Source organism: Rhizobium sp. LjRoot98, assembly GCF_964252935.1.
Taxonomy (GTDB): domain Bacteria; phylum Pseudomonadota; class Alphaproteobacteria; order Rhizobiales; family Rhizobiaceae; genus Pararhizobium.
Genome location: NZ_CAXUPW020000012.1, coordinates 1 through 111397 on the forward strand (window position 1 = coordinate 1; position 111397 = coordinate 111397).

At 57.7% G+C, this 111397-nt stretch carries 109 protein-coding genes and 17 pseudogenes (1 of these 126 cut by a window edge); 69 read left to right on the forward strand and 57 right to left on the reverse strand.

Annotation, left to right across the window (positions count from 1 at the left end; translation table 11 throughout):
* Window positions 1-22: 22 nt before the first annotated feature.
* A pseudogene (locus tag ACSQ3J_RS26135) lies at window positions 23-499 on the reverse strand (cupin).
* Window positions 500-663: 164 nt separating this feature from the next.
* Between ACSQ3J_RS26135 and ACSQ3J_RS26140 the strand changes: the two are divergent.
* From ACSQ3J_RS26140 to ACSQ3J_RS26155, 4 genes and pseudogenes are all read left to right on the forward strand, one after another.
* On the forward strand, window positions 664-891 hold the full coding sequence (locus tag ACSQ3J_RS26140; protein ID WP_060504476.1) for a general stress protein: 228 nt from the start codon (window positions 664-666) through the stop codon (window positions 889-891).
* 203 nt (window positions 892-1094) lie between these two features.
* Window positions 1095-2261: an L-dopachrome tautomerase-related protein gene (locus ACSQ3J_RS26145; protein WP_436040657.1), complete on the forward strand. Its 1167-nt coding sequence runs from the start codon at window positions 1095-1097 to the stop codon at window positions 2259-2261.
* Window positions 2262-2412: 151 nt separating this feature from the next.
* Window positions 2413-2700, forward strand: coding sequence for a hypothetical protein (locus tag ACSQ3J_RS26150; RefSeq protein WP_060504477.1), 288 nt, complete (start codon window positions 2413-2415; stop codon window positions 2698-2700).
* A 12-nt stretch (window positions 2701-2712) separates the two neighbouring features.
* Window positions 2713-2865, forward strand: a pseudogene (locus ACSQ3J_RS26155) (alpha/beta hydrolase fold domain-containing protein); the annotation flags it as partial.
* Between the two features lie 27 nt (window positions 2866-2892).
* Here the strand turns inward: ACSQ3J_RS26155 and ACSQ3J_RS26160 are convergent.
* The 7 genes and pseudogenes from ACSQ3J_RS26160 to ACSQ3J_RS26190 all read right to left on the reverse strand — a co-directional run.
* Window positions 2893-3072: pseudogene (locus tag ACSQ3J_RS26160) on the reverse strand (sigma factor); the annotation flags it as partial.
* A gap of 406 nt (window positions 3073-3478) precedes the next feature.
* A complete protein-coding gene (locus ACSQ3J_RS26165) occupies window positions 3479-3670 on the reverse strand; it encodes a hypothetical protein (protein ID WP_060504515.1) in 192 nt (63 codons plus the stop codon).
* Window positions 3671-5022: 1352 nt separating this feature from the next.
* A complete protein-coding gene (locus ACSQ3J_RS26170; RefSeq protein WP_436040658.1) occupies window positions 5023-5217 on the reverse strand; it encodes a hypothetical protein in 195 nt (64 codons plus the stop codon).
* Between the two features lie 100 nt (window positions 5218-5317).
* Entirely contained in the window at window positions 5318-5578 is a 261-nt protein-coding gene (locus ACSQ3J_RS26175; RefSeq protein WP_060504481.1) for a BrnA antitoxin family protein, read from the reverse strand.
* 151 nt (window positions 5579-5729) lie between these two features.
* Entirely contained in the window at window positions 5730-5954 is a 225-nt protein-coding gene (locus ACSQ3J_RS26180) for a hypothetical protein (protein ID WP_060504482.1), read from the reverse strand.
* 1204 nt (window positions 5955-7158) lie between these two features.
* Window positions 7159-7401: a hypothetical protein gene (locus ACSQ3J_RS26185; RefSeq protein ID WP_436040659.1), complete on the reverse strand. Its 243-nt coding sequence runs from the start codon at window positions 7399-7401 to the stop codon at window positions 7159-7161.
* Window positions 7398-7694: a hypothetical protein gene (locus ACSQ3J_RS26190; RefSeq protein WP_060504484.1), complete on the reverse strand. Its 297-nt coding sequence runs from the start codon at window positions 7692-7694 to the stop codon at window positions 7398-7400. The genes ACSQ3J_RS26185 and ACSQ3J_RS26190 overlap by 4 nt, the downstream gene beginning before the upstream one ends.
* A 250-nt stretch (window positions 7695-7944) precedes the next feature.
* Here ACSQ3J_RS26190 and ACSQ3J_RS26195 point away from each other — a divergent pair, with 250 nt between their 5' ends.
* Both ACSQ3J_RS26195 and ACSQ3J_RS26200 read left to right on the forward strand, forming a co-directional pair.
* Window positions 7945-9258, forward strand: coding sequence for a calcium-binding protein (locus tag ACSQ3J_RS26195; RefSeq protein WP_060504485.1), 1314 nt, complete (start codon window positions 7945-7947; stop codon window positions 9256-9258).
* 484 nt (window positions 9259-9742) lie between these two features.
* Window positions 9743-10098 (forward strand): annotated as a pseudogene (locus tag ACSQ3J_RS26200) (IS21 family transposase); the annotation flags it as partial.
* A 739-nt stretch (window positions 10099-10837) separates the two neighbouring features.
* On the opposite strand, the gene ACSQ3J_RS26205 reads toward ACSQ3J_RS26200, so the two are convergent.
* The 3 genes from ACSQ3J_RS26205 to ACSQ3J_RS26215 form a co-directional block, all read right to left on the reverse strand.
* A complete protein-coding gene (locus tag ACSQ3J_RS26205) occupies window positions 10838-11146 on the reverse strand; it encodes a hypothetical protein (RefSeq protein WP_060504487.1) in 309 nt (102 codons plus the stop codon).
* 71 nt (window positions 11147-11217) lie between these two features.
* Window positions 11218-11544 (reverse strand): hypothetical protein, encoded by a 327-nt coding sequence (locus ACSQ3J_RS26210; protein WP_060504488.1) that lies wholly within the window; start codon window positions 11542-11544, stop codon window positions 11218-11220.
* Window positions 11545-11613: 69 nt separating this feature from the next.
* Complete coding sequence (locus ACSQ3J_RS26215; protein WP_060504489.1) at window positions 11614-12009, reverse strand: DUF1236 domain-containing protein; 396 nt, start codon at window positions 12007-12009, stop codon at window positions 11614-11616.
* Between the two features lie 790 nt (window positions 12010-12799).
* On the opposite strand from ACSQ3J_RS26215, the pseudogene ACSQ3J_RS26220 reads away from it, so the two are divergent.
* From ACSQ3J_RS26220 to ACSQ3J_RS26230, 3 genes and pseudogenes are all read left to right on the forward strand, one after another.
* Window positions 12800-13303 (forward strand): annotated as a pseudogene (locus tag ACSQ3J_RS26220) (DUF4334 domain-containing protein); the annotation flags it as partial.
* A 160-nt stretch (window positions 13304-13463) separates the two neighbouring features.
* On the forward strand, window positions 13464-13937 hold the full coding sequence (locus tag ACSQ3J_RS26225; protein WP_156397628.1) for a hypothetical protein: 474 nt from the start codon (window positions 13464-13466) through the stop codon (window positions 13935-13937).
* A gap of 8 nt (window positions 13938-13945) precedes the next feature.
* Entirely contained in the window at window positions 13946-14266 is a 321-nt protein-coding gene (locus tag ACSQ3J_RS26230; RefSeq protein ID WP_436040660.1) for a hypothetical protein, read from the forward strand.
* A 31-nt stretch (window positions 14267-14297) separates the two neighbouring features.
* Here ACSQ3J_RS26230 and ACSQ3J_RS26235 read toward each other — a convergent pair.
* Window positions 14298-14779 (reverse strand): annotated as a pseudogene (locus tag ACSQ3J_RS26235) (IS110 family transposase); the annotation flags it as partial.
* 194 nt (window positions 14780-14973) lie between these two features.
* Between ACSQ3J_RS26235 and ACSQ3J_RS26240 the strand changes: the two are divergent.
* The 4 genes and pseudogenes from ACSQ3J_RS26240 (at window position 14974) to ACSQ3J_RS26255 (ending at window position 18069) form a co-directional block, all read left to right on the forward strand.
* Window positions 14974-15980: pseudogene (locus ACSQ3J_RS26240) on the forward strand (ISL3 family transposase).
* A 195-nt stretch (window positions 15981-16175) separates the two neighbouring features.
* The gene (locus tag ACSQ3J_RS26245) at window positions 16176-16763 is read left to right on the forward strand and encodes a cysteine hydrolase (protein ID WP_060504492.1); all 588 of its coding nucleotides are present in this window, start codon (window positions 16176-16178) and stop codon (window positions 16761-16763) included.
* A gap of 86 nt (window positions 16764-16849) precedes the next feature.
* Window positions 16850-17467, forward strand: a complete 618-nt coding sequence (locus ACSQ3J_RS26250) for a flavodoxin family protein (RefSeq protein ID WP_436040661.1) — start codon at window positions 16850-16852, stop codon at window positions 17465-17467.
* Between the two features lie 440 nt (window positions 17468-17907).
* Window positions 17908-18069 carry a hypothetical protein gene (locus ACSQ3J_RS26255; RefSeq protein WP_156397630.1) on the forward strand — a complete coding sequence of 54 codons (162 nt, stop codon included), beginning with the start codon at window positions 17908-17910 and terminating at the stop codon, window positions 18067-18069.
* Window positions 18070-18234: 165 nt separating this feature from the next.
* Here the strand turns inward: ACSQ3J_RS26255 and ACSQ3J_RS26260 are convergent, their stop codons facing one another.
* The 3 genes and pseudogenes from ACSQ3J_RS26260 to ACSQ3J_RS26270 form a co-directional block, all read right to left on the reverse strand.
* On the reverse strand, window positions 18235-18483 hold the full coding sequence (locus tag ACSQ3J_RS26260) for a DUF6894 family protein (protein ID WP_244482149.1): 249 nt from the start codon (window positions 18481-18483) through the stop codon (window positions 18235-18237).
* 228 nt (window positions 18484-18711) lie between these two features.
* Window positions 18712-19533: pseudogene (locus ACSQ3J_RS26265) on the reverse strand (IS5 family transposase); the annotation flags it as partial.
* A 147-nt stretch (window positions 19534-19680) separates the two neighbouring features.
* Window positions 19681-19839 carry a hypothetical protein gene (locus ACSQ3J_RS26270; protein ID WP_156397632.1) on the reverse strand — a complete coding sequence of 53 codons (159 nt, stop codon included), beginning with the start codon at window positions 19837-19839 and terminating at the stop codon, window positions 19681-19683.
* A gap of 198 nt (window positions 19840-20037) precedes the next feature.
* Between ACSQ3J_RS26270 and ACSQ3J_RS26275 the strand changes: the two are divergent.
* Window positions 20038-20329, forward strand: a pseudogene (locus tag ACSQ3J_RS26275) (transposase domain-containing protein); the annotation flags it as partial.
* 363 nt (window positions 20330-20692) lie between these two features.
* Here ACSQ3J_RS26275 and ACSQ3J_RS26280 read toward each other — a convergent pair.
* Both ACSQ3J_RS26280 and ACSQ3J_RS26285 read right to left on the reverse strand, forming a co-directional pair.
* Window positions 20693-20896, reverse strand: a complete 204-nt coding sequence (locus ACSQ3J_RS26280; RefSeq protein WP_200956638.1) for a hypothetical protein — start codon at window positions 20894-20896, stop codon at window positions 20693-20695.
* 72 nt (window positions 20897-20968) lie between these two features.
* On the reverse strand, window positions 20969-21361 hold the full coding sequence (locus ACSQ3J_RS26285; RefSeq protein WP_156397634.1) for a hypothetical protein: 393 nt from the start codon (window positions 21359-21361) through the stop codon (window positions 20969-20971).
* On the opposite strand from ACSQ3J_RS26285, the gene ACSQ3J_RS26290 reads away from it, so the two are divergent.
* Complete coding sequence (locus ACSQ3J_RS26290) at window positions 21348-21839, forward strand: sigma-70 family RNA polymerase sigma factor (RefSeq protein ID WP_436040662.1); 492 nt, start codon at window positions 21348-21350, stop codon at window positions 21837-21839. The two genes, ACSQ3J_RS26285 and ACSQ3J_RS26290, sit on opposite strands and share 14 nt — an antisense overlap.
* Before the next feature lie 11 nt (window positions 21840-21850).
* Here ACSQ3J_RS26290 and ACSQ3J_RS26295 read toward each other — a convergent pair whose 3' ends face one another.
* Complete coding sequence (locus ACSQ3J_RS26295) at window positions 21851-22270, reverse strand: response regulator (protein ID WP_060504497.1); 420 nt, start codon at window positions 22268-22270, stop codon at window positions 21851-21853.
* A gap of 611 nt (window positions 22271-22881) precedes the next feature.
* Here ACSQ3J_RS26295 and ACSQ3J_RS26300 point away from each other — a divergent pair.
* The 8 genes from ACSQ3J_RS26300 to ACSQ3J_RS26335 all read left to right on the forward strand — a co-directional run bounded on the left by ACSQ3J_RS26300 (window position 22882) and on the right by ACSQ3J_RS26335 (window position 32932).
* Window positions 22882-23094, forward strand: coding sequence for a hypothetical protein (locus ACSQ3J_RS26300; protein ID WP_060504498.1), 213 nt, complete (start codon window positions 22882-22884; stop codon window positions 23092-23094).
* 1553 nt (window positions 23095-24647) lie between these two features.
* Window positions 24648-27044, forward strand: coding sequence for an FdhF/YdeP family oxidoreductase (locus ACSQ3J_RS26305; RefSeq protein WP_436040663.1), 2397 nt, complete (start codon window positions 24648-24650; stop codon window positions 27042-27044).
* Window positions 27045-27305: 261 nt separating this feature from the next.
* A complete protein-coding gene (locus ACSQ3J_RS26310; protein WP_060504516.1) occupies window positions 27306-27845 on the forward strand; it encodes a c-type cytochrome in 540 nt (179 codons plus the stop codon).
* Entirely contained in the window at window positions 27842-28834 is a 993-nt protein-coding gene (gene coxB, locus ACSQ3J_RS26315) for a cytochrome c oxidase subunit II (RefSeq protein WP_060504500.1), read from the forward strand. Before ACSQ3J_RS26310 ends, coxB begins: the two co-directional genes overlap by 4 nt.
* Window positions 28831-30744: a cytochrome c oxidase subunit I gene (gene ctaD / locus ACSQ3J_RS26320; RefSeq protein ID WP_060504501.1), complete on the forward strand. Its 1914-nt coding sequence runs from the start codon at window positions 28831-28833 to the stop codon at window positions 30742-30744. The genes coxB and ctaD overlap by 4 nt, the downstream gene beginning before the upstream one ends.
* Complete coding sequence (locus tag ACSQ3J_RS26325) at window positions 30741-31343, forward strand: cytochrome C oxidase subunit III (protein WP_060504502.1); 603 nt, start codon at window positions 30741-30743, stop codon at window positions 31341-31343. Before ctaD ends, ACSQ3J_RS26325 begins: the two co-directional genes overlap by 4 nt.
* Before the next feature lie 319 nt (window positions 31344-31662).
* Window positions 31663-32520: a cytochrome c oxidase assembly protein gene (locus ACSQ3J_RS26330; RefSeq protein WP_244482150.1), complete on the forward strand. Its 858-nt coding sequence runs from the start codon at window positions 31663-31665 to the stop codon at window positions 32518-32520.
* On the forward strand, window positions 32513-32932 hold the full coding sequence (locus tag ACSQ3J_RS26335) for a c-type cytochrome (protein WP_060504505.1): 420 nt from the start codon (window positions 32513-32515) through the stop codon (window positions 32930-32932). The genes ACSQ3J_RS26330 and ACSQ3J_RS26335 overlap by 8 nt, the downstream gene beginning before the upstream one ends.
* 1 nt (window position 32933) lies before the next feature.
* Here ACSQ3J_RS26335 and ACSQ3J_RS26340 read toward each other — a convergent pair whose 3' ends face one another.
* Both ACSQ3J_RS26340 and ACSQ3J_RS26345 read right to left on the reverse strand, forming a co-directional pair.
* On the reverse strand, window positions 32934-33851 hold the full coding sequence (locus ACSQ3J_RS26340; RefSeq protein WP_436040664.1) for a c-type cytochrome: 918 nt from the start codon (window positions 33849-33851) through the stop codon (window positions 32934-32936).
* A 321-nt stretch (window positions 33852-34172) separates the two neighbouring features.
* Window positions 34173-34670: a DUF4142 domain-containing protein gene (locus tag ACSQ3J_RS26345; RefSeq protein WP_060504508.1), complete on the reverse strand. Its 498-nt coding sequence runs from the start codon at window positions 34668-34670 to the stop codon at window positions 34173-34175.
* Between the two features lie 566 nt (window positions 34671-35236).
* Here ACSQ3J_RS26345 and ACSQ3J_RS26350 point away from each other — a divergent pair.
* Window positions 35237-35784 (forward strand): annotated as a pseudogene (locus tag ACSQ3J_RS26350) (IS3 family transposase); the annotation flags it as partial.
* A 1-nt stretch (window position 35785) separates the two neighbouring features.
* On the opposite strand, the pseudogene ACSQ3J_RS26355 reads toward ACSQ3J_RS26350, so the two are convergent.
* The 5 genes and pseudogenes from ACSQ3J_RS26355 to ACSQ3J_RS26375 all read right to left on the reverse strand — a co-directional run.
* Window positions 35786-36103: pseudogene (locus tag ACSQ3J_RS26355) on the reverse strand (YciE/YciF ferroxidase family protein); the annotation flags it as partial.
* Window positions 36104-36571: 468 nt separating this feature from the next.
* Window positions 36572-38722: a catalase C gene (gene catE / locus ACSQ3J_RS26360; protein ID WP_436040665.1), complete on the reverse strand. Its 2151-nt coding sequence runs from the start codon at window positions 38720-38722 to the stop codon at window positions 36572-36574.
* Between the two features lie 77 nt (window positions 38723-38799).
* Window positions 38800-39303 (reverse strand): YciE/YciF ferroxidase family protein, encoded by a 504-nt coding sequence (locus ACSQ3J_RS26365; RefSeq protein ID WP_060504510.1) that lies wholly within the window; start codon window positions 39301-39303, stop codon window positions 38800-38802.
* A 903-nt stretch (window positions 39304-40206) separates the two neighbouring features.
* Entirely contained in the window at window positions 40207-41187 is a 981-nt protein-coding gene (locus ACSQ3J_RS26370; protein WP_060505661.1) for a L,D-transpeptidase family protein, read from the reverse strand.
* A 608-nt stretch (window positions 41188-41795) separates the two neighbouring features.
* On the reverse strand, window positions 41796-42209 hold the full coding sequence (locus ACSQ3J_RS26375; RefSeq protein WP_060505662.1) for a mechanosensitive ion channel family protein: 414 nt from the start codon (window positions 42207-42209) through the stop codon (window positions 41796-41798).
* Window positions 42210-42386: 177 nt separating this feature from the next.
* Between ACSQ3J_RS26375 and ACSQ3J_RS26380 the strand changes: the two genes are divergently transcribed.
* The 3 genes from ACSQ3J_RS26380 to ACSQ3J_RS26390 all read left to right on the forward strand — a co-directional run bounded on the left by ACSQ3J_RS26380 (window position 42387) and on the right by ACSQ3J_RS26390 (window position 46911).
* Window positions 42387-42668 (forward strand): hypothetical protein, encoded by a 282-nt coding sequence (locus tag ACSQ3J_RS26380; protein ID WP_156397718.1) that lies wholly within the window; start codon window positions 42387-42389, stop codon window positions 42666-42668.
* Between the two features lie 440 nt (window positions 42669-43108).
* On the forward strand, window positions 43109-43264 hold the full coding sequence (locus tag ACSQ3J_RS26385) for a FecR domain-containing protein (protein WP_436040666.1): 156 nt from the start codon (window positions 43109-43111) through the stop codon (window positions 43262-43264).
* A gap of 35 nt (window positions 43265-43299) precedes the next feature.
* Complete coding sequence (locus ACSQ3J_RS26390) at window positions 43300-46911, forward strand: FecR domain-containing protein (protein WP_436040667.1); 3612 nt, start codon at window positions 43300-43302, stop codon at window positions 46909-46911.
* Window positions 46912-47604: 693 nt separating this feature from the next.
* Here ACSQ3J_RS26390 and ACSQ3J_RS26395 read toward each other — a convergent pair.
* The 3 genes and pseudogenes from ACSQ3J_RS26395 to ACSQ3J_RS26405 all read right to left on the reverse strand — a co-directional run.
* Window positions 47605-47847: pseudogene (locus ACSQ3J_RS26395) on the reverse strand (ABC transporter ATP-binding protein); the annotation flags it as partial.
* A 306-nt stretch (window positions 47848-48153) separates the two neighbouring features.
* The gene (locus ACSQ3J_RS26400) at window positions 48154-49407 is read right to left on the reverse strand and encodes an ATP-binding protein (protein ID WP_060505678.1); all 1254 of its coding nucleotides are present in this window, start codon (window positions 49405-49407) and stop codon (window positions 48154-48156) included.
* A 194-nt stretch (window positions 49408-49601) separates the two neighbouring features.
* Window positions 49602-50195 carry a hypothetical protein gene (locus ACSQ3J_RS26405; protein ID WP_060505679.1) on the reverse strand — a complete coding sequence of 198 codons (594 nt, stop codon included), beginning with the start codon at window positions 50193-50195 and terminating at the stop codon, window positions 49602-49604.
* A gap of 279 nt (window positions 50196-50474) precedes the next feature.
* Between ACSQ3J_RS26405 and ACSQ3J_RS26410 the strand changes: the two genes are divergently transcribed.
* A complete protein-coding gene (locus ACSQ3J_RS26410; RefSeq protein WP_436040668.1) occupies window positions 50475-51992 on the forward strand; it encodes a TonB-dependent receptor in 1518 nt (505 codons plus the stop codon).
* A gap of 65 nt (window positions 51993-52057) precedes the next feature.
* Window positions 52058-52447 (forward strand): annotated as a pseudogene (locus ACSQ3J_RS26415) (DUF763 domain-containing protein); the annotation flags it as partial.
* Between the two features lie 563 nt (window positions 52448-53010).
* On the opposite strand, the gene ACSQ3J_RS26420 reads toward ACSQ3J_RS26415, so the two are convergent.
* Together ACSQ3J_RS26420 and ACSQ3J_RS26425 are read right to left on the reverse strand one after the other, a co-directional pair.
* Window positions 53011-53223 carry a hypothetical protein gene (locus tag ACSQ3J_RS26420; RefSeq protein ID WP_156397685.1) on the reverse strand — a complete coding sequence of 71 codons (213 nt, stop codon included), beginning with the start codon at window positions 53221-53223 and terminating at the stop codon, window positions 53011-53013.
* Window positions 53224-54256: 1033 nt separating this feature from the next.
* Complete coding sequence (locus tag ACSQ3J_RS26425; protein WP_060504962.1) at window positions 54257-54652, reverse strand: hypothetical protein; 396 nt, start codon at window positions 54650-54652, stop codon at window positions 54257-54259.
* A gap of 472 nt (window positions 54653-55124) precedes the next feature.
* Here ACSQ3J_RS26425 and ACSQ3J_RS26430 point away from each other — a divergent pair, with 472 nt between their 5' ends.
* Window positions 55125-55565, forward strand: coding sequence for an HD domain-containing protein (locus tag ACSQ3J_RS26430; RefSeq protein ID WP_060504963.1), 441 nt, complete (start codon window positions 55125-55127; stop codon window positions 55563-55565).
* Between the two features lie 7 nt (window positions 55566-55572).
* Here ACSQ3J_RS26430 and ACSQ3J_RS26435 read toward each other — a convergent pair whose 3' ends face one another.
* The 3 genes from ACSQ3J_RS26435 to ACSQ3J_RS26445 form a co-directional block, all read right to left on the reverse strand.
* Window positions 55573-55809: a hypothetical protein gene (locus ACSQ3J_RS26435; protein ID WP_060504964.1), complete on the reverse strand. Its 237-nt coding sequence runs from the start codon at window positions 55807-55809 to the stop codon at window positions 55573-55575.
* Window positions 55810-56681: 872 nt separating this feature from the next.
* A complete protein-coding gene (locus tag ACSQ3J_RS26440) occupies window positions 56682-56996 on the reverse strand; it encodes a hypothetical protein (RefSeq protein ID WP_060504982.1) in 315 nt (104 codons plus the stop codon).
* Between the two features lie 71 nt (window positions 56997-57067).
* A complete protein-coding gene (locus ACSQ3J_RS26445) occupies window positions 57068-57556 on the reverse strand; it encodes a YciE/YciF ferroxidase family protein (protein ID WP_060504966.1) in 489 nt (162 codons plus the stop codon).
* A gap of 688 nt (window positions 57557-58244) precedes the next feature.
* On the opposite strand from ACSQ3J_RS26445, the gene ACSQ3J_RS26450 reads away from it, so the two are divergent.
* Window positions 58245-58568 (forward strand): NUDIX domain-containing protein, encoded by a 324-nt coding sequence (locus tag ACSQ3J_RS26450; protein ID WP_162246378.1) that lies wholly within the window; start codon window positions 58245-58247, stop codon window positions 58566-58568.
* Window positions 58569-58711: 143 nt separating this feature from the next.
* Here ACSQ3J_RS26450 and ACSQ3J_RS26455 read toward each other — a convergent pair whose 3' ends face one another.
* Both ACSQ3J_RS26455 and ACSQ3J_RS26460 read right to left on the reverse strand, forming a co-directional pair.
* The gene (locus ACSQ3J_RS26455; RefSeq protein ID WP_060504968.1) at window positions 58712-59206 is read right to left on the reverse strand and encodes a hypothetical protein; all 495 of its coding nucleotides are present in this window, start codon (window positions 59204-59206) and stop codon (window positions 58712-58714) included.
* Window positions 59207-59254: 48 nt separating this feature from the next.
* Window positions 59255-59485 carry a hypothetical protein gene (locus tag ACSQ3J_RS26460; RefSeq protein WP_082512195.1) on the reverse strand — a complete coding sequence of 77 codons (231 nt, stop codon included), beginning with the start codon at window positions 59483-59485 and terminating at the stop codon, window positions 59255-59257.
* Window positions 59486-59799: 314 nt separating this feature from the next.
* Between ACSQ3J_RS26460 and ACSQ3J_RS26465 the strand changes: the two are divergent.
* Together ACSQ3J_RS26465 and ACSQ3J_RS26470 are read left to right on the forward strand one after the other, a co-directional pair.
* Window positions 59800-60479: pseudogene (locus tag ACSQ3J_RS26465) on the forward strand (MFS transporter); the annotation flags it as partial.
* 454 nt (window positions 60480-60933) lie between these two features.
* The gene (locus tag ACSQ3J_RS26470; protein WP_060504970.1) at window positions 60934-61278 is read left to right on the forward strand and encodes a hypothetical protein; all 345 of its coding nucleotides are present in this window, start codon (window positions 60934-60936) and stop codon (window positions 61276-61278) included.
* Window positions 61279-61384: 106 nt separating this feature from the next.
* Here ACSQ3J_RS26470 and arr read toward each other — a convergent pair whose 3' ends face one another.
* Entirely contained in the window at window positions 61385-61801 is a 417-nt protein-coding gene (gene arr, locus ACSQ3J_RS26475) for an NAD(+)--rifampin ADP-ribosyltransferase (protein WP_060504971.1), read from the reverse strand.
* Between the two features lie 49 nt (window positions 61802-61850).
* Window positions 61851-62468, reverse strand: coding sequence for a CGNR zinc finger domain-containing protein (locus ACSQ3J_RS26480; RefSeq protein WP_060504972.1), 618 nt, complete (start codon window positions 62466-62468; stop codon window positions 61851-61853).
* Window positions 62469-62557: 89 nt separating this feature from the next.
* Here ACSQ3J_RS26480 and ACSQ3J_RS26485 point away from each other — a divergent pair, with 89 nt between their 5' ends.
* Window positions 62558-63502 carry a DMT family transporter gene (locus tag ACSQ3J_RS26485; protein WP_082512197.1) on the forward strand — a complete coding sequence of 315 codons (945 nt, stop codon included), beginning with the start codon at window positions 62558-62560 and terminating at the stop codon, window positions 63500-63502.
* A 27-nt stretch (window positions 63503-63529) separates the two neighbouring features.
* Window positions 63530-64009, forward strand: a complete 480-nt coding sequence (locus tag ACSQ3J_RS26490) for a GNAT family N-acetyltransferase (protein WP_060504974.1) — start codon at window positions 63530-63532, stop codon at window positions 64007-64009.
* An 18-nt stretch (window positions 64010-64027) separates the two neighbouring features.
* On the opposite strand, the gene ACSQ3J_RS26495 is transcribed toward ACSQ3J_RS26490, so the two are convergent.
* Entirely contained in the window at window positions 64028-65581 is a 1554-nt protein-coding gene (locus tag ACSQ3J_RS26495) for an ATP-binding protein (RefSeq protein ID WP_436040669.1), read from the reverse strand.
* Between the two features lie 527 nt (window positions 65582-66108).
* On the opposite strand from ACSQ3J_RS26495, the gene ACSQ3J_RS26500 reads away from it, so the two are divergent.
* The 3 genes from ACSQ3J_RS26500 (at window position 66109) to ACSQ3J_RS26510 (ending at window position 68842) form a co-directional block, all read left to right on the forward strand.
* The gene (locus ACSQ3J_RS26500; RefSeq protein WP_436040670.1) at window positions 66109-66507 is read left to right on the forward strand and encodes a DUF1236 domain-containing protein; all 399 of its coding nucleotides are present in this window, start codon (window positions 66109-66111) and stop codon (window positions 66505-66507) included.
* A gap of 63 nt (window positions 66508-66570) precedes the next feature.
* Window positions 66571-67197, forward strand: a complete 627-nt coding sequence (locus ACSQ3J_RS26505) for a BA14K family protein (protein ID WP_436040671.1) — start codon at window positions 66571-66573, stop codon at window positions 67195-67197.
* A 121-nt stretch (window positions 67198-67318) separates the two neighbouring features.
* Window positions 67319-68842, forward strand: a complete 1524-nt coding sequence (locus ACSQ3J_RS26510; protein ID WP_060504979.1) for a phospholipase D-like domain-containing protein — start codon at window positions 67319-67321, stop codon at window positions 68840-68842.
* A gap of 165 nt (window positions 68843-69007) precedes the next feature.
* On the opposite strand, the pseudogene ACSQ3J_RS26515 reads toward ACSQ3J_RS26510, so the two are convergent.
* Window positions 69008-69265, reverse strand: a pseudogene (locus ACSQ3J_RS26515) (response regulator); the annotation flags it as partial.
* A gap of 117 nt (window positions 69266-69382) precedes the next feature.
* Here ACSQ3J_RS26515 and ACSQ3J_RS26520 point away from each other — a divergent pair.
* The 4 genes from ACSQ3J_RS26520 (at window position 69383) to ACSQ3J_RS26535 (ending at window position 74521) form a co-directional block, all read left to right on the forward strand.
* On the forward strand, window positions 69383-70432 hold the full coding sequence (locus ACSQ3J_RS26520; RefSeq protein WP_060504980.1) for a PAS domain-containing protein: 1050 nt from the start codon (window positions 69383-69385) through the stop codon (window positions 70430-70432).
* Window positions 70433-70569: 137 nt separating this feature from the next.
* Window positions 70570-73155: a PAS domain S-box protein gene (locus tag ACSQ3J_RS26525; RefSeq protein ID WP_436040672.1), complete on the forward strand. Its 2586-nt coding sequence runs from the start codon at window positions 70570-70572 to the stop codon at window positions 73153-73155.
* Between the two features lie 580 nt (window positions 73156-73735).
* On the forward strand, window positions 73736-73930 hold the full coding sequence (locus ACSQ3J_RS26530; protein WP_436040673.1) for a hypothetical protein: 195 nt from the start codon (window positions 73736-73738) through the stop codon (window positions 73928-73930).
* 15 nt (window positions 73931-73945) lie between these two features.
* Window positions 73946-74521 carry an alpha-ketoglutarate-dependent dioxygenase AlkB gene (locus tag ACSQ3J_RS26535; RefSeq protein ID WP_060505671.1) on the forward strand — a complete coding sequence of 192 codons (576 nt, stop codon included), beginning with the start codon at window positions 73946-73948 and terminating at the stop codon, window positions 74519-74521.
* A 35-nt stretch (window positions 74522-74556) separates the two neighbouring features.
* Here the strand turns inward: ACSQ3J_RS26535 and ACSQ3J_RS26540 are convergent, their stop codons facing one another.
* Window positions 74557-74874, reverse strand: coding sequence for a hypothetical protein (locus tag ACSQ3J_RS26540; RefSeq protein ID WP_060505673.1), 318 nt, complete (start codon window positions 74872-74874; stop codon window positions 74557-74559).
* A gap of 146 nt (window positions 74875-75020) precedes the next feature.
* Between ACSQ3J_RS26540 and ACSQ3J_RS26545 the strand changes: the two genes are divergently transcribed.
* Both ACSQ3J_RS26545 and ACSQ3J_RS26550 read left to right on the forward strand, forming a co-directional pair.
* Complete coding sequence (locus ACSQ3J_RS26545) at window positions 75021-75914, forward strand: SDR family oxidoreductase (RefSeq protein ID WP_060505670.1); 894 nt, start codon at window positions 75021-75023, stop codon at window positions 75912-75914.
* Between the two features lie 37 nt (window positions 75915-75951).
* The gene (locus ACSQ3J_RS26550) at window positions 75952-76857 is read left to right on the forward strand and encodes an alpha/beta fold hydrolase (protein WP_436040674.1); all 906 of its coding nucleotides are present in this window, start codon (window positions 75952-75954) and stop codon (window positions 76855-76857) included.
* A 5-nt stretch (window positions 76858-76862) separates the two neighbouring features.
* Here ACSQ3J_RS26550 and ACSQ3J_RS26555 read toward each other — a convergent pair whose 3' ends face one another.
* The 4 genes from ACSQ3J_RS26555 to ACSQ3J_RS26570 all read right to left on the reverse strand — a co-directional run bounded on the left by ACSQ3J_RS26555 (window position 76863) and on the right by ACSQ3J_RS26570 (window position 79220).
* Window positions 76863-77126, reverse strand: a complete 264-nt coding sequence (locus tag ACSQ3J_RS26555; RefSeq protein WP_436040675.1) for a hypothetical protein — start codon at window positions 77124-77126, stop codon at window positions 76863-76865.
* A 2-nt stretch (window positions 77127-77128) separates the two neighbouring features.
* Window positions 77129-77371: a hypothetical protein gene (locus ACSQ3J_RS26560; RefSeq protein ID WP_060505669.1), complete on the reverse strand. Its 243-nt coding sequence runs from the start codon at window positions 77369-77371 to the stop codon at window positions 77129-77131.
* 12 nt (window positions 77372-77383) lie between these two features.
* Window positions 77384-77629, reverse strand: a complete 246-nt coding sequence (locus ACSQ3J_RS26565) for a hypothetical protein (RefSeq protein ID WP_060505668.1) — start codon at window positions 77627-77629, stop codon at window positions 77384-77386.
* Between the two features lie 223 nt (window positions 77630-77852).
* The gene (locus ACSQ3J_RS26570; RefSeq protein ID WP_436040676.1) at window positions 77853-79220 is read right to left on the reverse strand and encodes a cytochrome P450; all 1368 of its coding nucleotides are present in this window, start codon (window positions 79218-79220) and stop codon (window positions 77853-77855) included.
* A 94-nt stretch (window positions 79221-79314) separates the two neighbouring features.
* Between ACSQ3J_RS26570 and ACSQ3J_RS26575 the strand changes: the two genes are divergently transcribed.
* From ACSQ3J_RS26575 to ACSQ3J_RS26595, 5 genes and pseudogenes are all read left to right on the forward strand, one after another.
* A complete protein-coding gene (locus ACSQ3J_RS26575; RefSeq protein ID WP_436040677.1) occupies window positions 79315-80004 on the forward strand; it encodes a TetR/AcrR family transcriptional regulator in 690 nt (229 codons plus the stop codon).
* Window positions 80005-80263: 259 nt separating this feature from the next.
* The gene (locus tag ACSQ3J_RS26580) at window positions 80264-81268 is read left to right on the forward strand and encodes a sensor histidine kinase (protein WP_060504384.1); all 1005 of its coding nucleotides are present in this window, start codon (window positions 80264-80266) and stop codon (window positions 81266-81268) included.
* A gap of 207 nt (window positions 81269-81475) precedes the next feature.
* A pseudogene (locus ACSQ3J_RS26585) lies at window positions 81476-81988 on the forward strand (MOSC domain-containing protein); the annotation flags it as partial.
* Window positions 81989-82059: 71 nt separating this feature from the next.
* A pseudogene (locus tag ACSQ3J_RS26590) lies at window positions 82060-82488 on the forward strand (MFS transporter); the annotation flags it as partial.
* 97 nt (window positions 82489-82585) lie between these two features.
* A complete protein-coding gene (locus ACSQ3J_RS26595) occupies window positions 82586-83224 on the forward strand; it encodes an MFS transporter (RefSeq protein ID WP_436040700.1) in 639 nt (212 codons plus the stop codon).
* Window positions 83225-83363: 139 nt separating this feature from the next.
* On the opposite strand, the gene ACSQ3J_RS26600 is transcribed toward ACSQ3J_RS26595, so the two are convergent.
* The 6 genes from ACSQ3J_RS26600 to ACSQ3J_RS26625 form a co-directional block, all read right to left on the reverse strand.
* Window positions 83364-83684, reverse strand: a complete 321-nt coding sequence (locus ACSQ3J_RS26600) for a low affinity iron permease family protein (RefSeq protein ID WP_436040678.1) — start codon at window positions 83682-83684, stop codon at window positions 83364-83366.
* A gap of 1157 nt (window positions 83685-84841) precedes the next feature.
* Window positions 84842-85042, reverse strand: coding sequence for a cold-shock protein (locus tag ACSQ3J_RS26605; RefSeq protein WP_060504387.1), 201 nt, complete (start codon window positions 85040-85042; stop codon window positions 84842-84844).
* A gap of 500 nt (window positions 85043-85542) precedes the next feature.
* Window positions 85543-85689, reverse strand: a complete 147-nt coding sequence (locus tag ACSQ3J_RS26610; protein WP_436040701.1) for a PQ-loop domain-containing transporter — start codon at window positions 85687-85689, stop codon at window positions 85543-85545.
* A gap of 46 nt (window positions 85690-85735) precedes the next feature.
* Entirely contained in the window at window positions 85736-85999 is a 264-nt protein-coding gene (locus ACSQ3J_RS26615; RefSeq protein ID WP_060504389.1) for a hypothetical protein, read from the reverse strand.
* A gap of 134 nt (window positions 86000-86133) precedes the next feature.
* Window positions 86134-86490 (reverse strand): response regulator, encoded by a 357-nt coding sequence (locus ACSQ3J_RS26620; protein ID WP_060504390.1) that lies wholly within the window; start codon window positions 86488-86490, stop codon window positions 86134-86136.
* 21 nt (window positions 86491-86511) lie between these two features.
* Entirely contained in the window at window positions 86512-88128 is a 1617-nt protein-coding gene (locus ACSQ3J_RS26625; protein WP_436040679.1) for an ATPase domain-containing protein, read from the reverse strand.
* Between the two features lie 10 nt (window positions 88129-88138).
* Between ACSQ3J_RS26625 and ACSQ3J_RS26630 the strand changes: the two genes are divergently transcribed.
* From ACSQ3J_RS26630 to ACSQ3J_RS26675, 10 genes are all read left to right on the forward strand, one after another.
* A complete protein-coding gene (locus ACSQ3J_RS26630; RefSeq protein WP_060504392.1) occupies window positions 88139-89230 on the forward strand; it encodes a PAS domain S-box protein in 1092 nt (363 codons plus the stop codon).
* A gap of 133 nt (window positions 89231-89363) precedes the next feature.
* Window positions 89364-89711 carry a PAS domain-containing protein gene (locus ACSQ3J_RS26635; RefSeq protein WP_348270812.1) on the forward strand — a complete coding sequence of 116 codons (348 nt, stop codon included), beginning with the start codon at window positions 89364-89366 and terminating at the stop codon, window positions 89709-89711.
* Entirely contained in the window at window positions 89674-89985 is a 312-nt protein-coding gene (locus tag ACSQ3J_RS26640; protein WP_348270813.1) for an HWE histidine kinase domain-containing protein, read from the forward strand. Before ACSQ3J_RS26635 ends, ACSQ3J_RS26640 begins: the two co-directional genes overlap by 38 nt.
* The gene (locus tag ACSQ3J_RS26645) at window positions 89942-90337 is read left to right on the forward strand and encodes a sensor histidine kinase (protein WP_348270814.1); all 396 of its coding nucleotides are present in this window, start codon (window positions 89942-89944) and stop codon (window positions 90335-90337) included. Before ACSQ3J_RS26640 ends, ACSQ3J_RS26645 begins: the two co-directional genes overlap by 44 nt.
* On the forward strand, window positions 90334-90732 hold the full coding sequence (locus ACSQ3J_RS26650) for a response regulator (protein ID WP_436040680.1): 399 nt from the start codon (window positions 90334-90336) through the stop codon (window positions 90730-90732). Before ACSQ3J_RS26645 ends, ACSQ3J_RS26650 begins: the two co-directional genes overlap by 4 nt.
* A gap of 437 nt (window positions 90733-91169) precedes the next feature.
* On the forward strand, window positions 91170-91334 hold the full coding sequence (locus ACSQ3J_RS26655) for a hypothetical protein (protein ID WP_436040681.1): 165 nt from the start codon (window positions 91170-91172) through the stop codon (window positions 91332-91334).
* On the forward strand, window positions 91294-92391 hold the full coding sequence (locus ACSQ3J_RS26660; protein WP_436040682.1) for an ATP-dependent DNA ligase: 1098 nt from the start codon (window positions 91294-91296) through the stop codon (window positions 92389-92391). Before ACSQ3J_RS26655 ends, ACSQ3J_RS26660 begins: the two co-directional genes overlap by 41 nt.
* A 90-nt stretch (window positions 92392-92481) precedes the next feature.
* A complete protein-coding gene (locus ACSQ3J_RS26665; RefSeq protein WP_436040683.1) occupies window positions 92482-93072 on the forward strand; it encodes an SOS response-associated peptidase family protein in 591 nt (196 codons plus the stop codon).
* Between the two features lie 4 nt (window positions 93073-93076).
* Window positions 93077-93604 carry a metallophosphoesterase family protein gene (locus ACSQ3J_RS26670; protein WP_060504394.1) on the forward strand — a complete coding sequence of 176 codons (528 nt, stop codon included), beginning with the start codon at window positions 93077-93079 and terminating at the stop codon, window positions 93602-93604.
* The gene (locus ACSQ3J_RS26675) at window positions 93594-94166 is read left to right on the forward strand and encodes an alpha-ketoglutarate-dependent dioxygenase AlkB (RefSeq protein ID WP_436040684.1); all 573 of its coding nucleotides are present in this window, start codon (window positions 93594-93596) and stop codon (window positions 94164-94166) included. The genes ACSQ3J_RS26670 and ACSQ3J_RS26675 overlap by 11 nt, the downstream gene beginning before the upstream one ends.
* A 651-nt stretch (window positions 94167-94817) precedes the next feature.
* Here ACSQ3J_RS26675 and ACSQ3J_RS26680 read toward each other — a convergent pair.
* Window positions 94818-95009 (reverse strand): hypothetical protein, encoded by a 192-nt coding sequence (locus ACSQ3J_RS26680; protein ID WP_436040685.1) that lies wholly within the window; start codon window positions 95007-95009, stop codon window positions 94818-94820.
* Between the two features lie 76 nt (window positions 95010-95085).
* Between ACSQ3J_RS26680 and ACSQ3J_RS26685 the strand changes: the two genes are divergently transcribed.
* Window positions 95086-95577 (forward strand): GMC oxidoreductase, encoded by a 492-nt coding sequence (locus ACSQ3J_RS26685; protein WP_436040686.1) that lies wholly within the window; start codon window positions 95086-95088, stop codon window positions 95575-95577.
* A gap of 120 nt (window positions 95578-95697) precedes the next feature.
* On the opposite strand, the gene ACSQ3J_RS26690 is transcribed toward ACSQ3J_RS26685, so the two are convergent.
* The 4 genes from ACSQ3J_RS26690 to ACSQ3J_RS26705 are packed head-to-tail and all read right to left on the reverse strand — an operon-like array spanning window position 95698 to window position 100255.
* Complete coding sequence (locus ACSQ3J_RS26690; RefSeq protein ID WP_060504396.1) at window positions 95698-96537, reverse strand: alpha/beta hydrolase; 840 nt, start codon at window positions 96535-96537, stop codon at window positions 95698-95700.
* Between the two features lie 15 nt (window positions 96538-96552).
* Entirely contained in the window at window positions 96553-98016 is a 1464-nt protein-coding gene (locus tag ACSQ3J_RS26695; protein WP_436040687.1) for an NAD-dependent succinate-semialdehyde dehydrogenase, read from the reverse strand.
* Window positions 98017-98030: 14 nt separating this feature from the next.
* Window positions 98031-99230 carry an iron-containing alcohol dehydrogenase gene (locus ACSQ3J_RS26700; protein WP_060504398.1) on the reverse strand — a complete coding sequence of 400 codons (1200 nt, stop codon included), beginning with the start codon at window positions 99228-99230 and terminating at the stop codon, window positions 98031-98033.
* A gap of 20 nt (window positions 99231-99250) precedes the next feature.
* Entirely contained in the window at window positions 99251-100255 is a 1005-nt protein-coding gene (locus ACSQ3J_RS26705) for an Ldh family oxidoreductase (RefSeq protein WP_436040688.1), read from the reverse strand.
* A gap of 100 nt (window positions 100256-100355) precedes the next feature.
* Here ACSQ3J_RS26705 and ACSQ3J_RS26710 point away from each other — a divergent pair, with 100 nt between their 5' ends.
* The 5 genes from ACSQ3J_RS26710 to ACSQ3J_RS26730 are packed head-to-tail and all read left to right on the forward strand — an operon-like array spanning window position 100356 to window position 105235.
* Window positions 100356-101042: a GntR family transcriptional regulator gene (locus tag ACSQ3J_RS26710; RefSeq protein ID WP_156397613.1), complete on the forward strand. Its 687-nt coding sequence runs from the start codon at window positions 100356-100358 to the stop codon at window positions 101040-101042.
* Window positions 101039-102631 (forward strand): sugar ABC transporter ATP-binding protein, encoded by a 1593-nt coding sequence (locus ACSQ3J_RS26715; RefSeq protein ID WP_060504401.1) that lies wholly within the window; start codon window positions 101039-101041, stop codon window positions 102629-102631. Before ACSQ3J_RS26710 ends, ACSQ3J_RS26715 begins: the two co-directional genes overlap by 4 nt.
* Window positions 102597-103592: an ABC transporter permease gene (locus ACSQ3J_RS26720; protein WP_060504402.1), complete on the forward strand. Its 996-nt coding sequence runs from the start codon at window positions 102597-102599 to the stop codon at window positions 103590-103592. The genes ACSQ3J_RS26715 and ACSQ3J_RS26720 overlap by 35 nt, the downstream gene beginning before the upstream one ends.
* A 29-nt stretch (window positions 103593-103621) precedes the next feature.
* On the forward strand, window positions 103622-104587 hold the full coding sequence (locus ACSQ3J_RS26725; protein WP_436040689.1) for a substrate-binding domain-containing protein: 966 nt from the start codon (window positions 103622-103624) through the stop codon (window positions 104585-104587).
* 60 nt (window positions 104588-104647) lie between these two features.
* On the forward strand, window positions 104648-105235 hold the full coding sequence (locus ACSQ3J_RS26730) for a DJ-1/PfpI family protein (protein WP_060504404.1): 588 nt from the start codon (window positions 104648-104650) through the stop codon (window positions 105233-105235).
* A gap of 77 nt (window positions 105236-105312) precedes the next feature.
* Here the strand turns inward: ACSQ3J_RS26730 and ACSQ3J_RS26735 are convergent, their stop codons facing one another.
* Both ACSQ3J_RS26735 and ACSQ3J_RS26740 read right to left on the reverse strand, forming a co-directional pair.
* Window positions 105313-106041, reverse strand: a complete 729-nt coding sequence (locus ACSQ3J_RS26735; RefSeq protein ID WP_436040690.1) for a response regulator — start codon at window positions 106039-106041, stop codon at window positions 105313-105315.
* A 5-nt stretch (window positions 106042-106046) separates the two neighbouring features.
* On the reverse strand, window positions 106047-107291 hold the full coding sequence (locus tag ACSQ3J_RS26740; RefSeq protein WP_436040691.1) for a GAF domain-containing sensor histidine kinase: 1245 nt from the start codon (window positions 107289-107291) through the stop codon (window positions 106047-106049).
* 273 nt (window positions 107292-107564) lie between these two features.
* Between ACSQ3J_RS26740 and ACSQ3J_RS26745 the strand changes: the two genes are divergently transcribed.
* The 4 genes from ACSQ3J_RS26745 to ACSQ3J_RS26760 form a co-directional block, all read left to right on the forward strand.
* On the forward strand, window positions 107565-108584 hold the full coding sequence (locus ACSQ3J_RS26745; protein ID WP_436040692.1) for an ABC transporter substrate-binding protein: 1020 nt from the start codon (window positions 107565-107567) through the stop codon (window positions 108582-108584).
* A gap of 102 nt (window positions 108585-108686) precedes the next feature.
* Window positions 108687-110147 (forward strand): ATP-binding cassette domain-containing protein, encoded by a 1461-nt coding sequence (locus ACSQ3J_RS26750; RefSeq protein ID WP_436040693.1) that lies wholly within the window; start codon window positions 108687-108689, stop codon window positions 110145-110147.
* Window positions 110147-111088, forward strand: coding sequence for an ABC transporter permease (locus ACSQ3J_RS26755; protein ID WP_436040702.1), 942 nt, complete (start codon window positions 110147-110149; stop codon window positions 111086-111088). Before ACSQ3J_RS26750 ends, ACSQ3J_RS26755 begins: the two co-directional genes overlap by 1 nt.
* On the forward strand, window positions 111085-111397 hold the 5' portion of the coding sequence (locus ACSQ3J_RS26760) for an ABC transporter permease (protein ID WP_436040694.1). 629 nt of this gene lie beyond the right edge of the window; only the first 313 of its 942 coding nucleotides appear in the window; the start codon lies at window positions 111085-111087; the stop codon falls past the right edge of the window. Before ACSQ3J_RS26755 ends, ACSQ3J_RS26760 begins: the two co-directional genes overlap by 4 nt.

Below are 111397 nucleotides of genomic sequence, written 5' to 3' on the forward strand. Positions count from 1 at the left end.
ATGGCTCAATTCTCAATGGAAATTATGCGTCTAACCGGCTCAGTTCTGAGTGGAAACCAACACCTGACGGGCCTTGAACAGGGTCGCTCGATGGCAAGCCTACGTCCGCTATGGTGTCGAGCTGCTCACTTGATGGCTTGGCCCGCTGGATATCGGCATGCCTGTCCGGTGGGATATGCCCCAACGACGAGGAAATCTGACGTCGATCCAAGGTTTTAATTACCCGTACCCGCAGGCAGCACCAGGCAATCGCCAGCGCGCACCTGCATTTCCCGCTCCCGCAGCCGATACCGAGAACCTCATGTGCTCCGGTGTGGTAATGCTGGTAGTCGAATACGCCGTTCCGCCATAGGCCGCTCCAGCCATTTTCCGCGAACAATCGTTCCAAGTTCTGTGTGACCTCCGCCCCGCTGAAGACTTCGGCATAGACGAGGACCGGAAGTGTCTGATTGTTCGGTACCCACTCACTTGGCTGGAACGTGACGGTTTCAGTCTGCAATGGGATCGCTCCGTGTGGGTTGCTTGCATCAACACTCTACACTTTCAGAGGTGCGCGGCAGTCAACCGTTCGAAGTCGGACCGTACGCTACCGCACCGGGGGGAACTCTCGATATGCGCTCCGGTTAGGCCGCCGGGGAATCGTTCCCGACAAGGAGAAACATCATGGCAAACCAAGGTGGCAACCAGGGCGGCAATCAAAGCGGCCAGCAGGGCGGAAATCAGGGCGGTGATACGTCAAAGCGCGGCTTCGCTTCAATGGACGACGACAAGCAGAAGGATATCGCAAGCGAAGGCGGCAAGGCCTCCGGCGGCAATTTCAAGAACGACCCCGAACGGGCCTCGGAGGCCGGCAAAAAGGGCGGCGAAAACTCCAGTGGCGGTAACCGCTGACCGAGGTAGCTGCTCATGAAATCTGAGGTTCTGGATCAGAGCGGCCGGGCGACGCCCGGCCGGTTCAGGTCGTTTGAAACGTAACGCGGGAAATCTCGGCAGTCTTGTCACGCGGCTGCGACCGGACCTGTCCTCAACCGCCGTCCAGCAAGGAACTTTGTTGCAACGGCAAGGTTCGATGCTGCCATCCAGTGGAGAAATCAATGTTCAAAAACTTACTCACGCCCTTTCTTGCCGGAACAGCCCTTTTGGCGCTGGGTCTTCAACCCTTTGCGGCAGATGCACAGGCTCTGAAAAAGCTCAGCGATACCGCCAAGGAGATCGTGGCGCCGATCACCGGCAAGACGGACGACCGTCTGGAGAAGGTTACGACGTTCAAGCATCAGGTCACCGGAGTGACAGTTTCGGAGGACGGCCGGATCTTCGTCAACTTTCCGCGCTGGTCGGAAGATGTTCCGGTGTCGGTCGCCGAAGCCATGAAAGACGGCTCGATCAAACCCTACCCCGACGATGAATGGAACGCCTGGCGCAATGCCAAGATGTCGGAGATTTCGCCGACAGACCATTTTGTCACGGTGCAAAGTGTCGTCGCTGACGGCAAGGGCTCGCTCTGGGTCGTTGATCCGGCTGCACCCAACAGCGAGAAGACCGTCAAGGGCGGGCCGAAGCTCGTCCAGGTCGATCTGAAAACCAATACCGTGAAGAAGGTCTACCCGTTTCCTCCCGAGGTAGCAGGCCCCGCGAGCTACCTGAACGATGTTCGCATCGCGCCGGATGGCACCTTCGCGTATTTCACCGACTCCGGCTCGCCAGGCGGTCTCGTCGTGCTCGACCTCACCTCCGGAAAATCGTGGCGTGTGCTGAGCGATGATCCGTCCACTCAGGCGGAAAAGGACGTGGTCGTTGAGGTAGATGGCAAGCCGCTGCGCCGGCCGGACGGCCGTCAGCCACAGTTCAATGCCGACGGGATTGCGCTCACCGCAGACAGCAAGACGCTTTACTGGCAAGCTCTCACCGGCAAGACGATGTACCGAATATCGACCGAGGCGTTGCAAAAGGCCGCGTCGGATCCCGGCGCCGTCAAGGCCGAGAAGTTTGCAGATACTGAGCCTACCGATGGCCTGTGGATCGACAAGCAGAATCGGATCTATCTCAGCACAATGACTAACAACGGCGTGAAGATCCTAGGCCAGGACGGAAAGGTGACCTCTTTCCTTCAGGATAGCCGGCTACGCTGGCCGGACACATTCGCCCAGGGTCCCGACGGCGCGATCTACATTACCGCGTCGCATATCCAGGATTCCCCGTGGTTCAACAAGGATTGGACCGATGACGACTTCGCGCTGTTCAAGTTCAATCCGCCGAAGTGAACATATGCGAGCGGAACATTCAATTGAAGCTGAGGTTGCAGTCCGCACCTCGAGCACTGTAGACGATCCAATAACCCGTACAACCGCGATCCGCGCAGGATTGCTCGCCTCTGCACTGCTCTGGCTCCCCACCACAGGGCAGGCGCAGGAGATGGCGAAGCCCACGACCGAAATGCAGGCCGTTCTCGACAAGCGCGGTGCGCTGGAAGCAAAGCCGTTTTCCACGTTGAGCGTTCCCGAGGCACGCATTCAGGCAACTCCTGCCGACGCGGCCCACGCCGTTCCGTGGGACAAGCTCATCTCATCCGAACCCGAAGCGCAGGTCACTACCAAGGATATCGCAATTCCGACCAAGGTCGGGACACTGGCCGCCCGCGTCTACATACCCGGCGGCGAGGGTCCGCCCCCGGTCATCGTGTCTTATCACGGCGGCGGCTAGGTTGTTGCCGACATCAATGTTTACGACAGCGCACCGCGGGCGCTGGCGCTCGGTACCAATGCCATCGTCGTTTCCGTCGAGTATCGGCATGTGCCCGAGCACAAATTCCCTGCAGCGCATGACGACTCCCGGGCGGCATACACATGGGTTGTCGAAAACATCCACGAAATGAACGGCAATGCTGCTCCCGGCATCGAACTTGTCGAGATTTCCAAGTGCCTTCATCAACGTTTCCTGCACCAGTTCCTCGGCATTCGATTTCGCGGGATGGAACCGGCGCGCGAAAGCGCGAAGGGCAGGGATCAATGCGACAATTCGTCCTGCAAAGGTTGCTCGCTCGTCATCATAACGATACTCCTTTTCATTCGGCAAGACGGAAAAGTTTTCTCGCTGTTGGGTGTCTGCGTCTTTTCCCCAGCTGGGGGTGTATTATCGCTCACCCTTTGGTCCGTCGGGCTGACCACGGCATTCGGCGTGGTAGTCGTTGTCTGGTTGATCGCTATCGACGGCCTCGCCGTACATTTCCGAAATGCCCCATGCGACCGTTGCAAGGAGGTGCCCCAATCAATACCATCAAAACGGGGCGGCCCCGGACGCCCTGCCAGGCTTCGATCGGTGTTTCGACAACGACTTACCAGTTTCCGCCGCGTCGGCTCGGGCGCCGCGCTCGTCAGTGTATGTGACCGTGGACCATCTTCCTGAATTTAATGCCGTTAAACCATTTCAGACGCCGATTGGTCCCGCCCCTTGCGTGGCCCGACATTCGCTTTCCCGGTTACTACGCTCGATGCTTCGGCTTGCGTGGCGGAGCGTTGATCTCAAGCTCGTGTCGGCTGGCGAAGCGGCCTAGCATCTGTGAGATTTTGCGGGCTTCAGCCTTTTCAATGTCGTTTTTCTTGCAATGCTCACCGACGTCATAAACTGGTTTGGCGTGATGGCTAGTCTGACGGTTATCAATGTGTTTGGTCATGACACGATCCTCCTGCATAAAAACCAATAAGCAGATATGATGTTCCCATGCCTCACAGCGGTCCAGACAGTTTTTCGTTGGGTTGAGGTACCTGTTTCGTCGCGACAGCTGCCCTGCAGTTGATCGCAGAACGTTGAAACGGTACCCTGCAAGTCGCATTTCGTACCTAAGTCAAAGACGTGAGGGGATAATGCACCGATTGGACAGAGCGATCGAAATTGCCATGGAGGCACATGCGGGGCAGAGCGACAAGACCGGCGAGCCCTACTACCTCCATTGCAACCGCGTTGCAGCCGCAGTGCCCAACATTGATGAAAAAATCGTCGCCTATTTGGACGATGTCGTGGAGAAAGCTGGCTGGTCACTTGAGCGAGTGGCAAACCCGGGCAAAACATTCAGAACAACGACCCATCCAGGCAGAGACGGGGCGTTTACAACACGGTCCCACCGCCGGTAGCTCTATCTTTTAAGCTAGGATCATCCGGAAGGCTTGATCTTCAAATCAAAGATTATCGACAAGGCTACCTTGAGAGGTGATCAGCTGCTAGCGGGCCCATCCGGCTTCGATGGCCTCGTTGATAATGGCTAGTAATAACGGTTCGAGCGCGTCCTGAGATTCCAGATCGTTATCTTCCGGATTCTCGTTTGGTGCTTATTATGAGGACTCCTCATTTTGTTCAGAACTCGAAGCAAGGTGGTTACTCCAGCTTGCGACGTGCCCCAGCACCCACGCCGTGATTTCCTCATCTTGGGGTCGCGAAAATCGGCTACGTACTTCACAAAACCCGTCATGATTACCTTGTGCCGCTGCCAGTTCTGGCTGAAAATGCTCCTGCGGCAGTTCGCGAGGAGGCGGCGTCCACCAGTGTCAGTTCCTTGGGCGGACAATGATGCAAATTTCCGGGACCGCAATACCGCCAAAGACTTCACCATGTTGCAGATCGTTCTGGACGCCTGGTGCTTTCAGAATCACATCTTTCGCCGTGACGCACGGCGGAGCCGCGATACTAATCAGCGAGTACAAGCGGGGTACCCCGCTCGCAAATCGAACTGATTGCCATGATTAACAGCACGACGCATTAGTTATATCTTAGGTCGGTCTATCGCGAGAGCTACGACAACCAGGGCTATCCCTTGAACCCGAACGAATGCGGTAGCGCGAAATCCGGGCTTAACCGCCCGGCAGTCAATCGCCGTCACATGCATCGCAAAGAGGGAAGTCGCTGACACTATCGGGGCGGCCAGAATGTGTGCAGGGGACCGTAAAGGGGGCATCTGTCCATTTGGACCAGAATTGCGTCGCGCCAGTTCGCGAATGCGGATGGCCCACCGGCGAGGAGAGATGATTTCGCTCAAACCCGCCAGACCAGACGGCGAGCACGCCAAACAGTGATGAGCTGCTCTTGAATCTCTTCTACTGTCCGATGGTGAAAGCGCGGCCCAAGGCTGATGGCTAAGGCTCTCAGGTCCATTTCGCGCGAGGCATTCTCCGCTGCTCGGTCGGCGTGGCGCGCAATCTCTGCCATCAGTTCATCATCTTCGTTCATCTCAGCCCCTCACAAAGATTTCCATGCCAGTCCTAAAAATGCCACGAGAAATTCGCTCAGGCGCTCACCAATGGCAAGGTGAAATCAGAGGCTGCCGTGATCAAAAATCGCTGTAATCATTGGCGGTAAAGGACACATCGTCAATGCCAGAAGCTTGGCGAAGCACGCTGTTGATACGAGACTGCCAGCCTTCGCCTGTGCCTTTGAAATAATCGATAACATCTTGATCAATGCGGACAGAAAGCAGCCCCTTTTGGTTCCTGGAAGGATAGGAGCGACGACGGTCCTTTGTGGCCTGATAGTCCAGCACTTCCTGAACTTTATCATGAGGCAGTTTGCGGGCTTTGCGACTTGCCGCCATTTCCAGGCTCCCTACATGTCAAAATCAGGATGATATCGCAGCGCATGGGGAAGTCTACCGACAAGCGCGTGACTGCGAGCCAGCGCAGCTCCACCAATGGCAGAAATCGAGGGCGCGCGGCGCAGGCTGAGCCAGGGGCTCGATTTTCTGGTTAATCCATCACTCGTTCTATCAGATATTTGGGATGGTCGTCCCCGTTCACCATCTCACAAGCGCCCTGTTCATCGACAGTCGAGACGATGAAGTTCACTCTCGCTTCGTCAAAAATCGAGGCACGAAGGAGGGCGTCCTGCAACTCCGCCCGGCTCATCAATTCCGGGTCTCTCGCAAGAGCCCCATTTTGAAAAACACTCAACCGAAAACGAAACGGATGCATCCGTCAACCCTCCCAGTTCACCAATGCTGCACCGTGGTGAAGTGAAAATACACCCCAAGTTTTCACAAAATCAACATCAATTTGCGCGGCTTACGCCTCGTGCAAGGAGCATGCGATGGATATTACACATGACGTTCCGTCATCGTCCGGCATCTCAGGGTCTCGGAGACGGGGGCCATGTTCACACAGGCTGTTTTTCGCCCCAACATAACGCTATCCAGGGTGAAAACCTCATATCATCGTCTCGGCAATCGTTGGCCTGTTGCAGTGTTTTACGCCCTGATCAAGCGGCCATTCATCGACGCGGCGCCGGGGCAGAAATGATGATAGCGGAAAGCTACGCGGACCGGGAATCTGGACCCGCATACAGCACCGTTTCGGGCTGCGCATGACGGAGTGGATATGGGCACGATCATGACCGCGTGGGGTATCTCTCTGTTGCTGCCGGACCCGGTTTTCGAACAACCTTCCTTCGCGTATTCCACGCCCTGTTTGATGAGAACACGTTTCGCTGGCTGATGATCTGCATGGGCTGTTGCGGTTGATATGCCTGGTCATCAACGGCGCCCCAAAGAATGTCGCCGCATAAATCAGAGTGTTTTCAGCTTGCGTCCGTTTCATGGACTTCGGTAGCATCCAGCTTTGCCTGTTCCCGCGTCATCAGCACTTGGATCGCGATCTATCGAATGCTCGCGCATGTCGAGCTTCTCAATGCTTGCCGTGCTGCGCATGACGCCGGAGAGAATCATGCAGTTTCAGGACATAACACGAAGCTGACAAAACGAACGGGATGGCCTGCAAGGGGCCGAAGATAGTGTACCCATGCGCCGTTCGACGCGTGGAAGAGCCACTGCTTCATCGCCGGCCTGCGCTGTCACTGCCTGACAGCGCCCTGGATCATCGATGCCCCGATGAACGGTGGCTTTTTTGGGGCCTGGATCGAAACCCAGCTCGCCCTGACCGTGTTGCCCGGCGACGTGGTAACTTGAGAAGGAGATGATCCGAAAACGATGATTGGCTGATGCGGGTGAAACGCCGCCGTTTACCCTTAGGGCATAACCTTAACAAGAGGTAAACGAGCAGGGAGGCGAAGATGGGCCAACTTGGTCGCGTCGGGTAAGGTAGGGCGCTCGGTGCATTTGAGCACGAATAAATTTAGGCCCTCGCTGGTAACGGCGGGGGCTCTTTTTGCGTCAGCCGAAATTTAGTCTATAACCTCGGTTTCGCCGTCAACCTTCGTCCACGTTAGCGACCATTCGTCCTTGCTGCCCTTGTTGTGGATATACGTGCCATGATCGGAGACTTCTGCGTCAAGGGTGACGAATTCCGGTGGCGCCCCGCCCGGAAGGGCCATGACACGCAGAAAATCGCATAGCTCGGAAAGCTCCGTGACGTGCTTAACATCCTGGCGGCCCGGCACTTTGATGGTCCACGCATATATCGTCATGGCTTATCCTTGCCTTCGATCGTCGCTTTCAAAAGCCCTTCTGCTGCGGGAAATTCGCCGAAATCGTTGACATCACCGCTATCGTTCGGCGGGCCTTCTGCCGGATCGGGGTCTTCGGCATAGGCGATGCGCAGGTTTTTCAGAACCTCCTCCATGGCAGATATTGCCTCAAGCGTAGCCCATCCATGGGTGTTGGCTTGGTCGAGTATGTCTTGGAGTGGCCCGTCTACTTCTTCCGGACACAAAAGATGGCGGTCCTCATTGGATGCCGGAAATTTGGGCTGGTTGATCATGGCAATTCCTCCGTTCCGCGGGAAACCGGAAGACGTTGGTATTGTTCCCATGGAGAGGCACTTAATGCGACGTTGGTCGGGCAACCGGGGCCCTGTGCTGAGTTCTTCTAACAGGCTGCATGGCTGCCCTGTTTAATCCGCGCATCCCAAGGCCGCCGGCTGTTGCAATTACCAATACATATTGCTCTCCAGTTAAGGGTATATTATAAAGACCTAATGTGCGGAGCTCGTTAAATGGGAGGATATATCCGTGGCAAACTTTAAATCGTTTTTTCCGGGTCATGTTTATCCAGATCACTACAGCCCTCCCATACCAGGTTTCGACTATCTACCGTTCTTCGATGAAATTGTTAATTTCAATCAAGCCACTCAGACGGCGAGGGCCGCTACAGCGATCAAGTTCGACCTGTCGAATGGATTGAAATTAAAACTCTCCGGCAGCGGGTTCACATTTGACGCAGGCGGCCACGCTACCGGAGGTACGTTGACCGGAATGGTCATTTATCTCAACAACGGTACCACCAAGATGCAGCAGTTGACGGGATTGAACGTCTCGCTGGAAACTTTCTTTGATGCTGCCGCAAGCTTTAATCAGTACGATTTGGCGCGGTTCCTTATGCGCGGCAACGACACGCTAAGAGGAAACGCCGGCGATCAGACGCTGGTAGGATATGCCGGTAATGACAAATTCATTGGAGGAGCAGGGGGCGATTTCGTCCAAGGTGGCGAAGGCAAGGACACTTATGACGGCAATGGGAGCGACTACGACACGCTTGCCTTCGATGATGCATATTATACCGCGTCAGCCTATCGAGGCATCGCGCTAAACTCCACCACAGGCACTGTGATCGATGCCTGGGGCAATGCCGAGACCTTCTCCGGGTTCGAACATTTCCGTGGAACGCAGTTTAAGGACAGCTTTGTCGGCTCCGTCAGAGATGAACAGTTTATGGGTCTAGGCGGTCGTGATTCGATCAACGGCGGTGGTGGTTTTGATGTCGTTCGATACGACAGGGACGAGAACCGGGGCGGCACAGGCAGCGTCACCGTCAATCTGGTAACCCAAAAGGCTACCGACGGGTTTGGCAAAACTGACACCCTAAAAAGTATTGAGGGTGCGCGCACAGGAAGCGCGGATGATAAACTGTACGGGAATGCCCTCGACAACAAATTCAACGCAGGCGATGGAAATGATCTCCTGTCTGGAGGTCGGGGCAACGATCAACTCCGCGGGGAAGGGGGAAACGACGTGTTCCTGTTCAACACCGCCCTCAATTCCGTAACAAACGTTGACATCATAAAAGATTTCGAAGCAGCCGCGGACACCATACGTTTGGAAAATGCTATTTTCACGGCTCTAACGACCCCTGGAGCGCTTGCGAGCGCGGCTTTCCAGGCTAATACAACAGGCTTGGCAGTCGATAGCGATGATAGAATTATTTACGATACCGATACGGGAAAGCTCTATTACGATAGCAACGGCAGCGGAGCGGGCGGACGCGTTCTTTTCGCCACGGTAGAAAATCGAGAGGGCTTGACGGCCGATGACTTTTTTATTGTCTAGCGAGGGCGTACCTTCGGCCGACGTTCACCTTATCAAATAACCCTAACGCCGGGTTAGTTCCATCAGGCGTCTACACAGTGACCATCGGGTCGGAGCGCTGGAGGCATTTGACCAACCAAGCATTTAGGCCCTTGCGGGGAGCGGCCGGGGCCGCATTGCTACTGTTGTGCTATTGGGAGGCCATACCAATAGGCAGCTGTCAAGTGTGCAATGCAGCGCACCAATGCTCGAAATGCACCGGCGTGTTCGGAGGGGCCATTCTTGATAACGCCTGTAAGAAAGTGCACTACGGGAGCGGCCTGAGAGTCGGGTCGGAGACGGTCGTTGAGCGACGGTACTTGGGTTGTTCCTCTGCGTTTTGCAGAGGGCGAGCATGAAGCAATTGGAACTTTATGCACTTGTCCGCCATGCGGTGATGGTGGACGGTATGAGCCGCCGAGAGGCCGCGCGACTATTCGAGATCAATTGACGGACGGCCAACGAGATCGCCCGCCATTACCGATCCTGGGAGACGGAGGACTTCGTCTTCGACCCCTTCCGCTATCTCGCTTTGATCGAGCGAAAGACCAATGCGCTGGATCAGGCCGCGCCGCTGCAAGATTGAAACCTGCCGGAATGCTCGCCACCATCCGTCGCCTGATGGAAGCCCGGATGGGTAAAAAGGGCAAGCGTGACTTCGTGCAGGTTCTGCGCTTGATGGAGGTCTTTCGGCAGGAGCAGGTGATCGCGGACATCGAGGCGGCGCTGGAACGCGGGACGATCGGCTTTGACGCCGTCAAGCATTGGATGTTGTGCCATGTGGAGCGCATACCGCCAAGGCTCGACATGACCGTCTACCCCTAACTGCCCAACGCTCGCGCGGCCTCACCGGGCAACTATCTGAGCCTGCTGTCGGGAGCGCACCCACGAGCGACACGCCGCAAATCCTGCTTGCCCATTATCTCAAAGTGGTGAAGCTGCCGACGTTGCTGCGAATACGACAAGGTCGTCAGACAGAGTGCTGCCGAGGGTGGATCATACCGGCTATCTGTTGTGGCTCGCCGAGCTGGAACTGATCGACCGGGATCGCCGCATGGTCGCGCGCAAGATCAAAGCCGCTGGTTGATCTTCATTTCGGAATCGGTTGGCTTTGGGGGGATGACTTGGGAACGTGTTTCAAACCACAACCCTTCGCCGCGCCGGTCCCCTCAGACACCAGAAACCAGTTGACGTGCGGCGTTCAGCGATGTTGGTTGAGCAGCCTGCGGAACTCGAACGCTGTGGGCAAGGAAGGGCTTCCGTTTAGATTAGCATCGGAGGCCCTTTTGCTTTGGTTCTCCGATTGCATGGATTACTGGATAAATACCTTCGAGTGGCGGAGGTTTGAGCGTCCTGTCGAGCAGGCAGAAAAAACCCCGCCGGGAAGGGCGGGGCAAAACTGCTTCTGGGATAGGCTCACACAGATGCAGGGACGTGGCGGCCCAGAGAGTGGGAGGGCAGCGCGCCGCAACAATAAGAAAGTTCAGGCAATTGGGAAGGCCGGATTCCGCGATTCCGGTACGGTTGCTAAAATAATCCGCCATGCGACACGGGCTGTCGGTTATCCCCCGCCCCTCAAAACCTCATCCTTCGCATCCAGCACAATCTTCAGGGACCGGATCATAGCAGCCATCCCAAGCAGGACCGCCTTGGCATCGTCGTCTGACCCCTTTTCACATTTCAGCGCCGCAATCTCCAGGTCGTTCAGTGCGTCCTTTCCGGGACCATGCCGGACGCCGGTCTGCAATCTCATCTCGCGAATGGTGCGCGATCCTCTGGACATGAGCTTCATGCGCTCACCGACGCTGACCTTGCCGATTTCATTCGCGGCTCGGATTAATTCGGAGATAAAATCGGTTGTGGTGGACATGTGCTGATGATTTGCCAACGGCGGGGGGAGTCAATCGGAAAAGCAAATTGGGCGAACTCTTGCGCGATTGTTTACCGCCTGTCTTCCGCGCGCAGAAGTGTGTTTAGGTTGCGGAGACTGTCAGCCGCCTTAAGAAAGGTCGCTGTCACGCCCTCGTCTGGCAAGCTGTCAATTGTGGCAGCAGCAACTTGCAAAATGACAACTTCGTTAAAGGCCAACGGATTTTCACTTATCGCCGCACAACTATTCAACTCTCGAATAGCTACGATCGACCTTCCAAGGAGACTGCCCTTTTCGAGTACGGTCAACTTGCTCACTTGGTTTGCAGCGCGGATGAGTTCTGGAATCAAGGCAGAGATATCAGTCATGCGGGCCAATTTGCGGACGGCTGCAGCCAAGTCAATTTGCCTGAACGAAAAAGGCCGAGTGATTGCCCGACCTCTTCCGTGATTATCTCGTTTCCGCGCTTATTGAACAACCTGTACCACTGTGTACGTTTTCGGATCCACGATCACACGTTGATCGTTGACGATGGCGTAGGCGTAACGCGGGTCTTCAGCGACCGGCGTCAATACAACTTCGCGTGCGAGTGGTTGGCCGACAACCACCTGCTGCTCAAGAACGATCGACTGTGAGGCCGGCTGCTCTTGTACATAGGTGACCACTTTCTGTGGCGGCGGTTCAAGAGCAGCGCCTGCAACAGCACCAACGACTGCCCCGACTCCTGCTCCAACCGGACCCCCGATAATAGCGCCAGTTGCGGCGCCTCCCACCATTCCAGTTGCCGTGCTGTCTTCGGCCTGTACCGAAATAGGCATCATGCTGAGAACGACGGCGGACGCGATCAAGATTTGCGTTTTCATGGTTCTTCTCCTCTGCGTTAGTTCGCAAGAGGAATGTTTCAAATTAACTTTGGTTCCAGATTCGCAACGCGCGTGTCCAGCAATGAAAGCCAAGCGATTAACCTGACCTCCCTTTATCGCACCACCGCAGGTGCGAGCCGGCAGATAGGGATGGATCTCAGTCTGGTTGGTGACAATGACCTCAACCCTTCCCCTGTCCGCTGTTCGAACTCGGCGGTCAATGATCGTTCCTGTCTCCCAGGCCGTGTCCCACTCCCGGAGGACCCTAACCTATCAATTACGCGGTACGCGCCTACCCGCCGGTGCGGAGCTCGACCCCTCAAGGGAACACCCTTCTTCGTTCAATGGGTTCCTTCGACGATAGGTTGCGCCGGGCTCGCGCCCTGAAGCCCTCTTGCGACCAGATATACTTCCAGTTCATCCAGCGTGGCGAACTTCTCGTGGGGGCGGCCTTGCGGGGAGCCATGACTTTCCAGGCGTAAAGCGACATTTATTTAAGCGTGCCATCGGTACGCATGCGGGCATCGTCATCTTCACCGATACGCAGGGCGAACTAGCAGATCCGGAAATTGTGTCCACGTTTTCTTTTAAGCTCCCAATAGACTTGGCCAGCCCGAACGCCGCCGGGCGAGCGGGAAGTGGCTCGCGGCTGGTGGTTCCCGGATCTGGACGAGCTGCGGGTTGCGCGGCAGAAGGCCAGATCGAACCGGCGTGCGCAGCAGCGACGGCAGGATGATGAGGGTCGATTGGAGACTCCGTTGAGCGGGTAGACGATGAATGAGATGGAAGGTTTCACGGGCTTCCACCTGTGGAGCCGGGTGAGATGATTGGACTGTGGACGGGGCGGGGTATTCCGTCCGGCAACACTCTGGACGGCGTGCTCGAAAACCTCGGGTGATTTGGCAAACGGTTTTCGGCTCAGATGCGTGCTGATGCGCTATTGTTCCGCGGAGGCGATAAGCGCCTGGTCGCCATCGATCCGGCCCGGATTCGGCTCCGTCTTGCACTCCGTTTCCACAAGCTCGGCAGGACCCGAGCCGCGAGCAACCTGTTTTCCTATCTGTTGCGCAGGCTGAGAGCCAAAGGTCCGGTAGCCTCGTTGAAGGGCGTTCCGTTTCACGGGGTGTTAAGTGCTGCAATGGTCTATGACACCCAGCCCATCGTCGACTATTTCCGTAAGGTCGATGATAATCGCGTCATGGGAGCTATGGTGATCGAAGGCGACGACCGCGTTTATTTCTTCGAACTTGAGCGCGTTAACGAGGTTGATTTCGTGCGATGCCAGCCCTCGTAGAATTAAGCCACGGCAAGGATTACATCATCTGCAGCATACCCTTCCTTTTCAAGCCAAACCGGTCTTTCAGAGCTCGCTGATAGCGGGGTTCGAGTGCGGCTTGGTGCATGGCGGTCGCCATGACCTCCTTGTCACAACCCGCCACACCTCACAATCCCGCATGCTCGATCATTACCGGATCGCTCGTGAACATCGGATGACGACCGTGCGTGACGGGCTCGTGCCGGGGCATCATGTGGTTGAGCGTCTTGCTACTGCAAGGCGTGCCGGCATCGAGGTCATCTGGGATCTCTCGCATTACCATCGCAATCAGGACCCGGTTCGTTGCGCAAGAATTGCTGCCGAGGCGTCCTTGACCGTGAATGGCCCGGGCAGGCTGTGGCTTTGTCCTGTGAATGAGCCATCTCTTTACCCGTCGATCGCTGGGATGCCGCGATACGAAGCAATCGAAATGGCGATCAGCATGGCTCGTGTGGCACGAGATCATCATCCCGATGTCGCCATCCTTACAAACGATCCCATCACCGGTGTGGGCGACCGTCAGTTCGAAGCGACCGACGCGATCGTCTCCGCGGTTCATGTCGATGTTATCGGGGTCAACTACTACCCCACACGGCGCGGACGTCGCTCGTGAAGGTGCTAATGGCGACCTGGCGCCGCTACAGAAAACCAATCCTGGTGTCGGAAACCAGCTGGCATGATGGCCATCCCGTCCATCACCACCGCTATCCCGGGTTGAACAAGGGCACTTGGTTGCGGCATGTCAGCGAACAGGTCGATATCGCCAGGTTCCACGGGGCCAACGTGGTTGGTATTTGCTGGTATCCTATTGTCGATTGTCCGCCTTGGCATGCGCCTCAGTCCCGCAACCGCTGGAGTCATGGGCTAATCCGAAAGGATCTGTCGGTGGATCCATGGCTATCGGCGGAACTGGGGCTGGTTGCTATGAGCGACGGTGCCTAGGCTAAAGACCTGCGGAGCGTTTTTGCCGGGGTATGCGAGCTTCGAAACCGACCGTTCCGATGATCCTACCTTCAGGCCGAAGTTGAGTAACGATCCGCGGATATCATTCTCTATGGCAATCGCCTTCTCCTGCAGAAGCTTACTTGCTGTCAGCAAAGCGCGGCGTTTCTGGCTCGTCAACGTCTTCACGTGAACGGGTCGAAACAGATTGACCCGCATCATTTGTGCGATGCCGCGGGCATCGTTGCGATCGGTCTTGTTCACCTGCGCTTTCAAGAAAGCCTTGGTGGGGCGGGTCTCAATACAAACCGCAGGCAACCCAGCTTCAGTCAAACCGCTGAATAACCATTGAGACAGAGGACCAGCTTCAAGCCCTATCCGAACAAGGTTATATGCACGGTTCCTAAGAGACGAAACGAGATCGTCTGGGTGGCTCGTAACCTTCAACTCGCGGCAAATTTTCCCGGTTTCTTCGATAATGCAGATCGCCGTCTCTTTCACAGAAACGTCCAGTCCGGCATCATGCTGCGCTTCCTTTCATGATGCTTGTGGCTGCTCATATAGACCACGTTCCATCATCAGCTCGAAGCGCAGCCCCTCAGTCGCTGTTGCCAAATATAGGGTTCAAGCCGAATATCCCATCTGACTCAGTTTTGAGGCAGTCGTGACGATGCTGCCTTGATGGTTTCCACAAACGAATCAGCCTGATGAGCACCAAGTTTCGCGCATCTGATTTTGTACCGGCAGGTTTCATCGCCGAACGCATCCCCCCATTGAAGATGAGACCTGCATCTTACTTTCCCGAGCCGGCGCTACTGCGTCATGTCCGGCGTGCGGACGAATGTCGCGACGGTTAGAAGCCGCTATTGCCGCCAGGTCGCTGACCTCCCCCTTTCGGGAAGGCGTGTCCGACTTCTTGTCCGCACACGGAGCTTTACCCTTGACGCGGTGCTCTGCGGCAGGCAAATTTTCTCCGAGCGGTTCGTCGATGTGCTGCCTCCCTACGCCAGACGAACCGGGCGTCTCGAACATCTTGTCCACCATTTAGCGCTTGCACTTGGAGGACGCCAGGCAGCGCGGTTTGCCCAGCGGCTGATGCTTCCCGTCAGTAACGACACCTTGCTACGAGTTATCCGCAGGCAAGGGTTACCATCATCGATCCCACCCCGGTGATCGGCATTGATGACTGGGCCTGGCGGCGCAATCATCGCTAGGGCCCGATCGTGTGTGACCTGGAGCGTCGGCGGCCGATCCGTCTGATACCGGACCGTGAGCCAGCGACGGCAGAGGCCGGGTTGCGGGGAAATCCTCAAATCTAGATTATTGCGCGTGACCGTGGCGGCGCTTACGGGGTGGCGGCAGCAAAGGCGTTGCCTAATGCGGTGCAGGTCGCTGATCGATGGCATCTGATGGAAAATGCCAGCCGTGAATTCCTGGACACCGTCCGCAAATCGATGCGGCAAATCCGCAAGACACTCGGCGCAACGCGCGTTAATCCCAAGCTACTGACCGCGGCATGGCGTTCGCAAAGGACGGTGTGACGATAAAGGAAATCGTGCGCCGTACCGGTCAGGCAGTCCGAGCTGCGATCGTCTCACCGTGGTCCAACGGACAAACTGAGGGGCAGATCACTAAGCTCAAGCTGGTGAAGCGCCAGATGTACGGTCGCGGAAAGCTTGATCTGCTTCAAGCCCGCCTGATCGGCGCGACGTGAGAGAATGGCACCATATGCGCGTCAGAGCCCAATTTTTACCCCCCACCTATTTCGTCTGACCATCCGTCTTTTGCTGGCGGACGGAGGGGGAGGTGAAACGAGTGGATATGGTTCAAGGAGCTGAAGGACAATGTTCCTGACTAAAGGGGAACTTCCGATCTTACCGCAGGTTTGTCGGTTTTAATGGAGGAGAAAATGAGGGATATCGGAAAAGGGCGGCAAATCTGCGTGGATGCGCAGCGAATGTTTGCTGAAGATACCCCTTGGCACGTGCCTTGGATGACGCGTGTCCTCCCCCAGCTTGCGGAAGTCTCACACCGATATGCGGAGCGGACGATATTTACCCGTTTCATGACGCCCGCCCGAGCTAACGAAGCGGCCGGGGGTTGGAAAGAGTACTACCGCAAATGTTGGATGATGACCGGTGAGCATCTTCCGCAGGAGCTGTTCGGGTTGGCTCCACCCTTGCAAGCCGTCGTTCCCCCGGCTCGCGTTTTCAACAAATTGACCTATTCCCCATGGGTAGATGGCAGACTGTTGTCTCACCTCGGTAGCGAGGCGGTTCAGACCGTCGTCGTCACTGGCGGTGAGACCGACGTCTGCGTGCTTGCGACCGTGCTTGGCGCCATCGACCGTGGACTTCGCGTGATCATGCTCAGCGATGCCGTCTGTAGCGGCGCTGACGAAACACACGACACCGCCATTGATTTGCTGGGTGACCGCTTTTCTGTCCAGCTCGACCTTATGAAGACCGAGGACTTCCTGTCGGAGGTGCGGGTATAGGGATCGTAGCACCTCGCAAAGCCGATTGCGATCGACCGGATCCTCACGACTAACGCTTTGTCTCTCATCAACTGAAGGAAAATCTGATGCCGCTGAAAGCCCTTGCCTTTAACAGCACCCTGAAATCTTCAAATGCATCGGAAGCGTCCTCGACAGGAAAGTTGCTGGAGCTCATCGCAGAAGAGTTCAAGAACCACGACGTTGAATTTGAAGCCATCCGTCTGGCTGACCACGACATCAGGCCCGGTGTGACCTCGGACGATGGCGAGGGCGATGCCTGGCCGGAAATCCGTGAAAAGGTGGTTCAGGCGGACATTCTTCTGATCGGAACACCGATATGGCTCGGCCAGCCGTCGAGCGTATGCAAGCGAGCGCTTGAGCGCATGGATGCGTTTCTCGAAGAGACGGATGATCGGGGGCGGATGGTCTCTTACGGGAAAGTCGCGGCCGTAGCCGTTGTCGGCAATGAAGACGGCGCCCATCATGTTTCGGCTGAGGTCTATCAGGCGTTAAACGACGTCGGCTTTACCATCCCGGCCAACGCGGTCGCATACTGGGTGGGTGAGGCGATGGGCTCGACGAACTTTGTCGATCTGGAGCAGACGCCGGAGGCGGTTCAAACAATGATCTCGATGCTCGCGCGCAACACAGCCCATCTGGCAACTCTTTTAAAAAACTCGGAGTACCCCGGCGAAAAGAGCTGAAGCGATCATGCGTGGCCTACCATTTTAAACTGTCGCGGTCAGCCAGATTGCTTCACCTCCGTAAACCTGCAAACTGACGGCATGAACGAAAAGAAAAACGGGTGCGCATGCGACGCAAGCCAGCCACCATCCTCAGGCAACTCGCCGAAACACCCCAGACACTCGCCGCCGAGAAGGCCCTCGTTATGGGGCAACAACACTCTTGGGGTACGTTTTCGTACCAGAGCGCGAAATTGTCAGACGAACCAACGACGATTCACATGGCGTATTTTCGCCGGTCGTTTGCGCTCATGCTGGCTGATTCCCGGACATATTCGACGTGCCGCCCGCTATGATGTCCAATTTGGCAGTCCATTCGTAATGTGTGCCGAACCTCGTTAGAATTGCCTTCGGCTACTTAAAGGCGTATAATCCTTCCGTTGCGCGGGGTAGGAGATATTATGGTCAACAAGCGACCAAGTGAGGCTGTCGTTCGATTGTGGGCTGCGCGTGTAGAAGTCGAGCAGGCGCGGGGAACGTCGCTGCAAGAAACACATGTCATTCTCAGTGAAATGATTGCCGGTTGGGAAGCGGTTGAAGAACGCGCTGCTAAAGCGAAATAACCGTTCATCTTGATCCATTGCATTTCATTCGTTGTATTAGATTAGTTTTTGCTCAAGTGGCGAGACCCCATTTTCGCTGTGAGCATCGGCAGAGTGGCGGCAAACCCTTCCCGTCATTCTGCCGTGTTTTCTTGTAGCCGCTGCGGGAAGCTGGCTGAGACGCCCTCAACTGTGCATTATGTTCTTGAAGGACAGGGTGAAGAGGATGTCGCCGTATTCGTCGGTCACTTCCAAGGTTTGACCGCAAACCGGCACACGGAGCGCGATTTGTTCTGCCAGCATTTCGCGAGCGGCGTCCTTGGCTTCTTTTCGTGCTGTGTCTACATCAGGCAATTCTAAGCCTTCCGTATCTTCATTATAATAGTCACCATTACGCACATTGAAAAAGTAAAGTGGCATAGCGTTTTCGCTCATCGTTTGTTAGCGCGTGAAGATACGACAGCCACTCGCTGAAGCCAAGATTTGCTTACCCACAGCGTCTTGATGTATATTAACGATGGCTCATAGCGATGTCTCCCGCTGAGCCATTCGCGGCAGAGCGATATTTCAGCCCGCACCATCGCTCTGCCGTTTCTTTGCTGTTCGGTTCAGGGGTTGCGTTTGAACGCTAAGAGCCTGACTCGAAAAGAACTCAATAACATGGTATCTTGCGAGCCTACGGGTGAGAAGGCGGATGTGGGCGACCAGCATCCAGGCTTCAGCGGACGCGATTGATTTCTCCCGATCCTTGGCCAGTCGTCTGCATCTTCCAAGCCAGGCGAATGTGCGCTCCACGACCCAGCGACGCGGCAGCACCTCGAAGCCCTTTGCCTTGTCTGTTCGTTTGACGATCTGCAACGTGAACTTCGCGACATTGCGCAACGCCGCCCGCAGTTCCGGTCCGGCATAGCCACCGTCAGCAAAGATATGCCTGAGCCACGGCCAGCGTCTGAGGATAGTTTTGAGAGCCGTCGCTGCACCATTGCGGTCCTGAATATCAGCACGGTGAACGACCAGCCCTACCATCAAGCCGAGCGTGTCGACGACGATATGGCGCTTGCGGCCTTTGATCTTCTTGCCCGCGTCATAGCCTGCAATCCCACCGCTTTCAGTGGTTTTCACGCTCTGACTGTCAATCACCCCTGCGGTTGGTGAGGCTTCTTTTCCTTCCAGCTCTCGCGTCTCCATAACGAGATGATGATTGATCCTCAGCCACAAACCAGTCGTGCGCCATTCGTTGAAGTAACCCTGAACGGTTGAAAAGGGTGGAAAATCCTTCGGAAGCATCCGCCATTGGCATCCGGTCGACGCGATATAAAGCATTGCGTTAAGAACCTCGCGCAATTCCGTCTTGCGCGGTCGACCGAGCCTGCGTGGCCTCGGCATAAACGGAGCGACCAGCGACCACACCCTGTCCGTCAGATCACTTGCGTAACGACCTTTCCGTCGGCCATATTGGCGACGGGTGAAATCAGTCCAACCCATTGCGGTCTCCATCGAATCCTAAGCAAATCCGAAGGAATCACAACTGGCTGATTTCACTCAATTCTTTTTCAGCCAGGCTCTAAGACCACAGCCGACTTACGCGAAGCGTTGCGCTTTTCCCAATCTTCGAAAATTTGGTGGTATTCTTCAATCGTCGCGGTAGCCGTTGCGAAGTTCTTTGTTCGCCTGAGACAAATCTTTTTCGACCGCCTTGAGCTTCAAGCGCTTGCCAGGATTGATGCCGTGCCCAAAAGCGGTGCCGAACACGAATGCGGCGATCACAATAGCGCTGACTACCAAAATCATGGGAATACATCGAGTTGACATTTTGAAGCGATACCAAACGTGTTCAGGCGCATTGTGTTCCAACACAGCGAAAAAATCAAAAGAGCAATCGCGCAAACTCTACCTCATTTGAGGGATGCGGTCGCCTTCGGATTGCAAGACGTTTTGTAACGGGGAATTTGTGCAAGGGGAACCGCGATGCAATGGTCCTCGCTCTGCCTGTTCGTCGAAGACGGTCGCGTAGCGGTCGACAGCGATGCTGCCGAGCGGGCTCTGCATCCGATAGGCGTTGGAAGGCGCAACTGGCTATTCGCGGGAACCGACACCGGGGCCGGAGACTTTGGTGCGGGCCATTGCGATAATCGAGACGGCCAAGATGAATGGCCTTGATCCACAGGGATACTTGGCTGATGTGCTTAATCGCATCCACGATCACAAAATCAATCGACTCGACGAGCTGCTGCCGTGGATCTGGTCACCGCTCGTCACAAACTCTGCCGAGGCAGCCTGATGGCAACAGTTACGCACGTCCGTACGATCAAATTTGTTGCAGAAATTCTCAAAGAGGACCCGGAGCTTGTTGAGGCAAACGTCCCCAACGATGATAATCTATGGCAGCATCATCTCCGTCTACACCCTTCCTCGACAGCTTTGTTGACGACGAGCTCCTCGTCGCTCTGCATCAAAGCAAAATCTATGCGGTAGCAATCGGGCGGTTACATTCCATCACATACAGTAGCCTGTGCAAGTGAGAACGGACCCCAGCCTTCGGTAAAATGCCCGAGGTCTTATTGAAGTAGAGTCGTTCCAGTCCGTGGGCGGAAGCGAAGTAGAAAAGGAGGGAGACCCAGCGGGCCTCCCTCCTTCGATGATGCTATCGCTGGCCGCCGCCCTGCTGGCCGCCTTGGCCGCCGCCTTGCTGGCCACCCTGGCCACCGCCCTGCTGGCCGCCTTGGCCGCCGCCTTGCTGGCCACCCTGGCCACCGCCCTGCTGGCCGCCTTGGCCGCCGCCCTGCTGGCCGCCTTGGCCGCCGCCCTGCTGGCCACCCTGGCCACCGCCCTGCTGTTGATTAGTCATCGGGTATTCCTCCTTTTGAGCGTCGCTCCTCGGCGACGTGTGGCCTAACCACGCGATGTCCGCGCGGTTCCCTCACTGAGAAAAAAGTTTTGCCGATGCGAGCCGGTTGTTAGGATCGCGACATACCCGCAGCATGGCGGTGAAGCAGTAAATCCAGAATATCAAACGCTTTTTCTGATCATCCTCGCTCGAACGCGCAAAGGTTTGAACAGCAGGGAATTGCGGACAAAGCTTCCCCTTACTTTGCAACCGGCTGCGAAGAGAGGGAAATTTTGCCAAGGTAGTGTTCCATGCTGAGGCGGTTTGCTGTTTGGTGCTGAGAACGTCCAACAAGTCGTGTAGAGCTGATGCGTTGAGGGTTGGACGTCGGCCGGGCGAACCGTAGTAAAAGTTCGCGGCGTGTGGAACGAGGTCGGCTTGATCTAGTTGTTTTCCGTTGAGGAGAGAAACAATGTCTGATCGCATGACAGGGTTCACCGACGCTGAACTTTTGGAAAATCTGCCGGCCCTGCGCGCGTTCGCGCGTCGCTTTCACAAATCCACGATCGATGTCGATGACCTTGTCCAAGAGACTTTGGCCAAGGCGATCGCACATTCAGGCAGTTACCGACAAGGGACGAAGCTTCGATCATGGCTTTTCACGATCATGCGAAACACGTTTTGTACGAAGTTCAAAGTCGCCAGGAGAGAGCAGGTCGGTGAAGTCGACGACTGCGCTGCGCGCGCGTCTTCACCTCCGACACAAGACTGGGAAATCCAAGGACGCGAGTTGGAGAGAGCAATCACCGCATTGCCCGACAATCACCGGGTCGTCGTCGACCTCGTTCTTATCCAGGGCTTAAGCTACGAAGCCGCTGCGGAGGAATGTGATGTCCCTGTGGGCACCATCAAAAGCAGGGTCAATCGGGCGCGGATCCAGTTGAGCAAGGCACTGGATCCTTAGGAAGTACAGACCTAATGCAATTCGATACCAGAGTTACCAAACAGTGCATTTGCGATATCCTCAAGTTCAGCAGGCTTTTCACACAAGGCAAACCCTGTAAACCTCACGGGAAGGACTGACGGGTCGTATCCCGTTGCGAACACGAACGGGATATCGCGTCGTTCGAGTTCTTCCGCGACAGGAAACACGAGCTCATCGCCCAGATGGATGTCGAGAATCGCGGCATCGACCTGTTCTGTATCAAGTAGCTCGAGCGCAGCGCCAACGGTTGCGACCGGGCCGACCACGATGGCTCCGCTCGCCTCCAGCTTCTGCCGGGTTTCATCAGCTAGGAAGTATTCGTCTTCAACGATAAGTACGTGTTTTCCCGCGAAAAGCGGAATAATTGAGTGTTCCAACGGGGGTGTCCTTCCGTGGCGGAACACCTGCATATAAGGGCTCCTCGCGCTCCGCAAGCTTGAACAGGCTTTGAGCGTTTTTGTTCCAACTGCGGTCATCGGTATAAATCCGCTTGGGACGCGTTATGTTTGCTACAATCTCTGAAGATCGGCGACGATGGTAGAAGCCGCCGGCAAGGTAAGGGAAGCAAGGATGGTTCTTGAGGACCTCGCTTTACGCGCACGAACTTGCTGCCAAAAAAGAGTGCGGAAATGACATTCAATCCTGAAAAATTGGACCGGGGTTATGGATGGAGGCCGAATTCATGCCGCGGTTCGTCGGTCGAGACCGCGGGAACAATAGTGATGGCCGTCAGCATGATCCTCCACGGACTGGGGAACAATGCCGTGAATTACGGCGCTCTCTCAATGCCGGGGGGCGAGATACACGTCGATTAGGCGATCGAGTCCGATGCCAATGGGCGCCCCTTCTCCACTGTGAGTGGCGCGAGATGAATGGGCCACCTGTTTCTCCGCCCGCGCGCAAGGGCTATGGAAGGCAATTCATCGAGGGGGCATCGATACAGGCTGGGGGGCGATGGAACTCGTATACGAGTCCTGAGGTCCAACGGCACGCCTCAAAATTCCAATGTACATGAGGTCTGATGGACCATCCCGCGGTGTTCCACCTCGAACGCGGGAAGCTTGTCCTAATGGTCGAAGACGAAATGTTCGTGCCCTCTTGCGACACCGATTTCGGCGTTCTGGGGCCTGCCGGATCCGTCCGTAACGATTTGATCTCCTTAAGGCCGAATGCCCTGATGCAGCCGTTCTCGATGCCCGCCCGGCGGCCGAACGGTGACGCCGGTCGCCATTGAACATGGGCACTCGGCATCCCCTGTGTTATCGCAAGCGTACGCGATCCCTCCGAGCTTGCGTCCGCACCTGCACCTTCCGACGTAGCTGCCCTCGGCAACCTGACGGACCTTGATCGCCTGGTCGGGTGATTCAGGCTTTTTTGCAGATGACGGGGTGGCGATGAATGCGCTCCCCCTTGTCCATCGCCACGCTTTCACTATCTCAGATCCGTCCTCGAATTTGGAGCCTCGAGATGGAAGACCAGGTTGCGCAATTGATGGCCGTCGCGGAGGTGGAGATAATTCCGCCGCAGCGCGACGAGGGGGGTGATTGTACGGAGCGATGCATTTGCTGTGGACGTCGAACCGTCCTTGACACTGATGGCTGTGGTATCTGCGAGGAATGTCTCGCTTCCTGAAGACCACGAAGGGTAAGAAGTACGGTAACTCCTGCTCCGTCGTTAAAGAATCAGCCAGCGTTGCCCGCCATCTCGGCGACGGACAACCTTTGTGGCTGTGGACGTCCGTGATTCGGGCCCAGATTCTAGGGTCACTACAATCGCTGTGGCTGGTTTTCCGTTTGGAATATTCAGCTATGGAAAGGTCAGCCAAGCTATGGTGCCGCCAACCACTATAAACGTCACTGGCACAGCCAGAAATCTCAACATCCCAAGATTTGTGTTGATGTGGCCGACCCAAGCAAACCACCAAGTTGGTCCCTGCCCTCCATCTGCCATAACGCACACTTCTCCCCGTTAATCGACCCTCGCCCAACCGGCTCCTGTTCAGATTGTTCCACACCATTTGAGCGGGCTCTCGAAGTCGCTTGGACTCCACGGGGTGTCGTTGAAGGTGTACGCTGTTATCCAACGGTCGGCTGCCGCCGAACCGGAAGTTTTGCCATCGCGCTGCCCAATTTTCTCCCGGCGACGGAACTATTAGTGGCTGTGTCGGTTCGCTGCTGTCGAACCGGAATTTGGAGCCGGTGGAGGAGACTGTGAGCCAGGCGAGAGGCGTCCGACACATGAATTGCGAATACAATCGTACCCTTAGTGTGCTGCATGCGTCTGAGGATTGACAATGGTGGACATCAAATACGGCCGGACCTATTGCCCCGATGGACTTAGCAATCAGATCGGGGCGAGAACCCCATCTTCGCTCTGTCAAAACGTTCACCGTTCCTGCAGCAGCTCGGATGCTGTCGTTTCAGGTCTCCTAGCATACGAGCATCATTCATCGGACGCCAACGGGCCAGGAGATGCGCCGCCAAATGTCTTGGTGGCATCGATGTTTTTGTCCGACTCTCTCCAAAGGGGAAGGGGGCGTCGCTTGCGCCTTGCACTCGACGAGCCTAGGTCGGAGCGAAAGTGCGCAATTGGTGACTTTAGAAGTCTTTCGTCCGTTTCTGAATTCCAAGTGCGTTACGGCGCCCACTTTGTCTGCTCAAGCCCACTCAACCCGCCTTTGCTCGTCGCGATCGAGGGGTACCGCGCGGATGGGACATTGAGCAGGCGGTGCTTGAACCCGTTGTATAAGCGTAGGGTCTCGTGTGAAGGCAAGCGGAGGGCTCCGTCATGAGTGGTAGTTCTTCCACGCCGACAGTTCGTACCTATACTGGACCCGCCGGCGGGTGGGGGTCAGCAAAGTCCGTCAAGGAAATCTTGCTACGGGAACATGTGCCCGTGCGAGGCGTCAGACTGTTGCGCCACCAGAACAAACCGGAAGGCTACATGTGCGTCAGTTGCGCTTGGGCCAAGCCCGCAAAAACACATCCGCTGGAGTTCTGTGAGAACGGTGCAAAGGCAACGGCCTGGGAAGTCACCAGCCGCCGTGCCGACCGGGCGTTCTTTGACGCCCATACATTGACCGAGCTGGAAATCTGGCGCGACCACGACCTAGAAGAGCAGGGTCGGCTGATACATCCGATGAAATGGGATGCCGCGTCCGACAAATATGTTCCGGTTCCATGGGGGCAGGCCTTTGCCGAGATCGGTAGGGAGTTACAGGCGCTGGCGCCCGAGCAGGTCGATCTTTACACCTCTGGACGGGCATCGCTGGAAGCCAGCTACATGTATCAGTTGTTTGCTAGAATGTATGGCAGCAACAACCTACCCGACAGTTCCAACATGTGTCACGAGAGTTCGTCAGTGGCTCTGCCCGAAAGCCTCGGCGCGTCCGTTGGGACGGCGATCCTGTCAGATTTCGAGAACACTGACTGCATTTTCTACATCGCCCAGAACGTCGGCACGTCATCTCCTCGGATGCTGCACGATCTTCAGGATGCGGTCGATCGCGGCGCAAAGATCGTCACTTTCAACATGCTGCGTGAGCGGGGGCTTGAGCGCTTCGTCAATCCACAATCTCCGACCCAGATGTTGACCGGGCACGAGACGACGATATCCTCTGACTATTATCAGGTGAGGAACGGCGGCGACATCGCAGCGCTATTCGGCGTTTGCAAGGCTCTAATCGAAGCCGACGATGCGCTCAAGGCATCCAGTCTGTCGCAAGTTGCGGGTGAGGACGACAAGCCAGCCGATCCCAAAAGCGCGGCAATGGTGGCTTTTGCCGCCTCGATGGCCGCCGCCGACAAGAAGCATGTTCTCGATCACGATTTCATCAACGAGCACACCGCCGGCTACGAGGAATTTGCCGCAGCTGCGCGCGGACATCAATGGGAGGAGCTCGAGCGCATTTCCGGCTTGTCCCGAGTGCAAATGGCCGAGGCGGCCGTGACCTATGCGAAGTCAAACGCTGTGCTGACTATTTATGGCATGGGGCTGACCCAACACCTGATGGGCGTTCAGAACGTTCATATGTTGGTGAACCTTGCTCTTCTGCGCGGTAATATCGGCAAGCCCGGTGCGAATATCTGCGCGGTGCGTGGCCACTCGAATGTTCAGGGGCAACGAACGGTCGGCATTACGGAAAAACCGGGCCTAGCACCGCTCGACAAGCTGGCTGAACTCTACGGGTTCGAACCGCCGCGCTGGACGGGCCGCTCGACTGTAGAAACCTGTGAGGCAATCATCGACGGGTCGAGCCGCGCCTTCGTGAGCCTCGGCGGTAATTTCCTGAAGGCAATCCCGGAAACTGAAGCGGTGGAGGCGGCATGGCGGAAATTGCGTCTGACGGTACAAATCGCCACCAAGCTTAACCGCAGCCATGTCCTGCATGGCGAAGTCGCCTACCTTCTGCCTTGTCTCGGCCGGATCGAGGTTGATCAGCAAGCGACGGGTCCCCAAGCCGTCTCGATCGAAAGCTCGATCGCTCACTTCCACGGGTCGCGCGGAAAAACGAAGCCCGCTAGCCCCGATCTCCTGTCCGAGCCCGCGATCGTCGCGGGTATCGCCAAGGCTACGCTCGGTGAAACCCATGTTCCCTGGGATCAATGGGTTGGCGACTACGGGACGATTAGAGATGCGATAGAGGCAACCTATCCTGAGACCTTTAGAGATTTCAACAAGCGGCTGTTCCAGCCCGGCGGTTTTCCGCGGCCCTTGCCGGCGCGGGAGCGCAAATGGGTCACCAGCAGTGGCAAGGCCAATTTCATCACGCCCGATAAGCTGTTTCCTGATCTCTCGACCTCCGGGAGAAGTGACGTGCTACATCTGGCGACCCTGCGTTCAAACGATCAATTCAACACGACTATCTACGGCTATAGCGACCGGTTCCGCGGTGTGGAGGGGACGCGGAAAGTGGTTTTCATGAATGGCGAAGACATAGCCGCAATGGGGCTGACAAATGGCATGAGCGTCGATCTCACCACGGCGATCGAGGAGGAGAGGGTACGAACAGTTACTGGATTCCGCGTCGTCGAATACAACATCCCGAGAAGCTCATGCGGGGCGTATTTCCCTGAAACGAATCCGCTGTTTCCCCTGGGCCATCACGACATCCAATCGAAAACGCCGTCCTACAAGCTTCTTCCCATCCTGATTACACCGTCGTCCGAACTGCCTCACGATTAAAGCTTTCTTGGTCCAGGATTGATGATGTCGTCGCGCACGCGCAAAAGTCGGCTGAGTTTGGTGTTCTGGCAGCTCGCTACGGCTGCGCTGGCTGCAACTCTTGCCGCCACAATAGCTTTGAAAATCTCGACACTAAATCCGATGGTTGGCAGTCGCGCGCTTGTTGGCGTTTCTGGACCGGGCGCCCAGCATTTCACTTTCGCTCAACCGGTCAATAAAACGCGTCACTGGCTCGGCATCCTTGTGGCTTTCCTATCGTGCATGGGATTAGCTGCTCTCCTTGGCTACATCGGGGAACCCCTGAAATTGCGCCAGGACCCTGCCGTCACCTCGGAGCTGGAAAAGATCCGACTCATGCCAAACGGGATCAGCGGCGCGCCGCCGGATGTCGATTTTGCTCTCGGCCAGCCCTATGAAAACGCTTCCTATAACCTTGCCCAAGGTAAACGTCTGTACTCCTGGTTCGGATGCGCCACTTGTCACGGGGATGGTCAGGGTGGGAAGGGACCCTCATTTCTCGACGGCTGGTGGCTGTATGGGCCGGAAATGGTGTCGATTATATCGTCCATCCGCGACGGGCGGCCGCATGGCATGCCATCTTACAAGGACAAGATCCCGATCGAGCAGATCTGGCAGCTGGCAGGATATGTGCAGTCAATTGGAGCCTATCAGGCCAAGGTCGCAGCGCCTGGCCGCAACGATGCAAGGCAAACCCGCCCCGCTGAAAACCGTGCACCCGCTGCGATCCTGTTTGAGCCAGTCCCGACCCGTGTTCATCCCGACCAGGGACCGAACCCATGAGAGCGGTCGCATTTTTCATTCTGTTTGTCCTGACGAGCGTTGCGGGCTGCAGCGGTTCGCAATCAGCGCTCGATGTGGACGGCGCGCCAGCGATCCATCTCAAGGGCCTGATGACAACGTTTGTCTGGATCTGCGGATTTGTGTGGCTGCTCGTCATCGTTGCGCTAATTTACGCGTTGGTGAGGTCACGCACCGGGGATGCTTCAACCCAACCGGACGGTCCTTGGACGAAGATCGTGGTGTCTTGCGCGGTGGTGGCGACCGCCGTTATCATCACTGGACTGACAATCGCAAGTTTTTACACGACGCGCGCGATCGACGGGAGCCATGGCGAAGCTATCACGATCGCCGTCAAGGGCGAGCAATGGTGGTGGCGCATCCGGTATCCAAACCGGGACCCGGCGCTGGAATTCGAAACTGCCAACGAGATCCATATTCCTGTCGGACGGGACGTGCGCCTGCAGCTGGAAAGCGTCGATGTCATCCATTCCTTCTGGGTCCCAAGTCTTGCCGGAAAACAGGACCTCGTTCCCGGCCGTAGCAATACCCTGCTCATTCGCGCCGAGCGGCCCGGGATCTACCGCGGCCAATGCGCCGAGTTTTGCGGCCTGCAGCACAGCCATATGGGAATCTTGGTCGTGGCCGACGACGAGGCGTCCTATGCGCGATGGCTCGCCTCGCAGCGAAAAGACCAATCACAAACCATGAACGCTGAAGCGTCGGCCGGCGAAAAAGTGTTCTTGGCCAAGCCTTGTGCCGCTTGCCATACTGTCCGAGGCAGGTCCTCCACGGGAACAACCGGCCCCGACCTGACCCACGTCGGGAGCCGCCAGACCATCGGCGCCGGGCTCCTTGAGACGACCCCAGGCTCGCTCGCAGCCTGGATTGCCGACCCTCAAACACTCAAACCCGGCAACAACATGCCGATGGTACCACTCACAAGCAACGAACTGCGCCAGATTTCCCGTTACATGGACAGTCTCAAATGAACGCTATTAGTCCAGATCGGGATACCCGGGACAGCCAACTTACCGAGGCAGAGCTTGAGCGACATCTGAACGCGACATGGGGCTCGCCGGGCGGTTTTTGGGGCGCGTTGTCAAATGTCGATCACAAAGTTATCGGTCGGCGCTACATCGTCACGGCTTTCGTGTTTCTAGCCCTCGGCGGTTTCCTGTCGCTTGCCATGCGGCTGCAGCTATCCCAGCCGGAAGCCCGCTTCATCGGTCCCGATCGTTACAATCAGATTTTTACAATGCATGGGACGAACATGATGTTCCTGTTCGCCGTGCCGGTAATGGAGGCGATGGCGATCTATCTCGTTCCTATAATGGTTGGCACCCGCAATATCGCCTTTCCACGACTGAACGCTTTTTCCTACTGGATGTTTCTGGCCGGAGGGATCCTGCTTTGGGTGGCTTTTGCAATCGACACCGGTCCCGATGTCGGCTGGTTTGCCTATCTGCCACTGGCTGGCCCGCAATACGGGACCGGAAAAAGGGCGGACATCTGGGCGCAGATGATTACCTTTACCGAAATCTCCGCCCTAGCGGTTTCGCTGGAACTAGTTGTCACCATCTTCAAACAGCGGGCTCCCGGCATGTCGCTCAATCGCATCCCACTGTTTGTCTGGTCGATGCTGGTCACATCCTTCCTCGTCATACTTGCCATGCCGGCCGTCATGATCGCCAGCACCTCGCTCATCCTCGACCGACTGGTCGGCACACACTTCTTCAATCCCGCTGAGGGCGGTGACGTGTTGTTGTGGCAGCATCTGTTCTGGTTCTTTGGCCATCCAGAGGTCTACATCATTTTCCTGCCAGCCGTCGGCATGGTCTCGACAATTGTCGCGACCTTCACGCAGCGGCCCGTCTTCGGATATCTGGCGATGGTCATGGCTCTGATTACCACGGGAGTGCTGGCGTTCGGGCTCTGGGTGCATCACATGTTCGTCGCCGGCCTGCCTCGGCTCGGCGAGAGTTTCTTTACAGCATCCAGCATGGCGATCGCGCTTCCCGCCGGCCTGCAGATCTTCTGCTGGCTCGCGACGATCTGGTGGGGCCGTCCGATCTTCAAAACGCCGTTCCTGTTCGTCCTCGGCTTCATCTTTACCTTCGTGATCGGTGGACTGACCGGGGTCATGGTCGCCTCGGTTCCGTTCGATACCCAAGTTCATGACACCTATTTCGTCGTCGCCCATTTCCACTATGTCCTGGTCGGGGGCGCCCTGTTTCCGCTGCTCGGCGCAATCTACTACTGGTTCCCGAAGTTCACAGGCCGGATGATGAGCGAGCGGCTGGGGAGGTGGGTCTTCGGCTTGATTGTCGTTGGCTTCAACCTGACCTTCTTTCCGATGCACATTCTGGGCGTGCAAGGCATGCCGCGAAGGATCTACACCTACCAACCCGAGATGCCCTGGGCCGGGTTGAACATGTTCATCAGTCTGAGCGCCTTGATCTTGACGGCCGGTTTCCTGCTGTTTTTTATTGATGTCATTCGAAGCGCACGTCACGGCCAGTCCGCCGGAGCCAATCCCTGGCGGGCATCGACGCTCGAATGGTCGACCGCGTCACCTCCGCCGTGCTATAATTTTCAGCGCATCCCAGTGGTTAGCGACAGCAGGCCACTCTGGACTGACAGCGAAGTCCTGACCGTTGCAAGCGGTTTGCGGGTCGATCGACGTGAATTATTGGTCACGGGGGTGGTCAATGCGTCGCCAGAAGCCCGCGAGTCTTCACCAGGTCACTCGGTCTGGCCCTTCTGGTCGGCAATCGCCACCACCATCGTACTGATCTGGTCGATCTTTACACCGTGGGCGGTCGTTTGGGGTTCAATCCCGGTCGCCATAGCGTTGACGGGGTGGTTCTGGCCCAAGGGCGAACCGGAGGACGAATCGTGAAAGAGGTCGTAGTTCTGGACGTTTCCGATCTGACGGGACATTGCGACGGCAGCGCGAGCCCTGCATGGTGGGGTACGCTTGCCTTTATGCTCATAGAGGGCACCGGGTTCGCACTGGCTATCGTGATTTATCTTTATCTCATGAGCCTCGCGCCGGTCTGGCCAATCGGGGTCGAACCGCCCGACTTGGGCGCCGGGACAGGCATGACCGCTCTCCTGGCGGCAAGCCTCGTTCCCAACCTCCTCGTCTCCCGGTGGGCCAAGCAGCGGGATATGTTCAAGGTGCGTATTGGTCTAATCTTCATGTCGTTCTTCGGGATTGCACCGCTTGTCGTCCGGATCTTTGAGTTTCCGGCCATGCATATCCAGTGGGACCAAAATGCCTATGGATCGGTGGTGTGGCTGCTGCTCGGACTGCACACGACTCACATCCTGACCGACCTTGTCGAGACCCTCGTTCTCACCTGCCTGATGTTCACCCATCACGGCGATAATCTGCGACGCTTCGGAGATGTCAGCGACAACGCGATGTATTGGAATTTCGTGGTCGCCACCTGGATCCCGATCTACGTCTGCATCTACTGGGTTCCGCGGCTATGAAAACTGGGATCGTCCAATATGCCGCTTTGCTCGTTCCCGTCGGCCTCTGGGGTGTGACCACGCAACTGGGGCAGATCTTGCCCTCGGTCGATTGCAATCGCAACACGGCTTTGACCCTGTCTGCCAGCATCTTGGCCGTGATCGTTTCCCTATCTGCGGTGGGTGCCGGAGCAAGGTCGTCGCAATCGAAAGACGGGTATCAAGAGAGCCAATTCGGGATCCTCTGGTGGTGTGGAGGCCTGCTGTTTAGTTTTGCCGTCTTCCTACAGGGAGCAGCAGCTTTGCTGATAAGCCCATGCGAGAGATGATCATTGTCCTCATGTTCGTCATGGCGATGAGCCCCGCGTCGGCCCATGGCACAGACGCGCATTCCGACGGAGCAACCTGGACCTTCGACCCCTGGATCGTCGCACCTCTCGCGATCATGGCGATTGCCTATGGCATGGGATCGGTGAAGATGGTGCGCCGCGTAGCACATGGCAACGGCGCTTTCGCTTCGCGGCTCGGATTTTTTATAAGTGGATGGGCGACGCTTGCTGCGGCGCTGACATCGCCCCTCCATTGGCTGGGCGAGCACCTCTTCACCTTCCACATGATCGAGCACGAAGTGATCATCGCCGTGTCTGCCCCTCTGCTTGCCTTATCGCGTCCGGTGTCAACCTTTGTTTGGGCCCTGCCGAGGCGCGGGCGTCACATTGCTGGTGCCGCGATGAAGAGCGCAGCGATGCGCAGGATCTGGGACTGGTCGACCCGTGGGTTAAACGCCACGTTGCTGCACGGGGTAGCGATCTGGGCCTGGCATCTGCCTTGGCTGTTCGATGCCTCCGTCACCGATATCAGCCTGCATCGCCTGCAGCATCTGAGTTTCCTGATCACCGCCCTGCTGTTCTGGTGGTCGATTTTTTGGCGCTGCAGCCATGGGGCCGCCGCATGGCACCTGTTAGTGACGATGCTACACACCGGTATTCTCGGAGCCCTGATGGCGCTTGCCCCAAGGGTTCTTTACCTCGCCCAGACCGCGGACGCGCGGGCATGGGGACTGACGCCTCTGGAGGACCAGCAGCTTGCCGGCATGCTGATGTGGGTGCCGGCCGGAACGGTCTATGCGGGCGCGGCGCTGATCATGTTGGCCCTTTGGATCAAAGCGTCTGGCTCGCGGGATTTGAGCCATGTCTGACCTGAAGGCTGCAACCCGGCTGACGTTGCTTTTATCGTTATCTGCAGGCCTGTTTGCGGCTGTCACCGTCTTTGTGGTTGCCGGCATGATTGCCGATCGTCAGGAGCGAACCGGAATTGCGCAGGCTTTGACAAACGGTGGCGCCTCACGGGCATTGCCGCTCTTGCGAAAATTCGGGTGCTCCGGATGTCATACGATCCCAGGCGTACCAGGCGCGGACGGCCAGGTGGGAGGACCTCTTTCCGGACTTTCAGGCCGTGTTTATATTGGTGGTGTGCTCACCAATTCGTCCGATCATATGGTTGAGTGGATCGTTGCTCCACAAAGATTCTCTCCGAACACCGCGATGCCAATCACGGGGATTACCGAGGCCGAGGCGAGGGATGTCGCCGCATACCTGTACCAGCGCTGAATCATGGTTCAGGGGTCGGACGCGCGGGCAGGGATTTGATGTATTGGGCAATCGCTTTGCGGTCATCGTCGGACAACATCGCGGTATTGCTGACAACATCGGCCATCGACGAGCCGACGCGTCCGTGATTGGGTGTGTCACCCGTCTCCAGCATTCTAACAATTTGGGATTCAGTCCAACCGCCGATCCCCACCGGGGTGATGTTCGGAACGAAGCCCGTACCCTGCGGATCGATTCCGCCGGCGAACCGCGCGCTCGACTTGATGGCTCCGAAAACATCACGGGTCGAATGACACTCGGCACAATGCGACAGCGCTTCGACGAGATACCGGCCCCGATCGATACCAACAGTTTCAACGTTGCTCCTCAGCTTCGGCTGTGATGGATCAAAGAAGAGTAGTTTCCATAACCCGACGGATCTGCGGATCGCGAACAAAATATTGGGATGGTGCGGTGGAGCCCGTCCAGAGACCGCTGGCAAGGTCTTCAAATATGCGAACAGGTCGCTGATGTCAGCGGCGGTCATGCCGGTGTAGCTTGTATAGGGAAAAGCCGGATAATAATGACGCCGGTCGGGCGACACTCCTGCTACAAGTGCATTCGCCAGGTCGGAAACGCCCCAGCGCCCAATCCCGTCGACGGGATCCGGAGAGATGTTTGGCGGTCGAAAAGTGCCGAAGGGCGAGGCGAGTGCAAGGCCGCCGCCGAGTTTCAGGCGATCTGGCTGCCCAGGCGTTGCGTGACAAGACGCGCAATGAGCCGCATTGAAGACCTGGCGCCCGCGCTCGGTGTCACCAGCCATAGGGGGGAACGGATTGCTGAGGCCAAACGGGGGGCGAGCTGTCGTGAGCATCCATAGGCTGCCAAGACCAACGATTGCTGCCAAGGGCAGGGCGATTAGGGTAAACCTGACACGCATGACGTTCCTTCCGGTTAGGGATCATTGTATCCGTCCTGCCTTCAGCATCTCTCGCAGCGGTATGGGCGCGTACGACCGATCGACGTCTATTGGTCGTCAGCTATTCCGACGTTTTCGGTTGGCGATCGTCCCTAAATGGATCGGGGTGAAGAAGCTGCTGAGAGATTAGGCGCCCAACGACCAGAACAGTGAAAGCGATTAGCAACATTGTGCTCTTCCGCATCTTCGACTCCCTGTGCTGCCGGCTCAGATCAAACGCTTGCGATTCTTCAAGCTCCACCCGCCTCAATGCGCGCGAGGCGGCGTGACGGCGTTTTAAAGCTATTCCTGATCCGTTAGGTCATGAACCCGAACATTGTGCATGTGCAACGTCCCGAGTGTCTTCTGCGCGAATGTTTTCAGAGCCCCGGCGTTGCCGCTTTTTGCAAAGGTATCGAACAAGGTGACTGTCTCTTCATGGGCCGTGACCTGAGTAGAGAAATATGCCTGGTCGAAATCGGTTTCTGCCGCGCCGACCAACGCGTCGAGTTGCTTTTTTCGCCGTTCATCGAGTTGAGACGTGAAACGAACAGCATCCGTTTTCGCCGCTTCCGCCAAGTCTGTGGCTGCCCTGCCATGGTCACGAACCATATCTTTCGCAAATGACACGGCTCGAGGATCATTGGCGCGCTCAACAGCAAGTTGGGCTGCCTCGAGCTCGAAAGTGTTAGAGATGGCGGCTTCTCGCGCAAAGTCCTGTGGGGACAGGCTTTCGTGGGCCAAGACAGATGATTGTATCATGGCAAAAACAAGCGCGAGGAAAATAGTGTTTTTTGGCATCGGAATTTCCCAACTTTAGCGACGGGATCGAACTTTGATGTCGACCGAAAGTTCCTTGCAGGGAAATTGACCTCAACAAGCCTTGTCCTCGTCGATCAGGCGGACGCTAAGCTGTTTGGTGAGGTAACGCCAGCACGTAGGTTCTTGCAAGAAAGGTTGTGTGTGCTAATTGCTGACGATCACCTGATTTGTTAAAGGGGGACTGACACACCGAGTGACACCACGCTTCCAACGGGCTTAATGCGTCAACTTCCCCTTTAACCTTCGGAAAATCTTGTAGGAGCAGAGGGTTTGCGGACAGCTCGGCGATGTTGCAGGCGAGAGGGCCGCGGTTGCGACGTGATAATGGAGCGACTGAAATGGGTTATGTTGCGTTTGTCGATCACGTTCAAATCTGAAGCCCTGTTGCCGAGCCAGATCGGGCAGGCCAAAGCCGCCAGACCCATCGCCGCTCATCACAACACTTGACGCTGTTTGCTAGGCGGAATGTGAGCAAGGGGTCCATGGTCCGGACAGGGTTGTTCATCAGGCAGCAGCAAGGGCTTTTCCGGACGGGATCGCCATGTGAGTCGGACGCTACGGTGAGCATTGTTGCTCGCCGCTACGGCATTCAGCCGAACCAGTTATTCACCTCGCGTAAGCTTGCCACTCAAGGGGCTCTGACGGCAACTGCTGCCGAGGAAGATGTCGTTCCGGCGTCCGAATACCGTGCCCTTCAGCACCAGGTCAAAGAGTTGCAGCGCCTGCTCGGCAAGAAGACGATGGAAGGCGAGATTCTCAGAGAGCCGCTTGAGATCGCCACCGGCCCAAAAAAACGTCTGTTGCGCTCGCTGTCATTGCCGAAGGGAAGTTCCCGATGACGGCTGTGTGCGAGACTTTTGGTGTTGCCCGGTCAAACATGGCTCAGCGTGTGAAACAGCGTCCCTCCAAAGCCCGTGGTCGGCCGCCGCTCGCCGATGATGATCTCATCGATGAAATCAAAGCGATCATCTCCGAGATGCCGACCTATGGATATCGCCGGGTTCATGCGATCTTACGCCGTAAAGCGCGCAGCGAGAACCTCCTATGGCCGAATGCCAAACGCGTTTATCGGGTGATGAAGGTGCGCGGCCTGCAGCCTGGGCTGAAGCGATCAGGCCAGCGTCCAGAGCGACCGAGCCCCTGAACTCCTCCACGATCTCTTCGCCTTCGGCAATGATGCCCGAATGGCCTCGAAGGTCTTGCCGCGGGCCGGCTTGCCAATAAATTCAAACACCTGTTGCAGGCGCTCTCTGGCCCTCGGTTTGTTCCTTGTGCTTGAAGAACGCCGCCTTGCCTTCTTCCGACTACGAGGCGCGTGCCATCTTCGGCAGTGCTTTCAGGATGGGCTTTTCGGCATAATAGATGTCCTTCAGCATATTAAGGAACAGGTCGTCCAAAGTCTGCTCTGCTATGGTTTTCCTTTCCGGTGATTTTGGCGCTGACGAACAGTGACAGCGGGTAAAAGTTCCAGAGGGATCTTCGAGATAATTAAGATCGTAGTCGGCCGAACGAGTGCGCATGATTGAGGTGCGCCGGGTTAGGAACCGAGCTTTGGGACATCATGGATGCTAGGCACGCCAGGAGGATCACGGCCATCGGGATCATCAATGAAATGCAATTCGAGCCCTTTGTCAGCCATTCGCTCGGTCATGATCTCGGCTAGACCTCACCGCCCGGTCTGCGCGATCGATCAAGGGTTCCATGCTCGCACTGGTCGGTGATAAGCCAAGCTTTAAGCAAACAGCAATAAGATTGATTTTCAGCGGATATTTCAAACTTTCCTAGTCCGCAGTTGATGCGAGGTGGCCTGTATGTCGGGAAGCGTTGTACGGCGCTCGAGTCCAGATTTTAGGGGCGCGGATTTCTCCGCGCCCTAAATATCACGCGATTGGCGGTGAGGCCTTGCCGAGCTTTATGGAAGGCTCGCGACCCCACACCCGCAACTTGCCAAGCTCCGCGACGAAAGCTGCAACGTCCTTCGCGCTCGATAATGTAATCGTGCCTTCATCGAGGGCGCCGCCGATACCCGCCTTGTCCAGAAGCGGCAACGCCGACTGGTCGCAACCAATATACTTGCAATGCTGGAACGCGTCGGCCACGAAGTCCCGTGCTGCCGCTTCCTTGACGAGGTCGTCAATCGACTGATGAGACGTCAGGAGCACGACGGCGTCGAACAATACAGAAGGGCCGCCGTCAATCATATACTGCGCCTCAATGAAGCTTCCGTCTGCCGCGGTCACGCCGCCGACTTTCGGTGCGATAATCTCGAAGACCGCCTTTTCCTTTGTCACAGCTGCAATCAGGGCCTTAAGCAGATTTGCATCGGCGCCGTCGGCAACGAGGATCCCGAGCTTGCGACCCTCGAAGCGTTTTGGACCTCGTTCGATGATGCTCAGCGCCGGCGAAGGCTCCAGATCCTGTCGGGTGGGCATTGCGGCGTCGGCCGGCTTCGGCATCGATTGGAAGCCGAGTTTTTGCGCCACGGTGGTAGCCAGCGTCTCATCGATATTCATCAGATGCGACACCATCCGCTCCCGGATCACAGCGGTTTCGACCCTACTAAGCTCGAAGGTCAGCGCCATGGCGATATGGCGTTGCTCGGCTCCCGTCTGGCTGATGTAGAATTGCCGCGCCTGGCTGTAGTGGTCGGCAAAACTTTCTGGACGCATGCGAACCTTCTGCCCCTGTTCCTCGGCAGGGAAGTGGCGATAGCCGCGCGCCGGAGACTCCCGTGGCCCTTCGCCGAAGGAGTTGGGCTGGTAGTTGACCCGTCCGACGGGGTTGCGCATGGCCATATGGCCATCCTGCTGAAAGTGCGCGAAGGGACACTTCGGCGCGTTGATCGGCAAATGCGTGAAGTTCGGTCCGCCTAGTCGCTTCAGCTGTGTATCAAGGTAGGAGAAATTCCGACCCTGCAGCAGAGGATCGTTCGAGAAATCGATGCCCGGCGGGACGTTTTGGGTCATGAAGGCGACCTGCTCGGTCTCGGCGAAAAAATTAACGGGCATGCGATCGAGCACAAGACGACCAATCGGACGAACCGGAAGCACTTCTTCTGGAATGATCTTGGTCGGATCGAGGATGTCGAAATCGAAGCTGTCGGCGAAATCCTGGTCAAACAGCTGTACGCAGAGTTCCCATTCCGGGAAGTTACCAGACTGGATCGACTGCCAGAGATCGCGGCGGTGGAAATCGGGATCTGCGCCGTTGATTTTGACGGCCTCATTCCAGGCGACCGACTGCAGACCGAGCTTGGGCCTCCAGTGGAATTTGACGAAGGTGGATTCCTCGCTAGCATTGACGAAGCGAAACGTGTGAACGCCAAATCCTTCCATAAAGCGGAAGGAGCGCGGGATTGTCCGGTCCGACATGATCCACATCACCATGTGCATGCTTTCGGGCGTCAGGCTGATGAAGTCCCAGAAGTTGTCGTGCGCGGTCTGTGCCTGCGGAAAGGCGCGGTCCGGCTCCTGCTTGGCGGCATGGACCATGTCTGGAAACTTGATCGCGTCCTGGATGAAGAAGACCGGAATGTTGTTGCCGACCAGATCCCAGTTGCCTTCTTGGGTATACATCTTAACGGCGAACCCTCGGACGTCGCGGGCGAGATCGGCAGATCCCTTGTTGCCGGCGACGGTTGAGAACCGCACGAAGACCGGCGTCTTCTCGCCCGGCCGCTGGAATACATCGGCGCGCGTGATATCCGACAGCGATTCGTAGGTTTCGAAGAAACCGTGGGCGCCATAGCCACGCGCATGCACAACGCGCTCGGGAATGCGCTCGTGGTCGAAGTGGAAGATCTTTTCCCGGAAATGAAAGTCGTCGATCAGCGCCGGACCGCGAGCACCCACCCTCAACGTGTTCTGGTCGTCGCCAACAGGACCACCCTGGGCGGTCGTAAGGATGTCTTGCCCGTCCTCAGCGATCTGGTGAAGCTCCCCGCCGGCGCCGCGATGGAGCTGCTGGTCATGAATGGTTACCGTGTCGTTGACAGAAGATGTGGTCGTGGCTTTCGTAGTTTGCTTGGCCATCTGATTTTCCTTGCGATGTTGAAAGGATGCCAAATAAGAAAAGGGCCGCCCGTTAGGACGGCCCTTTGACAACAGACTTAGGCGGCCTTGCCTTTGCCTTTGGCGTTTGCCTGAGCCTTGGCGAGTTGCGTCAGCTTTTTGTCGGTGGCTTCTTCCTCGGCCAGGTTCGCCTGCAACAGCGGTACCGCGTTATTGAGACCAAGCTGCTCGGCCCAGGCGATTAGAGTGCCGTAACGGGCGATTTCATAGTGCTCGACCGCCTGCGCCGACGAGATCAAGCCGGCGTCGAGGGCCGGAGAACCCTTGAATTCCTCCATGATCTCCTCGCCTTCGGCGATAATCCCCTGGATAGCCTCGCAGGTCTTGCCGCGGGCCGGCTTGCCGAGCAGTTCGAACACCTGCTCGAGGCGATCGATCTGCCCTTGGGTTTCGTCGCGGTGTTGGAGAAAGCCTGCCTTGCCTTCTTCGGAGTCGGCGGCACGCGCCATCTTCGGCAAAGCTTTCAGAATCTGCTTTTCCGCGAAATAGATGTCCTTCAACGTGTCGAGAAACAAATCGTCGAGTGTCTTTGTGCTAGCCATGATGTCCTCCTTTATGGCGCCAGTGGTATCTGATGCTCATCCGTTAAGACGAGCGTTCAGGCGCCGTCGCAGGGGCGGCAGCGCGGGCTTCAAACCTGTAGTGGGGTGCAAAGTTCCCGACGATAATGAACTTTAGCGACTGAAATCGACGAGTTCTGTTTGGTAACGAGGCTGGTATTCGCTGACCTAAGAGATCGCGACCTTGATGCGGTGACGCGCTCGATGCATTCTTGAGCGCGCCGATATGGACATGGAGATTCCTGACCGATTCTCAAACTGATCAACGGTAGCATCTGAAACGGTTGCATCTGCTGTCGGCACCGTTGCCGATCCATCCACCAGCCAGAACGCCGCTTGGAGCGCGGAGAACTGGCAGCATTCGGGACATCGATCCATCCATGTCTGGCGCCAGGCGATCTATTGCTACCGCGACTTTGGCATTGCCGAGGCTTCGCTCCTGGCCGCCAGCCGCCCATGTGCAGCACGACCCGCCGATCATATGGAGCGTATGGAGAAGTGCGAGCGGACCATCATTCTTCATCACTCCATACGGAGAGGCTGGAAAATGGCCCACGATCTGAGCACTAGATGATGTGATTTGGCTCGCGGACATGGAGGCGTTATGGACTCATTCTTCGAGAGGCTGCGTCCATACGCAGTTTTTCGTTCGTCAATCGCTGCCCATCGAACAAGCCTTGCAGATGTAACGTCAAGATTAGTACAATCAACTACAATAACGCCGATTTCATCAGGGGCTGTAAATACGCGCTCGTTCGAATATTACGCACGCTGACTGCAAGAAGTAGGCACCGTCAGTACCACTGCGTCAAGAGGAGGCCTAAACGGCTTCTCGTTCGGAGGTGTCGGCTGAGCGGTTTTCTTTGAATTCAATATGGGCGGGACCTAATCAACGAATTCGACTACGACACCGGGCTTGACCATACCTGCCAGTTCTTCGACGTCCCAATTCGCCAAGCGAACGCATCCATGCGAGCCGACCTTGCCGATCAGTTCCGGTTCCGGCGTGCCATGAATACCATATGTGGGCTCGGTCAGGTCGATCCAGACAGTGCCTACAGGACCATTCGGCCCGCTTGGCAGTTCAAGAATCGTCTTGTTGTCACCCTGCTGGAAATTGATTTTGGGATTATAGGTGTAGGTTGGCATACGCGACACACCCTTGACCTCGTGCTTACCCGTTGGTGAAGGTGAACCATCGCTGCCAATCGTTGCAGGATAGACTGTTAGCAACGATCCATCCTCTGCAAGCGCAAAGACCTGTGCGGTTTTCCGATGAACCAGGATCTGTTTTACCAACCCCGTGCCGTTGGCATTTGGGATCGCCACCGCCACCGTCTCACCGGGTTTGAAAGTTGCTGTCGGGTTCAGGGACTTGATTAGATCGATATGCATATGAAAGCGCTCGGCAAGCTTCTCGGCGACACTTGTATAACCGAGATGTTTCATTTTAGCTTGTTCGGCGTAATCCTTGGGAATATCTTTGACAATCTCGGCGCCGTCTTCCTCGCTGATCTCATAAGCTTGAACGGAGGGGACGTCGTCGACCAGGCGGGCGAGCACGTCCTGATCCAGCTTGCCGTCCACCGCCAAGCCTTGAAGCGCCTCGAATCCCGCAATGGCTTTTGTCAGATTGTCGCCGTAATACCCATCAATGACGCCTGGAGAAGACCCGGCGCGATCGAGAAGGACCTGAACGTGCACCACGGCCGGATCGGGCTCAATCTGTTGTTCGGTCGGTGGCTCGACCGGAAGCGACGCTACGACAGAACTGTTGATGGATTGTGCATCGATCGCAACCGCAAGTGCCGGGCTGCAGAGCGCCGATGCAGCGGTTAGTGACAGGCACCGAACAATTCTGAACATATTTTGCCTCGCTCGCATATGTGTGGTCGCCACGCCGCCCCACGACAGGGCGCTTAGGCCACCTAATGCCGGGGTCATATCCGCGAATAACGCTGCCTTCAGCAAACGGTTCCAGAGGGTTGTCCATCAAAGTGAAGAAATCACTTCCAGCCCATATTTCCCTCGATCAGGCCCCCACGAACGCGCAATGTGAAGCGCAACAGAAATCCCGACGTCCACCATTTAGGGCGCCGCTCGTTCATAGCCCGTGTAGGTTTCCTGAGGTGTGCCGTGTCCCGTGTTTTTGATGGTAACGGCCTCGATCACCTTTCTACCATCGACGCTGTCCAGGTCTTGTCCCCTTGACCATTTCGCCGATATCGGGCCGTTCGCCACTCCATGCACACGCCACTGATCGATGATGGCTTTGGCGTTCGCCGGAATGCACCGCGGCGTTGCTTGTCCGGGGCCTAATCACACACGCTAAACATATCTGCCATCATGTTCAGCTACATGGTAGGTAAGGGGCCCAGAGATTTCCTCTTCAGGTTTTGTGCTGCTACTGGTGGTGATACCTTTTCGGTAAGGCGCGGTTTGACGCGTTCAACAACGTCAAACCGCGTCTCGGTCTATTGCGCCGTCTCGGCCCAGTATTCGGCCTTGATCGTTACCTTTTCGCCGGCGACGTCGTCGATGACGACACGCGGGGGTGGATTTTTCTGTACACGCGGTCGGAGGAAATAATTTCCAGCAGTATTTGCTATACCAAATTGATATCCGCGTCGTTGCCAACAGCCACAGCGATTTTCCTGTCCGCGTTCGGGCTCACAGCTATGGTTGACGATAGACGTGTTCCGGAGTGTCGAGTTCGGCGCGAGTAAGTAGAGGCTATCTGTGTTTCGGAGCTTGGTCGCGAAAAGTCCAACCTCGATAACCTTGCCCTTCAGGGCAGATGTTTCAACGAAGTCGCCAAGCCGGAACGGGCGAAGTACCAACAGCATGATACCGCCCGCGATATTCTGAAGGGTTCCTTGCAGAGCCAAGCCTATCGCAAGACCCGCTGCACCTAAGGGCGGCGACGATTAAGGCGGTCTGCATTTTCAAAGCTGAAAGCTGATACGTCCCTTTAGGGGTCGATCGAACAGAATACGCCAGCGCAAGTTTAATCAGTGCGTGTGCAAGCGTATATTCACAGGCGATATCGGGAGACCATTGAAAACATGCGCAGGCTGCAGAATGATCCCCGCTTGCAAGCCATTGCCGGCGCTGTTGTCATCGGCGTTTCTCTATGGGCTTTGTCGCGATCGGCAGCAGATGATCACACCTCGGCGATTGATGAAGAGCTTGACGATGAAAGTACCGCAAGGGCTTGTGGCGTTGCTAAGTCGATAACGACAGATGGCACCGCGCTTTTTCGCTCACTGGCGGCCCAATGCGTTCGAGGTCAGCGCCCATACGTGCAGTTTCTGCAGCAGCGCCTCACGGCTTACCGAAGCAGCTGAGCCGAGCGGCCGTTCATCGATGATCAAATTTGAAATTAAAAATATTACTGAGTCACTTGTGGCTTCAACCAAACGTTCCTGGGTTGGCATCCCTTAAAGAGCATTCGGTTATTTGAGCTTAATGGCACAGCGGCAGAGGAGATTACCCCCTTATCCGCCGAACTCGTTGGCGAAGATTGACAACGTCTTGAACGCCCAACCATAGTCGCTCCGTCGGGTAGCGTTTTCTGCGGTGATGGGATGAAGGTACGGGCGGTCGCTCTGGCGGCGCTGGGGAGCATGGCGTCGTTTGCCGGATCCGCGTGGGCGGATGTTCTGGCGCGCCCATCCGCTGCTGGAGGCTCCGTCATTTCCCGCAAATCCGGGGAAGAGGCCCGTTTCGTCGAGCTGAACAATTGGCGTGGTGTCGATGTCGACCAGGCGCTTCTGGCCGGCACACGTTGCGCACCAATGCCAAAGGGCGTCTTGCCATTCTTTTCGCCGATGGCACACAGGTGCGCATGGGGCGAAATACCACGCTTGTCGTCCGCTCCATCAACACCAGCGCCGATAGCCAGCTTGAGAAGATTGACAACGTCTTGAATGCCCAACCATAGTCGCTCCGTCGGGTAGCGTTTTCTGCGGTGATGGGATGAAGGTACGGGCGGTCGCTCTGGCGGCACTGGGGAGCATGGCGTCGTTTGCCGGATCCGCGTGGGCGGATGTTCTGGCGCGCCCATCCGCTGCTGAAGGCTCCGTCATTTCCCGCAAATCCGGGGAAGAGGCCCGTTTCGTCGAGATGAACAATTGGCGTGGTGTCGAAGTCGACCAGGCGCTTCTGGCCGGCGACACGTTGCGCACCAATGCCAAAGGGCGTCTTGCCATTCTTTTCGCCGATGACACACAGGTGCGCATGGGGCGAAATACCACGCTTGTCGTCCGCTCCATCAACACCAGCGCCGATAGCCAGCTTGAACTGCAGGGCGGCACGATATGGGCACGCGCAAAACGCGGCGGCACCGGTATTGCCGTAGACACCCCGGCCGCAGCCACTGCGATCCGCGGCACGGACTGGACGCTAACCGTCGAGGGCGGCCAGACAACGCTATCCGTGTTCGAGGGCTCCGTATCGCTTTCCAATCCGCAAGGCTCGGTCACGGTGGCGAAAGGAGAGGGCGCGACTGTCTCGATCGGGCAGGCGCCTCGCAAATATACGCTGGTCAACCTGGAGGAGCGGGAACAAATCCTTCTCTACAGCGAGCTGCGTGGGATTTTTTCAGGCCTTTCGGTGAGCAACTTGAAGCCGGCTGAGCTGCGGGCGGAGCGTGCGCGTATCCTCGCCTTGAACGAGGCTGCGCTTAGCACGGAAGAACATCTGCTGCTGGCGGAAGCAGCACTCGAATATGATGGCTTTGCGGCCGCAAAGGCCGCGATCGCCGCCTTGCCCCGCCCCCTGCCCAGCGCGTTTGAAGCGCGTGCAAAGCTGGTGGAAGCGATGATTGCCGGCAACGATCTGCACTATGACGATGCAGCCCGCCTCTTTCGTGCGGCCATGCCCGGCCTGGGGCGCGATCGTCGCGCAGCGGCAGCCTATGGCCTCTGGTTTGCCGAAACCCTTGCCGATCCTGACCGACGGACGCCCGCGCCAGGAGCAAGCAATTATGATGACACCCCTGTCGGCGTGCTGGCCCGGGCCTCCGTTTTCGCCAATGATCGGGGAACCGCCGCGGCGATCGATTTCCTGAAGGCCGCCGAAAAACGTTTTCCGGATGACGCCCGCCTGCCGGCGGCCCGAGCCGACCTCGCCTTCGAACTCGACCGTAGAGATGAGGTTCGCGAAGCCTTGGCACGCGCGCTGGCCATTGATCCCGACAGCCCGGCAGCGCTTTTGACCAGCGCCCGTTTTCGAACCGCCATCAACAGCGACCTCGACGGCGCGCTCGCGGAGCTGGAGCGGGCGGTGAAGGTAGCGCCCGGCGCGGATGCCGTCTGGAATGAAATCGGCATCGTCCAGAGCGATCGCAACGCGATTGTCGAGGCTGACGATGCCCACCGGCGCGCGATCGAGCTCAACCCTCAGAACGCGGCGCTCTATGCCAATTACGCCCGCTTCCTGATGGATAACGAGCAGCTAAAAGCGGCGAAATCCGCACTCGACATCGCCGAGAGGCTGGATGCCAAATCCTATGCCGTATTGGCGGCCAAGGGTCGGTATCTGCTGCGCATGGGCAAGACCGACGAAGGCGAGCGCGCCCTGCTGGAAGCCTCCGCGATCAACCCGACCTATGGTGACAGCCTGATCGGGCTTGCGATCGCCGCCTACCAGAATGGCAACGAGGAAGAGGCAATCCAGGCGCTCGATAACGCCGACCGTTATGAAGACGAAAATCCCTCGATCCCGTTGATCCGCTCCGGGATCGCCCTTGACCAGTTCCGGGCCGATGAAGCGATAGAGCAGGCGCGCGAAGCCCTGAGACGCCGGCAGGCTCGTGGCGGGTATTACAACGGCTACGATGCCAACCGCCAGGCAAGCTCCTTCCTCGGTGTCACACTCGACAATCTCGGCCTCAGCGAGTGGGGCGACTATTATGCCGACCGGGGGTATGACCCCTTCAAGGGCTCATCCTATCTCGACGAAGCCGATGGCGGGCGCGATACGCCCTTCAACGGGGAATCGCCGCTTTCGACGCCCCAGGAACGCCGACAACCGGGCAGCTCGACCTTTTCGTCACAGATGCAGGCGCTGATGCTCGACCCGATGGCGGTCTCCAGCGAAGCCAAGCGCAATTCGCTAGAAGGCCGCAGCTTCTTCGAAGCGTCGCTTACCGGTGGCGTGATGTGGGAAAAGGACGGCGATCTCGGCTGGAACGATCAGCTGCAACTGCAGGGCACCAGCTACGCCGCCCTGCCGATCAGCTACTACCTGCAGGCGGACATGGTGCGACCTGACAGCCCGCGCGAAAACGACCGCGACGATATCGAAGCCGTCAATGCGCAGATCGGGATACGCCCGACGCTTGAAGACAATGTCTTCCTCTTTGCCAATGTGGGCCAAACCGAGCGCGGGTATCCGGGGGCGGATTGGAACCCGACGCCCTATGACATCAGTGAAAACCGGTTCACCAATGTGGGTATCGGCTGGGCTCATACGGTTTCGGATCGCAATGTGATCGAGGCTTTTGTTGCCGGCAACGACGTCCACGAACATACCGAATTCGATTTCGTCGGCTATGATCCCATTCTTGACGGCGATGCCTTGATGCAACTCAAGGAGAACACACGCCAACGCACATTCACGGCCGGCGTTTCCCATCTCCTGGGCATCGACGCCGTCACGCTGCGCTACGGGATTGAAGGCAGCGTCTGGAGCGGTGATTATGACTATTCAGTCTACACGTTCTGGAGTGGCGACGAATATCGATCTCCGCGTTTTGAATCTTCCGGCCGTTCTGCCCGTCTCTACGGCGATGCTCTTTGGGAGATCGACCAATCGCTGCAGGTCCAGGGGGGCCTCTTCTACAACTGGGTTGAAGACAACAGCGATTACCACCGTGTTGATCCCCGTATCGGCATCGCCTGGGCACCTGTCGATAATCACTGGCTACGTGCCTACTACCGGGAAGATACGAGCCTTGATTCCAGTTACACGCTGGCGCCGATTTCCACTGTCGGACTGGCCCCCCTTGACTTGCCGCTTGTGACGACCGGGCACTCCAAGACCGCTGCGTTACGTTGGGATGCGGAGTGGAATGAACGTTTCTTCACTTCAGCCGAATATCAGCATCAGACATTGGAAGGGCTGTCATTGCGCGTGCCCGACGTGCTTTACACCCGGTTCGGTGCAAGCGAAGGGCGTATCGATCGTCTCAACATCAGCGCCAACTATTGGATCGGCGGCGGATTTGGTGCGTATGGATCCTTGACGCTGATGGAGAGCAAAAATTCCTCGCCTGGCAAGCCGTCTGGCATTGGGCTGCCCATGGTGCCTGAACAAATGGCGCAGGTCGGCATTACCTACGTCGATCCAAATCGCTGGACCGCAACAGTTGGACAGACCTTCGTCGGCAAGCGCGCTGGAACCGATTCAGGCCTTGAGCTTGATCCATTTTCACTCACAAATATCGGCTTCTCGTGGAAGTCGCTTGAGGGTCATCTCGAAACGAGCCTGCAACTGCTCAACGTGTTTGACCGAGATTTTCAGGTGGCCTACGGTGTCGCTGCACCCGGCCGAACACTTCTCGGCAGCATTCGCGCTCGATTCTAAATGCTCAACCAACAAGCACAGACATTGGCATGCCAATATCGATGGGTATCAGCGAGCCGAGAAGGCACCGAACGTCATTCGGCCGCATCCCGCGCGTCTATCGTAGCGATCAGGTTAGCGTCTTCCGGAATGACCGCTTTCGCTTTGTGCCGGTCCAGAGCGGACGGTTGGCCGGCCCCGCGGCGTGTGCTCATACGATCGCTCTCCACATTGTCGTGAATTTTCCGCAGCCAAAAAGGCCGGAACCGTGACACGGGAACTGACGCTCTTTGTCGAACAGTGGACGAGCGGGCACGGCGCCAACGCAGGCGCGAGTACCGTCTCAAGAGAAGCCGGGATGTAAGATAAGCAGTTGAGACCGGTACACCAGGTCTTATGTAAGAGAACCGTTTGTTGATTTGCACTGATGGGTTGGACGCCCCTTTCGATGCAAGGACTTTTTACCGCTGAGCGAGTGATCGGGTGCGTACATGTTTCAGACCTCATATTGCGGCCATGACATGCCGCGGGCCGGTATGGTGATACGCGGATCAGATTCCATATCAGTTATCTCGACCATATTCTTACCGCTGCTCTCACGGATCACATGCCGAAGGCGGATGTCTGGCTTAAAAGCGGATACAAGACCTTTGCGGATAAGATCGCTCTCTGTCAGGCGCTTGAGGTCATCGATAGCGAGATCGCCGGCGAATGTTAATGCAAGCCGCCGACTCCCAACAGCCGATCGACCGTGTCGTGGTCTGCAACGACTGCATGCGGCGTTCCGGTCCAGGCGATGAGGCCCCGTTCCAGCACGATGACCTGATCGGCGAAATCGAGCGCGCTCTGGATACGCTGTTCGACGAGCAGGATGGTCATGCCGCCGGTTCTGGCGAGTTCCGAGAAGGCTTTCATCAGTTCCTCGCAGATGACCGGCGCGAGGCCTTCGAGCGGTTCGAGCCGACATGTCCGATGAAACGGGGAGCACTCCACCGTATAGATATCTTGCGGCGCGCGAGGTTTTAGCCGTAAAGTTCTCAGCGTTTTTCACACGGCCGCAGGCCGCTCTCAGAGGCGAGAAGTTCGGGGGATGGAGCTTATTTTTCTTCGGTCGAAAGTTGGACGTTTCCGGTAAAGGAGATTGCCAGCTGGGACGCAACCTAGAATGAAGTGGAACGAGTGGACGATAGGAATATACTCTTGAGCTATTGCCTCATGGGTCTAACTGGTTGGCGATGTCGCAGCCCTATCCAGCTTTGACACTCACATTTGCCATAGGATCGACGCAGGCGCTGCCCGGATTTTTTCGCTGAATGGCGTCACACGATCATGATCGTGAAGCACAACCCCTTGCACGAATTTGTCGCCCGCCGCTTCTTGAAGTTTTTTCAGGCCGGAAAAATCTTTCGATCGCAGCGTCGCTGCGGATTTAACCTCGATGCCAACGATCCGGCCTCTCCGATCCTCCAGCACGAGATCGACTTCGTCCTGTTCGCGCGTCCGGAAATGTGAAGGTGTAACGTATCTCTCACTCCAGGTAAGAAGTTTGAGAACCTCGCCAACGACAAAGCACTCCAGCAGAGGCCCCAGACGTGTCCGGTCGGAACGGATCGCTTCTGCGTCGGCGTCGCGTAAAGTTGCTAGCAGACCGCTATCCAGCATGTGGAGTTTTGGCGACTTTATAAGCCGCGACAGGCGATTGGTGAACCAGGGGGAAAGTGATCGCACGAGGAAGAGGCGATCCAGGACCGCGACATACTTTTGAACTGTTGGGATCGAAAGACCAAGCGCTGTTGCAACGGCTTGATGATTGACAAGTTGTCCCACCTGTTCCGAAAGAAGCCGTGTTAAGCGCGGTAGCTTATCAAGCTGTTCAAGGTTTGCGATGTCGCGCACGTCCCGGTCGAGCACAAGTGCCAGATAATCTTCATGCCATGCTCTTCGACGGTTGGGATCGGTTCGCCGCAACGCCTCCGGATAACCGCCTTTTAGAATTGCTTCGACGAGACTTTCACCGATGACAGGTGGGGCTTCGACAACCGGTCCCTCTCCCTCAAATAGGCGATCAATCAGACGTCCCGGCGAACCAGAGATTTCGGCTTGTGCCAAAGGAAGCAAGGTGATGATTTCTATCCGACCGGCAAGGGAATCACCGACGTTAGGAAGCGCCATGACGTTGGCCGAACCGGTCAGCAGAAAGCGGCCCGGCCGTGGATCGTTATCGACGGTTTGTTTGATCGCCAACATAAGGTTTGGCGCCCGTTGGATTTCGTCGATGACCCCAGAGTTCACGCTGCGGATGAACTCAACCGGATCTCGGCGTGCGCGATCGAGTGTCGCCTCGTCGTCGAGAGTGAGATATGGCCTTTCCGTCGTCACAAAACGGCGCGCCAGCGTAGTTTTGCCCGCTTGTCGTGGGCCAACGATCATAACCACTCGCGTATCTTCGAGGGCTGCTTCAACCTTGCTTTCGGCGTAACGGCGAAAAAGGGGGCGAGATGACGGGGCGCTATTCATCCGCAGTTCTTAACGCAGTTGTCCGCGAAATTAAAGTGTCTTGACCGCGATTCTTAATTAAAAGTCTCGCGGATCGCAAATTGTGCCGTCAAACCTTCACCCCTGCGCTGCGCAAAATGGGGACTATGGGACTCAGGGCGCCTGGTGCAGGCAGCTTACATAAACCAACTACAACAAGCCATCTGTCATCATCCTCAATTGAGACGCGACAGGTCGACACGTGGGTCGGCGTTCGAGGGATCGGTGTTATCAGTGGCCATCGCAGCGCCGTTGGTGACGTACGGAGCGCGCGTATCATGGGCTCTGGCTTCCGATTCAACACGATCGGCTTCTATTTCCAGCGTTCCGGGATCCGGTTCTACGAAAACGGATTTGCCTTCGAAATGCCCGGTCTTCCAGGCATAAACGGCATCATCAAACGCCTCCGGCGGCTCTGATCCATACCATTTCGTGACTATGCGATAGAGCCTCGCGAACAGACCCGTCCCAACTCGAATATTTTCGCAAGCGTCAAACAGGTTGACCTTTAGCTCGGAGACTTTGTTCACACCGATCCCGGCGGGGTATTGCGTAACTCCAACTCTGACGACCGCATGGCCAACATATTTCGACACGATCGCCATCGCCTCCGCGCTGGTCCTTGCAACGGGCACAAGAACAAGCCGATCGCCGGATTTCACGGTAACTGATAGGGGGTTTGCGGAACCAGCCTCAGCAATGAACCGTTCGATGATGGCGGGCTTCAGGTCTGGAACCGCGCATTTGGTGATCAAGGCAGGATCAAACAAGCCCTGAGACGCCGGCAGGCTCGTGGCGGGTATTACAACGGCTACGATGCCAACCGCCAGGCAAGCTCCTTCCTCGGTGTCACACTCGACAATCTCGGCCTCAGCGAGTGGGGCGACTATTATGCCGACCGGGGGTATGACCCCTTCAAGGGCTCATCCTATCTCGACGAAGCCGATGGCGGGCGCGATACGCCCTTCAACGGGGAATCGCCGCTTCTGACGCCCCAGGAACGCCGACAACCGGGCAGCTCGACCTTTTCGTCACAGATGCAGGCGCTGATGCTCGACCCGATGGCGGTCTCCAGCGAAGCCAAGCGCAATTCGCTGGAAGGCCGCAGCTTCTTCGAAGCGTCGCTTACCGGTGGCGTGATGTGGGAAAAGGACGGCGATCTCGGCTGGAACGATCAGCTGCAACTGCAGGGCACCAGCTACGCCGCCCTGCCGATCAGCTACTACCTGCAGGCGGACATGGTGCGACCTGACAGCCCGCGCGAAAACGACCGCGACGATATCGAAGCCGTCAATGCGCAGATCGGGATACGCCCGACGCTTGAAGACAATGTCTTCCTCTTTGCCAATGTGGGCCAAACCGAGCGCGGGTATCCGGGGGCGGATTGGAACCCGACGCCCTATGACATCAGTGAAAACCGGTTCACCAACGTGGGTATCGGCTGGGCTCATACGGTTTCGGATCGCAATGTGATCGAGGCTTTTGTTGCCGGCAACGACGTCCACGAACATACCGAATTCGATTTCGTCGGCTATGATCCCATTCTTGACGGCGATGCCTTGATGCAACTCAAGGAGAACACACGCCAACGCACATTCACGGCCGGCGTTTCCCATCTCCTGGGCATCGACGCCGTCACGCTGCGCTACGGGATTGAAGGCAGCGTCTGGAGCGGTGATTATGACTATTCAGTCTACACGTTCTGGAGTGGCGACGAATATCGATCTCCGCGTTTTGAATCTTCCGGCCGTTCTGCCCGTCTCTACGGCGATGCTCTTTGGGAGATCGACCAATCGCTGCAGGTCCAGGGGGGCCTCTTCTACAACTGGGTTGAAGACAACAGCGATTACCACCGTGTTGATCCCCGTATCGGCATCGCCTGGGCACCTGTCGATAATCACTGGCTACGTGCCTACTACCGGGAGGATACGAGCCTTGATTCCAGTTACACGCTGGCGCCGATTTCCACTGTCGGACTGGCCCCCCTTGACTTGCCGCTTGTGACGACCGGGCACTCCAAGACCGCTGCGTTACGTTGGGATGCGGAGTGGAATGAACGTTTCTTCACGGCTGCCGAATATCAGCATCAGACATTGGAAGGGCTGTCATTGCGCGTGCCCGACGTGCTTTACACCCGGTTCGGTGCAAGCGAAGGGCGTATCGATCGTCTCAACATCAGCGCCAACTATTGGATCGGCGGCGGATTTGGTGCGTATGGATCCTTGACGCTGATGGAGAGCAAAAATTCCTCGCCTGGCAAGCCGTCTGGCATTGGCCTGCCCATGGTGCCTGAACAAATGGCGCAGGTCGGCATTACCTACGTCGATCCAAATCGCTGGACCGCAACAGTTGGACAGACCTTCGTCGGCAAGCGCGCTGGAACCGATTCAGGCCTTGAGCTTGATCCATTTTCACTCACAAATATCGGCTTCTCGTGGAAGTCGCTTGAGGGTCATCTCGAAACGAGCCTGCAACTGCTCAACGTGTTTGACCGAGATTTTCAGGTGGCCTACGGTGTCGCTGGACCCGGCCGAACACTTCTCGGCAGCATTCGCGCTCGATTCTAAATGCTCAACCAACAAGCACAGACATTGGCATGCCAATATCTATGGGTATCAGCGAGCCGAGAGTTGTTGGCGCAAGGACGGTAAGGGCGTTGGCGATGGTCGCCGAGCTCGTACACGGCGCCCGCATCGCTTCTCTGATCTCGCGCGGTTTTCGCTGGCCCATGGCGGCAAGGATCGCCACCCTTTTCCAGTGCCGCTAAAAGTGTACGACAAGACGATCGATGTCATGATATCCGCGGTGAGGAAGGGCCGGCTTGGGCGACGAGGAGTTACAGGCCTTGAAGCGGCTCGACGATCAATCCCGGCAGCTGGAGCAATATGTCACTGGTCCGGGCCTCAAGGAAATCGTCGCTGGGTAGTTCCACAACTCTGCGCTCTTTGGCGGCCGCAGCGTCTTCGGATGGGAACGGCCGCCGGACCAAGATACGAGCGTCTCTAAACACATACGCAAATAAGATGCACCCTCGGCAAAAGGACAGCTGGCCGTCCCTTGCCGGAACCGGAATGGAACGGAAAGCAGAACCATGTCCAGACATGCGTTCGAAAAGTCGTTGATGGCTAAAACACGCCCGGAGGAGATCTTTACAGCCGCAGGTAGTTCAACGATTTCAGCGCCGAGGCCGTTGTTTCGGGCGTTCGATCCTCAGCCGCGCTCCCCCGCCACACGCGTTCTTGAAGGCGCCCTCCATGCGTCGTTGGAAGACAATCGTTTTGATTTCTGCACTTGATATCGGGATTGCTGCGCAAAGTTGCGCACCGAGACTGGCGGCTCTCAAACGGATCCGCGCCGGATCGTGTTCGTTTTGTTCAGACGTGAGGTAGTCGTCCACGTGAACGGAGCTTGCTGGCTGCAGACTGCACATTTGTTGCGCGGTATCACAGCACTTCCAGTGGTCTCTGGAAATAAACTTTTCAAACAGTTGGCAAACGTTTCCAAGGCATTCCCCACCAGGCGAAAAATTGTGTCCAAGAGACAGATTTTAACCCCTAAAGCCATCTGAAGGCTCCACAGGCAAGTCTAATCGAAGCGTCTAAACGGAAGGATCTCGGCTGATTGCTTCGTTTCATTTCGCTTCCTCATCTCGCAAAATAGTCTTTCGTAATCGAGAACGACGCTGTAAGCGGTGGCGACGGTTTTCTCATACAACTCTTTGCCTTGGTCGACTTCCAATTGCTTCGCCGCTAGGGCACTTCGGAGGTATGCCAGTTCCTTTTCAGCGTCCTGCATCATCTTCCGATCCCGATTCTTCACGCCAAGTCCAGGAGCAAGATGACTTACGAACGCGACAATCACCATGTTTATGCGCAGAGTAAACATCGATAGCCACGCTCACAATCACGTTGAACTATTTGCGATTTCGAATTGATCACTGGGAGGAAAGGCGAACCCACCCCTATAGGGAAAAATATTAGACTAGCCTAATGGAGCAAATTCGTCAATTTCACTATCATGTTGTATTCGCTACCGATCACGCCAATCAGAGGTTGATAGACAAGTGCACGGGCTTGCACAAGAGCCCCTTTCAAGGGCCCCGCCCCCCCGGGCGATCAGCACCGCCGATAGCGTTGCGAAGCCGATCCACTCAAGTATCCCGCATTTACACGTCTCTTCCCCCCGATATCGACAGAGAAGAGAGATACATCGATAGGCTTAGTGCGGCGCACCAGTTCGACAGCCGTACAGTGTGCGTTTCTAAACCGTTCATGCATGTATTAGAAATAGATAATGCTCGATTAAAGTTGCCTACTTCAGTTGGCAGAGTGCAAAGCTACCGGATTGGCTAGCTACGACCAAGGGTATTTCGACCTTTAAATCGACAAGGTCGATCACCGGCTGCTTTTAAATGTTGCTGTGGCGGGTGCAGGACGGACGGGTCGTCGATCTTCCCTATCGGTTACTGAAGACAGGCCACGGTGACCGTGCCTGATCACGGCCTTCAAGCGAGGGTGTTCCGCAAGGCGGCGTAACGGCATCAAAATATTTTTGTCAGAAATTGTGCCCAACAGCCAGCGAAAAAAGAAAGGGCAAGCGCCCTTTCACACCGTTGACGTTGTAGGTGGCGATCTTCATCAGCGTTTGTGATCGCCCTTATTGCGTTCGCCTCACTTGGCCGTTGTCATGGCCTTTGTGTGGCGGTCTGCCGCAAGAGACTTCCCGACGTCGACAGACTCATTGAACTTTCCGTCTTCGTCGCGCCGGACGTACCGTTTGTCAGGGCCGTTATCGATAAGTTCTCTCTTTGATTTGTCATTTTCCTGGCAAGTTACTGGGTCTTCTCTGTTCCTGCAGGCGCAACCGACTGGCTGTCACCGCCTGTGCCGGACTCAGACGTTGGATCACGATCCGTTGGGGCGGTCTGCATCTTCTCCCCGGCTGGCGGAGTATTATCGATCACCTTTTGGTCCGTCGGGGTGACCACGGCCTTTGGCGTGGTATTCGTTGTCTGGTTGATGTCTGCAGCCGCATCATTATCGACGGCCTCGCCGTACATTTCGGAGATGCCCCATGCGACCATTGCTAGGACGAGGCCCCCGATCAGGACCATCAAAACTGGGCGGCCCAGGAAACCCTGCCGGGCTTCAACCGGTGTTTCGACAACAACTTTGCCCGTTTCCGCCGCGTCGACCCGGTCGCCGCGTTCGTCCGTGTATGTGGCCATGGCATAATCCTCCTGAATTTAATGCCGTTTAACCTTTTCATACGCCGATTGTTCCCACCCCTTCCGTTGCGCGACGTTCGCTTTTCCCGGTTACTACGCTCGATGTTTCGGCTTGCTTGGCGGAGCGTTGATCTCAAGCTCGTGTCGGCTGGCGAAGCGACCTAGCATCTGTAAGATTTTACGGGCTTCGGCCTTGTCAATGTCGCTTTTTTGCAATGCTCGTCGACGTCATAAGCTGGCTTGGTGTGATGGCCGGTTTGACGATTATCAATGTGTTTGGTCATGGCACGATCCTCCTGCCAAAAAACCAATAAGCAGTTCCGATGTTCCCATACCCACGGCGGTTCAGAGCGTTTTTCGTTCGATTGAGTTACCTGTTTCGTCGCGACAGTGTGCCCCGTGCAGTCAGACGGCTGGAACTCGGATGCGGCAATTCGCATTTCTTACCCAAGTCACAGAAGTGAGGGCAATCATGCACCAACTGGACCGAGCGATTGAAATTGCCCTGGAGGCACATGCGGGCCAGACCGACAAGGCGGGCGAGCCCTACTACCTTCATTGCAACCGCGTTGCAGGTGCCGTGTCCACCATCGACGAAAAAATCGTCGCCTATTTACACGATGTCGTGGAGAAAGGTGGCTGGTCAATCGAGCGATTAAAGTCGGAGGGCTTCTCCGATCCAATCGTCTTCGCTGTGGACGCCTTAACAAAGCGTGAGGGCGAGAGCGATGAAGCGTTTGTGCGCCGGGCGGCATCGGATGGTTTAGCCAGACCTGTCAAAGAAGCTGATCTGAATGACAACTTCAAACAGGCGGAGGCCGCTGGGCTCGATGCAGCCAAATTTCTCGATGGCTTGAAGACCTTGAGCGAGACCGGCAAAGACGGGCAGAACAACGACCCATCCAGGCAGTGACGGGCGTTTAACTAAACGATCCCACGGCCGGTAACTCCGCCTTTTTCTCTACGCCGGGATCATCGGGAAAAGCTTGGTCTTCAAACCAGAGACTGTGGACCAGGTCACGCCAATTCATCGCGTCAGCGAATGATCTCAGCGTCACGACATTATAGGTCGTGTTGCGTAAAGCGTCCGCCACATCGAGTGCGATAAAAGGCCCATCCTCAAGGATCAGCAGTGTACGATCTGTCCGGGCGTCCATCCGATTAACCTCCGACACCCAAAACGCGATTCTGAGATAATCGAACCAATGTCGTGGTTCACGAGTGATTTGCGGCGAAATACACAATCGGAGCGCTAACCGATTGGCAGCCGAGACACCAACACGCTACCGATTTCAACAGGCTCTTCAGGCATCACCCTTATCGAGTGAATGGCCACCGAGCCTCATCGCAGTAACGCGCACAGGCGCGATAATTGGGACTGTGCCCAGCCGCGAGCCGTTGACTGCGTGCCTTCCAGACCAGACAGGAGGGCACCGATTTCACCGCTGATTTGAAGGTCGGAACCCACAAGAAGACATCCTTCAGTGTCGAAAGTCATAGTGGCCGTTACCTCACTGTCGACTGAAGGCATCTGGATCAGAGAGTCCGCGCCGAATTCGCAGGTCAGCAACGCTCTTGCCGTGACGGAACGGATGCCACTCGGAAAGGAGCACATGTCCGCCGAGATAAGCTGAAATTTGGCGGTGTGGTTAGGGCCGACCGGTATTTGTTCGCACAGTTGGAGAGCGGCAACTGAACGTGCGATCCCGGGCCATTCGGGGTTGTTAAGGGCTGACCGGCATTCTGCTTTCGCTGGTACGGCAAACGAACACGTCGCTGCTATAAAAATGCAGGGAGCGATTGTTCCGTTCGAATGCCAGTTCCTCATGGAAGTCCCCTCTGTGCAGATCGGACTTAGCACCTTCCTAAGTCGTCTTTACGGCGAGCTAGTAAAGGGCCCCCAAAATTGCGATACGATGGCTCCAACGCCTCATGGCATTCTTAAATGGTTTGGATTTCCTCCGACGGACTGATCTTGCGTCCGTTTCCCGTGAATGGTGTCCAGCTTCAGCATTGATCCTGGTTACCATTAGCGTCCGGCAAAGTTTCCCTTGTACCATTTGTTCCATTGGTGTCCCCGACCACGCTCTCGTGGATCAAACCACTCGCCACCGAAACGGTTCATGAATTTTTCGGCATCCTCTTTTAGCGAAAAGCACTGAACGACGAACGTCTTGTCATCGTGGAACAGAGAATGGCCGCGCACATACCGCGAAAGTCCCTTGCAGAACTCGTCCTGGACTTCGCTCTGCTTGCCTGTGCAAAGAGCGCCATCTAGTGCAATTTGAAATGGCCACCCGCGATCAATGCCAACCGCAGTCAGCACTCCCTTACGAGCGCTCATAATTTGTTTCCCGTCGGTTCTAGGTCGGAATATGCCATCGAACCAGAGCATTTGCCAGAACCGACGAATGATCAGCCTTCAGCCTTTTGGTTCACGACAGACGTCGCAATCGTGGTGAGCGCCAAATCTGTGGCCTTTTCCTCTTCGAGCGTTGACTGCAGTATCTCGGCAGCTTCCTCCTGCCCGAGTTTCAGCGCCCAGGTGCGAAGCGTACCGTATCGCGACATTTCATAGTGTTCGACTGCTTGGCCCACCGCCAGGAGACCGGCATCTAGGGCTGGGGAACCCTCATATTCTTCCATAATCTCGGCTCCCTCGTCGGTTATACCCAGAATGGCGTCACAGGGCTTGGCTTCGGGCGCGGCACCAATGACGTTGAAAATTGCTTCCAAGCGGCTCACGTGGATTTTCGTCTCGTCGAGGTGCTTGCGGAATGCCGACTTCAGCTGTTTATTCGTCGCAGCTTTCTCCATTACGGGAAGGGTTGCGACGATCTTCTGCTCAGCGAAGTAGACGTCCTTGAGCGTGTCGAGGAAAAGGTCTTCGAGCAATTTTGGCATGTGATTTTCCTTGAAATGGTGCACCCGACGACCGGGAAACTTAGCACTGACAACCAACCGACCGGATCATTGTTCCATTGGAGGGAAACCGTATCGGCCGAGGCAGGCGCTTTGAAAAGCCGCCTCTTGAAGACCAGTGAATCCGCGACATCTCTATAATTGGAGGTGACTATGAAAAACGACTGGACACGACAGCGAGCGGAGCGCGGCACGGCCATTTCGGTGGACGAATTCGCTAGGAGAGGCGGATTGGCGAAAAAGAGGCCGAACGTCTGTTCAAGATTTCCGGCCCCTCCGAGACAGACTTGAAGATTCTCATGGAGGCGAAGGACCTTCCGCCGATTCCGGCTTGTAACGATCCACTGTCGGTCAAAGTGGCCCGCCTGAGCGGCGTTCACTCAACTCTGCCATCAACAGCCGATGAGATGATCTGAATCGCTGACGCTCCACAGCAATGGGGCCGCCATTGTCGTTCTTAGCTGTTGACGATCACTGATTTGCAGTACACTCCCATACAACTGGATTCGATTGGACACGGATGGGCTACCTTACTTCCATCGCCAGCAGAACGTTATACCTTTTTTAAGGAAAGAGCGTGGATCAGGGCGGCGCGATCTGTTTTCGCACAGGCATCGACGGTGAAACGCTCGTTCTGCTTATGTGAACTCGTGGGGCGAAGCGATGCGTCATTCCAAAGGGCAATCTCGAACCCGAAAAGCCTCACAAGTGTGCCGAGCGAGCGGCAGGTGAGGAAGCAGGCATAATCGGCAAAACCGACAAAGCTTCGATGGGTTACTTCGCTTACGTGAAAGATACCGAAACACCGCCCTATATCGTCAATGTATTCCGTTTGCGCGTGGAATCGGTCGCCAAGCGCTTTCGTGAGGAAGGTCAGCGCGAGTACCTTTGGGTCCCACCTGGCGAGGCAGCGCGTATGGTTCAGGAGCCGGAATTGCAAAGCATCCTCCGACGCTTCGCTAATGAGGCCGGGACAACCGAGAAATTTACTTGAGATACCATCTTTCCAATGGTCCCGTGATAATCGAGGGCAATCGAGGACATTAGTGCCGGCGCTGCGAATGCCTTGTGATCATTCTTAGCCCCGGACGCCGGGTGTGATGGTAGGACGTATAGCATTGCCCCCTCGACGGGTTCCTAACTTCGCCATGCCTTAATAAGCGGCCCAGACGAACCTTGAACCGGGTCAGTATCCGGGAGGCGCAGACCCAAAAGCGTGGATCGCATCTGGGGTGATGGTGCGGCGGTCTGTATATCGGCACGCTGACCAACCGGATATGCGCCTACGACCTCGAAGTCTGGCGCGCTTCCCAGGTTCATGTGTCCGGTCCCGGCGGGCAAAACCAAGCAATCACCCTTCACGACTTCAATTGCGCGGCCATCTGGTCCCCCGATTAACAAGGTCGCGTTTCCCTGACCGACACCTAAGACCTCGTGAGCACCTGAATGATAGTGCTGGTAGTCGAAAACGCCGTTTCTCCAAATGCCCGTCCATTGGTTCATTTCGAACAGCTCCTCGAAGCCGGCGGGACACGGTCTATTTGATAAGGCGTTCTTATAGATCAGAACTGGGAGCCTTGGGTTGTTCGGGACCCATCCACTGCCGGGAAAAATGATCTTCTCGAACTCCATGTAGATTCCCTCCTTAGTAGAACACACTGGTTCAGGCACTACCCGTTGTTATTCGCCTTTTGGCTCGTCGCTCTCATCGTTGAGTGAGGGAAGGAAGCTCTCTACGTCACGTTTTTCACGGTCCGATAGTGAGGAGATACGCTCTTTCCAAAACTTGGCAGCCTCCGGCGTTTCGCCCTCCCAATTTCGCGATGAGCCAAGATTGTCGTCGATCACTGCTACACGGCGACCGCCTAGTCGCCGATATTCGTCTGCGAGGTTTTTCGATGCGTTTTCCACGTTTTCCTCCTACATTCAGTCGCCCTGGGAGCGACTGTCTGAGTGGAGAACGAGGTGCGTAGCTATCTGTTCCCGGAATTCAAGAACGGTGTAGGTCTACCGCCACCTTCTAATGGTAGGAGCCGCTGGGGGCACGGGGAGCATGGCAGGTGCGGGACACCAGGAGATGACCGGATATTATTCCGCGAAGACGGTCGGGTCTGGAGACGATGAACGCCGTATGTGGAGAGGTGGAGGGGGGAAGCCGTATCAAAAGAACAACCGGCAGCCCCAGCACATTGCAGACGGCAATGAAGCAAACGCGGATCGACGACATGAAGCCCCATCATCGCACCTTTTTCACCCAGTTTGCCGTTGCCGTTTCTCTTGGCGGATTGATTGCGAGGCTTCCTGACCTTCAGACAAAGTTCGGGTTGAGCGAAGGGCAGCTGGGAATTTTGCTGATTTCGCTGTCGTCGGGAGTGCTGACCGGCCTCACGTTCTCCGTCAGCTTCGTAGAACGCCTGGGCGCGAAATGGACAGCGCTCGTTCGGTCTTGGGCGCATCATTTCTTTTTGCTGCTATCCCGTGGATGCTGTCCGCGCCTTTGGCCGCTCCCTTGTTCTTTGTGGCAGGCATTCTTACCGGCATGTTCGAAATCAACTCAAACATCGAGACGGATCGGCACGAGGCTGTTTTAGGATACAGGATCATGAGCCGCGCCCACGGCCTATGGAGTCTGGGATTCTTCCTCTCGGCTCTCATAGCCGCCGTGTTCCGACAAGCCGACACTTCCATCGAAATTCATATGATGATTGTCGTCGGATGCATTATGCTTGCTGGGGCAACTGTTCTTTCAAAGGTGGAAAGCGCACCTCATCGGCCTGTCCATCAAACGGGCGAAAATCCGCTGATCTCATTCCCAACCGTTGGATTGATGCCGTAGTGCTTGGTCGGCGCTGCTCCGCTTTTTGCCGAGGGTGCAAGTGTCGACTGGTCGGCAATCTATGGTCGATGCGGGACAAGTCACAAAAGAAGATTTGCGTGAAGATCTACCACTGTTTCCGCACGACGTCGAAAGTCTGACGGGTCTGCCATCCGGATGGCTAAGCCTGCAGGCCGCGAGAATCGTCGAGCTTAAGCCCGTCGCGACGCCGCGGGACAACCTCGGAGGGCCAAAAGGAGAAGTAATTCCGATCAAACGGAACAGCGAGTAACAAGCCATTTGTCTCCCACCCTAGCCAGCCGCTTGTTAGATATCGGAATTTATTGCTGAGCGGACGACATTTCCGCTGTGTCGATGGGTAGGATTCTCTCTAAGCCAAGGCGGCTGGGATAAACACCAGCATATTCAGCGGATGTCGGTAACCTAGTTATCGACCTACCACTATCGAGATGCTCTCTCGCTATCCGGGCTCGATTGAATCCAATAGTTCGACTATATTCTCTCAATGCCACAGGAAATAAAAATGAAGCCGAATTCCTCTGAGTCTCCAACGAAACGCGAGCCCCGCGTTTCTGTGAAGTCGCGTGCGCTAAAATCAGCGAGCTACGTCAAGGTGACTTTCGGCGATGTGACTGTCGCAGGAAATCGGCCGAGCGCCGAGAGCATCCAAGCAAACGTAGAGCGAAGCACGGATGCGCTCGCGCGCATTGGCAAAAAGCTCGTCAAGCCGGGCGTGAAACTATCCAAGAAAAAAGGGATTCCTAGGTTCTCTGTTGACGAGGACGACCCCACGATCTTCGTAAGGGTTTTGGATGGGCACGTGGATCGCGGCAGGATGGTCGACGGCGAGTTCGAGCCCATCGGATGAATAATCTCGCCAGCGCTGTGGCGAGCATCGTGGATACCCAACGCGATACCAAAAAGCAGCTAGCGATTATTCTGGCGCTCCTGAAACCTGTCCTGTTGCGGCAGGGTCAATCGATGATGACGTTATTGCCCTCGGCCGTTAAGCGCGCCAGTCCTTCTCTCATCTGACGGATCTGTTCCGCCGTATGACTTTGCCAGTTCACGACCTCTCCGATCACCCGCAACGCGTCTCTCGATCGATAGGAGAGGGTCGGGTTTCCCGGAAATTTCTTGTCGGTCACATTCGGATCATCGAACCAGGCGCCGGTCGGCTCGACGACGTAGATGCGTGCTGGTTTTTCACCCGCAGCTAATTCAGCACCCCAAATCGCCGCATCCATCGTGCTTGTGAAGTAGACCCAAGACAACTGCGTGTCGGCGGCGAAATTGGAAGTGTAGCCGACGGAGATCATATCCCCAGGCCGCAGATCGGCGCGGGTGCCGTGAAAAAACGATTGTGAAAACGTGGTCGCAGCTGCCGACATGGCTCTGTCTCCTTTTGCGCGTGAACGTCGCAGTCTGTGGTGGCATCATTTACTCAGCTCGCACAGCACGGAACCTTCGCACTCTGGCATGCGATCCGCAGGTCTTGTCAGAGCACCAGCGCCGATGGCCATTGCGCGAGTGGTCGAGGAAAAGCCATCCGCAGTTCGGACCTTCGCAGGCCCGGACCGCGCGGCGATCCCGTCCCGATGTCAGCAAGTCCGCCGCCAGCCAGCCAACCCGGATTGCGACGGCGTCCAGTTGGTCTGCAGCGGAGTGACGCCATTCGATCGTGTCATCGACGACGGCCAAACTACGTAGCTCCTGTGCGTGCCTTGCAACCTCGTTGAGCAGCTCAAGGTCTTTTTCGCTGACCGGCTCGTCGCCAGCTTCCGTTAGAAAAATTCGATGCAGGGCCTCTCGCAGTTCCCTGGCGCGGATCAACTCCTTCTTCGCTTCAGAAGGTGACTTTGTCGCCAGCGAAAGCAGGGTGCGTTGCTCTTCGTCGTCAATGACTTCGAGCCGCCGAGCCCAGGTGACCAGGTCGCTGTAGCTGTTCAAAAACTCCGGACCCCATCGCTCGCCACGGCTATCCACCGTGTTGACAAAGTCGAGTGCGGGATGCCCGCCGAGTAGGCTGATCTCGCCGATGGTTTTTTGTTTGGTCATCACAAGAATATCGGATCGCGGAACGATTTGGGCAAGAGCAAGTTGTAACGGTCTATAACATGTTTATCCGTTACAAGATTGGAAAGCCCGTGTCCTCTCGTTTAAACAAGAACCAGCTCCGCTTTCTCATGCTCTGCGTCATTTGGGGCAGCACATGGATCGCAAGCAAGGCCGGGATCGAATCCGTTCCACCGCTGCTTTTTGCGGCAACGCGCTTCACCGCGGCAGGGCTGTTGTTGCTTGGTTATGGCTGGATGAAGGGCGAGGCTGCGGGCTTGAAGATCGAAGATGGCATCCGCTTCATCGCCGTCAGCATCTTGATGATCACCCTGTGCTACGGACCCCTGTTTTGGGGCATGCAGTTTATAGACACCGGCACGGCCGCTGTCCTCGAGATGTCGCTGACACCCATCGCTCTTTTGTGTTTCGCCCTTCTGTTGCGGGAGGAAAGGCTCGACGTCAGGCGGATCTTGGCGATCCTGCTCGGTGTCTCCGGTTTGGTGGTCTTGTTCTGGCCGTCGATGGGAGGGGGAAGCGGATTGGAGCCCGATGCTTTTCCTGGCGCAAGCTTTTGGGGCGGGCTGGCTGTTGCATCGGCGGCATTCACCTATGGCTACGGCTCTGTGCTGGCGCGGCCGTTGCTGCGATCCTATCCAGCGGTTTTCGTCGCCGGTGTCACGACGCTCGTCGGCGGCATCGCGCTGATGGTCGCAGCACTGATGTTCGAGCCGGGTGCTGTGGCCGCTGTTTCAGGAAACTGGGGCACGACCGCCTGGACGGCCTGGTTCTTCCTTGTGATCTTTGGCTCGCTGGTCGGTTATACGACCTATATGCGGCTGTTGCGAGACATCGGCGCGTCCGGAGCCGGCAGTTACGCTTTCGTTTCGCCTGTGATCGCCGTCGTGCTCGGCGCGCTGTCCTTTTCCGAACAGGTTACGGTTTCCGACGTCATTGGCATCATCGTCATGCTGACCGGCGCCTACCTCGCCATGGCCGAGGCGCCGACTGCCCGACGCGGGCCCATCGAAACCTGACGGGGGGCACGACAGAAAGGTCGAACAATGGAATACCTGAAGGCGACGCCAGAGCATGATAATATCCTTATCACGCATTACCTGGCGATCTGGGACAGTTACGGCACTCCGCCGGATCACTTCTCTCCCGACCCCCAGTTGAAGATCCGTCGTTTCATCAACGAGGGTAGGGACAGCCGCGAGCTTGCTACATTCGTTGCGATGGACGGCACAACCGTCGCAGGGTCCGTCTCGTGCCGGGTTCATCTCTCGCCCTATCCGGACGTCCTTCGACCGGACGTGCACAAGCATGGCTATATCTGGAGCGTCTTCGTAGAGCCGGCGTACCGCCGCCAGGGTATTTCGCGGCGGCTGACAGAGCTCGCCATCGAATACCTCCGATCGATTGGCTGCACGGCCGTCGTGCTACATGCTTCGGAAGCCGGGAAGCCGGTTTATGAGTCTCTCGGTTTCGAGCCTGCCGCGGAAATGCGTCTGACCTTCGATAAAACGGCATCCGAAACTTGACGTTGCTGAGACGACTGATCAGCCCGGAGAGCGTTCACCATGGACTACGATCGCTTGCAGCAGATCCGAAAGCTCCTGTTTTCGAAAGGGCTTCGTCAGCCTTGGTACCTTTGGGTCGATGCCCCGATCTTCCGCATAGCCGGAGATCAAGATCACAGCGGTGCCAGGCCGTCGCAGCCGGGTAATGTCTGCCAGCTCGGTTCCCGTCATCCCCGGCATCAGGTGGTCCGTCACTAGCAGATCGAATTGTATTCCGTTGTCGATCAAGGCGAGGGCATCTTGCGCGGATGCAGCTTCAACGACCTTATAGCCGAGATCGACCAACATGTCGGCGGTGCTCAAGCGGACCAGTTCCTCGTCGTCGACAAGAAGGACCGTTGCGCGAGAAAGGCTGGGCGATGACGTTATTTCAATGTCCGATTCCGCGCCAGGGAGCTCCTCGGCCGTCTGAGGGATCCAGATCTCGATGTCGGTCCCGAAGCCCGGACGGCTGGAAACCTTGAGAGCACCCCCGAGCTGCTGCGCCAGACCGTGCACCATTGAGAGCCCGAGCCCGGTGCCCTTTCCCACGCCCTTAGTCGAGAAAAATGGTTCGACAGCGCGAGCCAGCGTTGCCTGATCCATCCCCGTTCCTGTGTCTGCCACGGAGATCTTGATGTAGTCGCCCTTACGCAATCCCGGCACAACGCCCTCACGAACGTGATCCTCATGGGTGGAGATCCGCAGAGTCCCGCCGTCGGGCATGGCATCTCTGGCGTTCACCGCAAGATTGAGAAGCGCCATTTCCAGCTGGTTTGGATCAGCTTTCGCTGCTGGAAGCGTTGGCGGGGTATCGATGACGACATGAACCTGCGGGCCAGTTGTGCTCCTGATCAGCTCGCCCATTTCCGAAACGAGCTTCACGAAATCGACCGGTATCGCTTGAAGCGGCTGGCGCCTGGCAAATGCCAGCAGTCTCTGAACGAGCGTTTTTGCTCGCTCCGCCGACTGCATGGCGCCGGCGATCATCCTCTGCTCGCGTTCATTTCCAAGTCCTCGCCGTTGCAGCATGTCCAGGCTTCCAAAGATCGGGGTCAGCAGATTGTTGAAGTCGTGGGCAACGCCGCCCGTCAGCTGACCCATCGCTTCCATCTTCTGGCTCTGTCGCAGCGCTTCCTCGGCCGCGCGCAGCTTCTCCTGTTCGCGGATCCGCTCCGTCACGTCATAGACGAACTGATAGGCTCCGATAAGATTGCCTGCGTGATCGCGTAGCGAATTGAATTTCATTTCGTAGAAACGGCGCGCCTGGTTGTGATCGCCGAATTCGCCCGTTTCGGTGAACTGCTCGCCGGCCAGCGCTCTCGCCCAAACAGCTTTTACGGCTGCCTGATGTTCCGGAGTGTCCGCCAGAAGCTCCAGCATGCTCACGCCGACCCGGGGCCTCTTGCCGAAAATGCGTTCGAATTCGTCGGCGGCCGCCTTGTTAATGGCGAGCCACGTTTCGGGCCTGCCGAGCGGCGAGTGGGCCCAGGTGTGTTCGCGCAAGTGGCGCGCGACATTGCCATCTCCCAGAAACAGATCCTGTCCGTGCAATGCCAGCCCTCCTCCCGCTCCGGCTAATTTCGCCCACGACTACGTCCTCCGGGTCAGATAGCGCGACCCGCTCCCGCTTGCCACCGCCTGCGTTAACGAGGTTGTGACGCGCGCGCTCCAAGATACAGGCCCGAAACCCATATCAAAACAAGAAGTTCCGTTCCCCGAGCCGGCTGACGTTGTACGCATACACCCTTCCCGAGGATTGAATGTGCCCCCGCAGACGCCTTACGGATGAACCTGTAGGGCCTGATCGTGCTTCTCCGGGCTCGCGTTCGAGCCTTCATGAAGATGGTGGGGAGGTGCTAGTAGGACGCCGCTTTCAGCTCCCAAGCAGGAAGAGCAGTCTAATTCACGTCCGATTTACGGCAACGTTCTTTGCTCGCGTGTTCGCGAAGCGGACGTGATATCCCATGGTAAGACCACGGTTCAGGTGTCTCTCCGACCAAGGTCCTACATACGGAACCGGCCTCGCATTTGTCCGTTATTTGGCCACGGTCGGATGACCGTTTCAGATGGAGGTTCAAATGCTTCGCAAGGTAATCGTAGGTGCGGCTGTGTCCGCCGCATTGTTGTCAGGCTCGGCGTTCGCCCAGTCGTCCACAGTCAACGGTGCTGCCGGCGGCGCTGTCACTGGCGCCATCGTCGGAGGCCCCGTCGGAGCGGCAGTCGGCGGCGTTGCAGGTGCAGTCGTTGGCACGGCTATCGATCCGCCGCCGCAGAAAGTGGTGACCTATGTACAGGACGCCCCCGTTCCCTCGACGCGCGTCGTCGTCAAGGAAAAGGTCGTGGTTGGTCAGCCGCTCCCCGAAACGATCGTCGTAACGCCTATCCCCGATGATCCCAAATACGCCTATGCGGTCGTCAACGACGAGCGGGTCATTGTCGAGCCGTCGTCGCGCAAGGTGATCCAGGTGATCAAGTGACCCGAAACCGGCAGGTGCGGCCATTGGCGCGCCTGCTGACCTCGCTTTGAATCAGGATTTGTCATGAAGGCAATCGCAACATTGGCATTTGGCATCGCGAGTTCCGTCGGCGCCTGCATCGCTGCTGCTTCGCTTGCTTCCTTCGTAATGGCGGACCCACAGCCCCAGGAGGTCGCCAGTCTGGCCGGGCCAGACCTGTGGACGACTTCCCCTGTCCGCGTTGACCTCAGCAGGCAGCACTACCAGCGTCTGCCGGCTGCCTATTCGAGCTATGTGACCGAAGCGCCCAAAGTGGCTGCCGAAAGCCGTCAGGCGGACCCGTTACAGAAGAAGCCTCAACCAGTCCGGCCCGCGCTGTCGACGGCGCATCTCCAGTGGTGCGTGGAACGCTATCGCTCGTTTGATCCGGCCACCAACAGCTATCGCTCCTACAGCGGCGAGACATGCACCTGCAGATCGCCGTATGGCGCATCGCAGCCCGGTGTGGATACAAGCGTAGCAAACGTGGATGATCGCGACGATGGAGAATCCAGGCTGAACCGTGTCGATGCTGCCTGGTGCGCTGCCCGGTATGCATCCTACAGGGAAGAAGACAACAGCTATCAGCCCTACGGTGGTCCACGCCGCAAATGCGTTCCTCCTTCGCATGCAGATATCGCATCGGCGCAATATGGAACCCGCCGATATTAACCGGGGCTGGCCTAGTCTCCAACGCCGATTCACGTACGACGCCCTTGACGCCGTCTGCGTTTCGTCTTTCAAAGCGGTCGCGGATCCCCGTGTGGCGAGACTTTCAAACGAGGGAATTTCAATGCCGGAACTGCTTCAAACGTCGTCTAACATTTGGCGGGCGGAGCGGGCTGACGAGTTTGCGATCATAATCGACGCGGACGATTATTTTGCCGCGGCGCGGGCGGCGATGAAGTCGGCCAGAAAGTCGATTTTCCTCGTTGGTTGGGATTTCGATGCATCGATTACACTTGGCCGCCCGGGCGAAGAGTTCGAGGGGCCGGCCCACGTCGGCGATTTTCTACTATGGCTGACCAAGGAAAACCCCAACCTCGAGATCAGGCTTCTCCTGTGGAATCCCGGTTTCCTGTCGAATTGGGTGAAACTGTCGAACCTCCCCTACCTTTTGAAGTGGAAGCTCCATCGCCAGATTACCGTCCGGCTCGACGGCAACCATCCGGTTGGCAGTTCGCACCATCAGAAGATCCTGGTGATCGATGATGCGATCGCCTTTTGCGGCGGTATAGACGTTACCGCGGGTCGCTGGGATACGCGCAAACACCTGGACAACGATCCGCTTCGCAAGCGGCCGAATGGGACGGCCTACGGCCCCTGGCATGACGCTTCGAGCTTCTGCGCAGGACCGGCTGCAAAAGCGCTTGGCGACCTCTGCCGCGCAAGGTGGCTATCCGCAGGCGGTGAGCAATTGGCCCACGTCAATATCCCGCATGAGTCACCATCCATCAAAGGCGCGATTTCGTTCGGAGCTGTGACGCTCGGAATTTCCCGCACAAGTCCGGCCTATGGCGATCGGGAAGGCGTCGAAGAGATCGAGCGGCTGTATGTCGACATGATCATGGCGGCCAGGCATGTTATCTACGCGGAAAGCCAATATTTTGCGTCCCGAGTTATCGCTCAGGCTCTCGCCAGACGGCTCTCGGAAGTTGACGGTCCGGAAGTCGTCCTGATCAATCCGGTCAAAGCCGATAATTGGCTTGGTGAACTGGCGATGGACACCGCACGAGCACGCCTGAGGGAGGCACTGCACATTCATGATCCGCACGGACGTTTTCGAATCTATCACCCGGTCACCGCCGACGGCGTACCGATCTACGTCCATTCGAAGTTGATGATCGTTGATGGTCAAGCAATGCGAGTCGGTTCCTCGAACTTCAACAATCGATCCATGCGGTTCGACAACGAGTGCGATGTTGCCTTCGAAGCCGGGCAGGATCGCCACCTGTCCGGCCAACTTCTTCAACTGCGCGATGATCTACTGGCCGAGCACCTCGGCGTTGACCCGGACGAGGTCACCCAGGCTATCGACCGGACGAAATCCGTCATCGAAGCGATCGAGGCGCTGAGGGAAAATCGGCCGGCGGATCAACCCGGAAGCAGACCGACCCTAGTGCCCTATCACACGCCGGAAATATCGGACCTTGGGCAATGGCTTGCGGACAACGAGATCCTCGATCCGGAGGGCCCCGAGGCAGTCATGGAGCCGATCGAGCGGCGGGGGTTGCTTCGAGGACTGCTGACCAGGTCGGCAAAGAGGAACTCGAGATCGCCCGCGAAAGGATCGAGCGGCGTGGTCAAACAGAACTAGAACAGGCGCGAGCATTCCGGGCCTATTGCTCGTTTGGAAGCCAGTGGATCGGCCGGTGTCGCGGCTATTCGACAGCAGTTCTGTCAGCGCCTCCCTTAGGACCTCAGGCATGGCAGGCTTATCCAGCCACCTGCCGTTGGCGAACGCCGGCTCATCTACGTTCGCCCCTGAGTATACGATCAACGGCACGTTCGCTTCTGCCAGCCTTTCGACGACGTCGGTGCAGATCCCATCGGGTAGCCGAGGGTCGACGACGGCAACATCTGGACGGTTTGAGGCGAGCCACCCCATTGCTTCCGTGCGCGTGTTGAACGAGACGACAGACGCCGCGCCGAATTCCCGCAGCGTCTCCTCGAGATCCAATATGATGAAGGGATCGTCTTCGAGGACGAGCACCTGTCCCAGGTTGATCTTCGTTTCCATGCTTCCGACCCTATGATCGGTAGTCTTTCGGCGCAAGTGACGGTTCCGCGAGGGCCAGCCTCAAGCCCTAAACCATTGGCGCCAAACAGCGTTTTTAGCTGATCAAAGAGGTACGGCATGAGCGAAGCAGTAAAGTCCGACATTCATGGCGACCGCCCGGCCGCCGCCTCGAACCAGGGCATAGCCGATCACAGGGAACTGGCGACCTTCGCTTTTCAGAGAACCCGCATGCCGATGGTTTTCGCAGACGCGCGCCAGCCGGACTACCCCATTGTCCTTGCCAACGACGCCTTCCTCGCGCTGACGGGCTACTCGGCCGACGAACTGCTTGGCAAGAACTGTCGGTTGCTGCAGGGCGAGGACACGTCGAGGACGGCCGTTGCGGAAATCCGGGCGATCATCGCGCAGGGCCGCGAGGGAACGGTCGAGATCCTGAACCACCGAAAGGACGGCACCACGTTCTGGAACCAACTCTACCTGAGCCCGATCCGGGACGACGACGGGCGGCTCGCCTATTACTTCGCCTCCCAGATCGACGTTACCGAATACCGCAAGGTCCAGACGCTGGAGGAAGCCGAACACCGCCTGCTTCTTGAAGTCGACCACCGGACAAAGAATGTGCTGGCGATCGTCGACAGCATCGTTCGGCTCAGCCGAACAGATAATGCCGCCGTATACGCAGCATCGGTACAGCAGCGCGTCCAGGCGCTGTCTAGAACCCACATGCTCCTTGCGGAGAACGGATGGCAGCAGGCGTCGCTTCACGACATCGTCACGCTGCAAGTCAAGGCCTTTGGCGATGACAACGTCGAAATATCAGGGCCCACAGTTTCGATCCCCGCGCCGTCCGTTCAACCTTTGGGTCTCGCGATACACGAACTTGCCGCCAACGCCGCCGTTCATGGATCGCTATCGCGCCGCGGAGGTCGACTATCAATCGGTTGGAGCAGGGAAGGCGAGGGCATTGTTCTGCACTGGCGCGAGAACGGAGCCGGCGATGCCCGGGCGACGCCAGGTAAGGGTTTCGGTAACGTGCTGCTAGGGGCCGTACTTGAAAAGCAGCTAGGCGGCAAGATCACGCGCGACTGGCGGGAGGATGGCCTGCGGTTGCGTATCGAGCTGCCATCCCTGGACCGCATCGGTCGCAGCCTTAAAGCAAAGCCGTGAAAGTGGGCGGTTGAAGGACCTTAAATTTCTCGGTCGTCTCTAAACAGTCGACGGCCTGGAAAGCTGCTAACTCTTGCAACCAATTCAACGGCTCTGCGTTTAGGTCCGATTCAGAGGGATTGATTTCCGGGGGATGGATGAGCGAGGGCGCAATAAGCGCTGACCAATGGCGTCAGATCGTCGACAGTGCGGTCGGCACGGCGATTATTACCACCGACCTCGAAGGCCGGGTCACCAGTTGGAACGAGGGCGCCTCACGGATGCTAGGCTGGAGCGCCGCTGACGTTTTGGGGGAAACGCTGGACCGCTTGTTCCCGCCCGGAGAGGGTGCCGCAGCGCTTCGAAAAGAGATGAACGACGCGCTAACGACAGGCCGCGGCGGCGGTACGGAAGGTTGGCGTATCCGTCGCGACGGATCAAAAGTCTGGGCCGTCGGCGAGATGTCGCCGATCCGCGATCAGGCCGGTACGGTGATCGGGTTCACGAAGATCCTGCGGGATCGCACGGAGGAGCGGACGGCTGAGGACGCGATTGCGGCGGAACGCCGTGGGCTCGAGATACTCAATCGGGCGGGCTCCGCCCTTGCGGCCAAGACCAATCTTCAGGAACTCGTCCAGGTCGTCACGGATGCCGGCGTTGAGCTGACCGGCGCTCAATTTGGTGCCTTTTTCTACAATGTCGAGAATGAGGCTGGGGAGAGCTATATGCTCTACACCATCTCCGGGGTGCCAGCCGAAGCCTTCTCCAAGTTCCCAATGCCGCGTAATACCGCAGTGTTCGCTCCGACCTTCGGAGGTGAAGGTATCGTTCGATCCGACGATATCACCGTGGATCCGCGGTACGGAAAGAACACGCCACGTGCCGGAATGCCCGAGGGACATCTTCCTGTTCGCAGCTATCTGGCGGTGCCGGTCATCTCGCGTACCGGAGAGGTGACCGGGGGCCTCTTCTTCGGCCATGCGGATGTTGGTGTTTTCGACGATCGATCGGAACGGGGCCTGGAGGGCCTAGCCGCCGAGGCGGCGGTCGCTATCGACAATGCAAGGCTGTTTCAGGCGCTGGAACGTGAACTCGCGCAACGGAAGAAAGCCGAGACGGAACTTGCCGACAGCGAAGCTCGCTTGCGGCTGGCCACCGAAGCGGCAGAAATCGGCACCTGGGACTATGATCCCGCTTCGAACACGCTCGGCTGGGACGTCCGGTGCAAGCAGCTCTTCGGTTTGTCGGCGGAAGCGACGGTCACCTATGAAAGCTCCTTCCTCGCAGGCATTCATCCCGACGACCGCGAGCGAGCGCATGAGGCGGTGCAGCGGGCGATCGATCCCGAGGGTTCGGGTCAGTACGACATCGAATTTCGGACGGTCGGTATCGAGGACGGCAGGGAACGCTGGATTGCCGCTAGCGGACGCGCCTTCTTCGATACGGTCCAAGATAGTCGCTTTGTCGGCACCGTGATTGACATCACCGTGCGGAAGGCGAGCGAAGAGCGCCTGCAGCAGCTCAACGAGCGTCTCGAAGAGCAAGTGGAAGCCGAGATCGCTAAACGCGCCGAGGCTGAAGAGGCGCTCCGCCAGGCGCAGAAGATGGAGGCTGTTGGACAACTGACCGGCGGTATCGCGCACGACTTCAACAACCTTCTCGCCGGGATCAGTGGGAGCCTGGAAGTTATCGAACGGCGCCTGTCTCAAGGCCGGAGCGATGGGATCGATCGCTTCATAAGGGGTGCACAGACCTCGGCGCAACGCGCCGCGGCGTTGACCCAGCGGCTGCTTGCCTTCTCCCGTCGCCAGACCCTCGATCCCAAACCGACCGACGTGAACCGGCTGGTCTTCGGTATGGAGGATCTCATTACACGCACCGTCGGCCCGGCCATCAAGGTCGAGGTTGTCGGTGCCGCGGGCCTCTGGACGACCAAGGTCGATACCGCCCAGCTAGAGAGCGCGCTCCTCAACCTCGCCATCAACGCGCGCGACGCGATGCCCGGGGGTGGCAAACTGACGATCGAGACTGCGAACAAGTGGCTGGACAACCGCGCCGGGCGGGAGCGCGACCTGCCCCCGGGGCAATATATCTCAGTGTGCGTCACCGACACGGGAACAGGGATCCCGAAAGATATCGCCGACCGGATCTTCGATCCGTTCTTCACGACCAAACCGATCGGTCAGGGCACCGGCCTGGGTCTTTCCATGATCCACGGTTTCGTGCGGCAGTCCGGTGGCCAGATCCGCGTCTACAGTGAGCCGGGCCACGGGACGACTATGTGCCTCTATCTCCCCCGCTATACCGGCGAGATTGCGGACGATGCCGAGGCAGTGGACACACCGATCCCGGAAATGGGTGCCGGCGAAACCGTGCTCGTCATCGACGACGAGCCGACCGTTCGCATGCTCATTGTGGAAGTGCTCGAGGAGGCTGGATACGTGGCGCTCGAAGCGGAAGACGGTCCGTCGGGACTGAAAATCCTTCAATCCGACGCCAGGATCGATCTTCTTATCACCGATGTCGGGTTACCCGGTGGCTTGAACGGTCGTCAGGTCGCCGACGCTGCCCGTCTCACTCGGCCGGACCTGAAGGTTCTGTTCGTCACGGGTTTCGCGGAGAACGCGGCTGTCGGCAATGGTCATCTTGAACCCGGCATGGAGGTGATCACCAAGCCGTTCGTGATGACCGAGCTGGCCAACAAGGTCACCGACATGATCGAAAATCGGCATACGGGTGCTTGATCCACGCTTGTTGTCTCGTGCCTTGGCTGCCTCCGTCGCAGGACTCCAAGAGCAGAAGTGGGAAATGTCCCCAAGATGCGTTATCAGTTGGTCTCTCATCTGGCGGAGGGTTTATGTCCTCCGATATGTCGCGTCTGCGCCCTGGCACCGCACTGTCCGCGCTAGAAGAAAAGAGCGCCCCCATGTGTGTTGAGCGCCCTCGTTTTCGTGATCCAAGATCCTTCGGGCACGTTCCCTTGTAACCTATCCACCCATTTCTTATCTTTCAGATATCACTCACATAGTCACAGCCACGGGCGGCATTCTCGAACGTCGACCGTTTCGCGCGTTAACGCCTGCCATCCTTCTGTGCCCACCTAGGATTTCAATTGAACAAAGCAGATATCGTCGCCCCGCCGGCGGCGCCGAAGCCTCGCGACAGCGGTAAGGGCACCGAGAAGAAACACAAATCAATATCCCTGCCTGCTCACCCGTGCGGAACTTCAAGCGATCATCGCCGAGCAACTGGGCTAAGACGGAAGGGTTTTACCTGCCACCGACCTAAGGGGCACCGACCCGGCAGATTATGAAAGGGCACATCATGGAAGAACTAGACAGCATTACGGTTTCGAACGAGCGGCTTGAAGATTGCCGCGATGTCATCGAGCCGGACCTGCAGGATCTGATCCGCGCTACGATCGCCTCCGGCTTTTCGGCGGAGGAGGTGCTTATCACCATCAGCGAACTTGTGGCAGAGGATTTTGCCGCGGTCGTCAAAGTCCCCAGCGTTCATTGAGGCGGAGTATTGCCCATGGCTTTCCCAGCGCAAGCAGATCTGTTTGGGGAAGCGGAACCGGCACTGCCGTCAGGTTTCCGCTACCAACCCGATGTCGTTCCCAAAGACGTTCAGTCGGTCCTCCTGCGAGAACTACCGCAACTGCCGCTGAAACCCTTCGACTTCCATGGCTTCGAAGGCAAGAGGAGGGTGATCTCGTATGGCTGGAAATTCGACTTTGACACCCAGCAGGTGAGGCGGACCGAAGACATCCCGCCGTTTCTTTTGCCTGTACGATCGATTGCCGCAGCCTTTGCCGGTATCGCGCCGGACCAGCTGCAGCAGGCTCTGGTGACCGAGTATGCTCCCGGCGCGCCGATCGGCTGGCACCAAGACAAAAACGTCTTCGGCCGGATCATCGGGGTTTCTCTGTTGTCGGCCGCCACGTTCAGGCTTCGGCGCCGTTTCGGCGACCGATGGGAACGCGCCTCGGTTATTGCCGAACCAGGCTCAGCCTACGTGCTTTCGGGACCTGCGCGCAGCGAATGGGAGCATTCCATCCCGCCTGTCGATCAGCTTCGCTATTCGATCACCTTCCGGGAAATCGTCTGACCGACAGGTGCCAGGTTGGCCGCGCTGTCGGCGGGCTAATGATGGGCGTGCTCGGCGTTGCGTTTTCGCGTTGCTGCAGCCTTCTTCGCCGACGCCGAGCGATCGGCAGCAGATCGAGACGCAGCGGCCTTCCCGCCCTTCTCGCCGCCTTTGTGGGCTGCGGGATGACTGGTATGCTTTCCATGTCCGGATCCGCCGGTCTTTTTGCCGCCGCCGTCGTCCTTGTTGACGGTCGCCCACGCGCGACGTTCGGCCTCTTTTTCCGAAACCCCGCGCTCCTCATAGCTTTCGGCGATATGATCTGCCTTGCGTTCCTGCTTGTCCGTGTATTTCGACTTGTCACCTTGGGGCATGATGCTTCCTCCTGCATTGATGATCAAACGAACGAACCCTTCCGCAGTTGGTTCCCCGATGTCTCGCCGCGATCCGGAACAAACATCTCCAGGCCGCGTTCGCGAATTGAAGATGCAATCAGCGACAAACAGAACCGGGTGTGACGATGACCGACAAAGCCTCTTTGAACGACCCACGCAACCTCTATCCCGCGCCGCCGTTTCCCGACCAGCCGCAAGCTGCACCTGGGCTTGCCCGCAAGATGGATCCCGCCCCCGACCATGGTGAGGAAAGCTATCGCGGGTCCGGCAGGCTCACTGGCCGCAAAGCCTTGGTGACTGGCGGCGATTCCGGGATCGGTCGCGCTGCCGCGATCGCGTTTGCCCGCGAGGGTGCCGACGTGGCCATCGGCTATCTCCCGGATGAGAAAGCGGACGCCGAGGAGGTGATCCGGTTGATCGAGGCGGAGGGCCGAAAGGCGGTCGCGCTGCCGGGCGATATCAAGGAAGAGGCATGGTGCCGCGAGCTGGTTGAAAAGGCCGTTACCGGTCTTGGCGGCCTCGACATCCTCGTGATCAATGCCGGACGCCAGCAGTACCGCGAAAACATCGAGGAGCTGTCGACGGACGATTTCGACAAGACCATGAAGACCAACCTTTATGCGCTGCATTGGATCGCCCAGGCTGCCGTGCCGCACATGCCGGCCGGATCTGCAGTAATTACGACCGCGTCGATCCAGGCTTATCAGCCATCGCCGATCCTGCTCGACTACGCGACGACGAAGGCGGGCATCGTTGCCTATACCAAGGCACTCGCCAAGCAATTGATCGAGCGCGGCATCCGCGCCAACGTCGTTGCACCCGGCCCGGTCTGGACGGTGCTTCAGCCAAGCGGGGGTCAGCCCGACGAGAAGGTCACGAACTTCGGCAAGGACAGCGATTTCGGTCGACCCGGCCAGCCGGTCGAACTTGCTCCTGTCTTCGTGCTCCTCGCCTCGCAGGAAGCCAGCTTCATCAACGGCGAGGTCTATGGCGTGACCGGCGGCAAAGGCGTCGCGTGATAACGCCTGAAGGACGACTATGATTCAGGAAGTGAATTTGAAGCACGTGCACGCTGGTGTGCTCGATATTGCATATTTCGAGCTCGGCCCGGCAGACGGTGTGCCAACGATCCTACTTCATGGGTTCCCCTATGATGCAAATGCCTATGACGGGGTGGCAAGTCGTCTTGCCGCCTCGGGGCACCGCTGCATCGTACCCTTCCTTCGCGGCTACGGCGCCACCCGCTTCCTGTCGCCGGCGACGCCGCGCTCTGGTGAGCAGGCGGCATTGGGCGCGGATCTCCTGTCATTGATGAACGCTCTCGGAATCGAAAAAGCGATCCTCGGCGGTTACGACTGGGGTGGCAGGGCCGCCTGTATTGTCGCCGCCTTGTGGCCTGAAAGGGTGATCGGCCTGGTGAGTGCGGGAACCGGTTACAACATCCAGGATATCGCCGGCGCCGCCAACCCCGGTGCTCCGGACCAGGAAGCGCGGGACTGGTATCAGTATTATTTCCACACCGAGCGGGGTCGGAAGGGTCTTGAGCAGCAGCGGGACCAGATCAGCAGGTTTCTCTGGCAGACATGGTCGCCGTCCTGGTCGTTCAACGATGAAACGTTCGAACGAAGTGCTGCGGCGTTCGACAATCCAGACTTCCTGGATGTCGTCATTCATTCCTACCGCCATCGTTACGGCGTCGTGCCCGGCGATCCGGCCTATGCCGAGGTCGAAGCCCGGCTGGCAGAGCAGCCTGACATTACAATCCCCACCATCGTCCTCCTCGGCGCCGACGATGGTGTCGATCCTCCATCGACCGAGGATAAAGATGCTATCCACTTCAAGGGAACGTATGACCGTCAGATCCTTGCCGGCATTGGCCACAACGTCCCGCAGGAAGCACCCACGATATTTGCAGACGCAGTCCGAGACTTGCGCCCGGACCAACAGCTCCGGGGCCGATGACACGATTACTGCAGTTTCGCCTCGATAGCGCGCCCGACGACGGTCAACTGAAGTGTCGGCTGCCCGCCGATGAAGCTCTCTTCCACCAGCTCCATCATTTCCAGGCGCTCGACCAGCTTTTCGGACAACCGCTTGTCGCCAACCAGCCATCCTTTGCCCGCCTTGCGCTGGCGTCGGAAAAACGCGATCGCACGTAGCGCGTCCCGTTGGCTCCGGGTGAGGTTCTTTGCCGTCTCGGCTGGGCCGGAGTGCTCGAGGGAGGGCAGCATAATTACTCCTTCAGCTCTGTCGACGACGTCGCCGCGGCGGGCCAACTGTTCGATGGCTCCTCAACGTCTTCTGCCGGATCGGGGTCACGGTCGTAAGACAGGCGACGTTTTGCAATGACGTCTTGAAGCGTTTCGATCACCGTGACGGTTCCATGGCCCTCAGTCGCAAACCGGTCGATGATCTCGGCGACAAGATCATCCAGATGCTGAAACAGTCGTTCGGTAGTGTCGGGTCCTTCTGTCACGATCTCCGCTCCTCAGATCTCTATCCGCCGCTGCTGCCAGTCCTTGTATGGCGCCAATAGCTGTCCAGGAAATCGCTCTTCGATTGCGGTTTCAACCATGGCTATCCTGACAAAGACCTCGCTGCTGTCGCGGTCTTCGGAGGGGATATCTTCGCTTTCGTCCTCGAGCTTCTGCATCAGCGCAAACAGTTCTTCGTCGGTCATCGCGGAAAGTTGGTCTGCGAATTCCGCGGCATCAAAATCTTGTCCCTCTGCCATCGTCTGTCGGCTCCTCTGTCCTCGATGGGTCTGGCGATAACGGCCTAGTCGTCAACGAGTTAATCCAGATTGGGTATGGGCGCTGGTGTAGGGCAGATAGAGGCAGCCGATAACAATTCCGTCGATGGCTGGGACGCGACTGCCGATCGTTGGCCGCAACCGGAAAGATGATTGCATACGTCATCCCTGCGACGTCCGGTTGATGCCGCGACCTCCCTACCTGTTAGCGCAGCGTCAGATTCATGCGTTGCGCCCGGTCCGGCCGCAGGGTCACCTTCATGATGGGTTTGGCGGGATGAGGCTCAGTAGCCGCAAGCCGGACCTTCTGAAGCAGCACAGCCAGGATAGCGACGGCTTCCATAACCGCGAAGGCGTTACCGATGCAGACCCGCGGCCCGGCACCAAACGGCATGTAGGTATATCGATGCCGCGCCTTGGCCGACTCCGGGCTAAAACGATCGGGATCAAACACTTCGGGATCCGCCCACAGTGAGGTGTGATGATGAACTGCGTAGATCGGCACGATCAACACCGTTCCGGTCGGAATAAGATAATCGCCCAGCTGGAAATCCCGCAAAGCGGTCCGCGTGATGATCGGTGCAGGGGGATAAAGGCGCATGGCTTCCGAGAAGGCCTGTCGCGTATAGACCAATTTCGACACGTGCTCCGCGCTAACCGGCTGACTCTCTGTCACCGCGTCAATCTCGGCGAGAACCTTAGCCTCGATCTCCGGATGCCGAGCTAGGAGATCATATGTCCAGGTGAGCCCGAGCGCGGTTGTTTCGTGACCAGCTGTGATGAAGGTCATGAGGTTGTCGACGATCTCCGCGTCGCTCATTGTTCGTCCGGTTTCCGGATCTGCGGCCGACAAAAGCATGTTCACAAGATCGTGGCGGTCATCCGGGTGTTTGCGCCTCGTCTCGATCACGCTCAGCAGGCTGGACCGCAGAAACTCGACGGCTGCCTCGGCCTTGCCGCGACCGGGGTACGGTATCCATTCGGGTGCGCGCAAAAGTCCAAGCGCGAACGTCCAGCCAGTCGGCTTGAGGAAGTCGGAAATGCCTTTCTCGACCCGTTCGACATCAATGCCATGGCCACCGGACATCATCGTCTCGACGATAATGTCGAACGTGGTCCGCATCATCTCGTGGCCGACGTCGATCGTTCTATTGCCCATGCCAATCCACCTGTCGCGCGTGCGCTGAGCCACTGCAATCATCGTCGGTTGCAGTTCGAGGAGTTTGTCGTGCCGGAACGCACCGGCGACGGACTGCCGTTGCCATTTCCAGTGGGAGCCATCGGCGGTCAACAAGCCTTGACCGAGCGCCGGTCCGAGCGCCCGCCTAACCTGATCGCCCTTCCCCAGCGTGTCAGCATTTTTCACCAACGCCTCATGGATCAACACCGGGTCGGCCAGGTAGACCTTCAGTTCTCCGGCAGTCTTCGAAAACACTACCGGTTCCGTGAAGATCGACGGCGGAAGCGCGTCGAGCGGATTACGTACGATCGCCAGTAGAGCACCGAGCGTCGACTGCGGCGTCAGCGGAAACGTGGTCTTCGGCATGCCGTCATTCAGAGCTTTGGTATCCATCGCTACATCCTTGCCCGCCAACTCGGCGTAATCTATGAGTAAGGTGCTTACCTTAAAGAGTTAAGGTGCGTACCTTAGCGATGCAAGGGATGAGATGAAAAGAGCAGCGACCGAGCGTACGCCCAAGGCCGAAGGGGCTAGCACCCGGGATAGGATCCTGGATGCCACCCTGGCGCTCTTCAATGACAGAGCACCGGATCGGGTTACGACTGCCGAAATTGCTCGTGCGGTCGGGATCAACGAAGGCAATCTTTATTATCACTTCAAAACCAAGGAAGCGCTTCTCCAGGCGCTGTTCGAAAGACTGGAAGCGGACGCAGCTTCCTTTATGACCAAGGCGGCTTCGAATACGGAAACTGACCCAGGCACCTTCTCGGGTTTTATGCGGCGCTGGTTCTCGATCGTCTGGAACCATCGTTACATTTTCCGGGATCTGCCTGGCGTCATTGCCATCGCCCCATCTTTGCGCGAGCCGACCCGCGCCCTCAGCAGTGGGATGCGGATCGTCGTCGAAGGAGCACTCCGTCAAATGACGGATGCACAACTTATCGATGTTCCCGACGAAGACGCTCCTCAGTTGCTTGCCAATGTCTGGATCGTATCGACCTACTGGGCTGTGTATCTCAGCCTGCAGGAAGGTGTCGAGAAGCTAGGAGAGGAACATCTCGACTGGGGACTAAGGCAGGTTGCAAGCCTATTCAGGCCTTACCTGTCGGATGCAGCACAGATCGAGTTGAACGCCACGTTTGGTCATCCCATCGTCGCGCAAAAACCTGCGATTTGAGGCGTCAGTCTTGAAGCGATGCCTTGCCGGAGAACGCCTAGATAAACATGCTTTGCGGTAAGCGCCATTTTATTTGCGTTATGACCGGGAGGGTCGCTGCTGTCGCCGGCCCTCACTTTGGAAGTCGGGCTCAAATCTCAGCCACCTGGTTTCAACCGCGAAATCCCTCCTCTTCCCCTTTGACTCCCCTTGACTGGAACGGGATTCGAACACCAAGTTATCGGTCCTGGTGGGTTCAGATTGGGGGGCTTTAAGTTCAGTGAGTAGCGTTGTCGATACACTTCCCGCCTGGAACGAGAAACAGTTACGGAGCGCCCTCGAGGCGGCAGGGGTTGCGCTCTGGACCTGGAATGTCGACGACGACACGTTCACCATGGACAAGAAGGGCTACGAACTTTGGGATGTTGAGCCCAATGGGCCACTCGCCTTCGAGCATCTGTCCGAAAAAATCCATCCGGCCGACAGGGATCGGGTAAGAGCAGCCTTCGTCGCGACCCGGGCGATCGTCGGTCCCTACGAGATCGATTTCCGCATTATGACCGGCGTGTCGGATATCCGGTGGATCTCTGCTCGCGGCAAGGGCAACGATGCAGGCATCGTCGGACGCACGATGAGCGGCATCTTCCTCGACGTCACGGGGCGCAAGCAGGCTGAAGAAGGGAACGAACTGCTTGCCGGAGAAATGAGCCACCGCGTCAAAAATCTTTTGGCATTGGCGAGCGCCTTGACGGCGATCACCGCGCGGTCGACTGAAACGAAAGAGGAGATGGCGCTGCAACTGACGCAGAGACTGACGTCGCTTGGTCGAGCCCATGATCTCGTTCGCCCGCTTCCTGACGCGCAAGGGCGGGCAGCACTGCTCGGCGATCTCTTCTCTGTCCTTTTGGCGCCTTACGACGACAATGGCGCTTTTGCCGGACGCATTCGTGTCGCGGTCCCGCGCATGGGCATCGGCGAGACAGCGGCGACCAGCCTTGCCCTCGTTATCCACGAGCTTGCCACCAACTCGCTGAAGTATGGTGCGCTCTCTGTGGCGGCTGGAACACTCGACGTCTCTGGGACACTCACCGACGGTGAGGTTGAGATCGTCTGGACAGAGCAAGGCGGGCCAGAGGTTGCTCCACAACCGTCTTCGACCGGTTATGGCAGCAAGCTACTTCATCGGACGGTGACGGCACAGTTGCGTGGCAGGGTCGATCACGAATGGTCGAAAAACGGCTTGATCGTGAGGCTCTTTCTTCACGCGGACAGCTTGTCTCGCTGATGGCGTGTCGCCTCGAAGGAAAAGAGGGCGCCGTGACACGTGGCTAGGCCCCGCATTCAGACCGAGTAGTCGTTGCTTTTGCACGCTCTCCAGGCGCAACTCAGACCTTCGCGGAAAACACAGGTGTCGTCTGATTTTGTTTCGCTTGCCCTTTCTCCGGCTCGCATCCTAGATTGCCTTATGTCAAAGGTTGTTTCCGTATAGCGATCGCGCGCACATGATTTCTCCAAACCCGTCGTTAACGTCATCGAGATCGTTGACGGCCTCGGTGTCGATGGTGATGCCCATTCTGGGGTGACAGTCAAACATCGCTCGCGCGTTGCAAGAGACCCGACGCAGCCAAACCTTCGGCAGGTCCATTTGATCCACTCGGAACTGTTTACCGAACTGCACCAGCAAGGGTTCGAGGTTTCCGCGGGCGACCTCGGTGAAAACATCACCACGCAGGGCATCGCGCTTCTCGAACTCCCTGCCGGGACCCATCTGAGGATTGGGGAAAGCGTGCGGCTTGAAGTGACGGGTCTTCGAAACCCATGCATCCAGATCGATCGGTTCCAAAAAGGCCTTATGAAAGCTGTTCTCGGCAAGGACGACGACGGCGGGCTTATGCGCAAGACCGGCGTGATGGCCATCGTCGTGACGGGAGGCGAGGTGCGAGCGGGCGATCCCGTTGACGCTGAGTTACCTCCCACACCCTGGCGTCCGCTCAAAGTGGTGTGAGGACGCAAAGGCCATTGGGGCAAGCCACTCCCCCGCATCGGCCGATTTACGCATTGCACGAGGCTCAAAAGATGATCGGAAACGCCAGCACTGTCAGAATCCAGACAGACCGAGCGGCGATAACCGCTGTGGTTCTCGGTGTGACTGCCTTTGCCGTTGCTCAGGGCCTGACTTATCCGCTGATAACCCTGGTCCTGCAACAGCGCGGAGAGACGGATGCTCATATCGGGCTAAACGCGTCCTTCTATGAGGCCGGCTTTGCGTTCGCCACGTTGACGATCGATCAGCTGATGCGTCTTATGCGCGGTGACATCCTGATCATCATTGGTCTATTCGGTTGTGCGCTGTCATTGCTGACGATGAGCGCATTCGATGGTTTCTGGGTCTGGTGTGGCCTGCGCTTCCTTCTCGGGCTGTGCGCCAGTTCCGTCTTCATCGTCAGCGAAGCGTGGTTGAACACCGCCTCTTCGGAGGCTGTCCGCGGTCGTGTCTCCGGCCTCTACGGCGCCGGCCTATGCGCCGGTTTCTCCATTGGTCCGCTCGCCATCCCGCTTCGGCACGGGGTCAGGCTTGAGCTTTGCCGTGACGGCCATCTATGTGGCGGCGATCGCCTTCTTCTCGGCTCTGCTGACCCGACGCGCCACAACCCTGCCTCAGCCATCGCGCTCGAAGGGGTTGATCAGGTTCATCAAAGGAGCGCCTCTCCTGGTCACGATGGTCTTCATGTATGGTTTTGCGGACATCGCGGCGATATCGGCCATGCCGGCTTACCTGGTGCATGTCGGCTTCTCCCAGGCCTTTGCCGCGACCGCCGTGACTATGGTTGCGCTTCCGACTGCTATTTCCCAGCCAGTGGTGGGCTGGCTGCTCGATCATGTCAACCGACCGGCGATCGGGATAGGGGCGGCCTTGCTTGCCAGCGTCTCCTTTTTCCTGATCCCCTTTATCGAGGGCGGCCCTGCCTTTCTCATCGTCTTCGCGATGCTCGGGGCAGCCAGTTTCGCGCTTTATACCTGTGCCCTCACGCTTCTCGGAGAACGCTACTCCGGCGACGCTCTGGTCTCTGGAAGTGCCGCTTACTCGCTTGCCTATGCGGCGGGAAGCGGTTCGGGTTCGACAGTGGTCGGTGCCGTGATGAGCGGGCATTCCCTTGCTGCCGGTCCCGTTACGATCGGAGCTGCGCTGGCCGTCTTTGCTCTGTTCTACATGCTCCGCGAATGGCGGCGCCTACGTTGATAGCGACGATTTGCCCGATGGCGTGCCACAGCCCCATCCGGAGCGACACTTCAGCCGATCCGGCGTTGTCCAGCGACCTAAGAAAACTGCGGTTATCGAAAGCTGCGTGAGGGCGTCATGGACGAGGATACGGCCGCAGCTAGTCGGACCTTGTGTGCTGATCGCGAAACGCCTCGATCTGCTCGGGTTCTTTTTCGTCTAGCTGAGTGATTTCGTTTCGGGCGTCACCGTGGACGTGGAGAAGTTCGTCAAGCTTGGCGTGGATCGCTTGCGTGTCCCGATGTTCGGCACGCTGGATAAACAATGTCATGATCCAGGTGATGAGCGTTGCGATCCCGTGCCATTCCAGCGTCTCAGGGCTGAAGATCAGCCAGGAAACAACGTAGATCGCGACGATTGCGAATGCGTACGGGCTCGACGTCCAGGTACCCAGATCTGTCAATAATGAGCGAAATCGCATGACGGATCTCCGATCTTCGTGGAGATGGAACCCCCAGAACGGGCTTGTGTTCCGGCTTTGGAAAACCCACGGAGTCGCATTCAAATATCGTGGCGCGGTCTCATCGACGAACCTTCGAAGACTTCTGTCACTGAAATCCGTTCAGGACCACGGCTATCGCAGCAGCCCGTCGACGTCGAATTCGTCCCACCCACGCAGCGCGCCGGCGGCGGCATCGGTCTGGCTCTCGGCCGTCTTCGGCTTCTTCGAGGCAGCACTAAGGGCAAATGGGGCTCCGGGGCTCAAAGTTGGGTGAGTTGATCGCGAACAACCAAGTTAAGAATTTGAAAGAGCATGCTTTTTCGGATCAAAGGAGAGGCCCTGGCTGTGTAACGTTGGCTGCATTGGCTATATCGGTGAGAAAATTTTATGTGAAGTGAATTTCGTTGGTCTTTTGAACTGATCCGAGATTAGTTTCAAATGAGCGATCTATGAGGAATGTCATGGCGGAAGAAAATCAACGGCGCACGAGAGGCGCATCAGCAAAGGGTGTATTTGAAACCTCGAAAGCGGCAGCGCTTGAGGCGATCGAGAGCGAGAAGCACGCCGTGCGGTCGAAGAGCGAAAGATTGCGCGCTTCGAGAGACGCGGGAGCAGGGCGAGGCAGAGGAATGACAGTCTGGACTTCAGACGAGCGTCGTGCCCGATGGGAGCGATCGGTAGCGACCAAGGAGGCAGCGGGCTTTCCGGTCGAGCGGGATCCCCGGTTCCTGGCCTGGATCGAGGCTTGGATTGCTGGCGAAATTACGATGCCTGAAGTGCAGCGCCGTTATGCGAATTGGATGTCAACACGGGGAGCGATAGCAATCGAGAGATCCACGACACCGAAATGCAAACGATCCTGGAGGCCATCCGACACGATGTGCCTGAGATTGCAGTGGTGCCGTTAACGACAGCCGAGGACCGCGCACAGCGTGCCAAGGAAATCTCCCATATTTGGGAACTCGACGAACAATAAAGAGGGCTTATTTCCCATGGAAATGAAAACCCGCGGAGCAATGCCGCCGCGGGTTTTGCATTTATCGGCTGCCATACAGAGGCAACTGTAACAGTTGGCGCCTTGGGCCATGATAGGACAGCGAGCTTGATCGAGCCTATCGGCGTGGCACTGTGGGCGATCAAAGCGCCTGGACGTTTTCTGCCTTGGATTTCCCGGTCTTGCGGTCCTGTCCCAGATCGTAGCTGACCTTCACGCCGTCGCGCAGGGCACCGCCCTGAACAGCCGAGATATGAACGAACACATCCTGCCCGCCGTTCTCCGGCGTGATAAAACCAAAACCCTTGTCGGTGTTGAAAAACTTTACTGTCCCAGTCGCCATGCATTCCTCTCGAGTTCAATGGGCATACGTGCCGCGAAATCAACTTAAAAAATGTCTATTGGATCCGCAACCACTGATCCGAGTATTGTGTTGGCGGAAGATTGCGTCAAAGCTTATTGGATAGGAACAGGAACGCGCTGAGAACCATAATCCAACCACGCCGGTCTCGCTTAGTCTGCATCGCCGGGGCCTCGGATGAAAAACACACCGACAAAGGCGATCAGAACGATCGCCTGCAGTATGAACATCGGCCAGTCATTGGCCATGTTGAAGGTCTGAGAAGGGGTGCATCACCAGTTCATCATCGTCGTCGACAGCAAACTGTGCAAGGGCAGGGGAGGGCGGTCCGATCGTCGTTCCTTATTGCGCATTACGCTTCGCCCCTTGTTTTTTTGACAGGATGATGGCGGACAGGCAAAAGCAGATTGCGTTCGTGATGATGATCGGCCACTCCACCCGCAGAACGCCGAAGACTGTCCAGAGCGCAAAGCCCGTAACGGTCAAGACATATATCCGCGCGGAAATCGCTTCGTGTTCCCGGTGCGGACAATTTTCCAGGCTTGCGGCACAAAGCTGCTGACCGAGCATATGGAGGCGAGATAGCCAACGATCAGAGCACTATCCGTAGATCTGTTTCCGAACCAAATTTACGGGGAGATGCTGTGAGCCGTTGTTCGAAGTGATCGAGATTGTCTAAGACACACTCGTCGGTGCACTGGCACCGGGAACGGCTGCCCGTGACAGCTTGGCACGCGGCGAACGCTCCCAAAACTGCCATGACGCGGCATAAAGCGAAGACCACGCCATCATGGGCATAAGGGCAAGCTGCCAACCGGTCTGGACAATCGCGGTCCACTCATGAACAGCCGAGATCTGGGGAGTGGGGAGCGGAAGAGAGGTATCCTCGAGAACGGCAGGCAGTTCGTGCGGGGACATCATCACTGCAGTGCTGGTCATTCGATTGTTCCTTAAGCGGTAACAATCAAACCCCCCGCCGAGGTATTGGTTCCACGCAGTGGTTCCGGCTAATGGCCGGGCGTTATCGCGTTAGCCGGCCGCCAAATCCAACAGCCTGCGTCGCGTTTCGGTGTTTAGGATAAAAGGCGGGACACGGTCTCAATAAGCTTTTCCTCGTTGTAGGGTTTATCGAGAACAGCATCAAAGGCGTCTGGATGAGCGCGGCCAATGCTTCCTTGAGCGCCGCTTACGAGGATAATGGGGATATTAGACAGTTCGCCGTCAGCGCGCATCGCTTGCGCAAGCTCGAGACCGGTCATCAGCGGCATCATAAAGTCGGTGATGACGAGTGAGGGGCGCTTTTCCCGAACCAAAGCGAGTGCTGCCTTGCCATGCGCTGCCGCAGCCACTTCGTAGCCGGCATCCTCCAGCATCATCGCCAGAACGTCAGCAATCAGAAACTCATCCTCGGCAATTACGATTAGCGGCATCTGGTTCGGCTCATGCTTTCTTCAGGTTTGTGGTTCCGCACCGACGGGGCTGGCCACACCTGTTGTTGCTCCAGTGACCGCCTCCAGGGGGGCGGATATGAGCAGACCTTTATTTCCAAAGCCAACTTCGTGGATCACTGGCTCGTACTCCCTGTCCCTGACCTTCAACACCGAGATCGTACGCTTGAAGCGGGAGCCGATCTCTACTTGGCGCAGCATCACCAGATTATCCAGTAGGCTGGAAATTTCTGAGCCCGTTACCGTCGGACCGAAGAGGTCCCGCAATTCCCAGGTTGCGAGTGTGGTAACGCCCTGAGCCCGAATTTCGTTCGTAAGAGCGGCAAAAAATTCTACGAGGCGAGGCGGATACACTGCAGCCCGTTCGAAGCCACCAAGCCCGTCGATCAAAAGACGTTTGACACCCCGGGACCGGATCGCATCGAGAAGCCGGTGACCGAGCTTGTCCAGCAGGTTTTCCGTCATCGGGTTCCAGATCACCTCCAACGCTCCCGACGCGAGAGGTCCATCTAGGTCAACCCCCAGCGCTCGCGCCTTTTTTAGCAGGCGGGCAGGGGTCTCATAGAACCCGAAATGCAGCGCCGGCTCCTCGACGCTCGCCTGACTCAGGAAGTTCAGCCCCAATGCCGTCTTGCCACATCCCGAGGGGCCGAAGACCAACGTCACGGAGCTTTCCGGCAAGCCCCCGCCGAGCATCGCGTCGAATCCGGCAGTGCCCGAACTAATCACTACTGATCCGGGATCATCCTCGGATGTCGTGGTCGAGAGCATAGCTTCCAGCCGAGGGTAGGCGATCAGCCCGGCTGAGGTGATCTCGAACTGGTGATAGCCACCGAGCCCCGCGCTTCCCCTCGACTTCTTGACCTGCAGTCGGCGGACGGTACGGACGCCGACCAACTCGTTATGGAGCTCGATGACACCATCGACCATGGTGTGCTCCGGGCTGTCCTCGGCGATGCGGGTGCTGGTCAGAAACAGGACGGTGCAGCCGACGAATGCGGCCTGGCTCTGGACCTCGGCGACGAAGGTCTTCACATCGAGATTGGTATCCGCTCGGTCACTGGCGTTGAGCAGGCCGTCGAACACCAGCAGAGTTGCACCCTGGCGAGCAATCTCCTGCCGAATGAGGCTGACAACGGCAGGCAGCCCCTCGTCGCGCAGCGTCTGAAACACGCTGACGTAGGTGATGTTCGTGCCGAGCTGTGACCGGTCGAAGAATTCCAGGGTGCCAAGCGACTGAAACAGCCTGTCATGGGTTTCGGCGAGTAGGGTCACATAGAGAACCTTGCCGCCCTTGGAGACGTTGGCAGACGCCACCTGATTGGAAAAGATCGTCTTGCCCGCGCCGGGTTGACCCTGCACGATGTAGGACGCCCCTTCGACGAGGCCGCCGCCCAGGATGATGTCCAGGCGGGGGATACCAGTGGATAGTCGTAGAAGTTCGTGCATGGAATTGGTCATCCAGAAGAGGAGGGTGGTCGCACCGTAGGTCCAGTGGACGATATTGCAACAGCGCGTTGATACAAAATGCTTTATTTTCAGCGCGAAGGCGCTATTGTCCGCGCGAAGGGCGCGACACCCCTCTCGTTCAAGTTCTTTTCGATTTACATCCTGGGACACGTGAACGCCAATGGCAGACAGAATCGTTGACGGTGATGGGGACGGCAACCGCAACAAGGCCGAAGACCGTCTTCATGAGCTTGAGGCGGGTGTCCGCGCCGCGCAGCCAGGGCATGATGCAGCTGCTTTCCTCGCGGCAATCGTTGAATCCTCAGAGGACGCCATCATCAGCAAGTCGCTCTACGGGATCATCACAACCTGGAACAAGAGCGCCGAGCGGGTTTTTGGTTATACGGCGGACGAAGCCGTGGGCCGGCCGATCACAATGCTGATCCCGGAGGACCGTCTGGACGAAGAACCGGCGATCCTGGCTCGGATTAACGCAGGCGAGCGGGTGGACCACTTTGAAACGATCCGCCGTCGTAAGGACGGAAGCCTGATCGATCTCTCCCTGACGATCTCGCCGATCCGCAACAGTGACGGTAAGATCATCGGCGCATCGAAGATCGCTCGCGACATCTCCGATCGCAAGCGTGCGGCAGACCATCAAGATCTGCTGCTGCGCGAGATGCACCACCGTGTAAAGAACCTTTTCGCAGTTACCGGGAGCATTATCACGTTGGCGGCGCGGACGGCGCGGACACCAGCTGAGCTCGCAACGGATATGAAGGACCGCCTCTTTGCTCTGTCGCGGGCTCACGAGATGACCTTGCCGAGCTTCACCGGCGACGAAGCGTTCGCGGAGCAGCCGACCACGCTCTTTACGCTCCTATCCAACCTGCTCTCTCCCTTCGAAAACAAGGATGCTGGCCGATGGCGGCTGCATGGCGAGGATGTCCAGATCAGCGCCGACAGGGTGACGAGCCTTGCACTGCTGTTTCATGAATATGCCACCAACGCCGTAAAGTACGGTTCTCTTTCTGCGCCGGAAGGGCGGCTCGATGTCACCTTGAGCTCGAGGTCCGACCTTGTCGACATTGCCTGGCTGGAATCGAACGGCAACGCAGCGGGCACCGCCGAGACGAAGAACCCGGGGTTCGGGACGACGCTGGAGCAGATGGTGGTTCGGAGCTTAAATGCGCAGGTGTCAAGGGAGTGGCAGTCCCACGGGCTTCTGCTTAGGCTGACGATTCCGCGCGACGCCTTCGCCCTTCCATCATAAGGTCAAATCCATACGGGGAACGGCGAGGTCAGTTGCTCGTTCTGCTGAAACGCTCGGCGGTATTCTGCGCTGTCGCGACCGAGAAAATAACGTATACGCCGCGCGACGTGACGCTGGGCAGGGGAAGCGAACGATGATGTTAGAGGACCTTTATCGCCTGCTAAGGAGCGGTCACGTTCAAGCCCAGGGCGTCGTCGACACTATGACGCAGCCGATCGTCGTCCTCGACCAGCGTTTGTGCGTCACCACCGCCAATAACGCCTTCATCAAGACCTTCCAGGTGGAACGTGACGATCTTCTCGGTGAGTGCCTATTTGATATTGGCAATGGCCAATGGGATGTCCCCGAACTCCGTGAGCTGATTGCCGGTGTTATTCCACGGGCGGCAGCTGTCATCGGCTTCGAGGTAAAACACGATTTTCCCGGAATTGGACATCGTACCTTTGGTCGACGCCCGACGCCTTGTCCACCCGGACGATAACAGCACCCATATCCTGGCGCTGTTCGACGACGTCACCGAGCGCCAGCGGCACGATGCTGAGATGGACTTCGTTCTCGGCGAAACGCGCCACCGGATGAAGAACCTCTTCGCAGTTGTCCGGGCGCTCGCTTTGCAGACGCAGGCCGAAGGTCGCACCGCGGCTGAGTACCGAGACGCGTTTCTTGGTCGTCTCGAAGTCACGCTGCGCGCCCAGGAGATTGCCGCTCGTAATGAGCGCCGACCTCAAGGACCTGTTGCAGCAGGCGGCCGGTGAGACGTGGAGCGATCGGATCAGCTGCAATGGTCCGATAGTTCATCTCGGACCATCGAAGATCCTGGGCGCCAGCATGATTTTCCACGAGCTTGCGACCAATGCAGTGAAGTACGGCGCGCTATCGAAGAACGACGGTACCGTTCGGGTCACCTGGGCCTTGGAAGAGGGACTGGCGGGCCGGACCTACGTGAACTGCCGATGGCATGAACACAACGGCCCATCTGTTCAGCCGCCCCAGCGCAAAGGCTACGGGACCGAGATGATCGAGGGCACGGCGGCTCATCTTGGCGGGCGCGTGGAACTTTCCTATGCTCCGGAAGGTTTGGCCGCAACGATCAGGATCCCGGTATGAGTTTCATGAACCAGACCGCCGACACCCATGCAGGCCCCCGCACCGTTCTCGTTGTTGAGGACGAGTTTTTCATAGCGCTGGAAGTCAAATCGGCTTTAACGAACGCAGGTTTCGAAGTGCTCGGCCCGGCAAGCTCTGTCGACCATGCTCTAGGCCTCATCAATGACACAACACCCGATGCGGCGGTGCTCGATGTCGACCTCGGCGGCGAGCGGGTCACCCCGGTTGCCCTGCAGCTGAAGACCCTCGGGGTGCCTTTTGTGCTCGCGAGTGCCGCTGATCCGGCAGCACTTGCCCAGAACGCGGCCTTAGCGGGGGCCCGAAATCTCGGCAAGCCAACGGACATGCGACAGCTCGCACAGGCGGTTGGCGAAATCACCGACATGGCCCCGTAGAGAGTTGAGGCAGCGGCCTATTCAGCGCAGCCGGCTACCGAGGAAGAAACAGAGCCGCCTTCGCGAAATGTCACCTTGTGAAAGACTTCCGTCCGCGTCCGATATTCGATGGTCGGCGGCCGACGCGCCTGGTTTCCTTCGACGCTGCCTTGCTACATGAGCGCGCACACCTGCCTTCGCGTCCCCGATGGCGAGATCGGTATCCTTCAGCTCGGATCGGTCGGGACACTCGAGACAGCCATCGTTAAGCCGGTGGAAGAAGAGGGCGCCGTCGCTTTGCAACGGCCTCTGTACCGATAGTTCCGCATCGGGCCTATCCCTGTGACATCGGTGATTCAATTCGCCAGCGTCACGATGGTGGATAGGTCTTCGCTGCCCGACGAGCTTACTGGAACTTTCGGTTCCGGATGAGGTTTGCTTGGCGAAGGAGAACCGCGATGATGATCGACGACAAGCACCCAGAGCAGGATCCGGCGGAAGGCAGCAGGGAAACCGTCGAGAGGGATTTGAAGCGGCAAGAGCAGGTTCGTTCGCATAGCAACAAAGAGCCGACTAGCGAGAATGACGCGGGCTCTGAAGCAGCCGAACCGTCGCCGGAGTAATCCCTTGGAGCGCGGCGTCCGGCAAAAGGGCAGCGAAGTGAGCAAGGCCGCTCCCGAGGTTTTCAATTTCGGCCTCTCGCTTGAGGTCGAACCGATGGAAGCACGGTCCGCAGACAGCTTGCCGGCGGGCAGCGGTTGGCAATACGAGCCGAAATGGGATGGTTTTCGTTGCCTGGCGTTCAAACACGGCAGCAATGTCGATCTGCGGGCAAAATCGGGAAAGGCCCTTTCCCGGTACTTCCCGGAGGTGGTCCAGTATCTGTCTCGGCTCCCGGTCGAGCGTTTCGTGATCGATGGCGAGCTGGTCATCGAGCTCAGTGGAAAATTGTCGTTCGACGCTCTGCAGGCAAGACTACATCCGGCTGAAAGTCGCATCAAGAAGCTCTCGCTCGAAACTCCCGCGCGGCTCGTCGCGTTTGATATGTTGTTAAACCCATTAGGGATGCCGATCCTCGATCAGCCCCTGCTCGAGCGTCGCGCAGCACTTGAGAAGTTTGCGCAGGAAGTAGCGGGTGCCGACCGGCTGATACTATCTCCATTCACACGCGATCTAGCTAAAGCCAATTTTTGGCTGTCGGGTTCGGGAGGTGATACCGATGGTATCGTTTGCAAGCGGCTAGACGGACTATACCTGCCTGGCGAGCGGGCAATGACCAAGGTGAAGCGGCTCCGAACGGCCGACTGCGTGGTGGGGGGCTTCCGATACGAGAGCGACAGCGAACTTGTCGGCTCCTTGCTGCTCGGCCTTTACAATGAGAAGGGCGAACTTGACCATGTCGGTTTCACATCGACAATCACCAACGCGGAAAAGCCTGCGCTGACGAAGAAGTTAGAGGCGCTCCGTGGAGGATCCGGGTTCACTGGCAAAGCTCCCGGTGGTCCAAGCCGATGGAACACGAAGCGCTCGTCAGAATGGGAGCCTCTTGCGCCTGAACTTGTTGTCGAAGTTCGCTTCGATCACGTAACCGGGCGCCGCTTCAGGCATGGCACAAAGCTTCTCCGATGGCGTCCGGACAAGAAGCCGCTGCAATGCGATTACCAACAGATCGAAAGATAGGATCAGCGCGCTTTATTCCTTCACTCCATCTTTCTTCGGAGGCTGTAATAGGCAAGAGCTTCCAACTCTTCACCATCAGAGCATGTAGCAATGTGCAACGACTATGAGCAACACATCCGCTATGCCGAGTACTGCAAGATGATGCAGGAGGTCGGCCTTGACATACCTGAACATCAGAGCGCGGCAGACCTGCCTCAGGCAGATGACATTCGAATTGGAGACCAAGGCACGGTTTTGCGGGCGATTAGTAATGCGGTCGAGCTCACGCAAATGACGTTCGGTTTTCCGCCGAAGGGCCGTGGCGGGCCTGTCTTCAACTTTCGCTCGGAGGGGCGAGACTTTTCCGGCAGTCAGCGCTGCCTTGTTCTTGCCAGCGCGTTCTTTGAGTTCACCGGGAAAAAGTATCCGAAGGCAAAACATCGCTTCACGCTTGCCGACAGTCCGATGATGGCGATTGCCGGCCTTTGGCGCGAGGGAAAGGGCAATCAACCGCCCACGTTCACCATGCTAACGACGTCACCGGGTCCTGATGTTGCGCCAATTCACGACCGTCAGATCGTCGTCCTGGCGCCTAACCGGTGGGCTGATTGGATTTACCTTTCCGGGAAAGAAAGCGACATATTTGCGCCGCTCTCTCCCGGCAGCCTCCAAGTCGAACAAGTCAGGTCGGGCAGCGATTGAGGCTATGATTTATTTCACAGGCGATACCCATTTCGGCGACCCGCGCGTGCTGCGCATCGATCGGCGTCCATTCTCTAACATGCCCGACCATGATGCTGCCCTGATCTCGAACTGGAACAGCCGCGTTTCGCCGGAAGACGAAATCTGGCATCTTGGAGATTTTGCGTTCAAGCGGGCCGGCTTTGCCGAGCAGCTCCTCTCCCAGCTCCACGGCCAAAAGCATCTCATTGTCGGCAACAATGATCCGCCCAACACCACAAGTGCTACCGGGTGGGCGAGCATTCAGCACTACGCTGAACTGACGATCGACGGCCAGCGGCTCATTCTCTGTCATTATCCGTTCCGCACCTGGAACCGGATGGGCAGGGGGTCGATCAACCTGCATGGTCACTCCCATGGCAGATTGAAGCCCGTGCCGCGCCAGTTCGACGTTGGTGTTGACCCACGTAATTTACGCCCGACGACCCTGCCGGAGTTGCTGGCAAAGCGGGCAAGGGGATTGCAATCAAAGGACACCGCGCATGCAGGATGATCTTTTCGGGAATCTGCCGCAGCGTTTGCCGGAGGGTTTTCACTACGAGCCGGATGCCATCTCGCGGGCGACGCAAGACGAACTGCTCGCGTGGATACCGACATTGCCGTTCAAGGCATTCGACTTCCATGGTTTCGAGGGCAAGCGACGGACCGTTTCATTCGGCTGGAAGTATGATTTTACTCTCGCCTCGCTCCAGAAGACAGATGACATACCTGACATTCTGTTTCCGTTGCGTGATATCGCGGGTGATTTCGCGGGATTGGCGCCAGAGCGTCTTCAGCAGGTCCTCGTGAGCGAATATGATATCGGCGCGCCAATTGGCTGGCATCGAGACAAGCCCGTCTTTGGCGTTGTTGTTGGCATCTCGCTGCTATCGCCCTGCACATTTCGCCGTCGCCGTCGGAACGGCGAGAAGTGGGAGCGTGCATCGATCGAGGCGCAGCCCGGATCCATCTACGTTCTGTCTGGCCTAGCAAGAACCGTATGGGAGCATTCAATTCCCCCCGTCGACCGGCTGCGATATTCGATCACCTTCAGGGAGCTGGCAGATACCGGATGATTGCCGTTACTGGCCTCACAGAGACGTGTAGGGGCTATTGGCTATCGGCAATCGCGAGCCGAGGCGTCAGCGCAGGCCGGGTGAGCATCCCGTTGCCTCGGATCGTATGTCCCAACCTGGCTCTGACAAACAGCGGGTGGGACAGGACGCAAGAGGACAGTATGCAAGGTCGCAAGCCGACCGAAAGGCTACCGGCGTTATTAGTGCGAAACCCACCGTCGTGACAGGTTCGGAAGACGCGACCATGGCGTGCTATGGGTGTTGGATCAGTTTGCAATGGCGGGCATGTTGAATTTGTAGATTGCATGCAGGGCTTAGTCGCTTAGCGGGTCATCCAAGGTGCCGTTTGCCAGCAGGAGAGATACGCCGTCGGCTGGCACGATTGTCCAAGTAGGACAAATCTATTACTAGCCAATGGCTTAGCGGGTCCTGCTGCACGGGTTTCAGGTTCATATCCTATCAAGAGCACCCAGCGACGAATGCCGTCGTCGCCTCCTGTAGAACGACTGGTGTACGCATGCCGCGGCAATGCGGCCATTGCCGCGAAGAGGTCCGTCAGCTTCTCCGTGTGCCGAATGCTTAAGACCGCTACATCTCCTCTGCCTAAAAGCTTCGGGATTTGCCGCGGCGTGCATATGGATATGTCGATCCTCAGGGCGATACAGGTTTCGCAAGCGGGGACTTGGCCAACTGGATGATCCCAGGCACGATGGTCAAGGGTTGGACTGCTGCATGGACGTCGTCATCGACCTCGGTGTCTTTCCGGTCACGGGCCAGGGCGAGCTGCGGATGATCCTGATCGAATGCACCGAGAGCGGGTCCGGTGGAGTCCCAGCCGGACATCCTTCAATGCCAATTGGAATTTGCGATTCCGTCCCCGCCCGAGACGGGTCTTGAAACGCCGGAGCATTGGTAGACAATGTTCAGTGGCCTTGCCCGGCCGAGAAGCCGCGGTCGGCTGCGGCTCTCAGGTCCAGACCTAAACGACCCTATCCTGATCGAACCAAACTCCTCATCGAGCCCGAAGACATGGCTGCCGCCCTGGCCGCGGTCGAGTTGTGCCGTGAGTTCGGAAACAGCGAGGGTTTTTCCTCGTTGGTGGCACGAGAAACAGCCCCAGGTGCGCGCGATAGATCAGGCAAGATCGATTTTATCAGGCGCTCAGCCGTCACCTACTGGCGCCAGACCTCGACCGCCAAAAAGGGGACGTGACAACATGTCGGTCGTCGACAATGAACTTAAAGTCTACGTCGTTGAAGGTCTTCGTGTGGCGGACCCGTCTATCATGCCACGGATAACCACCGGCAATACGATGGCGCCTTGTGTGGTCATCGGTGAGCGGGCAGCCGATCTGATCGGAAAATCCCATGGACTGAGCTCTCGATTTGAACCCGTCGCTCACTCGGTTTGATTTAAACAGCGGAGAACTCCGCGCCGTTTTATTTGACAGCGCAGAGCCTTTCTCAAGTTCAAGACATTGGAAAGTAGCACCGCCAGAAAGCGCGGTTGTTCCCTTTCAGAGCTATAATAATCAGCAGTGTGAAACCATTGTCGCAACCTGGGCTCCGAGATGGCCAAAAGGGTCCGCCAAATCTAAAACGACACTCATATGGTTGAGACCCGGTATCGGTAGCAATTGGACGGGACTATTGTGCGCGGCCAGTTTCGTACTCAGCCCCAATGCTTGTTCATGGAAGGGAGACGTTTCTTCCGCACCAAACGCGATTGTCCGCCGCAGCGAAGGCAGCTGAACCGCTGTCAAAGGCGACCATGCGGCAGCTTCCGCAGCGGTCATATGCGCCTCCTCCCGCAGGAAGCTATCCGGGATTTCGGCAAGATCGTATATACCGCTCACCAGCAACATCTCCTGCAGGGCGGGTAGGGTAGGGTGTTCCGTTTCACCGGGGGCTCTGGCCGCGAGGAAGGAAGCGAGATGCGCGCCTGCAGAGTGGCCGCTGACGGTAATTTTGTCAGAGTCTGCGCCAAACTCGGCCGCATGTTTCTGAAGCCATAATACCGACCGCCGCACCTGATCCACCAAGACATCAAGGCGTTGACCGGGCATCAGGTCATATTCGACGAGAGCGGCGATACCCCCGGCTGCAAGGACGGGGGTGGCGACCAGACGATAATTTTCCTTCTCGCCGGATCGCCAATAGCCGCCATGCACGAAGACATGCAGTGGAGCACCGCCCTTGATATTATCGGGCAGGATGACGTCCAGGACCTCTCTGTCGCGTACACCATACCGAATGTCAGCCATAAGCCGGGACGTGGCTGATAGTTGCCGGCTGCGTTCTGCGAATTCGGCAGCGATAGCGTCGAAATCGGGTACGAAATCGCGAATTCGGTAAAGATCTTGTGACGTCATTGGGTTCCTCCGGTCTCAGTAATCCACTGCGTAATACTTTGCCTCCATAAACTCCAGGATTCCCGTAACGCCGCCTTCGCGACCAAGGCCACTCTGTTTGACGCCGCCAAAGGGTGCGGCCGGGTCCGACATCAATCCCCTATTGATCCCGAGCATGCCTGTCTCGAGCAGTTTGCCGAGTTTCATCGCCCGTTTCAAATCCTGAGTGTAAACGTAGGCGGCGAGGCCGTATTCGGTGTTATTCGCCAGTTGGACGGCTTCGTCTTCTGTCACGAATTTATAGACCGGCGCGACGGGACCAAAAATTTCCTCACGCGCGATCGCGGCGTTTTTAGGTACGTTTTCGAGAACGGTCGGTGGATAGAAATAGCCGTTTTGCGCAAGTGGGCTGCCACCAGTGGTCGCGCGTGCACCCGCCGCAATAGCGTCCGTGACCAGTCTGTCGATCTTGCCCACGGCATTGGTGGTGATCATCGGTCCACACTGTGTGGCAGGATCGTAGCCGGGGCCGATCTTCAGCGCGGCCATGCGCGCGGTGAGGCCGGCGACGAAGGCATCATGGATGCCGGCCTGGACGTAGAATCGGTTGGCGGCAGTGCAGGCTTCACCCGCGTTGCGCATCTTTGCGATCATGGCGCCATCAAGAGCGGACTCCAAGTCCGCGTCGTCGAAGACGATGAAGGGGGCGTTGCCACCAAGCTCCATCGAGCAGCTGACCACGGACTTTGACGCTTCAGCAAGAAGTGTCCGCCCGACGCCGGTGGAACCGGTGAAGGAAAGCTTACGTACGCGGGGGTCCGCCAGCATGGCGTTGGTCACCGCGCCGGGCTTGCTTGTCGTCAGTACATTCACGACGCCTGCCGGCACGCCAGCCTCTTCGCCAAGCCGTGCCATGGCATAGGCAGTCAGGGGCGTTTCCGAAGCCGGCTTCAGGATCACCGTGCAACCGGCTGCAAGAGCTGGGCCGATCTTTCGCGTCGCCATGGCAGCCGGGAAGTTCCAGGGCGTGATCAGGACCGCAATGCCGATTGGCTCGTGATCGACGATGATATGATGCGAACCTGAAGGGGTATGGCGGTATTCGCCGGGAATGCGCGTTGCTTCTTCTGCATACCAGCGGAAGAATTCGGCGGCGTAAGCGACTTCGCCGCGGGCGTCAGGCAGCGCCTTGCCGTTTTCGAGTGCAATGAGCGTGGCAAGCTCTTCGGCATGTTGCGTCATGAGCTCGAACCAGCGCCGCAGTATTTCCGAGCGTTTGCGCGCCGGCGTGTTGCGCCATTCAGCGGCGGCGGCTTCTGCTGCATCAACCGCCTGCATCGCATCTTCAACGGAGGCATCCGCGACTTCGGCCAGTTGTTCGCCCGTGGAGGGGTCCATGACGGCGATGCCGCCGCCCTTTCTCCACTTGCCGCCGATATAGAGGCCTTCCGCATGCAGAGCAGGATTGGCATAGCCGTTGATCTTGGCATGAAACGTCATGATGAAAATCCTTGTTAAATCAGGCGCGACCGGTCGCCATGATAGGCGGCGGTGATAAGGGTCTGCATGTCGTCGAGGTTGAGGGGCCTCGGATTGTTCTGGACGAGGCGGGCAATGCCGATGCTCTGCTCGGCCACCCAGCCGATCCGGCTCTCTTCAAGGCCAAGTTCACGTAGCGTTGGCGGGATACCTATCTGCGCGAAAAGAGAAATAAGGGCGGGAACGACAGCGTCCGGCCCGTCAAGACCTGCCGCCTGGGCGATCGCTCCAAGCTCGTTCTGGATGGCCGGCACGTTCCATGTCATGACATAGGGCATGAGGCAGGCCACACCGAGGCCGTGCGCGGTATGGGTCAGTGCGCCAACGGGATATTGAATGGCATGGGCCGCTGCAGTTCCGGCCACGCCGAAGGCAAGTCCTGCGAGGGTGGCGCCGAGCATCACCTTCTCGCGTGCATTTCGATCCATGCCGTCCTTGCAGGCGGCCTCCAGCCCCTGCCAGAGCAGTGAGATGGCGCGTAGGGCAAAATGATCGGAGATTTCGTTCTTGCCGACAAAGACACGCTGCTGAGCGATGCCTGGCACCGGTTCGCGGCGAATTGCGGTGAAGGCCTCCAGCGCATGGGTGAGCGCGTCCGCACCTGCAATGGCTGTCAGGGCGGGGGGGCAAGTGAGAGTGAGTTCCGGATCGCAGATGGAAACAGTTGGAATGAGGTAAGGGCTGGAAATGCCGACTTTCAGGCTCCGCTCGGCATCGGAAAGCACGGCGACGGGCGTGACTTCGGAGCCTGTGCCGGCAGTGGTCGGAATTGCGATGAGAGGCATCACGGGTCCGGGCACCGTATGCTCCCCATAGTAATCCTGCGGTCGCCCGCCATGCATCAGCAACAGAGCTACACATTTGGCCATATCGAGGCAGGAGCCGCCGCCGATGCCGATAACGAGGTCTGGAGCGAAATTTCGGGCAGCTTCCGCACTTTTAGCGGCGGAGTCGACCGGAACGTCGGGCAGAGTGGAACTGTCGATCATCACCGCAATCCCGGCATCTTCAAGTTGCCGGACGAGCGCGAGAAAATCGGCATCCGTAGAAAGGCGCGTATCCGTGGCGATCATCGCGCGCTTGCCAAGTCGGGCGGCAATACTCCCGAGAGCATGCCGCTGTCCCGAGCCGAAGAGCAGTTCGCGCGGCGCCCTCAGTGTGCCGAAAAGGTTCATTTCCAAAATCCTCCGATAATTCAGGCGGCCTCGAGCGCCAAAAGACTTTCCAAAAGTGGTTGCGGCAGCTCTATCCCTGCCGTCTCCGTTGCGATGCGGCGCCTGCGCGCGCCATCGCCCGGTATCGCCACCGGTTTTTCGGTGTCGGACGCCGGGGATAGACGCAGATCGTCGAGATAGGCTGCAAGCGAACGGGCGTTCCCATGTCCCGATGCCGTGTCTATAAGAATGAGCAGGTCACCCTTGTTGGCCGCATGGGTATCGTCGAGCGTCCCGCGCACCTCGGGAGCGAGATGCGAACCGGCAAGTGCTGCAACGAGGAGTTCGATCGCCAGACCAAGGCCGTAACCTTTGGCGCCGCCGAATGGCGCGATAGCCCCTAATTTGGCCGCGTTCGGGTCTGTGGTCGGAAAACCATTCGCATCCACGGCCCAGTCTGATGGAATAGGTGTGCCGCGGATTGCGTGGTTGTTGATTTTTCCCATCGAAACGACGCTTGTGGCGAGGTCCAGCACAAAGGGGTGATCGCCTGAAGGAATGCCGATGGCGATGGGATTGGTCCCGAGCAAGGCTCGGGTTCCGCCGAAGGGATGAACAAGCGCCTCACTGGTCGACATGACAATGGCGATAAGGCCAGTCCTAGCCGCCGCTTCCGCATAATAGGCCAACATACCCATGTGGTTGGCGTTGCGGATCGCAGCGATGGCGATCCCTGTCTCGCTCAAGATTGGCCGGAGCGTTTCCATTGCACGCATCATGACGACCGGTCCAAGGCCGCGCTCGCCGTCAATGCTGAGAAACGATCGTCTGCACCATGTAACCGTTCCATAGCTGCGCCCGTCAGCGATCCCTTTTTCCAATCTTGAAGCAAGAAGCGGCAATCGCTGCAAGCCATGCGATGGCAAGCCTCGCAATTCGGCTTCGATGAGGAGATCAGCCTGAAGATGAGCATTGTCACGTGAAGCTCCTCTTGCCTCCAAGAGAGTCGCCGCCAATCGTCGTAGCCGCTGAGATGATATCTTCATCTTAAATCCTATATCGGATCATATACGATATTGTATTTGACATACGATATCTTATTTGCAACAAAAGCCGGTATGTCAAGAAGCAAGTGGGAGATTGAAAGTGACATTAGCGCCTGAACGGGAGGTCAAAGGGCAGAGCCTTCGCCCGAGCAGCGTTGTCGATGGTGTCTATGACAACATCTATCACCGCCTCATGTCGCTTGAGATCACGCCCGGCGCACGCATTCCGATAGACGTTCTGGCACGAGAAATGGGCGTGTCGCAAACGCCGATCCGAGAGGCGCTAAGCCGCCTGGAACGTGAAGGTCTTGTGCGCAAGGAGCATCTTGTAGGCTATAGCGCGGCACCTCAGTGGACGAAAAAGCAATTCCAGGATCTCTATGATTTCCGCCTTCTGGTCGAGCCGGAGGGGGCCAGGCTTGCGGCCATCAACATGACACCCGAGGCTTTGCGGCATCTTGAAAATTCTGCGGCAGACATGGGCAATGGCGATATGCCTGTCGATCGCAATACCCGGTATTCACGCTTTGCTCGAGCGGATGCGCATTTTCACGATGCCATCCTCAAGATTGCCGGAAACGATGTGATCCGGAACACACTTTCGAACCAGCATGTGCATCTTCATATCTTCCGACTGATGTTTCATACACGTGTGACCCAGGAGGCTCTCGAGGAGCACGAGAACCTGCTCATTGCTTTTCGATCTGGAGACCCGCAGGCGGCTTTTGATGCCATGCGCATTCATATCGAGCGCTCACGCGACCGGCTGCTTTCGGCTTTCGAATGAACGCGGTCCTTTCTCCTCAACCCTTGGCGCCGTCGGAAAATTCGGCCGTCGCAGCGCTCCGGGCCGATTGCCTAAGCAAAACCTACGGCCAGATCACGGTTCTCTCGGATGTGACGCTTGATGTCCGTCCTGGAGAGGTTCACGCCATCATTGGTGAAAACGGCGCAGGCAAGTCGACGCTGATGAAGCTGCTGTCCGGCCACGTCGCGCCGACGGAAGGCCGGTTGCTGATGGATGGCAAGCCGATCGAATTCCGGAGCGCGGTGGAGGCGGAGGAGGCCGGGATCGTGCTGGTTCACCAGGAAATCCTGCTGGCTCCAGATCTAACCGTCGCAGAAAACCTGTTTCTGGGGCGTGAAATTGGCCGCGGCCTGATGGTCGATGATCGAGCCATGAACAGGCGGACAGCCGAACTGCTGGCGAAAGTTGGCTCAACAGCGCGTCCGCGCGATCATGTTGGCGCATTGCCGCTGGCCCAGCGCCAGCTCGTGCAAATCGCGCGTGCGATTCTGGATGACCGAAAAGTTGTCATCCTGGATGAGCCGACCGCAGTGCTGGCCAATGATGAAGTGGCGGCTCTGCTCGGGATTGTCAGGATGCTGCGCGATCATCGCGTAGCCGTCCTTTACATCTCCCATCGCCTTGACGAGGTACAGGCCTTGGCTGACCGGATCACCGTCCTGCGGGATGGCCGCATGATCGGTACCTGGCCAGCTGCGGGCTTGAGCCAGCGGGAAATGGCCGAGCTTATGGTTGGACGTGAACTGGAGATGCTTTATCCCCATAAGCGTCCGCCGGCAGAAGCGGCACCTATTCTTTCGGTCAAGGATCTGACGGTCGATCATGGCACCGACAGCACCAGTTTCGGCGTCCGGCCGGGCGAGGTGCTTGGCATTGGCGGCATGATCGGTGCTGGCCGGACCGAATTGATTGAGGGGTTGATGGGCCTTCGTCCGTCGCAGGCGCAAAGCGTCGTGCTCAACGGCAAGGATATTAAGCATCGTTCGGTGCGCACGATGATGGAAGCCGGCCTCGTCTATCTGACCGAGGACCGGAAGGGAAAGGGCCTGCTTCTGGAGGAGAAGCTTGGCCCAAACCTGACGCTCCAGGCGCTCGATACCGTCAATCCGGGCGCCGTTCTCGACAAGCGGGAAGAGCGGTCGCGCCTTGAGAAAGTGGTCGCCGACTACGACATCCGTGTGCGCTCGCTTCGGCTTGAAGCCGGCAAGCTTTCCGGAGGCAACCAGCAGAAACTGTTGTTGGCCAAGGTCATGCTGGCCGATCCCTGTGTCGTGATAATCGACGAGCCGACGCGCGGTATCGATATCGGCAATAAGAGTCAGATCTACGACTTCATCGACGCCATGGTGCGGGCGGGCAAGGCCTGCATCGTCATCTCGTCGGAGATGCCGGAGCTGGTGGGGCTCGCAGACCGCATTCTCGTGATGCGGGCGGGCAGGATTGTTGCCGAACTGAGCGGCACTGAAATCAATGAGGAAAATGTCGTCTACGCTGCCACGGTCGGTGGGCGCGATGACGTCGGGGAGGACGAACATGACCGCAGCTACCGCAACAATCATACCCACTGACGAAGGAGGCCGCATCCGCTGGGCGGACCTTGCACCCTTCATCGCGCTTGCGTTGATCGTGCTCATGGGCGCTTTGGTGAATTCCAACTTCGTCGCCTCCGCGAACCTGATCAACGTCATTACCCGCAGTGCCTTCATTGCGATCATCGCGGTTGGAGCAACCTTCGTCATTTCGTCAGGTGGCCTGGATCTTTCGGTCGGTTCCATGATGGCCTTCGTCACTGGCATCATGATCATGGTGATGAATCACCTGGCTCCCTCATTCGGCCCTTGGGCTATTCCGATGGGGGCCGGGATTGCCCTCGTCGTCGGAGCCCTATGTGGTCTCTTCAACGGTCTCATCGTCACGATCGGTAAGATCGAGCCATTCATCGTCACGCTTGGCACGATGGGCATCTTCCGGGCATTCATCACATTCATGACGGATGGCGGCTCACTGCCGATCGACCGGGCTCTGCGTGAGGCCTATCGGCCGGTGTATTTCGGGAGCCTCTTCGGCATACCCTATCCGGTTCTGATCACCTTCGTCGTGGTCATGGTGGGTGCGTTCCTGCTCTACAAGACCAAGTTCGGCCGACGGCTGACCTCTGCAGGATCGAATGTCGAAGTCGCCCGCTTTTCTGGTGTCAACGTCGCCGCCGTGCGAACGATCGCCTATGTGATCCAGGGCATTTGCGTTGCCGTTGCGGCCATCTGCTACGTGCCGCGCCTTGGTGCCGCGACACCGACGACCGGTCAGCTCTGGGAGTTGCAGGTCATCACAGCCGTCGTCATCGGCGGCACCCTTCTGCGCGGCGGACGGGGACGCATTGGCGGCACCGTGGCCGGCGCGCTTATCATCGAGGTCATCGCCAACGTCATGGTGCTTTCGGACATGGTCTCCGAATACCTCGTTGCCGCCGTGCAGGGCGCCATCATCATCATTGCCATGCTGGCACATCGCTTTACTGCCAACCGCTGAAAACAGCACTGACTTCAAAGGAGGAGAAAATGAAGTCTATGATCCAGAAAGCTGGTATTTTGTTATCGACCGCAGCATTGGCCCTTGTCCTGCCACTTGGCAGCGCACAGGCCGAAGACAAAATCACGATGGCCGTTTCCATCCCGGCGGCGACGCATGGATGGACTGGGGGCGTCGTCTATCACGCCGAGCAGGCGGAAAAGGAGCTGGAGGCCGCCTTTCCGAACATCGACGTCGTTCTGTCCACCGCGTCTTCTGCAACAGCACAGGTTTCAGCGCTCGAAGACTTGGCCGCCAGCCGCAAACTGGACGCGCTCGTGATCCTGCCTTTCACCTCGGAAGAGTTGACCGGTCCTGTCGAGCAGATCAAGCAGAACGGCACGTTCATTTCCGTGGTTGACCGCGGCCTTACCGATCCCAGCGTTCAGGATCTTTATGTCGCCGGCGACAACACCGCCGTCGGCGCTAATACGGCGCACTGGCTCGTGGACAAGCTAGGGGGCGAGGGCAAGATCGTCGTGCTTCGCGGTATTCCGACCGTTATCGATGATGAGCGCATCAAAGGCTTCTCCGATGTCGTCGCCAAGTCGAACATAAAGATTTTGGACATCCAGTATGCCAACTGGAACCAGGACGAAGCCTTCAAGCTGATGCAGGATTATCTTGCCAAATATCCCAAGATCGATGCTGTCTGGGCCAATGACGACGACATGCTGCTGGGCGTTCTCGAAGCGGTGGACAATGCTGGCCGCAAGGATATCAAGTACGCGCTTGGCGGCAATGGCATGAAACAGGTCATCGAGATGGTAAAGGAAAAGAACGAGCGCACGCCGATCTCGACGCCCTATCCGCCGTCGATGATCAAGTCGGCGATGTACATGACGGCTGCCCAGTTCACCGGACAGGCACCGGTACGCGGCTCGTTCCTGCTCGGTGCACCGCTGATCACGCCTGAGAACGCCGACCAGTTCTACTTCCCGGCATCACCATTCTGATGCGCAACGGCGCCCGTTTGATCCGGGCGCCGACCATTCAATTTCAACAGGAGATATATTATGAGCGGTAAGAAGATCCTCATGCTGACCGGCGAGTTCACCGAGGAATATGAAATCTTTGTATTCCAGCAGGGGATGGAAGCGGTTGGACATACGGTCCACGTCATCTGCCCTGACAAGAAGGCCGGCGATCGCATCAAGACTTCGCTGCATGATTTCGAGGGCGATCAGACCTACACGGAAAAACTCGGCCACTATGCCGACATCAACAAGACATTCTCGGAAGTGCGTGTCGAAGAGTATGATGCGGTCTATGCGGCGGGCGGTCGTGGTCCGGAATATATCCGCACCGACAAGCGCATTCAAGATATGGTCCGCCACTTCCATGACACCGGCAAGCCGATCTTCACGATCTGCCATGGCGTGCAGATCCTGATGGCGGTTCCGGGCGTACTCAAGGGACGCAAGGTCGCGGGCCTCGGCGCCTGTGAGCCGGAAGTCACAGCCGTTGGCGGCATCTATATCGACGTCAAGCCCACGGAGGCTTATGTCGATGGCAATATGGTATCGGCCAAGGGCTGGACGGGTCTTGCCGCTTTCATGCGAGAGTGCCTCAATGTGTTAGGCACGAAGATTACGCACGCCTAACGCCAGGAAAGCCTGAACCTTCCGCCCTCAAGTTCTCTGTTCGGGGCGGAACGATGTCCCGAAGCCGACTCGCGCCTTCAGTCGCGATGTCGGCTCAGCCAACTGCGAAGCTCCTGGTCTTCCCGTTCTAGGGATGAGACGTTCAATAGTTTTCGCAGGATCGCCACGCTCACGGCTCGCGCTCTCAGATTAAAGGTACCTTCGTCTCCAGCTGTGCCATAGGGTCGGTAGACCTCGAGCTTCGCGTAGAGTTGTTGGAGCCGGTTCTGTACGCTCCGCAAGGAGAGGTTTCGTCGACGCGCGATTACAGTGTCCGTCAGACCAAGGGCAATATCCAGCAGCACCTCGTATTCGCTCTCCGTCAATCTGCCAGTGTGCGCCTGGCTCCGTTGTTGCAAACCGCGAACTTCTCTGTCAATGACACATTGGCTCTCGATGAAGATCGAGCGCAGCGCCAGTTTCAGCCGGTCATCGGAGGCCGATTTCAACACATAACCATAAGCGGCACCTTCGGGTACGATGCGTGAAACGCCGCGCACATAGGCTTCGTCGGCGTAGTTTGACCAGAACAGGATACGGGTGTCAGGCCGCTCCTTCCAGATGGTGCGGGCAGCCTCGATGCCGTTGCGGGCATTCATCTGCAGGTCCATGACGATATGGGCCGTCTTGTTTTCCCGTGCGAGCTTCTCGCCAGCGCTGCCATTCTCGGCCTCGATGACGTGGTCGCATTCCGGGAGTGCAGAGCGTACGGCTTCGTTGAGATAGGAGCGGTGAAGAGGGTCGTCCTCGACAATCAAGACCTGCATGTCATTCATTCCGAACGGGTGGCCGAGACGGGAGCCGTCTGTGAAATCGGCAGGCTGACCTCAACCGAGGTTCCGCCGCAGTCTTTGTTACGCACAACCTCGAAGCGGGCGGAGATCAGCCTTGCGCGGGTACGCATATTGTCGATGCCGCTGCCCTGTCGCTTCTGGCCCGGCGGAACGCCCGTGCCATTATCGCGCACCGCGATACGGAGATGGGCCGGCGTGGCGCATAATTCGACGGCGATTCGTTTGGCATTGGCATGGCGGATGGAGTTGTTGATTGCTTCCTGGACGATGCGGAACAGCGCGGTCGCGACATTCTGCGGCAATGCGTCGATCACACCATTGGTCTTGTCAGAGATGTTCCAATCGACGGCCAAGCCGCTGTCGCGGACCGAGCGCTCCAGATGGTTCTCGACCGCCTGGGCGAAACCGAAGAGTTGCAGCACCGTCGGACGGGCCTCCTCGATGATCTGGCGGACATCGTGCATGCAGTGCTGGACACTGCGGATGATCGGATCGAGTTCCTCTGAAGAGACGGTCGGCGCGTTTGCGAGTTTTTCCAGCTTGCGAGACAACCTGGTAAGGTCGGCCAGCGTTTGGTCGTGCAAATCCATACCGATGCGTTGGCGTTCGGTCTCCAGCGCTTCGGTAAGCCGCAGCGCGCCGAGTCTTAGCCCTTCTTCACGAGCGCGCGCCTCGGCCTCGACAATCGCCGAGGCTCGGGCCTGCTCGGCGGCGCGCAAGGCGTAGAAATATGGTGCCAGCAGGTCTCCGATCGAACGGGCCTTTTCGAGATCTTCGGACGTGTAGATGCCGATTTTATGGCTTGAGCATGAGAGCGCACCGATGATCTTGCCCTGGACCTTCAACGGCACATGCAGGCGCGCGCGAAGATTGCCCTCGAAGATTGGCGCAGAATAGGAGCCTTCATAGTGAAAGCGCGGGTCCTCGCAGGCATTGTCGGTCAGCATCGTCTCGACCTCGCCATAGAGCAGGCTGCGGATTGGGCTGTTGGAAATCGGCGCCGGCGGTTTTTGACTCCAACTCGTTTCGAAGGGGCTCTCGTGGGCGGTGTGATACTTGCCATCGAGCGTTATGATACAGACATCCATGTGATCATGCGGGATGATGTGGCTGACCTCGGTCGCCACGGCGCGTATGACGGAATGGAAATCCAGCTGACCGGCCAGCAGACGCGAAATGGTCAGGTATTGACCGAGAAGGGCCGATGATATCGGGTTGAGCATGTCGGGACCTCCTCCCGTTTCCCAATCGCCCATGCTGCTCATATATTGAGGTAAGGGCACCGTCCAGTCTTGCGGGTTCCCGCATATTTTCTGCGCGAACCCGCAGATTGCATGCCGTGTCCCGCCTAGGCAGCCATGCCGTTATCGGCCATCATGCTCTTACTGAGGACGTGTGCTTAGGACAAGGACCTCGGTGCAACAACAGTTTCGGTGCCGTGAGGAGACGGTATTGAAATGCGGCCGGGAAGAGGGCCGACCAGAGGGAGAGAGATTATGAACATCAGGAAGATACTCCTGGCGTCAGCAGCCGTGCTCGTCGCCGCAATGCCGATGTCCGCATCCGCCGATACGTCGGATAAGAAAATTGCGCTTTCCAACAATTATGCCGGCAACTCCTGGCGCCAGGCCATGCTTACCAGTTGGGACAAGGTGACCAAAGAAGCTGTAAAGGCCGGCGCGGTTGCGGCCGCCGACCCGTTTACGACAGCCGAGAACCAGGCGACCGAGCAAGCCGCCCAGATCCAGAACATGATCCTCGAAGGCTATAATGCCATCGTCATCAACGCCGCTTCGCCGACCGCACTCAACGGCGCCGTCAAGGAAGCCTGCGATGCCGGTATCGTTGTCGTGTCCTTCGACGGCATCGTCACCGAGCCTTGCGCCTACCGTATCGCGGTTGATTTCAAGGCAATGGGGCTGAGCGAAGTCGAATATCTCGCCAAGAAGATGCCTGATGGCGGCAACCTCCTCGAAATTCGCGGCCTTGCCGGTGTTTTCGTCGATGATGAAATCTCCGCCGGCATCCACGAAGGCGTGAAGAAGTATCCGCAGTTCAAGATCGCGGGTTCGGTCCATGGCGATTGGGCGCAAGACGTGGCCCAGAAGAATGTCGCCGGCATCCTCCCAAGCCTGCCCGAAATCGCCGCCGTGGTCACACAGGGCGGTGACGGTTATGGTGCTGCGCAGGCATTTGCCGCCGCCAAGCGTCCGACCCCGCTCATCATCATGGGCAACCGCGAGGACGAATTGCAGTGGTGGAAGCAGCAGAAGGATGCAAACGGCTACGAGACCATGTCGGTCTCGATCGCGCCGGGCGTCTCGACGCTCGCCTTCTGGGTCGCCCAGCAGGTGCTTGACGGCCAGAAGGTGCCGCAGGATCTCGTCGTGCCTTTCTTGCGCATCGATCAGGACAATCTCGAAAAGAACCTCGAGACCACCCAGAAAGGTGGCGTCGCCAATGTCGAATACTCGCTCGACGACGCCAAGAAGGTGATCGCGGACGCGTCCAAGTAGGAACGCGCATTGCCGCCTTTGGCGCGACAGGCTCGGATTGCCGGCGTGGACAAATCGCCGGCAATCGTTTCAGCTTCCTGAAATTCAAGCGTAACCGGGTTCATGACTGACGCCGCCCAGAATATCTCCGTCGTCGCTGCTGAAGGGGTCAAGGTCCATTTCGGCGCGGTCAAGGCGCTGGACGGCGTGGATCTTGCGATCGCGCCCGGCGAGTGCGTTGGCCTTGTCGGCCACAACGGCGCCGGCAAATCCACCATCGTCAATGTCATCAATGGTGGGCTTGCGCCGCATGACGGCGCGGTTCGCTACGGCGGCCGCGACGCAGGCACGGGTATTGCCACTGCACGGGCTAATGGCGTGCGCTGCGTTTTCCAGGAACTCTCGCTCTGCCCGAACCTGACGGTGGTCGAGAACACCCGTGTCATGCATCCAGAACTGAAGGGCTTTGGCTGGCGCGGCCGGGCGCTGTCGATCATCCGTGCCAAGCTCGACGAGATGTTCCCCGGCCATCATATCGATTGCACCGCCGCCGTCGGAGATATCTCGATCGCGGAGCGGCAGATGGTCGAAATCTCCATCATCTTCGCTAGGGTGCATGAGGCACCGCGCCTCGTCATCCTCGACGAGCCCACGTCCTCGCTCGATGCCGGTCTCGCCCGGCAGCTGATGGACTATGTTCGGAAATTCGTCGGTAGCGGCGGTTCGGTGCTGCTGATCTCGCATATTCTTGGCGAAATTCTCTCCACGTCCGACCGCATCGTCGTCATGAAGGACGGTAGAGTTGTCGCCAGCCGCCCTGCGTCGGATTTCGACGTCGGCAGCCTCGTGCAGGCCATGGGGAACGTGGTCAAGGAGCAGGCGCGCAACGCCACTGCCGTCCAGTCCAGCAGCAGCCCGCTGGTTGACCTGCCGGCTATCCGGGGCAGGGGCCTGCCGTTTAGAGCCTATAAGGGCGAAGTGATCGGCCTTGCGGGGCTCGCTGGCCACGGCCAGACCGACATGCTGCTGTCGCTCTACCGCACGCTCAGCAGCGACTGGTTCCCAGGTCGCGGCGACGAGGTGGCTTTCGTCGCTGGCGACCGTAGCCTCAACGGTACGTTTCCGCTGTGGAGCATTCTCAACAATCTTTCGATCTCCTCGCTCAGCGCGTTCGCCACCGCCGGTTTCGTCAAGCGCGATCAGGAAAAGGCGGTGGGCGAGGGCTGGAAGAAGCGGATCGAAATCCGCACGCCCGACATGAGGAACGGCATCCTGTCCTTGTCAGGCGGCAATCAGCAGAAGGTGCTCTTTGCCCGGGCGCTCTCCACTCGCGCCAATATGGTGCTGATGGACGACCCTATGCGTGGCGTTGACGTCGGGACCAAGCAAGAAGTCTATGCCATGCTGCAAACCGAGGCAGCGGCGGGCCGCACCTTCATCTGGTACTCGACCGAGATGGATGAAATTCGCCTCTGCGACCGCGTCTATGTCTTCCGCGACGGCGCGATATCGGCCGAGCTTACGGGCGACGAGATCACCGAGGACAGAGTGCTGGAAGCTTCTTTCGAGGGAGAGGCGGCATGATGGGCCTGAGTTCCTCGACCATCCGCCAGATCGTGCCGGCGCTGTCGCTTGCCGTGCTGCTCGGCGCAGTCTTCTACATACAGCCGCGCGCCATGGGCTATACGGGTCTGAACCTGCTGTTCAATCTCGCCGTGCCGATCGCGCTCGCGACCGTCGCCCAGATGATGATCATGGCTGTCAACGACCTTGATCTCTCCATGGGCACTTTCGTCAGCTTTGCCGCCTGCGTCACCGCCACTTTTCTGCAATCCGATACCGTCATCGGCATCCTGATCCTGGCGGGCGCGATCGCGGTTTATGCCGTTCTCGGCGTCGTGATCTACCTCAGGGCGTTGCCCTCGATCGTCGTGACGCTCGGCATGAGCTTCGTTTGGGGCGGGCTCGCGGTGCTGATCTTGCCGGCACCTGGCGGCACGGCGCCGGAATGGGCGCGCTGGCTGATGACGTCGAAGCCGCCTTTCGTACCGATGGCGATCGTCGCCTCCATCATCATCGCCGTCATCGCCCACTTTGTGGTGATGCGTTCGACCTTCGGCGTGCTGGTGCGCGGCGCCGGCGGCAATGCCCGATCGGTGGAACGCGCCGGGTGGTCCGTGCTGGCGATCCGCGCCGGCGCCTATGCGACGGCCGGTTTCCTCGCTGTTCTCTCCGGCATTCTGCTCGTCGGCCTCACGACTTCGGCGGACGCCAATATCGCGCTGCGCTACACGCTGCTGTCCATCGCCGGCGTGATCCTCGGCGGGGGCGAGTTTGTCGGCGGGCGGGTATCGCCTGTCGGCGCCGTCATCGGCGCGCTGACGCTGGCGCTGGCCGGCTCGTTCCTGTCTTTCTTACGGATTTCGCCGGACTGGCAGATCGGCGCGCAAGGGGCGATCCTGATCATCGTGCTCGGCGTCCGCCTGCTGCTCAACCGGTCAGAAAAACGGGAGAAGCGAGCATGAGCTTCGCGTCGCGCCATCCCTGGATCTGGGCTTTTCTCGCCACAGCAATCGTATGGGTCATCACCATTCTGTTCACCGGCGGCACCAGCGCCGGCGGGTTGACCCAGGCCGCCTTCACCTTTGCTGCCTTCTCGGTGGTCGTCGGTATCGGCCAGATGTTCGTGATCACGCTCGGACCGGGCAATGTCGATCTCTCGGTGCCCGCCACCATGACGCTGGCCGGTACGCTCTCGCTGAAATACATGGATGGTGGTGATGGCATGCTTCTGGCTGGCCTCGGCATCGCCGTCGCGGTCGGTGTGGTTGTCG

Excerpts from the sequence above, each read along its gene's own strand:
- ACSQ3J_RS26540 (WP_060505673.1), bottom strand. The coding sequence starts at position 74,874 with ATGCCCCAAGGTGACAAGTCGAAATACACGGACAAGCAGGAACGCAAG.
- ACSQ3J_RS26700 (WP_060504398.1), bottom strand. The coding sequence starts at position 99,230 with ATGAACCTTTTCGGCACACTGAGGGCGCCGCGCGAACTGCTCTTCGGC.
- ACSQ3J_RS26680 (WP_436040685.1), bottom strand. The coding sequence starts at position 95,009 with ATGTCCGGCTGGGACTCCACCGGACCCGCTCTCGGTGCATTCGATCAG.
- ACSQ3J_RS26620 (WP_060504390.1), bottom strand. The coding sequence starts at position 86,490 with ATGCCGCTAATCGTAATTGCCGAGGATGAGTTTCTGATTGCTGACGTT.
- ACSQ3J_RS26370 (WP_060505661.1), bottom strand. The coding sequence starts at position 41,187 with ATGTTCAGAATTGTTCGGTGCCTGTCACTAACCGCTGCATCGGCGCTC.
- ACSQ3J_RS26605 (WP_060504387.1), bottom strand. The coding sequence starts at position 85,042 with ATGGCGACTGGGACAGTAAAGTTTTTCAACACCGACAAGGGTTTTGGT.
- arr (WP_060504971.1), bottom strand. The coding sequence starts at position 61,801 with ATGTCGGCAGCTGCGACCACGTTTTCACAATCGTTTTTTCACGGCACC.
- ACSQ3J_RS26665 (WP_436040683.1), top strand. The coding sequence starts at position 92,482 with ATGTGCAACGACTATGAGCAACACATCCGCTATGCCGAGTACTGCAAG.
- ACSQ3J_RS26380 (WP_156397718.1), top strand. The coding sequence starts at position 42,387 with ATGCGCAGGCTGCAGAATGATCCCCGCTTGCAAGCCATTGCCGGCGCT.
- ACSQ3J_RS26755 (WP_436040702.1), top strand. The coding sequence starts at position 110,147 with ATGGGCCTGAGTTCCTCGACCATCCGCCAGATCGTGCCGGCGCTGTCG.
- ctaD (WP_060504501.1), top strand. The coding sequence starts at position 28,831 with ATGAACGCTATTAGTCCAGATCGGGATACCCGGGACAGCCAACTTACC.
- ACSQ3J_RS26425 (WP_060504962.1), bottom strand. The coding sequence starts at position 54,652 with ATGGCCACATACACGGACGAACGCGGCGACCGGGTCGACGCGGCGGAA.
- ACSQ3J_RS26205 (WP_060504487.1), bottom strand. The coding sequence starts at position 11,146 with ATGTCCACCACAACCGATTTTATCTCCGAATTAATCCGAGCCGCGAAT.
- ACSQ3J_RS26245 (WP_060504492.1), top strand. The coding sequence starts at position 16,176 with ATGAGGGATATCGGAAAAGGGCGGCAAATCTGCGTGGATGCGCAGCGA.
- ACSQ3J_RS26230 (WP_436040660.1), top strand. The coding sequence starts at position 13,946 with ATGGCGACCTGGCGCCGCTACAGAAAACCAATCCTGGTGTCGGAAACC.
- ACSQ3J_RS26180 (WP_060504482.1), bottom strand. The coding sequence starts at position 5,954 with ATGCATCCGTTTCGTTTTCGGTTGAGTGTTTTTCAAAATGGGGCTCTT.
- ACSQ3J_RS26635 (WP_348270812.1), top strand. The coding sequence starts at position 89,364 with ATGATGTTAGAGGACCTTTATCGCCTGCTAAGGAGCGGTCACGTTCAA.
- ACSQ3J_RS26725 (WP_436040689.1), top strand. The coding sequence starts at position 103,622 with ATGAAGTCTATGATCCAGAAAGCTGGTATTTTGTTATCGACCGCAGCA.
- ACSQ3J_RS26715 (WP_060504401.1), top strand. The coding sequence starts at position 101,039 with ATGAACGCGGTCCTTTCTCCTCAACCCTTGGCGCCGTCGGAAAATTCG.
- ACSQ3J_RS26720 (WP_060504402.1), top strand. The coding sequence starts at position 102,597 with ATGACCGCAGCTACCGCAACAATCATACCCACTGACGAAGGAGGCCGC.
- ACSQ3J_RS26630 (WP_060504392.1), top strand. The coding sequence starts at position 88,139 with ATGGCAGACAGAATCGTTGACGGTGATGGGGACGGCAACCGCAACAAG.
- ACSQ3J_RS26190 (WP_060504484.1), bottom strand. The coding sequence starts at position 7,694 with ATGATCAACCAGCCCAAATTTCCGGCATCCAATGAGGACCGCCATCTT.
- ACSQ3J_RS26500 (WP_436040670.1), top strand. The coding sequence starts at position 66,109 with ATGCTTCGCAAGGTAATCGTAGGTGCGGCTGTGTCCGCCGCATTGTTG.
- ACSQ3J_RS26615 (WP_060504389.1), bottom strand. The coding sequence starts at position 85,999 with ATGACCAGCACTGCAGTGATGATGTCCCCGCACGAACTGCCTGCCGTT.
- ACSQ3J_RS26645 (WP_348270814.1), top strand. The coding sequence starts at position 89,942 with ATGAGCGCCGACCTCAAGGACCTGTTGCAGCAGGCGGCCGGTGAGACG.
- ACSQ3J_RS26145 (WP_436040657.1), top strand. The coding sequence starts at position 1,095 with ATGTTCAAAAACTTACTCACGCCCTTTCTTGCCGGAACAGCCCTTTTG.
- ACSQ3J_RS26490 (WP_060504974.1), top strand. The coding sequence starts at position 63,530 with ATGGAATACCTGAAGGCGACGCCAGAGCATGATAATATCCTTATCACG.
- ACSQ3J_RS26735 (WP_436040690.1), bottom strand. The coding sequence starts at position 106,041 with ATGCAGGTCTTGATTGTCGAGGACGACCCTCTTCACCGCTCCTATCTC.
- ACSQ3J_RS26305 (WP_436040663.1), top strand. The coding sequence starts at position 24,648 with ATGAGTGGTAGTTCTTCCACGCCGACAGTTCGTACCTATACTGGACCC.
- ACSQ3J_RS26575 (WP_436040677.1), top strand. The coding sequence starts at position 79,315 with ATGAAAAGAGCAGCGACCGAGCGTACGCCCAAGGCCGAAGGGGCTAGC.
- ACSQ3J_RS26740 (WP_436040691.1), bottom strand. The coding sequence starts at position 107,291 with ATGCTCAACCCGATATCATCGGCCCTTCTCGGTCAATACCTGACCATT.
- ACSQ3J_RS26150 (WP_060504477.1), top strand. The coding sequence starts at position 2,413 with ATGGCGAAGCCCACGACCGAAATGCAGGCCGTTCTCGACAAGCGCGGT.
- coxB (WP_060504500.1), top strand. The coding sequence starts at position 27,842 with ATGAGAGCGGTCGCATTTTTCATTCTGTTTGTCCTGACGAGCGTTGCG.
- ACSQ3J_RS26420 (WP_156397685.1), bottom strand. The coding sequence starts at position 53,223 with ATGATGCAGGACGCTGAAAAGGAACTGGCATACCTCCGAAGTGCCCTA.
- ACSQ3J_RS26670 (WP_060504394.1), top strand. The coding sequence starts at position 93,077 with ATGATTTATTTCACAGGCGATACCCATTTCGGCGACCCGCGCGTGCTG.
- ACSQ3J_RS26400 (WP_060505678.1), bottom strand. The coding sequence starts at position 49,407 with ATGAATAGCGCCCCGTCATCTCGCCCCCTTTTTCGCCGTTACGCCGAA.
- ACSQ3J_RS26330 (WP_244482150.1), top strand. The coding sequence starts at position 31,663 with ATGTTCGTCATGGCGATGAGCCCCGCGTCGGCCCATGGCACAGACGCG.
- ACSQ3J_RS26470 (WP_060504970.1), top strand. The coding sequence starts at position 60,934 with ATGAAGCCGAATTCCTCTGAGTCTCCAACGAAACGCGAGCCCCGCGTT.
- ACSQ3J_RS26270 (WP_156397632.1), bottom strand. The coding sequence starts at position 19,839 with ATGATTTTGGTAGTCAGCGCTATTGTGATCGCCGCATTCGTGTTCGGC.
- ACSQ3J_RS26430 (WP_060504963.1), top strand. The coding sequence starts at position 55,125 with ATGCACCAACTGGACCGAGCGATTGAAATTGCCCTGGAGGCACATGCG.
- ACSQ3J_RS26600 (WP_436040678.1), bottom strand. The coding sequence starts at position 83,684 with ATGCGATTTCGCTCATTATTGACAGATCTGGGTACCTGGACGTCGAGC.
- ACSQ3J_RS26520 (WP_060504980.1), top strand. The coding sequence starts at position 69,383 with ATGAGCGAAGCAGTAAAGTCCGACATTCATGGCGACCGCCCGGCCGCC.
- ACSQ3J_RS26705 (WP_436040688.1), bottom strand. The coding sequence starts at position 100,255 with ATGAAGATATCATCTCAGCGGCTACGACGATTGGCGGCGACTCTCTTG.
- ACSQ3J_RS26165 (WP_060504515.1), bottom strand. The coding sequence starts at position 3,670 with ATGACCAAACACATTGATAACCGTCAGACTAGCCATCACGCCAAACCA.
- ACSQ3J_RS26280 (WP_200956638.1), bottom strand. The coding sequence starts at position 20,896 with ATGACTAATCAACAGCAGGGCGGTGGCCAGGGTGGCCAGCAGGGCGGC.
- ACSQ3J_RS26565 (WP_060505668.1), bottom strand. The coding sequence starts at position 77,629 with ATGGCAGAGGGACAAGATTTTGATGCCGCGGAATTCGCAGACCAACTT.
- ACSQ3J_RS26525 (WP_436040672.1), top strand. The coding sequence starts at position 70,570 with ATGAGCGAGGGCGCAATAAGCGCTGACCAATGGCGTCAGATCGTCGAC.
- ACSQ3J_RS26690 (WP_060504396.1), bottom strand. The coding sequence starts at position 96,537 with ATGACGTCACAAGATCTTTACCGAATTCGCGATTTCGTACCCGATTTC.
- ACSQ3J_RS26455 (WP_060504968.1), bottom strand. The coding sequence starts at position 59,206 with ATGGAGTTCGAGAAGATCATTTTTCCCGGCAGTGGATGGGTCCCGAAC.
- ACSQ3J_RS26530 (WP_436040673.1), top strand. The coding sequence starts at position 73,736 with ATGGAAGAACTAGACAGCATTACGGTTTCGAACGAGCGGCTTGAAGAT.
- ACSQ3J_RS26390 (WP_436040667.1), top strand. The coding sequence starts at position 43,300 with ATGAAGGTACGGGCGGTCGCTCTGGCGGCACTGGGGAGCATGGCGTCG.
- ACSQ3J_RS26295 (WP_060504497.1), bottom strand. The coding sequence starts at position 22,270 with ATGCAGGTGTTCCGCCACGGAAGGACACCCCCGTTGGAACACTCAATT.
- ACSQ3J_RS26480 (WP_060504972.1), bottom strand. The coding sequence starts at position 62,468 with ATGACCAAACAAAAAACCATCGGCGAGATCAGCCTACTCGGCGGGCAT.
- ACSQ3J_RS26660 (WP_436040682.1), top strand. The coding sequence starts at position 91,294 with ATGACGCGGGCTCTGAAGCAGCCGAACCGTCGCCGGAGTAATCCCTTG.
- ACSQ3J_RS26435 (WP_060504964.1), bottom strand. The coding sequence starts at position 55,809 with ATGGACGCCCGGACAGATCGTACACTGCTGATCCTTGAGGATGGGCCT.
- ACSQ3J_RS26730 (WP_060504404.1), top strand. The coding sequence starts at position 104,648 with ATGAGCGGTAAGAAGATCCTCATGCTGACCGGCGAGTTCACCGAGGAA.
- catE (WP_436040665.1), bottom strand. The coding sequence starts at position 38,722 with ATGGCCAAGCAAACTACGAAAGCCACGACCACATCTTCTGTCAACGAC.
- ACSQ3J_RS26570 (WP_436040676.1), bottom strand. The coding sequence starts at position 79,220 with ATGGATACCAAAGCTCTGAATGACGGCATGCCGAAGACCACGTTTCCG.
- ACSQ3J_RS26290 (WP_436040662.1), top strand. The coding sequence starts at position 21,348 with ATGTCTGATCGCATGACAGGGTTCACCGACGCTGAACTTTTGGAAAAT.
- ACSQ3J_RS26175 (WP_060504481.1), bottom strand. The coding sequence starts at position 5,578 with ATGGCGGCAAGTCGCAAAGCCCGCAAACTGCCTCATGATAAAGTTCAG.
- ACSQ3J_RS26695 (WP_436040687.1), bottom strand. The coding sequence starts at position 98,016 with ATGACGTTTCATGCCAAGATCAACGGCTATGCCAATCCTGCTCTGCAT.
- ACSQ3J_RS26440 (WP_060504982.1), bottom strand. The coding sequence starts at position 56,996 with ATGAGCGCTCGTAAGGGAGTGCTGACTGCGGTTGGCATTGATCGCGGG.
- ACSQ3J_RS26260 (WP_244482149.1), bottom strand. The coding sequence starts at position 18,483 with ATGAGCGAAAACGCTATGCCACTTTACTTTTTCAATGTGCGTAATGGT.
- ACSQ3J_RS26225 (WP_156397628.1), top strand. The coding sequence starts at position 13,464 with ATGCTCGATCATTACCGGATCGCTCGTGAACATCGGATGACGACCGTG.
- ACSQ3J_RS26750 (WP_436040693.1), top strand. The coding sequence starts at position 108,687 with ATGACTGACGCCGCCCAGAATATCTCCGTCGTCGCTGCTGAAGGGGTC.
- ACSQ3J_RS26685 (WP_436040686.1), top strand. The coding sequence starts at position 95,086 with ATGTTCAGTGGCCTTGCCCGGCCGAGAAGCCGCGGTCGGCTGCGGCTC.
- ACSQ3J_RS26445 (WP_060504966.1), bottom strand. The coding sequence starts at position 57,556 with ATGCCAAAATTGCTCGAAGACCTTTTCCTCGACACGCTCAAGGACGTC.
- ACSQ3J_RS26365 (WP_060504510.1), bottom strand. The coding sequence starts at position 39,303 with ATGGCTAGCACAAAGACACTCGACGATTTGTTTCTCGACACGTTGAAG.
- ACSQ3J_RS26285 (WP_156397634.1), bottom strand. The coding sequence starts at position 21,361 with ATGCGATCAGACATTGTTTCTCTCCTCAACGGAAAACAACTAGATCAA.
- ACSQ3J_RS26215 (WP_060504489.1), bottom strand. The coding sequence starts at position 12,009 with ATGAAAACGCAAATCTTGATCGCGTCCGCCGTCGTTCTCAGCATGATG.
- ACSQ3J_RS26170 (WP_436040658.1), bottom strand. The coding sequence starts at position 5,217 with ATGAACGAAGATGATGAACTGATGGCAGAGATTGCGCGCCACGCCGAC.
- ACSQ3J_RS26310 (WP_060504516.1), top strand. The coding sequence starts at position 27,306 with ATGGGATTAGCTGCTCTCCTTGGCTACATCGGGGAACCCCTGAAATTG.
- ACSQ3J_RS26555 (WP_436040675.1), bottom strand. The coding sequence starts at position 77,126 with ATGCTGCCCTCCCTCGAGCACTCCGGCCCAGCCGAGACGGCAAAGAAC.
- ACSQ3J_RS26340 (WP_436040664.1), bottom strand. The coding sequence starts at position 33,851 with ATGCGTGTCAGGTTTACCCTAATCGCCCTGCCCTTGGCAGCAATCGTT.
- ACSQ3J_RS26655 (WP_436040681.1), top strand. The coding sequence starts at position 91,170 with ATGATGATCGACGACAAGCACCCAGAGCAGGATCCGGCGGAAGGCAGC.
- ACSQ3J_RS26510 (WP_060504979.1), top strand. The coding sequence starts at position 67,319 with ATGCCGGAACTGCTTCAAACGTCGTCTAACATTTGGCGGGCGGAGCGG.
- ACSQ3J_RS26410 (WP_436040668.1), top strand. The coding sequence starts at position 50,475 with ATGCTCGACCCGATGGCGGTCTCCAGCGAAGCCAAGCGCAATTCGCTG.
- ACSQ3J_RS26250 (WP_436040661.1), top strand. The coding sequence starts at position 16,850 with ATGCCGCTGAAAGCCCTTGCCTTTAACAGCACCCTGAAATCTTCAAAT.
- ACSQ3J_RS26650 (WP_436040680.1), top strand. The coding sequence starts at position 90,334 with ATGAGTTTCATGAACCAGACCGCCGACACCCATGCAGGCCCCCGCACC.
- ACSQ3J_RS26185 (WP_436040659.1), bottom strand. The coding sequence starts at position 7,401 with ATGACGATATATGCGTGGACCATCAAAGTGCCGGGCCGCCAGGATGTT.
- ACSQ3J_RS26675 (WP_436040684.1), top strand. The coding sequence starts at position 93,594 with ATGCAGGATGATCTTTTCGGGAATCTGCCGCAGCGTTTGCCGGAGGGT.
- ACSQ3J_RS26505 (WP_436040671.1), top strand. The coding sequence starts at position 66,571 with ATGAAGGCAATCGCAACATTGGCATTTGGCATCGCGAGTTCCGTCGGC.
- ACSQ3J_RS26300 (WP_060504498.1), top strand. The coding sequence starts at position 22,882 with ATGGACCATCCCGCGGTGTTCCACCTCGAACGCGGGAAGCTTGTCCTA.
- ACSQ3J_RS26345 (WP_060504508.1), bottom strand. The coding sequence starts at position 34,670 with ATGCCAAAAAACACTATTTTCCTCGCGCTTGTTTTTGCCATGATACAA.
- ACSQ3J_RS26140 (WP_060504476.1), top strand. The coding sequence starts at position 664 with ATGGCAAACCAAGGTGGCAACCAGGGCGGCAATCAAAGCGGCCAGCAG.
- ACSQ3J_RS26545 (WP_060505670.1), top strand. The coding sequence starts at position 75,021 with ATGACCGACAAAGCCTCTTTGAACGACCCACGCAACCTCTATCCCGCG.
- ACSQ3J_RS26335 (WP_060504505.1), top strand. The coding sequence starts at position 32,513 with ATGTCTGACCTGAAGGCTGCAACCCGGCTGACGTTGCTTTTATCGTTA.
- ACSQ3J_RS26745 (WP_436040692.1), top strand. The coding sequence starts at position 107,565 with ATGAACATCAGGAAGATACTCCTGGCGTCAGCAGCCGTGCTCGTCGCC.
- ACSQ3J_RS26535 (WP_060505671.1), top strand. The coding sequence starts at position 73,946 with ATGGCTTTCCCAGCGCAAGCAGATCTGTTTGGGGAAGCGGAACCGGCA.
- ACSQ3J_RS26255 (WP_156397630.1), top strand. The coding sequence starts at position 17,908 with ATGGTCAACAAGCGACCAAGTGAGGCTGTCGTTCGATTGTGGGCTGCG.